This window comes from Streptomyces sp. NBC_01217 (assembly GCF_035994185.1).
Classification (GTDB): domain Bacteria; phylum Actinomycetota; class Actinomycetes; order Streptomycetales; family Streptomycetaceae; genus Streptomyces.
The window spans coordinates 2470317-2585659 of the sequence record NZ_CP108538.1 but is presented as its reverse complement, the minus strand read 5'-3'; the positions used below and the strand labels follow the sequence as shown (position 1 = coordinate 2585659).

97 protein-coding genes and 7 pseudogenes (2 of these 104 cut by a window edge) are annotated in these 115343 nt (G+C 70.3%); 46 read left to right on the top strand and 58 right to left on the bottom strand.

Annotation, left to right across the window (positions count from 1 at the left end; translation table 11 throughout):
• Positions 1–13, bottom strand: a pseudogene (locus OG507_RS11290) (mechanosensitive ion channel domain-containing protein) (its annotated part extends 469 nt beyond the left edge of the window); the annotation flags it as partial.
• Positions 14–161: 148 nt separating this feature from the next.
• Between OG507_RS11290 and OG507_RS11285 the strand changes: the two are divergent.
• The 6 genes from OG507_RS11285 to OG507_RS11260 all read left to right on the top strand — a co-directional run bounded on the left by OG507_RS11285 (position 162) and on the right by OG507_RS11260 (position 4664).
• Complete coding sequence (locus tag OG507_RS11285; protein WP_327367045.1) at positions 162–572, top strand: hypothetical protein; 411 nt, start codon at positions 162–164, stop codon at positions 570–572.
• 205 nt (positions 573–777) lie between these two features.
• On the top strand, positions 778–1995 hold the full coding sequence (locus OG507_RS11280) for an IS110 family transposase (RefSeq protein ID WP_327367044.1): 1218 nt from the start codon (positions 778–780) through the stop codon (positions 1993–1995).
• A 102-nt stretch (positions 1996–2097) separates the two neighbouring features.
• Positions 2098–2517 (top strand): hypothetical protein, encoded by a 420-nt coding sequence (locus tag OG507_RS11275; RefSeq protein WP_327367043.1) that lies wholly within the window; start codon positions 2098–2100, stop codon positions 2515–2517.
• 62 nt (positions 2518–2579) lie between these two features.
• Positions 2580–2972, top strand: a complete 393-nt coding sequence (locus OG507_RS11270; RefSeq protein ID WP_442810961.1) for a hypothetical protein — start codon at positions 2580–2582, stop codon at positions 2970–2972.
• Positions 2965–3240, top strand: a complete 276-nt coding sequence (locus OG507_RS11265) for a hypothetical protein (protein ID WP_327367042.1) — start codon at positions 2965–2967, stop codon at positions 3238–3240. The genes OG507_RS11270 and OG507_RS11265 overlap by 8 nt, the downstream gene beginning before the upstream one ends.
• 194 nt (positions 3241–3434) lie before the next feature.
• Positions 3435–4664 carry an MFS transporter gene (locus tag OG507_RS11260; protein ID WP_327367041.1) on the top strand — a complete coding sequence of 410 codons (1230 nt, stop codon included), beginning with the start codon at positions 3435–3437 and terminating at the stop codon, positions 4662–4664.
• 99 nt (positions 4665–4763) lie between these two features.
• Here OG507_RS11260 and OG507_RS11255 read toward each other — a convergent pair whose 3' ends face one another.
• From OG507_RS11255 to OG507_RS11235, 5 genes are all read right to left on the bottom strand, one after another.
• On the bottom strand, positions 4764–6518 hold the full coding sequence (locus OG507_RS11255) for an NAD+ synthase (protein WP_327367040.1): 1755 nt from the start codon (positions 6516–6518) through the stop codon (positions 4764–4766).
• Positions 6519–6636: 118 nt separating this feature from the next.
• Complete coding sequence (locus tag OG507_RS11250; RefSeq protein WP_327367039.1) at positions 6637–8328, bottom strand: multicopper oxidase family protein; 1692 nt, start codon at positions 8326–8328, stop codon at positions 6637–6639.
• A 386-nt stretch (positions 8329–8714) separates the two neighbouring features.
• The gene (locus tag OG507_RS11245; RefSeq protein ID WP_327367038.1) at positions 8715–9140 is read right to left on the bottom strand and encodes a CBS domain-containing protein; all 426 of its coding nucleotides are present in this window, start codon (positions 9138–9140) and stop codon (positions 8715–8717) included.
• Positions 9141–9265: 125 nt separating this feature from the next.
• Positions 9266–10024, bottom strand: coding sequence for a DUF305 domain-containing protein (locus tag OG507_RS11240; RefSeq protein WP_442810960.1), 759 nt, complete (start codon positions 10022–10024; stop codon positions 9266–9268).
• Positions 10021–10698: a DUF3105 domain-containing protein gene (locus OG507_RS11235; RefSeq protein WP_327367037.1), complete on the bottom strand. Its 678-nt coding sequence runs from the start codon at positions 10696–10698 to the stop codon at positions 10021–10023. The genes OG507_RS11240 and OG507_RS11235 overlap by 4 nt, the downstream gene beginning before the upstream one ends.
• Positions 10699–10944: 246 nt before the next feature.
• On the opposite strand from OG507_RS11235, the gene glnA (OG507_RS11230) reads away from it, so the two are divergent.
• Positions 10945–12306 carry a type I glutamate--ammonia ligase gene (glnA, locus tag OG507_RS11230; protein ID WP_266778016.1) on the top strand — a complete coding sequence of 454 codons (1362 nt, stop codon included), beginning with the start codon at positions 10945–10947 and terminating at the stop codon, positions 12304–12306.
• Positions 12307–12456: 150 nt separating this feature from the next.
• Positions 12457–12618, top strand: coding sequence for a hypothetical protein (locus tag OG507_RS11225; protein ID WP_327367036.1), 162 nt, complete (start codon positions 12457–12459; stop codon positions 12616–12618).
• Positions 12619–12809: 191 nt separating this feature from the next.
• Here OG507_RS11225 and OG507_RS11220 read toward each other — a convergent pair whose 3' ends face one another.
• The 5 genes from OG507_RS11220 to OG507_RS11200 form a co-directional block, all read right to left on the bottom strand.
• The gene (locus tag OG507_RS11220; protein ID WP_327367035.1) at positions 12810–13697 is read right to left on the bottom strand and encodes a phosphotransferase; all 888 of its coding nucleotides are present in this window, start codon (positions 13695–13697) and stop codon (positions 12810–12812) included.
• Positions 13681–14580: an aldo/keto reductase gene (locus OG507_RS11215; RefSeq protein ID WP_327367034.1), complete on the bottom strand. Its 900-nt coding sequence runs from the start codon at positions 14578–14580 to the stop codon at positions 13681–13683. The genes OG507_RS11220 and OG507_RS11215 overlap by 17 nt, the downstream gene beginning before the upstream one ends.
• Complete coding sequence (locus OG507_RS11210; RefSeq protein WP_327367033.1) at positions 14577–15761, bottom strand: cupin domain-containing protein; 1185 nt, start codon at positions 15759–15761, stop codon at positions 14577–14579. The genes OG507_RS11215 and OG507_RS11210 overlap by 4 nt, the downstream gene beginning before the upstream one ends.
• Before the next feature lie 15 nt (positions 15762–15776).
• Complete coding sequence (locus tag OG507_RS11205; protein ID WP_327367032.1) at positions 15777–15920, bottom strand: hypothetical protein; 144 nt, start codon at positions 15918–15920, stop codon at positions 15777–15779.
• Between the two features lie 136 nt (positions 15921–16056).
• Complete coding sequence (locus tag OG507_RS11200; protein ID WP_327367030.1) at positions 16057–16590, bottom strand: ATP-binding protein; 534 nt, start codon at positions 16588–16590, stop codon at positions 16057–16059.
• Between the two features lie 180 nt (positions 16591–16770).
• On the opposite strand from OG507_RS11200, the gene OG507_RS11195 reads away from it, so the two are divergent.
• Positions 16771–17937: a helix-turn-helix transcriptional regulator gene (locus OG507_RS11195; RefSeq protein ID WP_327367029.1), complete on the top strand. Its 1167-nt coding sequence runs from the start codon at positions 16771–16773 to the stop codon at positions 17935–17937.
• A gap of 21 nt (positions 17938–17958) precedes the next feature.
• Entirely contained in the window at positions 17959–18687 is a 729-nt protein-coding gene (locus tag OG507_RS11190; protein ID WP_327367028.1) for a 5-formyltetrahydrofolate cyclo-ligase, read from the top strand.
• A gap of 788 nt (positions 18688–19475) precedes the next feature.
• On the opposite strand, the gene OG507_RS11185 is transcribed toward OG507_RS11190, so the two are convergent.
• Complete coding sequence (locus OG507_RS11185) at positions 19476–20060, bottom strand: DinB family protein (RefSeq protein ID WP_327367027.1); 585 nt, start codon at positions 20058–20060, stop codon at positions 19476–19478.
• 189 nt (positions 20061–20249) lie between these two features.
• Positions 20250–21566 (bottom strand): MFS transporter, encoded by a 1317-nt coding sequence (locus OG507_RS11180; protein WP_327367026.1) that lies wholly within the window; start codon positions 21564–21566, stop codon positions 20250–20252.
• 89 nt (positions 21567–21655) lie between these two features.
• Between OG507_RS11180 and OG507_RS11175 the strand changes: the two genes are divergently transcribed.
• Entirely contained in the window at positions 21656–22633 is a 978-nt protein-coding gene (locus OG507_RS11175) for a winged helix-turn-helix domain-containing protein (RefSeq protein ID WP_327367025.1), read from the top strand.
• Positions 22634–22642: 9 nt separating this feature from the next.
• On the opposite strand, the pseudogene OG507_RS11170 reads toward OG507_RS11175, so the two are convergent.
• A pseudogene (locus OG507_RS11170) lies at positions 22643–23094 on the bottom strand (transposase); the annotation flags it as partial.
• Between OG507_RS11170 and OG507_RS11165 the strand changes: the two are divergent.
• Positions 23067–23156 (top strand): annotated as a pseudogene (locus OG507_RS11165) (M15 family metallopeptidase); the annotation flags it as partial. The pseudogenes OG507_RS11170 and OG507_RS11165 sit on opposite strands and share 28 nt — an antisense overlap.
• A 77-nt stretch (positions 23157–23233) precedes the next feature.
• Here the strand turns inward: OG507_RS11165 and OG507_RS11160 are convergent.
• Entirely contained in the window at positions 23234–23767 is a 534-nt protein-coding gene (locus tag OG507_RS11160; protein WP_327367024.1) for a winged helix-turn-helix transcriptional regulator, read from the bottom strand.
• An 87-nt stretch (positions 23768–23854) separates the two neighbouring features.
• Between OG507_RS11160 and OG507_RS11155 the strand changes: the two genes are divergently transcribed.
• From OG507_RS11155 to OG507_RS11145, 3 genes are all read left to right on the top strand, one after another.
• Positions 23855–24643 carry an SDR family oxidoreductase gene (locus tag OG507_RS11155; protein WP_327367023.1) on the top strand — a complete coding sequence of 263 codons (789 nt, stop codon included), beginning with the start codon at positions 23855–23857 and terminating at the stop codon, positions 24641–24643.
• A gap of 20 nt (positions 24644–24663) precedes the next feature.
• Entirely contained in the window at positions 24664–25002 is a 339-nt protein-coding gene (locus OG507_RS11150; protein WP_327367022.1) for a nuclear transport factor 2 family protein, read from the top strand.
• A 323-nt stretch (positions 25003–25325) separates the two neighbouring features.
• Entirely contained in the window at positions 25326–26135 is an 810-nt protein-coding gene (locus OG507_RS11145) for a putative protein N(5)-glutamine methyltransferase (RefSeq protein ID WP_327367021.1), read from the top strand.
• Between the two features lie 26 nt (positions 26136–26161).
• On the opposite strand, the gene OG507_RS11140 is transcribed toward OG507_RS11145, so the two are convergent.
• Positions 26162–26674, bottom strand: coding sequence for a pyridoxamine 5'-phosphate oxidase family protein (locus OG507_RS11140; RefSeq protein ID WP_327367020.1), 513 nt, complete (start codon positions 26672–26674; stop codon positions 26162–26164).
• 135 nt (positions 26675–26809) lie between these two features.
• Here OG507_RS11140 and OG507_RS11135 point away from each other — a divergent pair, with 135 nt between their 5' ends.
• The gene (locus tag OG507_RS11135) at positions 26810–29800 is read left to right on the top strand and encodes a bifunctional [glutamine synthetase] adenylyltransferase/[glutamine synthetase]-adenylyl-L-tyrosine phosphorylase (protein ID WP_327367019.1); all 2991 of its coding nucleotides are present in this window, start codon (positions 26810–26812) and stop codon (positions 29798–29800) included.
• Positions 29801–29894: 94 nt separating this feature from the next.
• Here the strand turns inward: OG507_RS11135 and OG507_RS11130 are convergent, their stop codons facing one another.
• Both OG507_RS11130 and OG507_RS11125 read right to left on the bottom strand, forming a co-directional pair.
• Complete coding sequence (locus tag OG507_RS11130; RefSeq protein ID WP_327367018.1) at positions 29895–30869, bottom strand: phosphatase PAP2 family protein; 975 nt, start codon at positions 30867–30869, stop codon at positions 29895–29897.
• A gap of 87 nt (positions 30870–30956) precedes the next feature.
• A complete protein-coding gene (locus OG507_RS11125; protein WP_327367017.1) occupies positions 30957–32021 on the bottom strand; it encodes a LacI family DNA-binding transcriptional regulator in 1065 nt (354 codons plus the stop codon).
• Positions 32022–32379: 358 nt separating this feature from the next.
• Here OG507_RS11125 and OG507_RS11120 point away from each other — a divergent pair, with 358 nt between their 5' ends.
• The 10 genes and pseudogenes from OG507_RS11120 to OG507_RS11075 all read left to right on the top strand — a co-directional run bounded on the left by OG507_RS11120 (position 32380) and on the right by OG507_RS11075 (position 49281).
• Complete coding sequence (locus tag OG507_RS11120; protein ID WP_327367015.1) at positions 32380–33654, top strand: extracellular solute-binding protein; 1275 nt, start codon at positions 32380–32382, stop codon at positions 33652–33654.
• A 22-nt stretch (positions 33655–33676) separates the two neighbouring features.
• On the top strand, positions 33677–34690 hold the full coding sequence (locus OG507_RS11115; RefSeq protein ID WP_327367014.1) for a carbohydrate ABC transporter permease: 1014 nt from the start codon (positions 33677–33679) through the stop codon (positions 34688–34690).
• Entirely contained in the window at positions 34687–35586 is a 900-nt protein-coding gene (locus tag OG507_RS11110; protein WP_327367013.1) for a sugar ABC transporter permease, read from the top strand. The genes OG507_RS11115 and OG507_RS11110 overlap by 4 nt, the downstream gene beginning before the upstream one ends.
• A 101-nt stretch (positions 35587–35687) precedes the next feature.
• Positions 35688–37361, top strand: a complete 1674-nt coding sequence (locus OG507_RS11105) for a glycoside hydrolase family 13 protein (RefSeq protein ID WP_327367012.1) — start codon at positions 35688–35690, stop codon at positions 37359–37361.
• 158 nt (positions 37362–37519) lie between these two features.
• Entirely contained in the window at positions 37520–38563 is a 1044-nt protein-coding gene (locus tag OG507_RS11100) for a LacI family DNA-binding transcriptional regulator (protein WP_327371932.1), read from the top strand.
• A gap of 402 nt (positions 38564–38965) precedes the next feature.
• Entirely contained in the window at positions 38966–40348 is a 1383-nt protein-coding gene (locus OG507_RS11095; protein ID WP_327367011.1) for an alpha-amylase, read from the top strand.
• 149 nt (positions 40349–40497) lie between these two features.
• A complete protein-coding gene (locus OG507_RS11090; RefSeq protein ID WP_327367010.1) occupies positions 40498–41133 on the top strand; it encodes a hypothetical protein in 636 nt (211 codons plus the stop codon).
• Between the two features lie 221 nt (positions 41134–41354).
• Positions 41355–46694 carry a pullulanase-type alpha-1,6-glucosidase gene (gene pulA / locus OG507_RS11085; RefSeq protein WP_327367009.1) on the top strand — a complete coding sequence of 1780 codons (5340 nt, stop codon included), beginning with the start codon at positions 41355–41357 and terminating at the stop codon, positions 46692–46694.
• A gap of 102 nt (positions 46695–46796) precedes the next feature.
• Positions 46797–48833, top strand: coding sequence for an ATP-binding protein (locus OG507_RS11080; RefSeq protein WP_327367008.1), 2037 nt, complete (start codon positions 46797–46799; stop codon positions 48831–48833).
• A 98-nt stretch (positions 48834–48931) separates the two neighbouring features.
• Positions 48932–49281 (top strand): annotated as a pseudogene (locus OG507_RS11075) (5-carboxymethyl-2-hydroxymuconate Delta-isomerase).
• 13 nt (positions 49282–49294) lie between these two features.
• Here the strand turns inward: OG507_RS11075 and OG507_RS11070 are convergent.
• The 4 genes and pseudogenes from OG507_RS11070 to OG507_RS11055 all read right to left on the bottom strand — a co-directional run bounded on the left by OG507_RS11070 (position 49295) and on the right by OG507_RS11055 (position 52676).
• A complete protein-coding gene (locus tag OG507_RS11070; RefSeq protein ID WP_327367007.1) occupies positions 49295–50017 on the bottom strand; it encodes a TetR/AcrR family transcriptional regulator in 723 nt (240 codons plus the stop codon).
• Positions 50018–50031: 14 nt separating this feature from the next.
• Positions 50032–50304 (bottom strand): annotated as a pseudogene (locus tag OG507_RS11065) (2Fe-2S iron-sulfur cluster-binding protein); the annotation flags it as partial.
• Positions 50303–50646, bottom strand: a pseudogene (locus tag OG507_RS11060) (metal-dependent hydrolase); the annotation flags it as partial. The pseudogenes OG507_RS11060 and OG507_RS11065, both read right to left, overlap by 2 nt.
• Before the next feature lie 77 nt (positions 50647–50723).
• Positions 50724–52676 (bottom strand): hypothetical protein, encoded by a 1953-nt coding sequence (locus OG507_RS11055; protein ID WP_327367006.1) that lies wholly within the window; start codon positions 52674–52676, stop codon positions 50724–50726.
• 108 nt (positions 52677–52784) lie between these two features.
• Here OG507_RS11055 and OG507_RS11050 point away from each other — a divergent pair, with 108 nt between their 5' ends.
• A complete protein-coding gene (locus tag OG507_RS11050) occupies positions 52785–53255 on the top strand; it encodes a hypothetical protein (RefSeq protein ID WP_327367005.1) in 471 nt (156 codons plus the stop codon).
• Positions 53256–53298: 43 nt separating this feature from the next.
• Here OG507_RS11050 and OG507_RS11045 read toward each other — a convergent pair whose 3' ends face one another.
• From OG507_RS11045 to OG507_RS11035, 3 genes are all read right to left on the bottom strand, one after another.
• Positions 53299–54774, bottom strand: a complete 1476-nt coding sequence (locus OG507_RS11045) for a DUF1996 domain-containing protein (protein WP_327367004.1) — start codon at positions 54772–54774, stop codon at positions 53299–53301.
• Positions 54775–55067: 293 nt separating this feature from the next.
• A complete protein-coding gene (locus OG507_RS11040; protein WP_327367003.1) occupies positions 55068–55715 on the bottom strand; it encodes a response regulator transcription factor in 648 nt (215 codons plus the stop codon).
• Positions 55700–56968, bottom strand: coding sequence for a sensor histidine kinase (locus OG507_RS11035; RefSeq protein ID WP_327367002.1), 1269 nt, complete (start codon positions 56966–56968; stop codon positions 55700–55702). Before OG507_RS11035 ends, OG507_RS11040 begins: the two co-directional genes overlap by 16 nt.
• 268 nt (positions 56969–57236) lie before the next feature.
• On the opposite strand from OG507_RS11035, the gene OG507_RS11030 reads away from it, so the two are divergent.
• Complete coding sequence (locus OG507_RS11030) at positions 57237–59387, top strand: MMPL family transporter (protein WP_327367001.1); 2151 nt, start codon at positions 57237–57239, stop codon at positions 59385–59387.
• An 85-nt stretch (positions 59388–59472) separates the two neighbouring features.
• Here OG507_RS11030 and OG507_RS11025 read toward each other — a convergent pair whose 3' ends face one another.
• Both OG507_RS11025 and glnII read right to left on the bottom strand, forming a co-directional pair.
• The gene (locus OG507_RS11025; RefSeq protein WP_327367000.1) at positions 59473–60093 is read right to left on the bottom strand and encodes a winged helix-turn-helix domain-containing protein; all 621 of its coding nucleotides are present in this window, start codon (positions 60091–60093) and stop codon (positions 59473–59475) included.
• 534 nt (positions 60094–60627) lie between these two features.
• Positions 60628–61662 carry a glutamine synthetase gene (glnII, locus tag OG507_RS11020; protein ID WP_327366999.1) on the bottom strand — a complete coding sequence of 345 codons (1035 nt, stop codon included), beginning with the start codon at positions 61660–61662 and terminating at the stop codon, positions 60628–60630.
• Between the two features lie 115 nt (positions 61663–61777).
• On the opposite strand from glnII, the pseudogene OG507_RS11015 reads away from it, so the two are divergent.
• Positions 61778–63336: pseudogene (locus tag OG507_RS11015) on the top strand (IS200/IS605 family accessory protein TnpB-related protein); the annotation flags it as partial.
• Between the two features lie 36 nt (positions 63337–63372).
• Here OG507_RS11015 and OG507_RS40365 read toward each other — a convergent pair.
• Entirely contained in the window at positions 63373–63462 is a 90-nt protein-coding gene (locus tag OG507_RS40365) for an ARPP-2 domain-containing protein (RefSeq protein ID WP_442810959.1), read from the bottom strand.
• A gap of 199 nt (positions 63463–63661) precedes the next feature.
• Between OG507_RS40365 and OG507_RS11010 the strand changes: the two genes are divergently transcribed.
• Entirely contained in the window at positions 63662–64573 is a 912-nt protein-coding gene (locus OG507_RS11010) for a Gfo/Idh/MocA family protein (RefSeq protein ID WP_327366997.1), read from the top strand.
• Between the two features lie 145 nt (positions 64574–64718).
• Here OG507_RS11010 and OG507_RS11005 read toward each other — a convergent pair whose 3' ends face one another.
• Positions 64719–65078, bottom strand: coding sequence for an arsenate reductase family protein (locus OG507_RS11005; RefSeq protein WP_327366996.1), 360 nt, complete (start codon positions 65076–65078; stop codon positions 64719–64721).
• Positions 65079–65198: 120 nt separating this feature from the next.
• On the opposite strand from OG507_RS11005, the gene OG507_RS11000 reads away from it, so the two are divergent.
• Positions 65199–65468, top strand: coding sequence for a hypothetical protein (locus OG507_RS11000; RefSeq protein ID WP_093897585.1), 270 nt, complete (start codon positions 65199–65201; stop codon positions 65466–65468).
• Between the two features lie 78 nt (positions 65469–65546).
• Here OG507_RS11000 and OG507_RS10995 read toward each other — a convergent pair whose 3' ends face one another.
• Positions 65547–66449 carry a helix-turn-helix transcriptional regulator gene (locus tag OG507_RS10995; protein ID WP_327366995.1) on the bottom strand — a complete coding sequence of 301 codons (903 nt, stop codon included), beginning with the start codon at positions 66447–66449 and terminating at the stop codon, positions 65547–65549.
• Between the two features lie 197 nt (positions 66450–66646).
• Positions 66647–67414, bottom strand: coding sequence for a hypothetical protein (locus OG507_RS10990; RefSeq protein WP_327366994.1), 768 nt, complete (start codon positions 67412–67414; stop codon positions 66647–66649).
• A gap of 291 nt (positions 67415–67705) precedes the next feature.
• Between OG507_RS10990 and OG507_RS10985 the strand changes: the two genes are divergently transcribed.
• Both OG507_RS10985 and OG507_RS10980 read left to right on the top strand, forming a co-directional pair.
• On the top strand, positions 67706–68152 hold the full coding sequence (locus OG507_RS10985; protein WP_327366993.1) for a MarR family winged helix-turn-helix transcriptional regulator: 447 nt from the start codon (positions 67706–67708) through the stop codon (positions 68150–68152).
• The gene (locus OG507_RS10980) at positions 68145–69575 is read left to right on the top strand and encodes an MFS transporter (protein WP_327366992.1); all 1431 of its coding nucleotides are present in this window, start codon (positions 68145–68147) and stop codon (positions 69573–69575) included. The genes OG507_RS10985 and OG507_RS10980 overlap by 8 nt, the downstream gene beginning before the upstream one ends.
• 144 nt (positions 69576–69719) lie before the next feature.
• Here OG507_RS10980 and glnA (OG507_RS10975) read toward each other — a convergent pair whose 3' ends face one another.
• A complete protein-coding gene (gene glnA / locus OG507_RS10975; RefSeq protein ID WP_327366991.1) occupies positions 69720–71129 on the bottom strand; it encodes a type I glutamate--ammonia ligase in 1410 nt (469 codons plus the stop codon).
• A gap of 257 nt (positions 71130–71386) precedes the next feature.
• Here glnA (OG507_RS10975) and OG507_RS10970 point away from each other — a divergent pair, with 257 nt between their 5' ends.
• The gene (locus OG507_RS10970) at positions 71387–71854 is read left to right on the top strand and encodes an RDD family protein (RefSeq protein WP_327366990.1); all 468 of its coding nucleotides are present in this window, start codon (positions 71387–71389) and stop codon (positions 71852–71854) included.
• A 95-nt stretch (positions 71855–71949) separates the two neighbouring features.
• On the opposite strand, the gene OG507_RS10965 is transcribed toward OG507_RS10970, so the two are convergent.
• The 4 genes from OG507_RS10965 to lipB all read right to left on the bottom strand — a co-directional run bounded on the left by OG507_RS10965 (position 71950) and on the right by lipB (position 75117).
• Positions 71950–72657 carry a DUF4191 domain-containing protein gene (locus OG507_RS10965; RefSeq protein WP_327366989.1) on the bottom strand — a complete coding sequence of 236 codons (708 nt, stop codon included), beginning with the start codon at positions 72655–72657 and terminating at the stop codon, positions 71950–71952.
• Positions 72658–72676: 19 nt separating this feature from the next.
• On the bottom strand, positions 72677–72877 hold the full coding sequence (locus OG507_RS10960; protein WP_327371931.1) for an SCO2195 family GlnR-regulated protein: 201 nt from the start codon (positions 72875–72877) through the stop codon (positions 72677–72679).
• A 329-nt stretch (positions 72878–73206) separates the two neighbouring features.
• Positions 73207–74172, bottom strand: a complete 966-nt coding sequence (gene lipA, locus OG507_RS10955) for a lipoyl synthase (RefSeq protein WP_327366988.1) — start codon at positions 74170–74172, stop codon at positions 73207–73209.
• Positions 74173–74304: 132 nt separating this feature from the next.
• Positions 74305–75117: a lipoyl(octanoyl) transferase LipB gene (gene lipB, locus OG507_RS10950; RefSeq protein ID WP_327366987.1), complete on the bottom strand. Its 813-nt coding sequence runs from the start codon at positions 75115–75117 to the stop codon at positions 74305–74307.
• 263 nt (positions 75118–75380) lie between these two features.
• On the opposite strand from lipB, the gene OG507_RS10945 reads away from it, so the two are divergent.
• Complete coding sequence (locus OG507_RS10945) at positions 75381–77084, top strand: regulator (RefSeq protein ID WP_327366986.1); 1704 nt, start codon at positions 75381–75383, stop codon at positions 77082–77084.
• A gap of 15 nt (positions 77085–77099) precedes the next feature.
• Here the strand turns inward: OG507_RS10945 and OG507_RS10940 are convergent, their stop codons facing one another.
• Positions 77100–78407, bottom strand: a complete 1308-nt coding sequence (locus OG507_RS10940; protein ID WP_327366985.1) for an NAD(P)/FAD-dependent oxidoreductase — start codon at positions 78405–78407, stop codon at positions 77100–77102.
• Between the two features lie 235 nt (positions 78408–78642).
• Entirely contained in the window at positions 78643–79542 is a 900-nt protein-coding gene (locus tag OG507_RS10935; protein ID WP_327366984.1) for a TIGR01777 family oxidoreductase, read from the bottom strand.
• A gap of 170 nt (positions 79543–79712) precedes the next feature.
• Between OG507_RS10935 and OG507_RS10930 the strand changes: the two genes are divergently transcribed.
• On the top strand, positions 79713–80267 hold the full coding sequence (locus OG507_RS10930; RefSeq protein WP_327366983.1) for a GNAT family N-acetyltransferase: 555 nt from the start codon (positions 79713–79715) through the stop codon (positions 80265–80267).
• A gap of 14 nt (positions 80268–80281) precedes the next feature.
• Here the strand turns inward: OG507_RS10930 and OG507_RS10925 are convergent, their stop codons facing one another.
• From OG507_RS10925 to OG507_RS10895, 7 genes are all read right to left on the bottom strand, one after another.
• Positions 80282–80803, bottom strand: a complete 522-nt coding sequence (locus OG507_RS10925) for a DUF4240 domain-containing protein (RefSeq protein WP_327371930.1) — start codon at positions 80801–80803, stop codon at positions 80282–80284.
• A 61-nt stretch (positions 80804–80864) separates the two neighbouring features.
• Positions 80865–81836: a helix-turn-helix transcriptional regulator gene (locus OG507_RS10920; RefSeq protein ID WP_327366981.1), complete on the bottom strand. Its 972-nt coding sequence runs from the start codon at positions 81834–81836 to the stop codon at positions 80865–80867.
• 128 nt (positions 81837–81964) lie between these two features.
• Entirely contained in the window at positions 81965–84634 is a 2670-nt protein-coding gene (gene aceE, locus OG507_RS10915) for a pyruvate dehydrogenase (acetyl-transferring), homodimeric type (protein WP_327366980.1), read from the bottom strand.
• 279 nt (positions 84635–84913) lie between these two features.
• Entirely contained in the window at positions 84914–85537 is a 624-nt protein-coding gene (locus OG507_RS10910) for a GntR family transcriptional regulator (RefSeq protein ID WP_327366979.1), read from the bottom strand.
• Between the two features lie 148 nt (positions 85538–85685).
• Positions 85686–87518, bottom strand: coding sequence for a 2-oxoglutarate dehydrogenase, E2 component, dihydrolipoamide succinyltransferase (gene sucB / locus OG507_RS10905; RefSeq protein ID WP_327366977.1), 1833 nt, complete (start codon positions 87516–87518; stop codon positions 85686–85688).
• A 61-nt stretch (positions 87519–87579) separates the two neighbouring features.
• Positions 87580–88968 carry a dihydrolipoyl dehydrogenase gene (gene lpdA, locus OG507_RS10900; RefSeq protein ID WP_327366976.1) on the bottom strand — a complete coding sequence of 463 codons (1389 nt, stop codon included), beginning with the start codon at positions 88966–88968 and terminating at the stop codon, positions 87580–87582.
• A 325-nt stretch (positions 88969–89293) separates the two neighbouring features.
• Positions 89294–90835, bottom strand: a complete 1542-nt coding sequence (locus OG507_RS10895; RefSeq protein ID WP_327366975.1) for a leucyl aminopeptidase — start codon at positions 90833–90835, stop codon at positions 89294–89296.
• Positions 90836–91094: 259 nt separating this feature from the next.
• Between OG507_RS10895 and OG507_RS10890 the strand changes: the two genes are divergently transcribed.
• The gene (locus OG507_RS10890) at positions 91095–91919 is read left to right on the top strand and encodes an endo alpha-1,4 polygalactosaminidase (RefSeq protein ID WP_327366974.1); all 825 of its coding nucleotides are present in this window, start codon (positions 91095–91097) and stop codon (positions 91917–91919) included.
• A 31-nt stretch (positions 91920–91950) separates the two neighbouring features.
• Here the strand turns inward: OG507_RS10890 and OG507_RS10885 are convergent, their stop codons facing one another.
• Positions 91951–92730 carry an adenosylcobinamide-GDP ribazoletransferase gene (locus OG507_RS10885; RefSeq protein ID WP_327366973.1) on the bottom strand — a complete coding sequence of 260 codons (780 nt, stop codon included), beginning with the start codon at positions 92728–92730 and terminating at the stop codon, positions 91951–91953.
• Positions 92731–92818: 88 nt separating this feature from the next.
• Here OG507_RS10885 and OG507_RS10880 point away from each other — a divergent pair, with 88 nt between their 5' ends.
• A complete protein-coding gene (locus OG507_RS10880) occupies positions 92819–93580 on the top strand; it encodes a hypothetical protein (protein ID WP_327366972.1) in 762 nt (253 codons plus the stop codon).
• On the opposite strand, the gene OG507_RS10875 is transcribed toward OG507_RS10880, so the two are convergent.
• From OG507_RS10875 to OG507_RS10855, 5 genes are all read right to left on the bottom strand, one after another.
• Entirely contained in the window at positions 93523–94251 is a 729-nt protein-coding gene (locus OG507_RS10875; RefSeq protein WP_327366971.1) for a hypothetical protein, read from the bottom strand. The two genes, OG507_RS10880 and OG507_RS10875, sit on opposite strands and share 58 nt — an antisense overlap.
• On the bottom strand, positions 94248–96053 hold the full coding sequence (locus OG507_RS10870) for a phosphatidylglycerol lysyltransferase domain-containing protein (protein WP_327366970.1): 1806 nt from the start codon (positions 96051–96053) through the stop codon (positions 94248–94250). Before OG507_RS10870 ends, OG507_RS10875 begins: the two co-directional genes overlap by 4 nt.
• Positions 96054–96164: 111 nt before the next feature.
• The gene (gene cobT, locus OG507_RS10865) at positions 96165–97286 is read right to left on the bottom strand and encodes a nicotinate-nucleotide--dimethylbenzimidazole phosphoribosyltransferase (RefSeq protein ID WP_327371929.1); all 1122 of its coding nucleotides are present in this window, start codon (positions 97284–97286) and stop codon (positions 96165–96167) included.
• 95 nt (positions 97287–97381) lie between these two features.
• Positions 97382–98221, bottom strand: coding sequence for a class I SAM-dependent methyltransferase (locus OG507_RS10860; protein ID WP_327366969.1), 840 nt, complete (start codon positions 98219–98221; stop codon positions 97382–97384).
• Positions 98222–98259: 38 nt separating this feature from the next.
• Positions 98260–99462 carry a bifunctional adenosylcobinamide kinase/adenosylcobinamide-phosphate guanylyltransferase gene (locus OG507_RS10855; RefSeq protein WP_327366968.1) on the bottom strand — a complete coding sequence of 401 codons (1203 nt, stop codon included), beginning with the start codon at positions 99460–99462 and terminating at the stop codon, positions 98260–98262.
• A gap of 131 nt (positions 99463–99593) precedes the next feature.
• Here OG507_RS10855 and OG507_RS10850 point away from each other — a divergent pair, with 131 nt between their 5' ends.
• The gene (locus tag OG507_RS10850; RefSeq protein ID WP_072483289.1) at positions 99594–99803 is read left to right on the top strand and encodes a hypothetical protein; all 210 of its coding nucleotides are present in this window, start codon (positions 99594–99596) and stop codon (positions 99801–99803) included.
• Between the two features lie 82 nt (positions 99804–99885).
• Here the strand turns inward: OG507_RS10850 and OG507_RS10845 are convergent, their stop codons facing one another.
• The 3 genes from OG507_RS10845 to OG507_RS10835 all read right to left on the bottom strand — a co-directional run bounded on the left by OG507_RS10845 (position 99886) and on the right by OG507_RS10835 (position 102514).
• Positions 99886–100965: a S1C family serine protease gene (locus OG507_RS10845; protein ID WP_327366967.1), complete on the bottom strand. Its 1080-nt coding sequence runs from the start codon at positions 100963–100965 to the stop codon at positions 99886–99888.
• Between the two features lie 83 nt (positions 100966–101048).
• Positions 101049–101783 (bottom strand): class I SAM-dependent methyltransferase, encoded by a 735-nt coding sequence (locus tag OG507_RS10840; protein WP_327371928.1) that lies wholly within the window; start codon positions 101781–101783, stop codon positions 101049–101051.
• Positions 101784–101914: 131 nt separating this feature from the next.
• The gene (locus tag OG507_RS10835; protein WP_327366966.1) at positions 101915–102514 is read right to left on the bottom strand and encodes a DUF3043 domain-containing protein; all 600 of its coding nucleotides are present in this window, start codon (positions 102512–102514) and stop codon (positions 101915–101917) included.
• Between the two features lie 297 nt (positions 102515–102811).
• Here OG507_RS10835 and OG507_RS10830 point away from each other — a divergent pair, with 297 nt between their 5' ends.
• From OG507_RS10830 to OG507_RS10810, 5 genes are all read left to right on the top strand, one after another.
• The gene (locus tag OG507_RS10830) at positions 102812–103594 is read left to right on the top strand and encodes a PspA/IM30 family protein (RefSeq protein WP_327366965.1); all 783 of its coding nucleotides are present in this window, start codon (positions 102812–102814) and stop codon (positions 103592–103594) included.
• Positions 103595–103603: 9 nt separating this feature from the next.
• Positions 103604–103882, top strand: a complete 279-nt coding sequence (gene pspAA / locus OG507_RS10825) for a PspA-associated protein PspAA (RefSeq protein ID WP_327366963.1) — start codon at positions 103604–103606, stop codon at positions 103880–103882.
• Positions 103883–104065: 183 nt separating this feature from the next.
• Positions 104066–105298 carry a sensor histidine kinase gene (locus tag OG507_RS10820; RefSeq protein WP_327366962.1) on the top strand — a complete coding sequence of 411 codons (1233 nt, stop codon included), beginning with the start codon at positions 104066–104068 and terminating at the stop codon, positions 105296–105298.
• Between the two features lie 16 nt (positions 105299–105314).
• The gene (locus OG507_RS10815) at positions 105315–106010 is read left to right on the top strand and encodes a response regulator transcription factor (RefSeq protein WP_327366961.1); all 696 of its coding nucleotides are present in this window, start codon (positions 105315–105317) and stop codon (positions 106008–106010) included.
• 165 nt (positions 106011–106175) lie between these two features.
• On the top strand, positions 106176–109328 hold the full coding sequence (locus tag OG507_RS10810; RefSeq protein ID WP_327366960.1) for an efflux RND transporter permease subunit: 3153 nt from the start codon (positions 106176–106178) through the stop codon (positions 109326–109328).
• A 112-nt stretch (positions 109329–109440) separates the two neighbouring features.
• Here OG507_RS10810 and nadA read toward each other — a convergent pair whose 3' ends face one another.
• A complete protein-coding gene (gene nadA / locus OG507_RS10805; RefSeq protein ID WP_327366959.1) occupies positions 109441–110628 on the bottom strand; it encodes a quinolinate synthase NadA in 1188 nt (395 codons plus the stop codon).
• A 223-nt stretch (positions 110629–110851) separates the two neighbouring features.
• Between nadA and OG507_RS10800 the strand changes: the two genes are divergently transcribed.
• Positions 110852–111208, top strand: a complete 357-nt coding sequence (locus tag OG507_RS10800) for a HesB/IscA family protein (protein WP_107018256.1) — start codon at positions 110852–110854, stop codon at positions 111206–111208.
• A gap of 124 nt (positions 111209–111332) precedes the next feature.
• Here the strand turns inward: OG507_RS10800 and OG507_RS10795 are convergent, their stop codons facing one another.
• Together OG507_RS10795 and OG507_RS10790 are read right to left on the bottom strand one after the other, a co-directional pair.
• Positions 111333–112808 (bottom strand): hypothetical protein, encoded by a 1476-nt coding sequence (locus OG507_RS10795; RefSeq protein WP_327366958.1) that lies wholly within the window; start codon positions 112806–112808, stop codon positions 111333–111335.
• Between the two features lie 140 nt (positions 112809–112948).
• Entirely contained in the window at positions 112949–113146 is a 198-nt protein-coding gene (locus OG507_RS10790; protein ID WP_327366957.1) for a hypothetical protein, read from the bottom strand.
• A 159-nt stretch (positions 113147–113305) separates the two neighbouring features.
• Here OG507_RS10790 and OG507_RS10785 point away from each other — a divergent pair, with 159 nt between their 5' ends.
• Complete coding sequence (locus tag OG507_RS10785; RefSeq protein ID WP_327366955.1) at positions 113306–114280, top strand: carbohydrate kinase family protein; 975 nt, start codon at positions 113306–113308, stop codon at positions 114278–114280.
• Between the two features lie 15 nt (positions 114281–114295).
• Here the strand turns inward: OG507_RS10785 and OG507_RS10780 are convergent, their stop codons facing one another.
• Positions 114296–115343, bottom strand: partial view of a cysteine desulfurase/sulfurtransferase TusA family protein gene (locus OG507_RS10780; RefSeq protein ID WP_327366954.1) — the 3' portion only. 335 nt of this gene lie beyond the right edge of the window; only the last 1048 of its 1383 coding nucleotides appear in the window; its start codon lies beyond the right edge, outside the window; its stop codon occupies positions 114296–114298.

Sequence of the window (115343 nt, the reverse complement as noted above, 5' to 3'; positions counted from 1 at the left end):
CACCGAAACCGAGCAGTGTCTATGGCGAGGACAGTGAGATCGTCAAAGAAGTCATGATGACTGATGTGACTGAAGCAACGTGAGGTGATCAAATTGCTGTACTAAAACTTGGGAGCGTCGCCGCTCAACTGCCGGGCCTGCTGCGCGATGCCTCTCTGGCCGTGGCGTACTACGAAAGCGGAGACGAGCACGGGCAAGCCCTGCTGGCCCGTGCCGAGGCGCTGCGTCTGGCCGGTACGTACCTCACCCAGGTCCGGCAATACGACATTGCGTATGAGGCCTTGCGCGGCGCCATCGCGGACGCCAAGTGGAGCGGGGACATGCTCGCGGCAGGCTCGGGCGTCGGCAGCATGTGCTGGCTGCTGATTCGGCAGGGCCGGTTGGACGAGGCGGAACGGATCGCTGCCGAGAGCATGGACGCGGTAGAGCCGAAGATCACCGGGGCTGAGCCGGACCAACTCGCGGTGTGGGGCGGTCTGGCGATGGAGGCCGCCGCCGCAGCCGCGCGGAACAACCCCGTTATCTTTTTCGCGGTCCTGCAACGGGGCCGCTGGCCTCCGGGCCCGGTATGACTGTTGCCCCCTGTCGAAGGCATGACCTGGGGGGTGGTGTCGCCGGGTCCGGGGGTGTTCGTCGGAGACGCTGATCAGAGGTCCGGCCACCGTCCGGTCCGGCGCAATGCCGGGCAGTTCGCGGGCGGCAGGTCTGCATAACGTGGATGCGCGAGCACGACACCCGAGCCGAGGCCGGCACCGTCAACACCCCTGGAAGGGTGCGATGTTCGAGATCGAAGACGTGGGCGTGTTCCTCGGCCTGGACGTCGGCAAGTCCGCTCACCACGGCCACGGACTCACCCCGGCCGGCAAGAAGGTCTTCGACAAGCCGCTGCCCAACAGCGAACCGAAGCTGCGGGCCGTGTTCGACAAACTTGCCGCGAAGTTCGGCACCGTCCTGGTCATCGTGGACCAGCCCGCCTCCATCGGTGCCCTCCCGCTGACCGTCGCCCGCGACGCCGGCTGCCGCGTCGCCTACCTGCCCGGCCTGGCCATGCGCCGGATCGCCGACCTCTACCCCGGCGAGGCCAAGACCGATGCCAAGGACGCCGCGGTGATCGCGGACGCGGCCCGCACCATGCCGCACACCCTGCGCTCGCTCGAACTCACCGACGAGATCACCGCCGAGCTCACCGTCCTCGTCGGCTTCGACCAGGACCTCGCCGCAGAGGCCACCCGCACCTCCAACCGGATACGCGGCCTGCTCACCCAGTTCCACCCCTCCCTGGAACGCGTCCTCGGGCCACGTCTGGACCACCAGGCTGTGACCTGGCTGCTGGAGCGCTACGGCTCCCCGTCCGCCCTGCGCAAAGCCGGCCGCCGCAGGCTCGTCGAACTGATCCGGCCCAAGGCCCCACGCATGGCCCAGCGGCTGATCGACGAGGTCTTCGACGCGCTCGACGAGCAAACCGTTGTGGTCCCGGGCGCCGGCACCCTCGACATCGTTATCCCCTCTCTCGCCGCGTCCCTGGCCGCCGTCCACACCCAACGCCGGGCAATGGAAGCCCAGATCAACGCCCTGCTGGAGGCCCACCCTCTTTCCCAGGTCCTGACCTCGATGCCCGGCGTCGGCGTCAGGACCGCCGCCGTCCTGCTGGTCACCGTCGGCGATGGCTCCAGCTTCCCCACCGCCGCCCACCTGGCCTCCTACGCCGGTCTCGCGCCCACGACAAAGCAGTCGGGCACCTCTATCCACGGCGAACACGCCCCCCGAGGCGGAAACCGGCAGCTCAAACGCGCCATGTTCCTCTCTGCCTTCGCCTGTATGAACGCCGACCCCGCCTCCCGCGCCTACTACGACAAGCAACGCGCCCGCGGCAAGACCCACACCCAAGCCCTCCTCCGCCTCGCCCGCCAACGCATCAGCGTCCTGTTCGCCATGCTCCGCGACGGCACCTTCTACGAGACTCGGGCGCCGAAAGACGTTGAGCTCGCCGCGTGACCCCAGCAACACCGAACTACCCCAAACCCACCACGGGCGCCTTGACGAAACACATAGAGGCACCCCCCGGACGAGGCCAAGGAGTACCGCAAGGCGGCGCGGGTGGCGGCAACCGCCGTCGGCACGGCGCACCGCAACATCTCTCGGTACTGGCACGTCTTCGGACCCGCCACCGTTGCCATGAAGGCACTCGAAGACTCCATGGTCATCGGGGACGCCCGTACGGTGCTGCGCAAGGCAGAGGAAGAGGAGGCGCTGTCACCGAAGGCGTGGAAGCGCTTGGGCATGCCCAGCCCGAACGACGGGAACCGCTTCACCCTCGACATCGCGCGGGCCCACACCCGCACCGGGGACCTGTCGGCGGCGATCGATGAACTGACCTGTGTCCGAGACATCGCCCCCGAGTGGCTGAGGCACCAGAACATGGCCGCCGAGACCATGCAGGAGATCTTGAGTAAGCGGAAGCGCACCTTGACGGGCGAGATGCGGGACCTGGCCGCCTACCTCAACGTTGTCGGATAGCCGCCACGCGGCGTAGTAGTTCGCAGACCCAGTGCTGCAAACTGCCCTGTTGCTTGCATGGAGTGACGACCAGTCAGTCATCTACGGTCGCCGTGTCCCGCGACGCGGACCGCATGCGGCGCAGGGAGCTGTACGACGCGGCAACGGGCGTCGCGGGGCCCCGCTTACTCCCGTGGACCACGCCGGACGGAAACCCCTGTCACCTGAGCACCGACGGCAGGGGGTACCTCTCCACACTCGCCGACAGCATTGAAGCGGTACAGCTCAGCATGGGGGAAAGACTGCTGGAGCACGCCCGAGAGGCCCTGGCTCCCAAAACGCGGGCGCTGTCGGCCACTGAGTATCGTTGGCTGGCCCGCTGGCTGACCGAAGCCCTGACGGACGCGCTCAGGGTCGCGGACTCGCGCGGAGCGCGCATCCCGGCCCCGCAGAAGGAGGCGACCGAGAATGCCTGACTCCGCGAACGCCACCACGTCGGTTCGCAACGCCGTCCGCAGGCGATACCGCTTTCGCGAATACCACGTGACCACCGCCGTAGACCCCATGGCGCTGTCCACCTTCGAGGCCGTCTGCGTCACCGGCGAAGACACGGCAGCACCCACGGATTCCCCGCACAATCACGGACACCAGCGGAACCTGAAACGCGCTGACCAGATACGCGCCCAGCAAAGACTCCAGATCCAGCCAAGGACTGGGCTGGGGTATTTTCCGGCCGGCTCCTGATCGCCGACCGCATCGCACTCCGGCGCAACAGCCCGTTCATCTACGGGCACAAAGCATCTGCGACAATTTGTTCCGGAAGCATACTTAACCTGCGTGGCAACGAAGCCGACGCACCCTCACCTTCTTCCGCTGCCGTCCCACCCATGGGTCCGGCTGCTGTACTCCCCGCCCCCACCCGTGAAAGGTTCTTCACCATGCCCCTGGCCCTGCTCGCACTCGCTGTGAGCGCCTTCGGCATCGGTACCACGGAGTTCGTGATGATGGGCCTGCTGCCCAATGTCGCGGACGACCTCGGCACCTCCGTACCCACCGCCGGCTACCTCGTCTCGGCGTACGCGCTCGGCGTCGTCATCGGGGCCCCGCTGCTCACCGCCGTCGGCTCCCGGGTCCCGCGCAAGCGGATGCTCCTGCTGCTGATGGCCCTCTTCACGGTCGGCAACCTCGCCTCCGCGTTCGCGCCCGGCTTCGGCTGGCTGCTCGCCGGGCGGTTCCTCGCCGGGCTGCCGCACGGGGCGTTCTTCGGCGTCGGCGCGGTCGTCGCCGCCCAGCTGGTCTCCGAGGGGCGCCGGGCCCGGGCGGTGGCGACCATGTTCCTCGGCCTCACCGTCGCCAACATCGTCGGCGTCCCGGCGGCCACCCTGCTCGGCCAGCACCTCGGCTGGCGGGCCACGTTCATGGTCGTCGCGGCGATCGGACTCTGCGCGATGGCGGCGCTCGCCCGGCTCGTACCGTACGTACCCGTCGACGCCCACCAGGGCCTGGGCCGCGAACTGCGCGCCCTCGGCAACCGGCAGGTGCTGCTCGGCCTGCTCACCGCCGTCCTCGGCTTCGCCGGGGTCTTCGCCGTCTACTCCTACCTCTCGGCCATGACGACCGAGGTGATGGGCTTCGGCGAGTCCTCGGTGACGCTGGTGCTCGCGCTCTTCGGCATCGGCATGACGCTGGGCGCCCTCGCTGCGGGCCCGCTCACGGACCGGGCGCTGCGCCCGACGCTGTACGGATCGCTCGGCGCGCTCGCCGTCGTCCTGGCCGTCTTTCCGTTCGCCGTGCATGTGCAGTGGGCGGCGCTGTTGATGGTGGTGCTGCTCGGCGGGATCGGCTTCATGACGACCACGCCGTTGCAGATGCTGGTCATGAACAAGGCCAAGGACGCCCCGACCCTGGCGTCCGCCTCCAACCACTCCGCGTTCAACCTCGCCAACGCGGGCGGCGCATGGCTGGGCGGCGCGGCGATCGCGGCGGGCTGGGGCTGGACGTCCCCGGCCCTGGTCGGCGCGGCCCTCGCGGTCGTGGGCCTGGCGGTGGCGGTCACAGCGGGTGTGCTGGACCGGGAGCGCGGGGGTGCGTCGCGGATCGTCGCGAGCGCGGATGCGGGTGCGGATGCGCGGACAGCGCGGAGTGAGGCCGGGGTGGACGCGCACTGACGCGGGGGCCGCGCACCCTCCGGGCGCGCTTGCCCTCAACCGCCGGACGGGCTTGTTTTCAAGCCTGTCCGGCGATCGGCCCCGCTCAATGCGCCCCGCTCACCGCGACTCGCGCCACCGGTTGGTGATCGGGAGGCGGCGGTCCTTGCCGAAGCCCTTCGGGGAGATCTTCGTGCCCGGCGGGTACTGCCGGCGCTTGTACTCCGCCGTGTCCACCATCCGCAGCGTCTTCGTCACCAGCGCCTCGTCGAATCCGGCCGCGACGATCTCGGCCAGGCCCTGGTCGCGGTCCACGTACAGCTCCAGGATCCGGTCCAGTACGTCGTAGTCGGGCAGCGAGTCCGTGTCGACCTGGCCCGGGCGCAGTTCGGCGCTGGGCGGCTTGGTGATGGAGGCCTCCGGGATCGGCGGGGTCTGCCCGCGCTCCTCGGCGGCGCGGTTGCGCCACTGCGCGAGGCGGAAGACCGACGTCTTGTAGACGTCCTTGATCGGGCCGTACGCCCCGACCGAGTCGCCGTACAGCGTGGAGTAGCCGACCGCCAGCTCGGACTTGTTGCCCGGCGCGAGGACGATCTGGCCCTCCTGGTTGGAGACGGCCATCAGCATCGTGCCGCGCAGCCGGGACTGCAGGTTCTCCTCGGCGAGGCCGGTGAGACCCAGCGAGCTCATGTACGCGTCGAACATCGGCTCGATCGGTACGGTGCGGAAGTTCAGCCCGGTACGGCGGGCCAGCTCGGCCGCGTCGCCCTTGGAGTGGTCCGAGGAGTACTTCGACGGCATCGAGATGCCGTACACGTTCTGCGCGCCCAGCGCGTCGCAGGCGATGGCCGCGACCAGCGCGGAGTCGATCCCGCCGGAGAGCCCGATCAGCACACTGCTGAACCCGTTCTTCGCGGCGTACGCGCGCAGCCCCACGACGAGTGCCGAGTACAGCTCCTCGTCGTCGTCGAGCCGCTCCGCGTACCCTCCGGTCAGCTCCGCCCCGTACGCCGGGAGGGGCTCCTCGGAGAGCACCACGCGGTCGATCCGCAGACCGTCGTTCACGACACCGGACGGCGCTTCGGCCGTGGCGGCCGGCAGATCCAGGTCGAGGACGACACAGCCCTCGGCGAACTGTGGGGCACGGGCGATCACATCGCCGTTGCGGTCGACGACGATCGAGTCGCCGTCGAAGACCAGCTCGTCCTGGCCGCCGATCATCGCCAGATACGCGGTGGTGCAGCCGGCCTCCTGGGCCCGCTTGCGGACCAGTTCCAGCCGGGTGTCGTCCTTGTCCCGCTCGTACGGTGAGGCGTTGATCGACAGCAGCAGCCCCGCGTCGGCGGCCCGCGCGGCGGGCACCCGGCCGCCGTCCTGCCAGAGGTCCTCGCAGATCGCGAGCGCCACATCGACGCCGTGGATCCGCACGACCGGCATCGAGTCGCCCGGCACGAAGTACCGGAACTCGTCGAAGACGCCGTAGTTGGGGAGGTGGTGCTTGGCGAAGCTCAGCGCGACCTGCCCGCGGTGCAGCACCGCGGCGGCGTTCTGCGGCGAGCCGGCGGGCTGCCCGTAGCGCGGCTGGGCCGTGTCGGAACGGTCGAGGTAACCGACGACGACCGGCAGCTCCCCGAGGCCCTCCGCGTCGAGACGGGCGGCGAGCGCACGCAGTGCCCGGCGCGAGGCCTCGACGAAGGACGGCCGCAGGGCCAGGTCCTCGACGGGGTAGCCGGTCAGCATCATCTCGGGGAACGCCACCAGATGGGCGCCCTGCTCGGCGGAATGCCGGGTCCAGTGGACGATCGCCTCGGCGTTGCCGGAGAGATCACCGACGGTCGAGTCGATCTGATTCAGTGCGAGGCGTAGTTGAGGCACGCGCCCAGTGTAATCGTCTGACTGACGCGATGTCCTGGCGGGCGTCCGGGATCACAGTTGCCCGTGTCACAGTCGCCCGCTCACGGCCGCCTGTTCGCGGTCGCCCGCCAGGAACGGGTCAGCGGCGGTAGCCGAGAACCGTCATCATGCCCACGTCCGAGTGGTAGATGTTGTGGCAGTGGAGCATCCACAGCCCCGGGTTGTCCGCGTCGAACTCCACGGCGATCGAGTGGTTCGGCCGGACGATCGCGGTGTCCTTGCGCGCCCATGCGGGCTGGCGCCGGTGCGAGGCCCGGTGTTCCGGCCCCGCCGCACCCACCAGCCCGAACGCGTGTCCGTGCAGATGGATGGGATGCCACATCTCCGTGGTGTTGAAGAACTCCAGCCTGACCCGCTCGCCCGCCTTGACCGGATGGCGCTGGCCGGCCTCGTACGGCTTGTGGTCGAAGGCCCAGTTGTACGCGCCCATGTTGCCGGTCATCTTGAACCGCAGGGTCCGGTCGGGCTCGCGGACGGACAGCGCCACGGATTCGTCCGGCGACAGCTCGTCCGCCTCCACCAGCTCACCGTCCAGCTCCTTCGGCCGTACGGAGGCGGTGGGCGCCGCGCCCTGTCCGGTGCGCAGCAGGGCCAGCGCCGATGCCCGCTTGCCCTCGGCGAGCGCGGTCAGTGGGAACACCCCGTCCCCGGCGGTGACCACCACGTCGTACCGCTCGCCCATGCCCAGCAGCAGGGCATCCGTCGTGGTGTGGCGGACCGGGTAGCCGTCGGTGTGCGTGATCGTCATCCGGTGGCCGCCGAGCGCGACGCGGAAAGCGGTGTCGCCGCCCGCGTTGATGATGCGCAGCCGGATCCGGTCGCCGGGCTTGGCGGTGAAGGAGCTGGGGTCCTTCGCGGTGCGGCCGTTGATCAGGTAGTACGGGTAGGCGACATCGCCCCCGTGACTGTCGAGCAGTTCGCTGAAGGAATCCTTCGTCATCCGCGAGGGACCGGAGCGCCCCTTGGCGGACTTGGGGGACTTCGCGGAATTGTTGGGGGAGCCTCCGTGCCCGGCATGGTCCGACCCGCCGTGGTTCATGCCGCCCCTGCCCCCGCTGAGCTCGTAGAGCACCCCGTCCGGAGTGGAGCCGTCCACCCCGTCGACCCAGTCGTCGAGGACGACGACCCACTCCTTGTCGTACTTGAGGGGCTCCTTCGGGTCGTCGACGATCAGCGGTGCGTACAGACCGCGGTCCTGCTGGACGCCCGTGTGCGGATGGAACCAGTACGTTCCCGGATGCGGCACCTTGAAGCGGTACGCGAATTCCGCACCCGCCTTGATCGGCGCCTGGGTCAGGTCGGGAACGCCGTCCATGTCGTTGCGCACATTGAGCCCGTGCCAGTGCAGGCTGGTCGCCTCCGGAAGGTGATTGGCGAGGGTGAGCGCCAGGGTGTCGCCGACCGTGACCCGGATCTCCTTGCCGGGCAGCCGGGCCTCGTACGCCCAGGAGCCGACGACGAGCCCGCCGCCCAGATCGAGGCGGGACGGAGTGGCGGTGAGGTCGATCTTCCGTACGGGTCCGGAGCCGCGTCCGGCCTCGGCGGCGGCGACCTCCGCCCCGTCGGGGGAGACGTACTCGCCCTTGAGCTTCCCGCGGGGGGCGGCCCCGTGGTTCGCACCGCCGTGGCTCGTGCCGCCGGCGCTCGCACCGGCGGATTTCGTGCCACTGGTGCCCGAGTCGGATTCGCCGGAGCAGCCGGCCAGGACCGCCGTACCGGCAGTGGCGACAGCAGCGCCGAGCACGGCGCGTCGGGTGGGTGGAGTGCGCATGACGGAGAGCACCTCGGGGTGTCGTCGGTATTCGGTCTGCTGGGGGAGGGGGAGACACCCCTCCTATATGCACAGCACCGACAACGAAGCGGGATGCGGCAGGCTCGTCCGGGCAGCCGGTCCCACGACCGGCGACACCCGCGCCACGGCTCCCCCGAAGAGGTGAGCGATCGCGATGAGCAGCGCACCGAACGGCAACAACTGTCCGTATGTCGCACATCCACTCAGGGTCATGTCGAACACCCTACCCCCGCCCCGTATGCATCGCGCGCGGAAACGTATCGCCACAGTGATGCCGGGCCCGAGGGCGCGCGAACGCACAGCGGCCCGGTGCCCCCACACGGGTGAGGGGCACCGGGCCATCGAGCTGTGTGTTCGAAAGCCGGTCAGCTGCGGGCGTAGACCTTCTCCATCCAGCCGGCGAGCTGCTCGTCGGAGAGGTGCTGCGCCAGATCGGCCTCGCTGATCATGCCGATCAGCTTCTTGTTCTCGACCACCGGCAGCCGGCGGATCCGATGGGTCTGCATCTCCTCCAGAACCATCTCCACGCCCGCCTTCGAGTCGATCCAGCGAGGGGTGCCGTGGGCGAGGTCACCCGCGGTCATCTTCGAGGGATCGTGTCCCATCGCCACACAGCCGACCACGATGTCGCGGTCCGTGAGGATGCCGATCATCCGGTCCTCTTCGCCGTTGGCCGAAATGGGCAGCGCGCCCACTTTGTGGTCACGCATCAGCTGCGCGGCGCGGTCGAGTGTCTCGTGCGCGGGGATCCAGGTGGCCCCGGTGTGCATGATGTCCTTGGCGGTGGTCATGAGGATTCCTCCTGCGTGCCGGTGGGCATGCCGTACGGCCCGAGTGAACCCATCGTCATGGGCCCGTACGGAGCACGCGACCGCTATCACCCGTTCGGGTGCATATGTGGCTCGGAGGGAATCTTTCAGGACCGGGGCTTCGCCCCTCGCGCCGCCAGCATCCGGGCCATCATGTCCAGCTCGGACCGCTGGGCCTCGACCATCCCCTGGGCCAGCCGCTTCTCCACCTTCACCGTGCACAGCCGGGCGCAGCCGCGGGCCATGTCGACGCCGCCCTTGTGATGGTCGGTCATCAGCTGGAGGTACAGGATCTCGGCCTGTTGGCCGCTCATACCCCGGAGCCGGTTCAGCTCGGTCCTGGTGGCCATACCGGGCATGAGGGAACCGTCATGGGCCCGGTAACCGGTCCCCGTGCCGTCCTCCATCCCGGCCATGCCATCCGTGCCCTCCATGCCCTCCATGCCCTCCATCGTGTGTCCCTCGTGCCCGGCCGCCGTCATCCAGCCCATCGGCTCCTGACCGGCGGCCGCCTTCGGCAGCTCCCACAGGTCCAGCCAGCCGAGCAACATGCCCCGCTGGTTGGCCTGCGTGTTGGCGATGTCGTACGCGAGACGGCGCACGTCCTCGTCCCGCGTACGGTCACGCACGATGAAGGACATCTCCACGGCCTGCTGATGGTGGACCGCCATGTCGCGGGCGAAACCCGCGTCCGCCGAGTCCACCGCGGGCGTGCGCGGGGCGGCCGCGGCCGCATGGTCCGCGGCGTGGTCTGGGCCGTCGTCCCGTGCGGAGGCGACGGTCGCCACCCCCGCGAACAGCAGCGCGAGTGCGACGGCGGAGCCCGCCACCCACCGGACGCGCCGGTCGCGGTCCACCGCGGTCACTGGGCCCCCAGCCCGCCCGTGCACGCCGCACCGGGCTCGGGCGTCTGCGCCCCCTGGACGAACTTGGCGAAGAACTGGTCGACCCGCCGGTCATCGGCGCCGTCCACCGTCACCTGGTTGCCCCAGGCGCTCAGCATGATCGTCCCGGCCTGGCCCTCGTACGGGCTCATCAGCGAGTACGGCGTCCTGCCGACCCGTTCGGCGAGCTTCGCCACATCGGCGTCCGAGGCCTTGTCCGTGTACGTCACCCACACCGATCCGTGCTCCAGCGAGTGCACGGCGCTCATGTCGGGGACCGCCTTTTTGTATACCTCGCCGTCGCAGTTCATCCAGACGGGGCTGTGGTCACCGCCGACCGGGGGCTTCATCGGGTACGTGACGGTCTCGGTGACGTGGTTGCGGGTCAGCTTCTTCGCGTCCCACGTCTTCAGCCCCTCGATCGGCTCGGCGGCCAGCTTCTTCTGCTCCGCCGCGGACGCCTTGGCGTCCTGCGCCCGAACGGCCTTCTCCTTCGCCGACGCCTCGGACTTGTCCAGCACCAGGTACGAGCCGAAACCGACCAGGCCCGCGACGACGAGGACGCTCAGGCTTATGGCCAGGACACGGTTGCGGCGGTCCCGCGCACGGTCGGCGTTGCGCATCTGCTCTATGCGGGTCCTGCGGTCGAAGCTCATGTCGTCAGGTCCTTCTGCGAAGGGGCGGGGAGGGACAAGAAACAGGTCGGTGAAAACGGTGCGTACCGGACAGTTGCGAGACCGCTCCGCCCCGTGTGCACCATGGGCGCCGATCGTAGTGGGTGGCCGGGTGCTCCATCTCACGTCGTGTGCGTAATCTGGGTGAAATCCCGGGTCGTGATACTGGAGCTTCTCCCCTACCCCGGGCGGTGGTGCACGGACCGTCTGAACTGCAAGGATGTGGCTATGGACAAGCAGCAGGAATTCGTCCTCAGGACGCTTGAGGAGCGCGACATCCGCTTCGTACGGCTGTGGTTCACCGATGTCCTCGGCTACCTCAAGTCCGTTGCCGTGGCCCCTGCCGAGCTGGAGCAGGCGTTCGACGAGGGCATCGGCTTCGACGGCTCGGCCATCGAGGGCTTCGCCCGGGTGTACGAGTCCGACATGATCGCCAAGCCGGACCCGGGCACGTTCCAGATCCTGCCGTGGCGCGCGGAGGCCCCCGGTACGGCCCGGATGTTCTGCGACATCCTGATGCCCGACGGCTCGCCCTCCTTCGCGGACCCGCGCTATGTCCTCAAGCGCATCCTCGCCAAGACCTCCGACCTGGGCTTCACCTTCTACACCCACCCGGAGATCGAGTTCTTCCTGCTGAAGGACAAGCCGGTCGACGGCAGCCGCCCCACCCCGGCGGACAGCTCCGGCTACTTCGACCACACCCCGCAGAACGTCGGCATGGACTTCCGCCGCCAGGCGATCACCATGCTCGAATCCATGGGCATCTCGGTCGAGTTCAGCCACCACGAGGGCGCCCCCGGCCAGCAGGAGATCGACCTGCGGTACGCGGACGCGCTCTCCACCGCCGACAACATCATGACCTTCCGGCTGGTGATGAAGCAGGTCGCGCTGGAGCAGGGCGTGCAGGCGACGTTCATGCCGAAGCCGTTCTCCGAGTACCCCGGCTCGGGCATGCACACCCACCTCTCCCTCTTCGAGGGCGACCGCAACGCCTTCTACGAGTCGGGCGCCGAGTACCAGCTGTCCAAGGTCGGCCGCTCCTTCATCGCGGGCCTGCTCAAGCACGCCGCGGAGATCTCCGCCGTGACGAACCAGTGGGTCAACTCCTACAAGCGCATCTGGGGCGGCTCCTCCCGCGCCGCGGGCGCCGGCGGCGAGGCCCCCTCGTACATCTGCTGGGGCCACAACAACCGCTCCGCGCTCATCCGCGTCCCGATGTACAAGCCCGGCAAGACCGGCTCCGCCCGCGTCGAGGTCCGCTCCATCGACTCCGGCGCCAACCCCTACCTGACGTACGCGGTGCTTCTCGCCGCGGGCCTCAAGGGCATAGAGGAGGGCTACGAGCTCCCGGCCGGCGCCGACGACGACGTCTGGGCACTGTCCGACGCCGAGCGCCGAGCGATGGGCATCGAGCCGCTGCCGCAGAACCTGGGCGAGGCGATCTCGCTGATGGAGAAGAGCGAACTGGTCGCCGAGACGCTCGGCGAGCACGTCTTCGACTTCTTCCTGCGCAACAAGAAGCAGGAGTGGGAGGAGTACCGCAGCGAGGTCACCGCCTTCGAGCTGAAGAACCTGCTGCCGGTGCTGTAGGCACAGTTCAGCCGCCTCGCGGCGACGCAGTGACGATCCGGGCCGGAGGCGGTGCGCCTCCGGCCCGGAGCCCGTCCGGCTCGCCGGGCCCGGGCGTGGGCGACGGCGAACCCAAGGAGTTCCTCCACCGGAGGCCGCTAAAGTCGCGGCATGGGGGGATTGGACGTCAAGCTGCGCCTGAAGCCGTGCAAGTGGTGCAAACGGCCGATCAAGCAACGCAGTTGGTGGCGGCCGAAGCGGTACTGCAACCGCTGGCACCACGTGAAGTACGGAGTGACGAACCTCGTCGCGAACGTGCTGGACAGTTTCTAGCCGCCGCTGTGGGCGGTGGCTCGGTGGTGTAGCGAGATTCTTACCGTGTAGGTATCTGCACGGTGGTGACGAGATTGATGGGCTGTCCGTGCGGCCGTCCGGTGGTGAGTCGGCGGTCTCGTTCATGCTGTCGATGGCTGTTCGGGATGAGAAGGGCGCAGCCCCGAGGTGTGAATACGAGCCATATGGGCTCAGCGACCGGTCGGCTTGTCGGCCGGCCTCCGGTGGGCGATCTCCTTGGCCCGTTGGCGCAGCGCGGGGACCAGTTCGGTGTTGTCTCCGCGCTGCGCGCTCTGCAGCAGTTCTGTGATGACCACCAGTTCGGCGAAGCGTCCGGCATCGCTGTCGAGCACGTTCGACAGCTCCCGGCGGACCTGCTCGGCCGTCTCGGGCACGCTCAGGCTGTATGCGTGGAGCAGGGCGGCGTCGTAGCCCACCGGGGCCAGGCCCCAGCCCTCCCAGTCGAGGATGCACAGGTCCGGGGCGGTGAGGTTGGCCCAGTGGAGGTCTCCGTGGGCCGTGGACCAGGCGGGCGGGACCGTCGGTACCGGTACGTCGAGGAAAGACAGGTACGTGGGCATGGCCCGGTCCAGGTATGCCTGGCGGACGGCCACACGGTTGGTCCGTACACGGGTGAGTCCCACGAGGGCGTTGCGCAACTCCTTCCACCAGGCAGCAGGGAGGTCGGCCGCTTTCACGAGGACAGGGGTGGAGGAGACGGCCCCGGTGTCGACGCGGTCGTACAGCTCCGCCCGGTACGCGTCGCGGTCTTCCGTCCATTGCCGCACGAGGTGCAGGTGCGGGCGGGGCATCTCCGGGGACAGAGCCCGTTCGGCGTCCTCCGGGCCTGTCCACAGCTTCCCGCCAGCCTTGTCGGCTGGGCTGTGGACGACTCGCGTCCACCCCGGCCCGTACGGTCCGGCGACGGGCCTGCCCAAGGTGCGGCCACGCCACCCCCATGCTTCGCGCGGGGAGCCGACGGCCCCGGCTTCGGGCACCGCTCCGATGGCGCCGCCCGCCACGGCGTGGGCCGTGCGCATGCGGGCGACGACCTCCGGATCGTCAGGTTCCGAGAACATCGATGGCCCTTCGCAGGTGCTCGTGCGGCAGGGGTGCCCATGCGGCGGCACTCTCAGCGTCGGCCCAGTGTGCCCGAGTGCTTGCCGAAAGCAGGACGCGTGACACCCCAGGAGCCGAGAGGGCGACCATCAGTGCGGCTTGAGCTGCTGAGGCGGAGGGCGCGATCAGTTGGACCAGTTCGGGTGTCATGAGGCGAGGCAGGTCACCACCTCCGAGCGGTGCGGAGGCGAACACGTGAAGGCCCGCCTCCCGCGCATCGTGCAGGGGACCGCCACCATCGAGCGCCTCCGCCACCCCGGCGAGGTGGACCAGGGAGACCGGGAGCTGAAGAGCTTTGAAGTGGTGCCTGGGGCCGCCCGCCCTTTGCGCCAGAGCGGTGAGATCGGAGACGGTCAGCAGACCGCTCGACAACCCGGTCCAGGTGGCCACCCCATAGCCGCTGGTCAGGCCCGCGTCCACCGCGCACTCCAGTTCCCCGAACACCTCCGTCAGAGCGCTCAGCACCGAATCCCGCCCCACGGCCGCGTGTTCAGGGTTGTGTACGAAGACCAACTCGGGGGCACGACCGAGACGGATGCGGCTGCGAGCCAGCTGCCAGGCGACGTACGAGCGGCTGAGACAGTGTCCTCGGTCGGCCCCGCTGCCCGGCAGAACCCCGGCAGCCGCCGCCTCCTCCCAGTCCCTGCGCGGCACGAAGCCGACCTTCGTCGACACCCCGAGCCCCGGACGAGCGGCGAGCACCGGACGCAACCGAGTCTCAGCCGTGCCGTTTGCGTAGTTCGGCGCCGTGTCGATCCACTCGACTCCGGCATCCAGCGCGGCGGAGACAGCACCGGCGATGTCACGGCAGCGATAGGTACCGGCAGCAAGCGTCGCGTTCACCCGGCCACATCCACGGCCGCTACCTCGCCGTCGACCAGCTCACTCGCCAGGAGGGCGGCCTGACCGACGCTGATGCCGGCAACTTCGGCGAGGGCGTCCAAGCGGTGCCCGCCGCCTTCTGTGAGAAGGGCGAGCAGGGGCGCGGCCTGGGCGGCGAAGGTCCACTCCTCACCACCCGCCGCCAGGATCGACTGGCCTTCGCTGTCGGTGCGCAGGTGGGCCCGCGCGGTCACCAACCGCACCATGAGGGCGGGATCGGGCGGTACGCCCTCCACATACGGCAGGGATGGGGTGAGCCTGGCTCGCTCGGTCGCGTCCCGCATGGCGAGGTAGCGATCGATGAGATGGCTGTCGCCGAACTCCTTCACAACGAGATCGCTCAACGACCGTACGAAGTCCGCCTTCTCCTCCTCGGTGCCGAAGCGGGGCAGGTCGCTTCGGACGAGTGTCTCCCGGCGCAGGTCCTCGGACAGCCACTGGAGCAGGTCGGCGCCGGTTGTCGTCTGCATGCCGCACGTGAGGTGCAGGGAGTGAACGCCTTCCGAGGCGGCGACGGCGTGCCACCAACCGCGCGGCAGGTAGAGCATGTCCCCCGCGTGCAGGACCAGTTCGACGAGCGGCTCGTTCGGCGGCGGTTCGGGCACGTCGGTGTCACGGTGGAGCGGTGCTTGCCTCGTGGGTCCGTAGATGCGCCATCGTTTGGCGCCGTCGATCTGGAGGACCAGCACGTCGTGGTCGTCCCAGTGGACTCCAAAGCCCTCTTCGGGGGTCCAGGAGGCGTAGGCATTGACCTGGATACCGGTACGCAGGTGTCGCTCCAGCTCCCGGGCGAGGCGGCCGACGCCCGGGTGCAGTTCGTCGATGGCGTCAATGACGAGGGTGGCGCCCTCGATGAGGTGTCGGTGCAACTCAGCGGGCTTGAGCCGGTGCCACACAGTGCTGCGCCGCGTGGTGACAGGCACGGTGTAGGCGTGGTGTGGCAGTGCTTCGCCGTCGATGGACAGTCGCAGGCGGGGCGGTTCGAGGCGGTGGTGGGTGAGCAGGGCGTTGAGGCCACTCCAGCCGATGAGCCCGCCGAAGCGGTCGGGCTCGCCCGGGAAGTGGCGGTAGGTGCGGCCGTACACCTGGGCGAGGAAGTCCTCGCCCAGGTGCGCGACCACCGGAGGTACGACGGTGGTCATCGGTTGCGGCCCTTCTCAGTCGTTGCCGTCGGAACGGCCGGTAGAACCGCCGTCCGAGGGCTGCTCGGCCCGCGAACGGGCGGTGGCGATCCGGCGACGGGCGACCCGCAGACCGTCGCTCTTCTCACCGCTGGTGGCGGTGACGACATGCTCGGACATGACTGTCTCTCTTTCTGTTTGGGTGGAAGCGAGCCGGTCGCTCGTTTCCTGGAGGCAGCGCGTCCCGCTGTTGGGAGGCCGTATCGGCCCAGCGAGAAGCGCCATTGCCTGACTTCAGTGCTTACTCGTGCCGAAGTCAGGCGGTCTGGGGGAGGAAGCCGGTGAGCGCCTTGCATACCGGGCCGGCGCCAGGAAGCCACTGGTGTGCGGCTTCGAACCGGCGCTCGACTCCGTGGTCGTTGTGCGACGTTCGGGCCGAGGAAGACGATGGGTCGCCGACCTCGAACCACACCGACTTCCCGTACGCCGTCGGCCGGGATCCCCAAGCCTGCGCGAGGCCGGCGACCAGTTGCAGGCCTCGCCCGCCCTCTTCGTCCGGCGGGGCCGATGTGGGCAGCGGGAGGGGCCGCCGAACCGCGTCCTCGGCTTCCAGCCGGACGCGGGTGCCGTCCCAGGTCACCGTCACCCGGCAGCTCTCCCGTGTGTGCAGCACCGCATTCGCGATGACCTCACCGGCGAGCAGCTCCAGCGTCGCGACGGTGTCCTCCGCGAGTGGCAGGCACCAACCGCGGACGACCGCCACGACCCGGCGACGGGCCTCAGGTACAGCGGCGGTGTCCGAAGGGACACGGAGAACTGACGACTTCAGGGCGGGTGTTCGGTACGGCATGGAGGGCGAACCTTCCTGGCTGCGTGCGTCGGAGTTCCACACAACCGCCCGAAGCAGGGCTCGCCCAGAGCACAATGGACGCACCAATGCGGCATCCGTGAGTCACACCCGCGCCTCGCCTCGGACCTCACGCTGTCGCAAGTCCGGTGCAGAACAAGGGAAACCGGGGGATCCGACACCATGGCGCATCATCGCAACGGGCCGGCAGCGCGCCGCCGTACTGTCGGCCTCACCCAAGAGACCCTCGCCGAACATATGCAGGTGGACCGTTCCACCGTCACCCGCTGGGAATCCGGCCGCACGGCGCCACAACCGTGGATGCGCCCCCGCCTCGCCCGCCTGCTCCGCGTCGACGCCGAGGGCCTGAACGATCTGCTGACTGCCAAGTCGCCAGGCGACCTCGACGGTCAGGACTTCCTCGACCACGCGATGCTGCATCCAGGCCGTGTGGATCTCCCCGCCGTCGCGACACTCCGCGCCCACTTGGACGACTGTGCGGACCGTTACGACCGCGTGCCCTCCGCAAGTCTCATCGCCGAGGCAGCGGGGCAACTGAACCGCATCGCCCACGTCGCCGCAGGCGCCGGGCGCGGACGTGTCCAAAGGGAACTCCACGTTCTGCATGCCGAGGCCTGCGCCCTGATGGGTCAGCTCGTCTGGGACGCGTCCCAGCGCCGTGATCACACCACTGCGAAGACCTACTACGAGCAGAGTGCGGGCCTCGCACGCCACCTGCGCGACGCGACGCTCGAAGCCCGTGCCCTGCTGCGCACCTGCTACGTCGCGCTGTACGGAGCCCGCGACGCCCATGTCGGCCTGGCGCTCGCCGGTCGAGCAGCAGAAACGGCCGCACCGACGAGCCCCGCTCTGTCCGGACTGGCTCTCCTGCACGTCGCGGAGGCCCACGCAATGCTGCGATCCACCACTGACTGCGAACGTGCTCTCGCGCGCGCCGAACGCCAACTCGGCCGCGCAGACGGAAGCGACGCCGCGGCCGATCTCGTCTCCCCGACGCAGTTCGGCCGCCTTGCCGGCTCCTGTTATCTCTCCCTCGGAGACCACCGACGTGCCGAGACCCTGCTGACCAGCACGGCCAAAAAGCTGCGGGACAGGCGAAAGTCACGCGCGATCGTGCTGGGGAACCTTACGCTCGCCCACATCCGCCAACGCGAGGTCGAAGCCGCAGTGGCCAGCCTCACCGAGGCCATTGCCGAATTGGAGACCACGCGCGGCGGCGGAGGTATGAACATCGTCTTCGGAGCCGCCCGCGAACTGCGCCCCTGGCGACAGGAACCCCTTGTCGCAGAGGTCCACGATCGCCTGCTGGCCCTGATGACCGCAGCGTAGAGACAGCAAGGAGCAACACCGGTGGCAGCCAACTCGCTGGACCAGGCCAAGCAGGCCGTACGCACCCGAGTATGGGATGCCCTCACGGCCGCCGACGCAGTCCACGACGCCTCCGTCCACGGCCGCATCCCGAACTTCAGGGGCGCCGAGGAGGCTGCGGAGCGCCTCGCCGGCCTCCCTTCCTGGCAGGAAGCAAGCGTCATCAAGGCCGTTCCCGACAAGGCCCAGATCCCGGTACGGGCACGCGCACTGGAGGAGGGGAAAACCGTCTACATGGCCGTGCCGAAACTCGCCACCCTCAAGCCCTTTTACCTCTTGGATCCGGCTGCTCTCACCGTTCCGCCCGCTGAGGCAGCAGCCAGCCGCACCGCGGCTGCCATCGCCCCCACCGTCGAGGTCGATGCCCTCCGCCCGCTGGACCTGATCATCCTCGGCAGCGTCGCCGTCAACCGCGACGGCGCCCGCGTCGGCAAGGGCGCGGGCTACTCCGACATCGAGTTCGCGTTGCTCACCGAGGCAGGCCTCGTCACCCCGGAGACCCTGGTCATCACTACGGTTCACCCGCTCCAGATCACCGACATCCCCATCCCCACGACGAAGCACGACGTGAGTGTGGACCTGATCGTGACGTCCGAGGAAACCATCGTCTGTCCGACTCCCCATCGGCCCTCCGGCATCTGCTGGGACGACCTCACCGCAGAGAAGATCGCTGCCATCCCAGCTCTTGCGGCACGGCACTTCGCCGGTTGAAGGTCGATATCGACAGCGGCCGGTGGGCCGGGATCGACTTGTCCGAGCTCCAGATCCCGGCTCGGGGCCGCGGTCGGCTTGGGAGGTCCGTTCATCCGCTCATTCCCGCGCCGGAGGCAGGTCTCCGCCCCCACCCCGCGCAGGTCAGGGGTGTGATCGAGGCAGCGGGCAGGGTAGCGGCAGGGGATGGGAGCCGGTTGAATACCGGCATGCAGGAGAGCGACGACCACGCGAGAAGCCAGTGCCCGACTGACGACGTTCGGCTGTCTGGCCGGGCTGCTCGTCGCTCTCGCGATCCCTCTGTGGATCGTCGGCGCACTCCTCGTGGACGTCTTCTCCCGCTAGATGATCGATTCCAAGGGGTTTGGAGGGTGTCTCACGTGGCAAGTTTCGCGAGCTTCTTGTAGCAGGTCAGGGCGGCGGCCAGGCCGAGGAGGGCGAGGAAGTGCGAGCCCTTTCGTTCGTATCGGACGGGTGAGGCGGCGGTAGCCGAAGAGCCGGGCGATCGACCGTTCGATCTTCCAGCGGTGCCGACCGAGGCGTTCGCCGGACTCGATGCCGGGCCGCGCGATGCGCGCGACGAGACCGCGCTCGCGCAGCCAGGCCAGGTGTTCGGCGGAGAAGTGCGCCTTGTCCGCGTGGAGTTTGACGGGTCGGCGCCGCCGCAGTCCCCGGCGGGACCGGACGGCGGGTATGCCGCGGATGGGCGGGTTGAGGGCGAGGCTGTCGTGTACAGCACCCACGACCGGCATCATGCCGCACGAACATCAAGTCACGTGAGACAACCTCTAAGCCTTGATTGGTGCGGCCGACCTGGCGGCCTGCTCGATCTTCGCGCAGTAGGCGGCACGGGCTTCCTCGTCGATCGGCTTCTCGTGTTCGGGGCGCATCCCGGTCCGGCCGTCGAGGCCTTCGCGCAGGATATCGGCGTGCCCGGTATGCCGGACGGTCTCGCTGAGGACATGGGTCATGACGGCGAACAGGTTCGTGTTGGGATGAGGCTCCGGCCACCACGGCACGTGGCCGGGGGCGTCGAGGGGAAGCTCGTTGATCGTAGCGTCCGAGTGTTCCCACGTGCGTCGGTAGAACCCGATGATCTGATCGCGGGTCTCGTCCTCGGTTGCCCACTGATCGCTGTCGTCGGAGTCCTGCCACCGGGACAGCGGTTCCGGGGAAGGGCGGTCGAAGACCTCGCCGAAGTACCTGGCCTCGACGGTGGCCACGTGTTTGACCAGGCCGAGGAGGTTGGTCCCGGTTACTGTCAAAGGTCGGCGGGCGTCGTATTCGGACAAGCCGTCGAGTTTCCAGAGCAGAGCCTCGCGGTCCCGCCGCAGTCTCCCGTGCAGGTTGTCTTTCGCGAATTCATCGATCATGCGGCATGAACCTTCCATGGGCTGTTCGTGGTCTCAAGATCCCGTACGTGGTCCGCAACGGCCGGCAGAGCCGAGGCTTAGGACTCCTTACACAATGAGCTACCGGGATTGGCTGTCTGTCAGAGAGACGTGGGGGTGGGGGTGGGGGTGGGGTGCGTGACGGCTCGCGGCCGACTCGACCTGCGACGGTTACTGCGCAGGAGAACTACACGCATGCTGTTCGGTGCCGTTCTCTGATCCCGTTGAGTAGTTCGGGACGGGGACCGGGGAGGTGAGCGGGTGCCAGGTGAGAATCCAGCCGGCGGTAAGCGCCGCCGCGCCGCCTGCCAGGGCGATTGCGCCGCCTGTTCCGATGCCTGCGGCCACCGAGCCGAAGCAGGCCGGCCCGACTCCCTGAAGCGTCATGCTGCCGGAGCCGAGCAGGCCGAAGGCCTGGCCCTGGCCATCCTGCGGCAGGGCGTCCAGGAACGGCCGTTGCAGGCCGAGACCGTAGGCGAATCCGAATCCGCAGAGCAGCAGCAGACAGGACGAGACGCCCACTCCGGGCTCGGCAGCGAAGCCGACCAGCGGCAGTCCCATCAGCGCAATCAACGGGACTACCAGTCGCTCCCGGGTGGGTGGCCGCAGCAGTCGACCCACCAGCAGGTCACCGACGAGCATGCCGACCGGCAGACAGCCCATCAGCACCGCGTACCAGCCGGGCGCGAAGTGGCGTCCTCCCGCGTAGGCGACGATCAGGCCTTCCGCGCCCGCTACGAACGCGGGCGGTAGCCACTGGGCCAGCATCAGTCGTCGTACCGTGTGTCCGCGCAGCAGCAGGCCGGCACCGTGCAGGCTTGCCCGGACGGCCCCGCCATCGCCCCGAGCGCTGCCGGGTGTGCCGCCGAACTCTCCCGGTTCCAGCCGGGGTAGCCGGATGCGGATAGCGAGCGCGCAGCCGAGGTAGAGGGCGGCGCTCACCGCGAGTGCCCGGTGCGGGCCGAGTACCGCGACGGCCGCACCTCCCAGCGCCAGACCGAACAATTGCGCGCCAGAGGAGGCGATGTTGTTCAGTGAACGGCCCAGTACATAGGCGTCGCCCTTTAGCCACTGCGCGACCAGCCGACTCGACGCGCCGCCGAACACCGGTGTGGCGAGGGCGACCAGCGCCACGACACCGAGGCTTACCGCGATCGGCATCCGCACCAGGGCGAGCAGCAGGGCGGCGGCGCACTCCAAGGCGTAGCCGCCGGCGATGAGCGCGCGGGGCGGCAGTTGGTCGGCCAGTGAGCCCAGCAACAGCGAGCCGAACAACTGCGGGAGAAAGCCGATGCCGAAGGCCAGTGCGCTCAACAGTGCGGAACCGGTGGTCGCGAAGACCAGCACCGAGAACGTGGTGATCCGCAGCGAGCCCGCGGTGATCGCGACGGTGCGGGTCGAGAAGAGCAGCCGGAATCGCGGTTCGGCCAGCACCTCCCGGTAGGTGGCACGGTGGTTGCCCTGTGCGGGTCCGGCGGTTGAGGTCATGGCGCCCAGCCTCGGCGTGCGCCCACGTCACTCACCAATGATTCGTCGCTGGACGAATCGGAACAGACGTGCAGCGGTAGCATCGCCGGGTGCTGCGCTTCGAAGTCTCCGTCGAGGACCTGCTGCGCAGCCGCTTCGCGCTGTCGCCCGCACTGGACCTCTGTTTGCTGCTGCGCTCGCTCGCCGGCCAAGGCCAGCCGCTGCCGCGAGCCTGGGCCGCCCGGCTCCTGCCGGTCTTTGAACGGCTTCGCCGCGAGACCGAACTGGACGCCGCCCTCGCGCTGCAGGCCCCGCAAGGCGGACCGAACTTCGTCGCCCCGCCCCCGCGCGGCCTCAACCAGACCTGGGCTGACGACCTGGCCGTGATCCGGGCCACACCGCTGGAGGCGGCCCGCCACGAATTCGCCGCCACCGCGACCGGCCCGTCCGCCCGTGATCCCCGCGTACGCGCAGTGCTGGACTCGGCGGACGCCGTCTCCAGGATCGCCGAGGTGATGGACCAGGCGTGGCACGAGCTGCTCGCCGCGGACTGGCCGCAACTGCGTGCGATCTGTGAGCGCGATGTCGTGCACCGGGTGGGTGTGATCGGCGAACACGGATGGGCCGCGACCATCGAGAGCCTGCACCCGGGCGTCGCCTGGCGCGCCGGCGGTATCGAGATCGGCTTCTTCCGAGGCGGAACAGTCCGCCTCGCCGGCGACGGGCTCCTGCTGATCCCTTCGGCCATCGTCGGGCATATCGCCGCCCACATGGAAGACCCCTGGCCCAGGACCTTGGTCTACCGTGCCCGCGGCACCGCGGCCCTGTGGGGCGAACAGGAGAGCGTCCCCCAACCGGACGCGCTGACCGCTCTGGTCGGCCGGGCCCGAGCCCGGCTGCTGTTGGCGCTGGACGCCCCGGCCAGTACCAGCCACCTCGCCCGAAGCCTCGCCATGGCACCCGGCGCGGTAGGAGACCACCTCGCCATCCTGCGAGGCGCGGGGCTGCTCGTCCGCGCCCGGTCCGGACGGTCGGTGCTCTACCGGCGCACCCCGCTCGGCGAGGCGCTGGTCGCCGGTTCCGGCTGAGGGATCGGATCAGCACTGTTTTTTGAGGCGCCGCCAGCAGATGATTGCGCAGCCGAGGGTCAGGAAGCCTGGTGGGTGTCGGCGCGGATCTTCCAGCGGATACGCAGTCGGCAGAACCAGCGCAGAAGTGCGAAGGCCGATTCGTTGACCCAGCGGTTCTTGCCCAGGCCGCTTCCGTGGCCGGTGCCGCGCCGGGCGATGAGCGGGCGGATGCCCAGCTCACGGACCTGGCGGCGGTAGACGTTGTGGTCGTAACCGCGGTCGGCGCAGAGGGCGTCGGGGCGCTGACGGGGTCGTCCGCGCTTGCCGCGGATGGGCGGTTCGGCGTGGATCAGGGGCAGGCGTTGGGTGACGTCATTGCGGCTGCCACCGGTCACGGTGGCGGCCAGGGGCATGCCGTGGACGTCGACAATGACGTGGTGCTTGCTGCCCGTACCCCACCGAGTGGTGGCACTGGTCCCACGGCGACCGGTACTGGGCACTGATCACCGAGGCCGGCAGCGCCGGCTACGGACCAGCCTGACCACCTCGAACCAGCGGGACCTCAGTACACAGTCACCGACATCCCTTGGAATCGATCATCTGGCCGCGCCGCGCCCCCTACCGCGCAGGTGTCTCCCCGGCAGGGGTGTGCCGCTGCCGCTGTCGTTCCAGTTCGGTGTAGCGGGCGCGCATCGCCTCGCTCGCGGCCGGACCCGCGGTGAAGACGAAGGCCTCGCTGTCGTCCAGCTTCTGCCCGGTGTGCGCGTCCACCACGACGGGTTCGGCCTCCTCACCGGTGTGGGCGTCGACCAGGATCATGGCGCGGTCCTCCGGCGCGAGGTGCTGATTGCCCCAGGCGGCCAGGGCGACGACCACGGGCCGCAGGGAGCGGCCGCGCTCGGTCAGCACGTACTCATGACGCACCGGACCGGTCCGGTAGGGGCGCCGCTCCAGAAGGCCGTCGGCCACCAGGGTCTTCAGCCGGGTGGTGAGCATGCTGGTGGAGATGGAGAGGCTCTGCTGGAACTGGTCGAAGCGTGTGTAGCCGTCGAAGGCGTCGTGGAGGATCAGCAGCGTCCACCACTCCCCGACGTGCTGCACCGTGGTCGACAACGGGCACTCACGGTCCTCCAGCCTGATCCGGCTTGCCATCGCGGCACCCTCCTGAGTTACTGCTAAAGTGAAAGTTGCTAGCTTCTATTTTAGCAGTAATGCAGTGATGCAGTAATTGAGGAGTGGATGGCCTTGTCTGCCAGCAGTAATGACTCTCTCTCCGGCCGTCGTGCCCTGGTCACCGGCGGTACCAAGGGCACAGGGGCGGCGATCGCGGCCCGGCTGCGGGAGGACGGTGCGACCGTGCTGGTCGCCGCCCGTTCCAGGCCCTCGGACGTCCCCGAGGAGGACTTCGTCGGCGCCGACCTGAGTACGCCGGAAGGCGCCGAGCACGTCTCGCGGGAGACGCGGAGGCGGCTGGGCGGCACCGACATCCTGGTCCACGCGCTCGGCGGCTCGGCCGCGCCCGCCGGCGGCTTCGAGGCGATGTCCGAGGAGGTCTGGCAGCAGGAACTCAGCCACAACCTGCTCGCCGCCGTCCGCCTGGACCGCGCCCTGATCCCGGGCATGATCGAACAGCGGCGGGGCGCGGTGGTCCACGTCTCCTCGATCCAGCGGCGCATGCCGCTGTGGAACGGCACTCTGGCCTACGCCTCCGCCAAGGCCGCCCTGAGCGCCTACAGCAAAGGCCTGGCGAACCAGGCGGCACCGCACGGTGTGCGCGTGAACACCGTCTCTCCCGGGTTCATCCAGACCACCGCGGCCGACGCACTCATCGACCGTATCGCCGAGCAGACCGGCGACCGCGAATCCGCCCTGGCGTCCCTCATGGACTCCCTCGGCGGCATTCCGCTCGGGCGCCCCGACAGGCCCGAGGAAGTCGCCGAACTCGTCGCCTTCCTCGTCTCCGACCGGGCCTCCGCCATCGTCGGTGCCGAGCACGTCATCGACGGCGGCACCGTCCCCACCCTCTGACAACCAACAGCGAGGAAGCCATGACCGACACCACCGACCTCCCCGACGTCATCAAGCGCTATCTGAAGGCGCACGACGAGCGCGACACCTCCGCGGCCTCGGCCGCGCTGACGCCGGATGCGACGGTCGTCGACGACGGCCGTACCTACGAGGGCATCCCGGCCATCGAGCAGTGGATGAACCACGCCGCGTCCGAGTACACCTACACCACCACGCCCATCGGGGCGGCGTACGACAGCCCGGACCACTACACCGTCACCCAGCGCCTCGAAGGCAACTTCCCCGGCGGCACCGTCGACCTGCACTACCGCTTCACCCTCGACAAGGGGCTGATCAGCCACCTCACGATCGCTCCCTGACACAACGGGTCTTCGCGAGCCGAGTCCGCCGGACGTCACGCGTGTCGGGGCTGCCGGTCAGAACGGCAGCCCGTCTCGTCCAGGATCTCGTCGGCACCATCCTCCTGATCGCGGCGGGCATCGCCGTGATCGGTGTGCCACGGCCACGGTGGTGGCCGTGCGCACGGAGGAGGTACTGTGACCCATCCCCACCCGGGACCGACCAAGGAGGTGAGACCCATTACCGCTGTATCAGGCTGGGTGCTCACCCCTCAGGATCGCGTGGTCGACCCGACATAATCGACCGCGGAGCGCCCATCGGCTTTTCCGAAAGGCTCCGCTTCATGTCGGTTTCCGTTTCACCGCTCGCCCTTTCCTCCATCGTCACCACACTCCGCGCCGCCGGCTGCGTATTCGCCGAGGACGAGGCGGAGCTGATCGTCTCCACGGCCGCCGACCCCGCCGGACTCGCGGCCATGGTCGAACGGCGGGCCACCGGCCTCCCCCTGGAACACGTCCTCGGCTGGGCCGAGTTCAGCGGTCTCCGGATCGCCGTTGACCCCGGCGTCTTCGTACCCCGCCGCCGCACCGAGTTCCTGGTCCGGCAGGCCGCCGCCCTCGCCGGGCCCGGGGCCGTCGTCGTCGACCTCTGCTGCGGTACGGGAGCCCTCGGCACCGCGCTCGCCGCGACGCTGGACCGGATCGAACTGCACGCCGCCGATGTCGAACCCGCGGCCGTACGGTGCGCCCGCCGCAACGTCGGCGACGCGGGCCGGGTCTACGAGGGCGACCTCTTCGAACCGCTGCCCGCCTCGCTGCGCGGCCGGGTGGAGATCCTGCTCGCCAATGTGCCGTACGTACCGACCGAGGACGTCGAGCTGCTGCCCCCGGAAGCCCGCATCCACGAGCCGCGCGTCGCGCTCGACGGGGGCAGGGACGGCCTCGACGTCCTGCGGCGGGTCACCGCCGAGGCGCCGCGCTGGCTGGCGCCGGGCGGGCACCTGCTCGTCGAGACGAGCGAGCGGCAGGCGGCCCGGGCCGAGGAGACCGTCGCCCGCAGCGGCCTGATCCCGCGCGTCGTCACCTCCGACGAGCTGTACGCGACCGTCGTCATCGCGACCCGGCCGGACGATCCGGACTCCTCCGGGGACTGAGCCGTCCCACCGCCCTTCCCCACCGCTCAGCTGAACCGCCACCGCGTCTGGCTGTACGGGGCGCCCTTGCCGAAGCCGAAGACCGTGCGCGGCAGCACCTCGAACACCAACGCCGTGCGGCCCCCGTTCAGGAACGCGCCGTCACGCACGTCGAAGTGCCAGTCGGGGCCGTACTTCGACTCCCAGGCCGCGGCCAGCCTGCGCAGCCGGTCCTCGTCCCGCACCCGCTCCGCCGGGCCCTCGACCATCACGTCGAGACCCTCGGACAAGGTGTTGTTGCCGGTGGTCAGTACCACTTCCGGGTTGGTGGCCAGGTTCAGGGCCTTGCGTTCGGACGCGTCGGTGCAGAAGTGCAGTGCGCCGTCCGCCCACACCCCGATCAGCGGGGTGACGTGCGGGCGGCCGTCCGGGCGCACCGTGCTCAGCCAGTACAGCTCCGCCGTGGTCAGCAGGTCCGCAGCCGCCGACCACGGGCGGGCCGTCGCGCTCTCGTCGCTGTAGCGGGTATCCAGCTCGGCGAAGGGTTCGAATCCGGACATGCGGGCCTCCCGGTCGGGTCCTTGAAGCGATCGTGCCTGCGAAGTGCGGACCGCGCACCCGCTACGAATTCATCGGTGCGGGGCTAGGCTCGGAACGCTGGATGGTGTTGTGGGCGGCGAGCAGGAGAGCACGGAATGGCGACGGTGCCGGGGCGCAGGAGCAGTACGTTCACCCGACTGCTGCGGCACGGTTTCACCGATCCATCCGCCGCCGAGCGTCTTCTCGACCTGCCCGAACTGTCGTCCGTGCGCACCGACCCGGTGCTCCTCGACGCGCTCGGGGCCACCGCCGATCCCGATCTGGCGCTGCGCGGAGTGGTCCGGCTGGTCGAGGCCGAGGCGCCGGACGAGCGGCAGGTCCTGCTGGACACCCTCGTCACCGCCAAACCACTGCGGGACCGGCTGCTCGGGGTGCTCGGCGCGTCCGAGGCGCTCGGCGACCACCTCGCCCGCCACCCCCACGACTGGCACGCGCTCGTCACCTACGAGGCCACCGATCTGCACCCCGGGGTCGCCGAGTTCGAGCAGGGGCTCGCCGGGGCCGACGACCAGGACTCGCTGCGCGTCGCCTACCGCCGGTGCCTGCTGGCCATAGCGGCCCGCGATGTGTGCGGTACGACGGACGTCGCCGAGGCCGCCGCCGAGCTGGCCGATCTGGCCACGGCGACCCTGCGGGCGGCGCTCGCCATCGCCCGTACGGCCGCACCCTCCGACGCCGCCCGGTGCCGGCTCGCCGTCATCGCGATGGGCAAGTGCGGCGGGCACGAGCTGAACTACGTCTCCGACGTCGACGTCATCTTCGTCGCGGAACCGGTCGACGGCGCCGAGGAGAGCTCGGCCGTACAGGCCGCCACCCGGCTGGCCGCGCACATGATGCGGATCTGCTCCGACACGACCGTCGAGGGCACCATCTGGCCCGTCGACGCCAACCTGCGCCCCGAGGGCCGCAACGGGCCCCTCGTCCGCACGCTGACCTCGCATCTCGCGTACTACCAGCGCTGGGCCAAGACCTGGGAGTTCCAGGCGCTCCTCAAGGCCCGCCCGGTGGCCGGTGACCCCGAACTGGGCGCGGAGTACGTCGAGGCCGTGTCCCCGCTCGTATGGCAGGCGGCGGACCGGGAGAACTTCGTCGCCGACGTACAGAAGATGCGCCGCCGCGTCGTCGACAACATCCCCGCCGACCGCGTCGACCGCGAGATCAAGCTCGGCCCCGGCGGGCTGCGGGACGTCGAATTCGCCGTACAGCTGCTCCAGCTGGTGCACGGCCGCAGCGACACCACCCTGCGCAGCGGCACCACCCTGGAGGCCCTGCGGGCGCTCGCCGCGGGCGGCTACGTGGGACGGGTGGACGCCGCCCAGCTGGACGACGCCTACCGCTTCCTGCGCGCCATGGAGCACCGCATCCAGCTCTACCGGCTGCGCCGCACCCATCTGGTCCCCGAGGACGAACCGGACCTGCGGCGGCTCGGACGCTCCCTCGGGATGCGTACCGACCCGATCACCGAGCTCAACCAGGCGTGGAAGCGGCACGCGTCCGTGGTGCGGCGGCTGCACGAGAAGCTGTTCTACCGGCCGCTGCTGGACGCCGTCGCCCAGCTCGCGCCCGGCGAGTCCCGGCTCAGCGCGAAGGCGGCCAAGCACCGGCTCGAAGCGCTCGGCTACGCGGACCCGGCCGACGCGCTCCGGCACCTGGAGGCGCTGTCGTCCGGGGTGTCCCGCAAGGCCGCCATTCAGCGGACCCTGCTGCCGGTGCTGCTCGGCTGGTTCGCGGACTCCGCTGATCCGGACGCCGGGCTGCTCGGCTTTCGCAAGGTGTCCGACGCCCTCGGCAAGACCCCCTGGTACCTGCGGCTGCTGCGCGACGAGGGCGCGGCGGCGGAGAACCTCGCCCGGGTCCTCTCGGCGGGCCGGCTCGCCCCCGACCTGCTGCTGCGGGCCCCCGAGGCGGTGGCGATCCTCGGCGACCCGCAGGGGCTGAAGCCGCGCAGGCGCGAGCACCTGGAGCAGGAGGTGCTGGCCGCGGTGGGGCGCGCGGAGAATGCCGAATCCGCCGTCGCCGTGGTGCGCGGGGTGCGCAGGCGCGAACTGTTCCGGACCACGGCTGCGGACCTCATCGGCTCGTACGGCACGGAGGAGAGCCCCGCCGAGAAGGACCACGGGGCGCTCGTCGACCGGGTCGGCAACGCGGTCACCGATCTGAACGCCGTCACGATCGCGGGCGCCCTGCGCGCCGCCGTACGCGAACAGTGGGGGGACACCCTCCCCACCCGGTTCGCGGTCATCGGCATGGGCCGTTTCGGCGGGCACGAGCTCGGATACGGCTCCGACGCCGATGTGCTGTTCGTCCACTCGCCGCGCGAGGGCGTCGACGAGCAGGAGGCGGCCCGGGCCGCGAACCAGGTGGTCTCCGAGATGCGGAGACTGCTCCAACTACCCACAGCCGACCCGCCGTTGATCATCGACGCGGATCTTCGGCCGGAGGGCAAGAGCGGTCCGCTGGTGCGTACGCTGGGCTCGTACGAGGCCTACTACCGGCGCTGGTCGCTGGTCTGGGAGAGCCAGGCGCTGCTGCGCGCCGAGCCGATGGCGGGCGACGAGGAACTCGGACGCGAATTCATCGAGCTGATCGACCGGCTGCGCTATCCGATGGAGGGCCTCGGGGAGGACGCGGTCCGCGAGATCCGCCGACTGAAGGCCCGGATGGAGTCCGAACGGCTGCCGCGCGGCGCGGACCCCACGCTCCACACCAAACTGGGGCGCGGCGGGCTGAGCGATGTCGAGTGGACGGTCCAGCTGATGCAGATGCAGTACGGCTGGGCGGAGCCGGGCCTGCGCACGACCCGCACCCGCGAGGCGCTGGCCGCGGCGTGCGCGGCGGAGCTGATCCCGGCCGAGGACGCGCAGACCCTGGACGAGGCATGGGTGCTGGCGACGCGGGTCCGCAACGCGGTGATGCTGGTACGGGGCCGGCCGGGCGACACGTTTCCCTCGGGGCCGCGTGAACTCACCGCGGTGGGGCGGTACTTGGGGTACGAGCCGGGGCACGTCGGGGACATGCTGGACGACTACCGGCGGATCACCCGGCGGGCGCGGGCGGTGGTGGAGGAGCGGTTCTACGGGGCGTGAGGGGTCCGCTACGGCGCGGGGCTTTTCCGGGGCTCAGCTCCGGACCCCGCTCGGGAAGTGGTCCGGCTGCCGTGGGTGTACGGCACCGAGCCGGTCACCGCCGGGCAGACGCCGGTGCGGGGCCCGGTGTGTGGGGGGCGGGTGGTGCATCGGGGGTGAGGTGGGGGTGGGCGCCCGCGGCGGGCCTGTTCGGCCGCGCCACCCGCTTCGGGAGGTGGTGCGGCAGCGAGCCGTACCACGCGTACGAGACCGCGTAGCCGAAGGCCAGACACGTCATGCCGCCCAGTGCGTCCAGCCAGAAGTGGTTGGCGGTCGACACGATCACGAGCAGGGTGACCGCCGGATAGAGCAGGCCCAGGATGCGCGCCCAGGGGGCGTGGGCCAGCGCGAAGATGGTCAGGCCGCACCAGAGCGACCAGCCGATGTGCATCGAGGGCATCGCCGCGTACTGGTTCGACATGTTCTTGAAGTTGCCCGAGGCCATCGAACCCCAGGTCTGATGGACCAGGACGGTGTCGATGAAGCGGCCGCCGTTCATCAGGCGCGGCGGCGCGAGCGGATACAGGTAGTAGCCGAGCAGCGCCACGGCCGTGGTCGCGAACAGGGCCAGACGGGCCGCCGAGTAACGGCCGGGGTGACGGTGGAACAGCCACACCAGGACGCAGACGGTGACGATGAAGTGCAGTGTCGCGTAGTAGTAGTTCATCGACACGATCAGCCATGTCACGGAATTCACCGCGTGGTTGACCGTCCGCTCCACGGCGATGCCCAGATGGGTCTCGACCGACCAGATCCAGTCGGCGTTGCGCAGCGCCTCGGCCTTCTGCTCCGGGACGGCGTTGCGCACCAGCGAGTACACCCAGTAACTGGCCGCGACCAGAAGGATTTCGAACCAGACGCGTGGCCTGCGGGGGGAACGCCGGGAGCGCAGGGAACGCAGCCGGGCCGGGCCGCTGTCGCGCCGCCCGGCGTCCTGCGCCGCGTTCGCCGCGGGGGCCGCCTCGTCCACGATGGGTGACGGGGTGGCCCGCGGCCGGCCTTCCTGTGGTGTCACGCTCAATTCACCCATAGGCACAGAGTCTGCCAGAAATGTTTCCCCTGCCCGATCATCCTCCGATCGGGTTGGTGCCGCACATCTGCCTGCCGGGACTGCATCCTAGGAGCGGGCGTGCGATCCTGGAACCGTTCCGGCGGAGGCCGGTGAGGGCCCGGGGCCCGCGGCCGTTGAACCTCGAACGACCAGCTCGGGCATGAAGACGAACTCGCTGTGCGGAGCGGGCGTGCCGCCGATCTCCTCAAGGAGGGTGCGCACGGCGGCCTGGCCCATGGCCGTGACCGGCTGGCGGATCGTGGTCAGCGGCGGATCGGTGAACGCTATGAGCGGCGAGTCGTCGAAACCGACCACCGACAGATCGCGCGGCACCTCCATCGACAGCCGGCGCGCGGCCCGGATCGCACCGAGCGCCATCATGTCGCTCGCGCACACCACCGCCGTGCACCCCCGCTCGATCAGCGCCGATGCGGCGGCCTGCCCGCCCTCCAGGGTGTACAGCGAGTGCTGGATCAGCTCCTCCACCTCGTCCGGGGCGAGGTGCAACTGCTCCTGCACAATCGAACGGAAGCCCTCGATCTTGCGCAGGACCGGCACGAACCGCTTCGGCCCGACGGCCAGGCCGATCCGCTGATGGCCCAGCGACACGAGGTGCGTCACCGCGAGCCGCATCGCGGCCCGGTCGTCCGGCGAGATGAACGGTGCCTGCACCTTGGGCGAGAAGCCATTGACCAGGACGAACGGAACGCCCTGGGCGCGCAGTTGCTCGTAGCGCTGCATATCGGCCGAGGTGTCGGCGTGCAGCCCGGAGACGAAGATGATGCCCGAGACGCCGCGGTCGACCAGCATCTCGGTCAGCTCGTCCTCGGTGGAGCCGCCGGGGGTCTGGGTCGCCAGCACCGGGGTGTAGCCCTGCCGGGTCAGCGCCTGGCCGATGACCTGGGCCAGCGCGGGAAAGATGGGGTTCTCCAGCTCGGGCGTGATCAGCCCGACCAGCCCCGCGCTGCGCCTGCGCAGCCGTACGGGCCGTTCGTAGCCGAGGACGTCGAGCGCGGCGAGAACGGATTCACGGGTGGCCGCTGCAACACCGGGCTTGCCGTTCAGTACACGGCTGACCGTCGCTTCGCTGACCCCCGCCTGAATTGCGATATCGGCAAGCCGTGCGGTCATGGAAGTGGACTGTACCGGGCGTATGTCGGATTGCCCACCATCCGCAGTAATCGGACGACCGTACCGATGGAGTGCTCCGGGACGGCCTTGCAGCAACATCTTGCAAGGTCTTGCGGGCCCGGATTGCGGACCGCAGTCGGATCGTCGCACTACGGGTAAGCAGGCTGTGGCCTGCCGCTGACAGGGATCGGCGGCTCGCGTCAAGAGGCTTGACGGCAACCGTGAGGACACGCGAATGTAACGATCGCCGGAGCTTGCAGAAATCTTCCGCAAACTCTTTCGGTGTTCTTTCATCCTTGTTACGTTCACCGTCGACCCGGCGCCGCGATGGAGCGGTACGGCAGTTGAAGGAGTTCAGATGCGACGTGGCATAACGGCCACCGCCCTGGTCGCGGCCCTGGCGCTTGCGGCGACCGCCTGCGGCAGCGACAGCAAGTCCGACGGCACGAGCAAGAGCTCGGGCGAGCTCTCCGGGACCGTTACGTGGTGGGACACCTCCACCGTGGGCAGCGAGGACAAGGTCTTCAAGAAGATTGCCGAAGACTTCGAGAAGCAGCACCCGAAGGTCGACGTCAAGTACGTCAACGTGCCCTTCGGCGAGGCGCAGAACAAGTTCAAGAACGCTGCCCAGTCCGGCTCCGGCGCTCCCGACGTGATCCGCTCCGAGGTCGCCTGGACCCCCGAGTTCGCGGACCTCGGCTACCTGGCCCCGCTGGACGGCACCCCCGCCCTGCAGAAGGCGGACGACTTCCTCAAGCAGGCCGCCGCCTCCACCAAGTACAACGGCAAGACGTACGCGGTGCCGCAGGTCATCGACTCCATGGGCATCTTCTACAACAAGAAGATCTTCAAGGAGGCCGGTGTCGAGGTCCCCACGACCGTCGACGAGCTGAAGACGGTCTCCAAGAAGATCAAGGACAAGACCGGCAAGACCGGCCTCTACCTGCGCGGCGACGACGCGTACTGGTTCCTGTCCTTCCTGTACGGCGAGGGCGGCGACCTCGTCGACGCGTCCACCAAGTCCGTCACCGTCGACAACCCCGAGGGCGTCAAGGCGATGAAGGTCGTCAAGGACCTCGTCGACTCCGGTGCGGCCAAGACCGACGCGACGGACGGCTGGGAGAACATGCAGTCGTCCTTCAAGGACGGCAAGGTCGCCATGATCATCAACGGCCCGTGGGCCGTCGCCGACACCTACGCCGGCGCGGAGTTCAAGGACAAGGCCAACCTGGGCGTCGCCCCGGTCCCGGCCGGCTCCGCCGCGCAGGGCGCCCCGCAGGGCGGTCACAACCTGGCCGTCTACGCGGGCTCCAAGAACCTCGACGCCTCCTACGCCTTCGTCGACTACATGACGTCCACGAAGACCCAGGCCCAGGTCACCAAGGAGCTGAACCTCCTGCCGACCCGTACCTCCGCCTACTCGGAGGAAGCCGTCGTCGACAACGAGATCGTCGGCTTCTTCAAGCCGGTCGTCGAGACCGCCGTCGAGCGCCCCTGGATCCCGGAGACCGGCAGCCTCTTCGCCCCGCTCGTCACCGAGTACACCAAGGTCCTGACCGGCCAGACCACGCCGGAGAAGGCCGCCAAGACCACCGGTGACTCCTACCGCAAGCTCCTCAAGGGCTGGAAGTAGCCAGAGAAAGGCAGGCCGACTGATGGCTGTCCACACCAGCCAGTCGGTGGCAACGGCCGCGGGCGACGATGTCGCCCGCGGCCGGAGCCGCGGTACTGGTACCCCACCACCGAGCAGGCTCCGGCGGGCCCTGTCGACGCACTGGTACGCCTGGACCATGGTCGCCCCGGTCGTCGCCGTGATCGGCGTGATCATCGGCTACCCGCTGGTCCGCGGCATCTATCTGTCGCTGACCGACGCCAATGAGCGCAACGTCGAACGGTCCATCGGCGTCAATCACATGCCCGCGACGTACAAGTTCGTCGGCCTGGACAACTACGCCGACGCGCTCACGGGTGACCAGTTCCTCGGCACGCTCGGGTGGACCCTGGTGTGGACAGTCTCCTGCGTGAGCATCACGTTCGTCCTCGGCATGGCCCTGGCCAACATCCTCAACCGGCGGATCGCCGGCCGCTCCGCCTACCGGATGGCGCTGATCCTGCCCTGGGCCATCCCCGGCTTCGTCTCCGTCTTCGCCTGGCGCTTCCTCTACAACGAGGACCGCGGGCTGCTCAACAAGATCCTCTCCGGCTCCGGCATCGACGGCATCCCGTGGCTCAACGACCCCACCTGGGCGAAGTTCTCCGTCATCGCCGTCAATGTGTGGCTCGGCGTGCCCTTCATGATGGTCGCCCTGCTCGGCGGTCTGCAGTCCATCCCCAGCGAGCAGTACGAGGCCGCCGAGATGGACGGTGCCACCGCCTGGCAGCGGTTCCGCCACATCACGCTGCCCGGGCTCCGGCCGGTCTCCACCACCGTGATCCTGCTGTCGACCATCTGGACGTTCAACATGTTCCCGGTGATCTTCCTGCTGACCCGCGGCGGACCGGGTGAGGCCACCCAGATCCTGGTCACCCAGGCGTACAAGTTCTCCTTCGAGATCAGCCCGCGCGACTTCGCGCAGTCCTCCACCTGGGGCGTGCTGATCCTCGTCCTCCTGATGCTCTTCGCCGCGGTCTACCGGCGAGTCCTCCGCACGCAGGGAGATAACTGGTGACCACCGCCCCCGCACCCACCGCACGGCGCGCCGCCCCTGCCGCGCGCCACTCGGCCCGCAAGGTCCGGCGGCGCGGCGAACGCTCGCCGCTCGCCTCCGTCGGACTGCACCTCACGCTGATCGTGGCGTCCGTGATCGCCGTGTTCCCCGTGCTGTGGGTCCTGCTGACCTCGCTGAAGCCCGCCGCGTACGCGACGACGACGGACTTCTTCAGGGACACGACCTTCGAGAACTACACCCACCTGATCAAGGACACCGAGTTCCTGACCTGGTTCGGCAACTCGCTGGTCATCGCCGGGCTCACCACCGTCCTCGGCGTCTTCGTCTCCGCCACCACCGGCTACGCCGTCAGCCGCTTCCGCTTCCCCGGCAAGCGCGGGCTGATGTGGACGCTGCTGATCACCCAGATGTTCCCGGTCGCCGTCCTCATCGTGCCGATCTACAACATCATGTCGAGCCTGGGCCTGCTCAACCAGCCCGCCGGCCTCGTCATCACCTACCTCACCATCGCGGTGCCGTTCTGCGCCTGGATGATGAAGGGCTTCTTCGACACCATTCCGCGCGAGATCGACGAGTCGGGGCAGGTCGACGGCCTCACCCCGTTCGGCACGTTCTGGCGGCTGATCCTGCCGCTCGCCAAGCCGGGCCTCGCCGTCACCGCGTTCTACTCCTTCATCACCGCCTGGGGCGAAGTGGCGTACGCCTCCGCCTTCATGGTCGGCGACGAGAACCTCACGCTCGCCGGCGGACTGCAGAAGTTCGTCAACCAGTACGGGGCCCAGTGGGGGCCGATGACCGCCGCGTCCGTGCTCATCGCGATACCCGCGGCCCTGGTCTTCCTCTTCGCCCAGCGCCACCTGGTCACCGGCATGTCCGCCGGAGCCGTCAAGGGCTGACCCAGCACGCCCCGCACGACCCGCACGCACCAAGTCACGGCGTCGCCGGTATCCCGACCCGGTCCCGGCGACGCTTCCCACCCAGACACCTCAGGGACGACATGACCCAGCACCTCGCTGCCCCCTCCACCGGCACGTCCGGCGCTCCGGCCCACCAGAGCGGCTGGTGGCAGGACGCGGTGATCTACCAGGTCTATCCACGGAGCTTCGCCGACGGCAACGGCGACGGCATGGGCGATCTGGCAGGCGTACGCGGCAGACTTCCGTACCTCAAGGACCTCGGTGTCGACGCGGTCTGGCTCAGCCCGTTCTACGCGTCCCCGCAGGCTGACGCGGGCTACGACGTGGCCGACTACCGCGCCATCGACCCGATGTTCGGCACCCTGCTGGACGCCGACTCGCTGATCAGGGACGCCCACGACCTGGGCCTGCGGATCATCGTCGACCTGGTGCCCAACCACTCCTCCGACCAGCACGAGTGGTTCAAGCGCGCCCTCGCCGAGGGCCCCGGCTCCGCGCTGCGCGAGCGCTACCACTTCCGCCCCGGCAAGGGCGCGGACGGCGAACTCCCGCCCAACGACTGGGAGTCCATCTTCGGCGGCCCCGCCTGGACCCGGACCACCGACCCGGACGGCACCCCGGGCGACTGGTACCTCCACCTCTTCGCGCCCGAGCAGCCCGACTTCAACTGGGAACACCCGGCCGTCGCCGACGAGTTCCGCTCGATCCTGCGCTTCTGGCTCGACATGGGCGTCGACGGCTTCCGGGTCGACGTCGCCCACGGCCTCGTCAAGGCCGCGGGCCTGCCCGACCTCGGCACCCACGACCAGCTCAAGCTGCTCGGAAACGATGTCATGCCGTTCTTCGACCAGGACGGGGTCCACGAGATCTACCGCTCCTGGCGCATCATCCTCGACGAGTACCCCGGCGAGCGCATCGCCGTCGCCGAGGCCTGGACCCCCACCGTCGAGCGCACCGCCAACTACGTGCGCCCCGACGAGATGCACCAGGCGTTCAACTTCCAGTACCTCTCCACCGCCTGGGACGCCGCCGAGCTGCGCAAGGTCATCGACACCTCGCTCGACGCGATGCGTCCGGTCGGCGCCCCCACCACCTGGGTGCTCTCCAACCACGACGTGACCCGGCACGCCACCCGGTTCGCCAACCCGCCCGGCCTCGGCACCCAGATCCGCACCGCCGGCGACCGCGAACTGGGCCTGCGCCGGGCCCGCGCCGCCACCCTGCTGATGCTGGCCCTGCCCGGCTCCGCGTACGTCTACCAGGGCGAGGAACTCGGCCTGCCCGATGTCACCGACCTGCCCGACGAGGCCCGCCAGGACCCGTCGTTCTTCCGCGCGGAGGGCCAGGACGGCTTCCGCGACGGCTGCCGGGTGCCGATCCCGTGGACCCGCGACGGCAGCTCGTACGGCTTCGGCAGCGGCGGCAGCTGGCTGCCCCAGCCCGACAGCTGGGGCGGGCTGAGCGTCGAGGCGCAGACCGGCGACGCGGACTCCACGCTGGAGCTGTACCGGGCCGCGATCGCCGCCCGCCGGGTGCACCCCGGGCTCGGCGCCGGGTCCGAGGTGGAGTGGCTCCAGGCCCCCGACGGCCTGCTGATCTTCGCCCGACCCGGCTTCGTCTGCACCGTCAACACGACAGCCCGTCCGGTACGCATCCCCGTGTGCGGCACCGTCCTGCTGTCCAGCGCCCCGGTCGTCACCGACGGCGCCGAGGTCGAGCTGCCCGCGGACACCACGGTGTGGTGGACGGTGTGACCGTCCCCCTGCCCAGGGCCTCTCTTTCGGATCAGGCCGGATCAGGGAGCGGGGGCCGACGCGTGCAGCTGCAAGGCGGAGGAGGGAGCCCACGCGGAGCGTCGGCGACCGACGACAACGCCGCAGATGCGCGTGTCGGCCCCCGCGAGCCCGGCAAGATCCGAAAGACAGGCCCTGGGACCGGCGGTGCGCCGAGGCTCTCGGACATCGCCGGCCAGGCAGCGGTCAGCGAGGCGACCGTCAGCCGGGTGCTCAACGGGAAACCGGGCGTCGCGGACTCCACGCGTCAGCGGGTGCTCGCCGCGCTGGACATCCTCGGCTACGAACGCCCCGTACGGCTGCGGCGGCGCAGCGCCGGGCTGATCGGACTGGTGACGCCCGAGCTCACCAACCCGATCTTCCCGGCGTTCGCGCAGTCCGTCGAGCAGGTGCTGGCCGGGCACGGCTACACCCCGGTGCTCTGCACCCAGCTGCCCGGCGGTGCCACCGAGGACGAACTCGTCGAGCAGCTCGTCGAACGGGGCGTCGGCGGGATCGTCTTCCTCTCCGGGCTGCACGCCGACATGTCGGCCGACCCGGCCCGCTACGCCGCGCTCACCGAACGCGGCGTGCCGTTCGTCCTGATCAACGGCTACAACGAGCGGATCAGCGCCCCGTTCGTCTCGCCCGACGACTCCGCCGCCGCACGGATGGCCGTCGGACACCTCGCCGATCTCGGCCACCGCAGGGTCGGCCTGGCCATCGGACCGCAGCGCTATGTGCCGGCCCGCCGCAAGCGGGAGGGCTTCGTCGAGGCCGCAGTGAACCTGCTGGGCATGGACCGCGCCGAGGCCGAACTCCTCGTCCGTTCCACGCTGTTCAGCGTCGAGGGCGGCCAGGTCGCGGCCGCTGCCCTGCTCGACCGGGGGTGCACGGGCATCGTCTGCGGCAGCGACCTGATGGCGCTGGGCGTGGTGCGTGCGGCCCGGGAGCGCGGGCTCGATGTGCCGCGCGACCTGTCGGTGGTGGGCTTCGACGACTCGCAGCTGATCGCGTTCACCGATCCGCCGCTGACGACGGTGCGCCAGCCCGTGCAGGCGATGGCGGCGGCCGCGGTCAGCGCCCTGCTGGAGGAGATCGGCGGCAGTCCCGTGCAGCGTACGGAGTACGTGTTCCAGCCGGAGCTGGTGGTACGGGGGTCAACCGCCGCGGTCCGTACCTGAGCAGGTCTCCGGGCGTACAGGAGGGGCACCGGGAGTCGGCCCTGAATGGGCCGGCGGGGAGTGGATGACTCCGGGTGCCCCTCTTGTCCGTGACCGGCCCGGCCGGCCGGGCGCGTGGGGCCCGGGGTCACCGGACCCCCGGCCGACCGGACCGGAGTCGGGAGAAACTTAACAGTGCTGCAATGTCTTGCGTAAGGCCTTGCAGGAAGAAAACTGCTGTATTTCATGGATGTGAGCGGGTGATGTCCAAAGGGTTGACCGAGGCCTGGCGGGCTCGTACGGTCTGCGCTGCAGCAAGGTCTGCATTCTTGCAGCAAGAACCTTCAGGAGCCTTGAGGGCAGGGCGCGTTGCCACATGAGGCTGCACCGTCACCCGCATTTCCCCCCACAGCAGGAGGAAACATGGCACGCAGAGCACTGTCTGCAGCGCTCGCCCTGATAGCAGGAGCCGCCGCCGCCCTCGTGGCCCCCGCCACGACCGCCCAGGCGTCCCCGCCGGGCGTCAAGGACGTCACCGCCGTTCTCTTCGAGTGGAAGTTCGACTCCGTGGCCAGGGCCTGCACGGACTCCCTCGGCCCGGCCGGCTACGGATACGTACAGGTCTCGCCGCCCCAGGAACACATCCAGGGCGGGCAGTGGTGGACCTCGTACCAGCCGGTCAGCTACAAGATCGCCGGACGGCTCGGCGACCGAGCCTCCTTCGCCGCCATGGTCGGCACCTGTCACAGCGCGGGCGTCAAGGTCGTCGCCGACTCCGTCATCAACCACATGTCGGCCGGATCGGGCACCGGCACCGGCGGCTCCTCGTACACCAAGTACAACTACCCCGGCGTGTACTCCGCGGCCGACATGAACGACTGCACCGCGCAGATCAGCAACTACCAGGACCGGGCCAACGTCCAGAACTGCGAACTCGTCGGCCTCGCCGATCTGGACACCGGTGAGGACTACGTCCGCGGCAGGATCGCCGCCTACCTCGACGACCTGCTCTCCCTCGGCGTCGACGGCTTCCGTGTCGACGCCGCCAAGCACATGCCCGCGGCCGACCTCGCCAACATCAAGTCGCGGCTGCGCAACCCCGGCGTCTACTGGAAGCAGGAGGTCATCTACGGCAGCGGAGAGGCCGTCCAGCCCACCGAGTACACCGGCAACGGCGACGTCCAGGAGTTCCGCTACGCCTATGACCTCAAGCGGGTCTTCACCAACGAACGCCTCGCCTATCTGAGCAACTTCGGTGAGAGCTGGGGCTATCTGAGCAGCTCGAAGGCCGGCGTCTTCGTCGACAACCACGACACCGAGCGGGGCGGCACCACCCTCAACTACAAGAACGGCGCCGCCTACACCCTGGCCAACGTCTTCATGCTGGCGTACCCGTACGGCGCCCCGGACATCAACTCCGGCTACGAGTGGTCGGACGTGGACGCGGGACCGCCCAACGGCGGGACGGTGGCCGCCTGCTGGCAGGACGGGTGGAAGTGCCAGCACGCCTGGCCGGAGATCAGGTCGATGGTCGCCTTCCGCAACGCGACCCGGGGCCAGTCGGTGACGAACTGGTGGGACAACGGCTACCAGGCCATCGCCTTCGGCCGGGGGAGCAAGGGCTACGTCGCCATCAATCACGAGTCCTTCTCGCTGAGCCGCACGTACCAGACGTCGCTGCCCGCGGGCACGTACTGCAACGTGCAGAACAACACGTCGGTGACCGTGAACTCCAGCGGCCAACTCACCGCGACCCTGGGCGCGAACACCGCCCTGGCGATCTACGCGGGCAAGACCTCCTGCTGATTCCGGACTGTGACATTCAGCCGTCGGGGCGGCCTCATCCGGCGTGTAACTTAAAGCCGGGGTAAAGGCCGGCCATGCCGGATGAGGAGGGGCGGCGCGCTCCCGTTCGCGCGCCGATCCGTTCGTCTGCGCCGCAGGGGGAGACACTCATGTCATCGGGTAATGCTGGAGGAGCCAGGGGAGCGGCGGCGGGATGCCTGCGGTCCCTGCTGACCGTGGTGGTGGTTCTGGTCGTCGCGTTCGGCGCCTGGAAGGTGTTCGGCGATGACGACGACAAGTCGCCCTCGGCGGGCTCGGGCACGAAGTCGGGCTCCTGGGAGGTCGGCGACTGCGGCGGCCCGGACCCGGAGGCCTCGTCGGACAGTTACAACGCGTACGACTGCGACGACTCCAAGGCCACCTTCAAGGCGCTCAAGATAATGAGCGCCGGGATCCTGCCGGACTCCATCCAGTGCCCCGCGGGCACGGACCTGATCATCAAGGTGTCCGTCACCTACGGCTCGTCCAAGAGCGGGGGCATCCCCACCAGCACCGTCTGCGGCCGCAACCTGTCCGGCGACCACCCCGGTGACGCGGGCGCGGGCGGCGGTCAGCTGGTGACGGGCGACTGCATCACGGACCAGGCCAAGGAGATCGCCTGCTCCGGGGCGGGCGGTAGCGACTACAAGGTCCTCGGCCTGGTCAAGGAGGAGAGCGAGTGTCCGAAGGGCACCACGGACCCCCTCCGGCTGACGATGGCGATCGGCCGCCCGTACGACGTGATCTGCGGGGGGAAGGCCGTCTGACGCCCCGTTGAGGGCTTGAGCACGCGGTAGCGCCGCCGGATCCCATCGGGGTCCGGCGGCGCTCTGCTTGCCGGTGGGCACTGAAATTTCTTGCTGCTTCTTTCACGACTCTTGCTGTAAACCTTTTGGCAGCGATACGGTCACGCGGGCGCCCGGCACCGGAGCCGTGCCGCGGTTGTGGGCCGGGCCAAGAGAGCCGCAAGCGCAAGGAGTTCACGCCTGTGATACCGAGATGGCCGGCGCCCCGTACGCGCCGTACCCCGCACGTCCGAAGGGTCGCGGCCGTCACCGCCGCCGCCCTCGCCGCGGCCCTGGTGCAGCCGCTCGCCGCGACGGCGGCCGCTTCGCCCGCGCCCCCGTCCGACGCCGCGCTCGCCGCCGCACCCGCCCGGCACGACGACACCCGCGAGCAGTTCTACTTCGTGATGCCGGACCGGTTCGCAGACGGCGACACCTCCAACAACCGCGGCGGGCTGACCGGTTCGCGCCTGGAGACCGGCTACGACCCCACGGACAAGGGCTTCTACCAGGGCGGCGACCTCAAGGGCCTGACCGAGCGGCTCGACTACATCAAGGGCCTCGGCACCACCGCCATCTGGCTCGCACCGATCTTCAAGAACCGCCCCGTGCAGGGCACCGGCAAGGACGCATCGGCCGGGTACCACGGCTACTGGATCACCGACTTCACCCAGGTCGACCCGCACTTCGGCACCAACGCCGACCTGTCGAAACTGATCGACAAGGCCCATGGCAAGGGCATGAAGGTCTTCTTCGACGTCATCACCAACCACACCGCGGACACCGTCGACTACGCGGAGAAGAAGTACGGGTACAGGCCGAAGGGCGCCTACCCGTACCTCGACCGGGACGGCCGCCCGTTCGACGACAGCAAGGGCCTGGCGAAGGTCGACACGGACTCCTTCCCGTACACACCGAAGAACACCGGGGAGAAGGTTCCGGCCTGGCTCAACGACCCGACGATGTACCACAACCGCGGTGACTCGACGTACGCCGGCGAGTCCACCACCTACGGCGACTTCTCCGGGCTCGACGACCTGTGGACCGAACGGCCCGAGGTCGTCTCCGGCATGGAGGAGATCTACGAGAAGTGGGTCCGCGACTTCGATATCGACGGCTTCCGGATCGACACCGTCAAACACGTCGACATGGACTTCTGGACCCAGTGGGCGACGGCGCTGGACGCCTACGCCGCCGAGCGCGGGCGCAAGAACTTCTTCATGTTCGGCGAGGTCTACTCCGCCGACACCGCCATCACCTCGCCCTACGTGACCCGGGGGCGGCTCGACGCGACGCTCGACTTCCCGTTCCAGGAAGCGGCACGCCAGTACGCCTCGCAGGGCGCCCCGGCCTCGAAGCTCGCCGCGGTGTTCGGTGACGACTACCGGTACACCACCGACAAGGCCAACGCCTACGAGCAGGTCACCTTCCTCGGCAACCACGACATGGGCCGCATCGGCGCGTTCCTGAAGCAGGACAACCCGGAGGCCGACGACGCGGAACTCGTCAAGCGCGCACGGCTCGCCAACGAGCTGATGTTCCTCAGCCGCGGAAACCCCGTCGTCTACTACGGCGACGAGCAGGGCTTCACCGGCGCGGGCGGCGACAAGGACGCCCGCCAGACCATGTTCGCCTCGAAGACCGCCGACTACCTCGACGACGATCAGCTGGGCACCGACCGTACGCACGCCTCGGACGCCTACGACACAAGCCACCCGCTGTACCGGAACATCGCCGCGCTCTCCGAGCTGACCAGGAAGAACCCGGCCCTGCGCGACGGCGTCCAGACCGAGCGGTACGCGGAAGGGCCCGTCTACGCGTTCTCCCGTACGGACCCCAAGCGGCCGAACGAGTACGTCGTCGCCACGAACAGCGGGAACGAGGCCAGGACGGTCGAGCTCCCGACTGCCTCGCAGGGCATGGACTTCCGTACGGTCTACGGCGGTTCGGCCACCGTCCGCAGTGGCGCCGACAAGAGGATCACCGTCACCGTCCCCGCCCTCTCCAGCCTCGTGCTGCGCGCCGAGAAGGCGATGGGCGACCCCGTGGCCAAGCCCTCAATTGCGCTGACGGCACCCGCCGCCGGGGCCACCGGCACCGTCGAGATCTCCGCGGACGTCGACGGCGGGTCCCTCGACCGGGTCGTCTTCGCCGCCCAGACCGGCAACGGCAAGTGGGTCACACTCGGCAGCGCCGACCACGCCCCCTACAAGGTCACCCAGCACCTGGACGGCAAGGTCGCGGCCGGAACACCACTGCGGTACAAGGCCGTTGTAGTAGACCGCATTGGACGCACCGCCAGCGCCCTCGCCTCGACGACCGCGGGACAGGCCCCGGCGGACGCCAAGCCCGTCGCCGTCCAGCGCGACTACGCCGTCGTCCACTACAAGCGCGCGGACGGCGACTACGACGGCTGGCAGCTCAAGGCGGGCGGCGCGTCGGCCGACTTCACCGGGCGCGACGCCTACGGCGCCTTCGCCTGGATCAAGCTCGACGAGGGCGCCTCCTCCATCCCGTACACCGTCGAGAAGGACGGCACCGCCGACGGCCCGCAGCGCACCGTCGATCTCGCGAGGACCGGACAGGTCTGGATCGGACAGGGCCAGGACGGCCAGGCCGACGAGGCCCCCGACGGTGCCTACCCGCCGCAGGACACCACCAAGGCCGTACTGCACTACTACCGGGCCGACGGCGCCTACGACGGCTGGGGACTGCACACCTGGACCGGCGCCAAGGAGCCCACCGACTGGGCCAAGCCTCTTCAGCCGGTGACGAAGGACGCCTCCGGGATCACCTTCGAGGTGCCGCTCACCGACGGTGCCACCTCGCTCAGCTACATCCTGCACAAGGGCGACGAGAAGGACCTCCCCAGCGATCAGTCGCTGGACATCGCCACCTACGGGCACGAGGTCTGGATGCTCGGCTCCACGCCCGGCTATCTGCTGCCGCAGACCGGCGGCGTGCCCACGCCCGACCTCACCAAGGCCGAGGCGCAGTGGATCGACGCCGACACCGTCGTATGGAAGGTGAAGGCCACCGAAGCCACCAGCCAGCAGCTCGTCCACGCCAAGGACGGCGGTATCTCCGTCGTCGACGGGGCGCTCTCCGACGAGGGGCAGTGGCTGCGGCTCACCCCGTCCGCGCTGACCGACGCGCAGAAGGCGAAGTACCCGCATCTCAAGGACTATCCGGCGTTCACCGTCGACGCCCGGGACCGGGACAGGGTCCGCGAGGCGCTGCGCGGCCAGCTGATCGCCACCCAGCGCGCCGCCAACGGCGCCCTGCTCGCGGCCACCGGCGTACAGAGCGCGGGCGTGCTCGACGATCTGTACGGGAAGAACGCGGCCACCGCCACGCTCGGCCCGGTCTTCGACCACGGCCGCCCCACCCTCTCCGTCTGGGCGCCCACCGCCCGTACCGTCGCCCTCGAACTCGACGGCAGGAGCGTTCCGATGCGGCGCGACGACCACACCGGCGTCTGGTCCGTCACGGGCACGAAGAAGTGGACGGGCAAGCCCTACCGCTACGTCGTGAACGTCTGGGCACCCACCGTCCAGAAGATCGTCACCAACAAGGTCACCGACCCCTACTCCACCGCCCTGACCACGGACTCCGCACGCAGCCTCGTCGTCGACCTCGACGACCCGGGCCTCGCGCCGAAGGGCTGGTCCGGACTGAAGAAGCCCGCCGCCGTCCCGCTGCGGGACGCCCAGATCCAGGAGCTGCACATCCGCGACTTCTCGATCGCGGACCGTACCTCGAAGCACCCCGGCGAATACCTCGCGTTCACCGACACCCGTTCCGACGGGATGAAGCACCTCAAGGAGCTCGCCGACTCCGGTACGAGCTACGTCCATCTGCTGCCCGCCTTCGACATCGGCACCATCCCCGAGAAGAAGTCGGACCAGCAGAAGCCGGCCTGCGACCTGTCCGTGTACGCCCCCGACTCCGAGGAGCAGCAGGCGTGCGTCGCGCAGGCCGCGGCGAAGGACGGGTTCAACTGGGGTTACGACCCGCTGCACTACACCGTTCCCGAGGGTGGTTACGCCTCCGACCCGGAGGGCACCGAGCGCACCGTCGAGTTCCGGCAGATGGTGCAGGGGCTGAACGGCGCCGGACTGCGGACCGTCATGGACGTCGTCTACAACCACACCGTCGCCTCCGGCCAGGACGACAAGTCCGTACTCGACCGGATCGTGCCCGGCTACTACCAGCGGCTGCTGGAGGACGGCACCGTCGCCACGTCCACCTGCTGCGCCAACACCGCGCCCGAGAACACCATGATGGGCAAGCTCGTCGTGGACTCGGTCGTGACCTGGGCCAAGGAGTACAAGGTCGACGGTTTCCGCTTCGACCTGATGGGCCACCACCCGAAGGCCAACATCCTCGCCGTCCGCAAGGCGCTCGACGCGCTGACCGTGGCGAGGGACGGCGTCGACGGGAAGAAGATCATCGTGTACGGGGAGGGCTGGAACTTCGGCGAGATCGCCGACGACGCCCGCTTCGTCCAGGCCACCCAGAAGAACATGGCCGGCACCGGCATCGCCACCTTCTCCGACCGGGCCCGCGACGCCGTCCGCGGCGGCGGCCCCTTCGACGAGGACCCCGGCGTGCAGGGCTTCGCCAGCGGCCTCTACACCGACCCCAACACCTCGGCCGCCAACGGCACCGAGGCCGAACAGAAGGCCCGGCTGCTCCACTACCAGGACCTGATCAAGGTCGGCCTCACCGGCAACCTCGCCGGCTACACCTTCACCGACTCCTCGGGCAACACGGTCAAGGGCTCCGGCGTCGACTACAACGGTGCCCCGGCCGGATACGCCGCGGCCCCCGGTGACGCCCTCGCCTACGCGGACGCCCACGACAACGAGTCGCTTTACGACGCACTCGCGTTCAAGCTCCCGGCGGACACCTCGGCGGCCGACCGGGCCCGCATGCAGGTCCTGGCGATGGCGACGGCCACCCTCTCGCAGGGGCCCGCGCTCTCCCAGGCGGGCACCGACCTGCTGCGCTCCAAGTCCCTGGACCGCAACTCCTACGACAGCGGCGACTGGTTCAACGCCCTGCACTGGGACTGCCGCGACGGCAACGGCTTCGGCCGCGGACTGCCCCCGGCCGCCGACAACGCGTCCAAGTGGTCCTACGCCAGGCCGCTGCTGACCGGGGCCGCGCTCAGCCCCGGCTGCGCGCAGATCGACGGCGCGTCCGCCGCGTACCAGGACCTGCTCACCATCCGCACGACGGAGAAGGAGTTCGACCTCTCCACCACGGACGAGGTGCAGTCCGCACTGTCGTTCCCGCTCTCCGGGAAGGACGAGACGCCGGGTGTGATCACCATGCGGCTCGGAAAGCTGGTGGTCGTCCTCAACGCGACCCCCGGCACACAGACCCAGCGGATCGCCGAACTGGCGGGGAAGCGGTACGCGCTGCATCCCGTCCAGGCGGCGGGCGCGGATCCTACCGTCAAGAAGTCGGCGTACGAGAGGAGTTCGGGAAGCTTCACCACCCCGGGACGCACCGTGGCGGTGTTTTCCCTGAGCTGAGCGCGACGGGACTAGATTGAGAGGCAGCAGCCGCCGGGAAGTGCCGCACGACCGCACTTCCCGGCGCGCCCTCTCACACCCCCGGTTTCGGCGGCGGTGACCATGGCGAGCAACATCCCCGAGGAGACAACGAGCTTTGTCGGACGGAAGGGGGAACTCGCCGGGCTCGAACGCACCCTCGCCGCGCACCGGCTGACCACCCTCACCGGCACCGGCGGCGTCGGCAAGACCAGGCTCGCGCTCCGCGCCGCCCGGCAGTCGAAGGCCCGGTACCGCGACGGTGTGTGGTGGGCCGATCTGTCACCGCTGCACGACGACGGACTGCTCATCGCGACCGTCTCCGACGCGGTCGGGCTCTGTGACCACACCCTGCGCATGCCCATCGACGCGCTGTGCGAATGGCTCGTCGACAAGGAACTGCTGCTGGTCCTCGACTCGTGCGAGCATCTGCGCACCGCGTGCGCGCATCTGCTCGGCGAGATCCTCACCACCTCACCCGGCCTCACCGTGCTCGCCACCAGCCGGCAGCCCCTGGGCATCAAGGGCGAGCGGACCGTCGAGGTGGAACCGCTGCCCGTCGAGGGCGCGGGCGACGCACTGACCCTGTTCCGGGACCGGGCGGCCGCCGTCGCCCCGGGGCTCGCCCTCGACGCGCCGGGCAGCGCCGAGGCCGCCGCCGAGATCTGCCGCCGCCTCGAAGGCATTCCGCTCGCCATCGAACTCGCGGCGGGAGCCCTCGGCCGGGACACCGTGGGGCAGGTCGCCGCCCGGATCGGCTCCCGCTTCGACCTACCGGCCGATGATTCGTTCCGGCCGCCGCGCCACCGCACCCTGCGCACCGCCATCGGCTGGAGCCATGAGCTGTGCACCCCGCCGGAACGGCTCCTCTGGGCGCGGCTGACCGTCCTGCGCGGCGACTTCGACGAGGCCGCGGCCCGCGAGGTCTGCGCACAGGGGCCGCTCACCGGGGCCGGGGTGACCGAGGCACTGAACGGCCTGGTCGCCAAGTCCGTCGTCAGACGGGACGGCGTACGCCACCGCATGCTCGGCACCATCCGCGAGTACGGCCGGATGTGGCTCGCCGAACTCGGCGAGGAACGGGCCGCCGCCGACCGGCACGCCGCCTGCTTCCTCGGCCTGGCCCGCAACGCCCACGCGGGCTGGACCGGCGACGACCAGATCCTCTGGTACCACCGCATCGCCGAGGCGCACGCCGACCTGTGCGCCGCCCTCGACCATCTGCTGGCCCATGACTCGGGGGCCGCTCAGGAGATGGCGGGCCGCGTCGGCTTCTTCTGGTGCTGCTGCGGCCATCTGCCGCAGACCCGCGAGTACGCCCAGCGCGCCCTGGACGCCGGACCGGCGAAGGGCCCCCACCGCACCCGCGCCCTGTGGGTGCTGGGCATCACCGTCATGCTCCAGGGCGACTACCCGGCCGCCCGGCGCCTGGGCAGGGAGTGCACCAGGGAGGCGGCCCGCGACGGGACCGACGAGGGCATCCTCGCCGCCGCCTATCTGTGCGGCCTCACCCATGTGATGACGGGACGCCCCGAGGCGGGCCTGCGCCGGGTCGACAGGGTGCTGCGCACCACCGGCGTCGCCACCCCGCTCGAAGCGGCCTACCGGCTGCGCTGCCATCTCATCACCGTCTTCGCCCTGACCGGTCTGGGACGGCTGGACGAGGCGGCGGAGGCGGCGATGGTCCTGCGCGCGGCCTGCGAGGCCCAGGACGAGTGCTGGACCCGTAGTTACGTCGACTACCAACTCGCCCTGATCACCCTGCTGCAGGGCGACGCCGACGCCTCCGCCGCCCACGCCCGCTCGATGCTCGCGGGCAAGCACCGCCTGCGGGACAGCTTCGGCATCGCGCTCGGCCTGGACATCCTGGCCGCGGCGATCGCCGCCCAGGGTGCGGGCGCCCACGCCGCCCGGGTGTACGGCACGGGACAGGTCTACTGGCGCATGGTCGGCCACCCGCAACGCGGCACCCCGGAACTGGGCCCGCTGCGCGAGGCCTGCGAACGGCAGGCCCGCGCGGCCGTCGGAGACGCCGCCTACCAGCGCGCCTTCGAAAGGGGCCGGGCGGACAACGCGGAGGTGGGCCTGGCCGCCGCGCTCCAGGGCGAACTGCTCACCTAGTGGAACCCTCTTGTACGGTCATGCCGGCCGGCGTAAAGGTGAGGTCCGACAACCGGCCGTACCCGCCGCACCGCTGCAACCGCACTCTGGAGCGCATGATGCCGCAGATCACCGTCGACTACTCCGCCGAGCTCGACGACAGCCTCGACCGCCGCGGCTTCGCGGGCGCCCTGCACCCGCTGGTCGCCGAGACGGTCACCACGAAGATCGCCGCCTGCAAGACCCGTTTCCGCCGCATCGAGGAGTTCGTCGCGGGCGACGCGGCCACCGGTGACGCGATCGTGCACATCTCGATCGCCCTGCTGCCCGGCCGCACCGAGGAGATCAAGGCGCGGCTGACCGCTTCCGTGCTGGAGCTGCTGGGCGCCCACCTCAAGCCCGTCGACGGCCTCACCGTCCACGCGTCGGCGGAGACCCGCGAGCTGGCCCGTCCTACCGCAAGAGCTGAGCCCTCCAGCCGGTTACGGCAGTCGTTGCACGGGAACGGCGGGCACGGCGGGCGCCAGGGCGGAGAGCCGGTGCAGCAGCTCTCCGAACGGCCCGTCCGCCGGCTCCTGCGCGAGGACCCGTAAAACGACGCCCGCCATCTCCGTGTTGTACGCGGCACTCACCGCGGCCAGCGCCGCGAAGTCGTGCACCAGCTGTATCTCCAGTTCCTCGCGCGGAATCCGCCGCCCGTCGAGCCAGATCAGCGCCGTCGACTCGGCCAGCGACACCCACGACCGTACGACCAACTCCAGCCGCGCCGGGGGATCCTCTACCCCCAGATGGGCCAGGATCTGCTCGCACGCCGCCTGCCGCACCCCGTCGATCATCGCGTTCGCCGTCGAGGAGCCGACCGCGGGTCCGCCCCGCATCAGCGCCGAGAACCCGGGACCGTGTTCGTCGACGAAGTCGAAGAACCGCCCCATCACCCTCAACAGCCGTGCCCCGAGCGGCCCTTCACGTGGCTCGACGAACCGCGCCGCCAGCTCGTCGGCCGCCCGCCGCAGCGCCGCCTCGTACAGGCTCTGCTTCCCCGGGAAGTAGTGATAGACCAACGGCCGCGAGATCCCGGCGGCGGCCGCGATCTCGTCGATCGACACCTCGTCCGGGGCGCGGTGACTGAACAACTCCAGCGCGACACCGATCAACTGCTGTCTGCGCTCCTCGACGCCCATCCTGCGCCGTACCCCGGTCGTCATGGTGGACAGGGTACCTACAGGTCCAGCACGAGCCTTTCGCCCCGGCACCGGGACACACAGATCAGCATCGAGCCGTCGCGTTCCGAATCCGTCAGGAGCTCGTCGCGGTGGTCGATCTCGCCCTCCAGGACGCGCTGTTGGCACGTCCCGCAGAAGCCCTGCTCACAGGAGTACGAGACGTACGGCAGTTCCTCGCGCACCGCGGCCAGTACCGACTGGCCCGCCGCCACCCGGACCGTGCGGCCGGAGCGGTGGAGTTCGACCTCGAAGGGGCCGGAGCCGGCCGAACCAGTCGACCTGCGCGGTGTACGGCGTCGGGTCGAGGCCGAGCTGCCTCAGCCGGGGCAGGACGTCGTCGTGTGCCTGGGAGTGCACGGCCTCCTGGCCGATGAACCCGATGACGTCCTGGCGCAGCTGCTCGTCGTGGATGTACGGCAGCACCTGTCGGTACACATGGATGAACCAGCGCTCCCCGGCGGGCAGCAGCAGATGGAGCACGTTGATGGTGTGCGTGGCGAACGGGTCGCCGGTATTTAGTGCAGAGGGGTCTTCTCCCAGGCGAAGGAGACCTTGCGGGCCTTGAGCTGCGTCCGCTCCGACGCGACCGACGCCGGCTGCGCGTTAGACATGTTGTCAATGTACTGACGGGTATGGCGCCGGAACAGAGGCGTGCGGCGAATTTCCCGGCGCCCGGGAAGCACGGCAGTCAGCGCAGGGCGCCCACCCGACTGCCGTCCGTCAGCGTCCCGTTCAGCCGCGCCCGGTCGCCCGCCCTGGCAGGTACGGCGAGGAGACGGCTGTCGGACCTCCCCTCCACCCCGCCCGACGTGGTCAGCGAGGCGAACTGCGAGCTGCCCGCCGCCAGTACGTACCAGCGGCCGCCGTGCGACTTCCACAACACCCCGGCCAGCACCCGCGGATCGCGCATCCCGCAGGCCGGTGAGTCCTCGGCCCTGGCCGCGACCGCGCCGGGCGGACCGCCGGTCGCGACGGACGGCGCGGACGGGGCCTGGAACTGGGCGAGGACCCGGCTGCCGGTGCCCCGCCAGGTCTCCGCCCTGGTGCAGAGCCAGCGCGCCGATCCGTTGTCCTCGGGCAGCGACTGCTCGGCGTACTGCCAGGAGTTCACCGACCGCACGCCGTGCCAGCGCACCGCGGGCAGCAGACAGGCGGTCCGCGCCCAGCTGTCCCGCTCCGCCCGCCCGGAGACGTCGTGCGGAGCGGACGGCGGGCCCGAGGTCAGCCGGGCTGGGGTCAGCTCGCCGAGGTCCGTCATCAGCCGGGGCGCCGAGCCGTCGCGCAGCTCGATCGCGTCCCAGGTGCGACAGCCCCTGGCCGTCGCCGGGCTGGTCAGCGCGGCGGTCACGCCGTCCGGGCCGCGGTGCAGGGGCCGCGGGGCGTCACCCGGCGCGAGCAGGTTCCGTACGAAGACCGCATGCACCCAGGGCGCCGTGAGGTAGCGGACCCGGTCGCGCGTACGGCCCGCGACCAGGGCGCCCGCCGAGGCCATGTCCGCACTGTCGACCCGGGCGAAGTCGAGCGCCACGCCCTCCGCCCCGGCGGCCTCGCGCGGCTCCGCGTACCGCACGATGCGCAGCCCGTCGTAGAACAGCACCACCGTCGCCCGGCCCACCCCGCCCGCGTACAGCAGCTGCGGCGCACCCATCGGCGGCCCGACGGGTGTCCGCGGAGTCGCCGACGCACGCACCGCGCCGTCCGGATGCGCCCATACGGTGAGCGCGCGGCGCAGCAGCCGGGTGTCCCCGGCGCGGTCGCCGCGGGTGGGCCAGGAGGTGAAGTCGGTACGGGGCGAACGCCGCCAGAACGTCGCCGACACCCGGCGCAACGCCCCTGGATCCAGGGCCTGTTCAGCGGCGGTGCTACGGGTGTACGCCGATGTGGGCGCGGCGGCGCGCCCCCAGCCCTGGCCCGGCAGCCCCAGCAGCGCCCCGCACACCAGCAGCGCCGCCACGGCAGCCAGAGCCGCCTTCGCGTACCGGCGCCGGCGCAGCAGATCAGGCGGACGGGCCTGAAGCGAACAGGGGTCGAACTCCGGGGATTCGAGGAGTGCGTACGGCGCCGGGACGCCCTCCGCCTCCGCGAGCGCCGCATGCGGGTCCGTCACCCCGGAAGCGGCGAGCACCCGCCGCACCTCCGCATCGGGCAGCCGCTCCAGGCCGCGCAGGACGCAGGCGGCGCGGGCGGGCGGGGAGAGCTCCGACAGGGCCTGTTCCAGGGCGAGTTCATCCGCCCCGCCCGAGTGCGGGAACAGCCGCAGTCCCCACACCAGCGGGAGGAGGGGCGTCACCCCGGCGCGGCGCAGCGGGCGGCCCGCCTCCAGCGCCGTACGCACTACGCGCTCACGGACGTACGCATAGGACGGGCAGGACGCACGGGAGGGGGCGACCGGCACCGCCCCCGTGGACGGGCGCGGCAGCGGGAGGCCGTACTCGGCCGCACGTTCCGCGCGGCGCCCCGACAGCAGGGCCCGCTGGACCAGGGCGTGTGCCGTCAGCACACGGCGATGGCTGTCGAGGGAGGGAGGCAGGACGAGATAGCCGAGCCGGACCAGTCGCGGATAGTGCTCGGCGAGCGCGGTCCCGGCCTGCTCCACATCGACCGGGACGGCTGCGGAAGGTACCTCTGGCAGTGGGCGCACGTTCAGCAGAACGAGCGAATCGTGCGATGGTCACCCCGGCACGCTCCTGCTCGTTCCGATCCAGCCGTTCGGCCGCCGCAGCCGGGTGGGAAGGGGCACGATGGGCGGATGGTGACGCAGTGGAGGATGCGACGAGGGCAGGGAACCCGGGCGCGGACCGCCGTGGCCGTGTGCGCGGCCGGTGCGGCGCTGCTCGCCGGGTGCGGAGGGGGAGAGGAGATCCCGCCGACCGCGACCGGCACGCTGGAACAGCTGGCCTCGAAGGCGCACTGCAAGCCGAGCATCGGGACCGACGCCGAGGAGCTCCGGCAGGCCAACTGCTCGACGGACGACGGGCGTTATGTGCTCGCCACCTTCGCGACCGATCGCGGTCAGCGGGAGTGGATCAACGAGGCCAACGACTACGGCGGCTCCTACCTGGTCGGCCGCAAGTGGGTGGCCGTCGGGGAGCCGCAGGTGGTCGCGGCGCTGCGCGGCCGGCTCGGGGGGACGGTGGAGACCGCCTCGCCGCACCACTCGTCGGGGAGTGGTGCGGACGGGGGGAAGGAGGCAGGGCACTCCGGTCACCGCGGGAGCTGACCGCGCAGGTCAAAAGGGGGCGGGTTCTGCTGCCGGGGACGCCTCAGCGGCACTTGCGACCGCCGTTGATGCAGCGCACCACCTTCTGCATCAAGCCGTCGTCGAAGACATTGATGAAGTCGCCGTGATCGGTGACGGGCTTGTGCAGCTGCTCCGGGAACGAGTCGACGGCGAACCCGGGGCCCGGCGGAACGGCGTACACAATGCGCTGGACCAGCTGGGGAATGGCCCGGAAGCCGTTCGGGCAGCGGCCGTTGTCCTGTACGAAGGAGACATGGGTGCGGTGATTCGCGCTGTCGATGTTGCGGCCGTCCCAGCAGCTCTGGAATGCGAAGGAGCGGACCACCTGGCTGCCGTCGGGGCAGATCGGGTATTTGTCCTTCAGCTGTCGGTTCTCGAATCCGGTGCAGCTCCATGAGGCATTGGCATTGGCGTCGCCGTTAGTGAATGCCTTGGCGTCACCGGTGATGATCCGAAGAAAGCGCGGCATGGCCGTCACCTTCCCGGTGGGACTGCCGACGAATTTCAGTGTGACCTGGGACGGGGTCTGGATCTCCCCGACGTTCTGGTCCTTCCCGCCGCCGTCCGCGTCCGCGTCGTTCTCGTCCTGTCCGTTCTGCAGGCGCAGCACGGGCCAGTAGTAGGTGGATCTGTCGCCCTGGTTCCGGCAGGTGGTGTCGCCCCCGGCCAGGTCGTCGTCTGCGGCGAAGGCGTCATTGGCCTGGTTGCCGACGTAATCGTGCATATGGTGGGCGCCATTGCTCACTCCGGGCGCGACGATGACATTGTCCGGGTTGAATTTGCCGTTCTCGTTGCGTCCGCATTCGGTGATGAACGTGCCGCGCGAGGCGCCACGGCGTTGCCGGGGGGTGTTGACATTGGGCCGGACGGACCGGATGTCGACGAAGTCGGAGTCGTCGGGACCGTTGCCGGCCGGGGGCTGATCCGCCTGGTCCTGGCCGTCCTGCTCGGCGCCGTCCTGGCCGCCCTGATCGTTCTGGTCCTGATCGTTCTGATCGTCCTGCTCCCCGCCGTCCTGGTTCCCGCCGTCGGCGCGCAGGCTGCACGGGGCCAGAGCGTCCAGTTGCTCCGGCCGGTCCGCGTCGCGTTCGATGGCGGTGGCTATACGGTCGATGCTCGCCGTCCGTTTGTCCTTGAGCGGATCGAGCACGGCATTCTCGGCGAGATTCGGATCCCTGGAGATCTCGTCCCTGCGGTCCGCGAATTGCCGATAGGCATCGGTGATCTGGGTGTCCATCGCCGCGAGTTCGCGGTCGACCTCCCCGCGTGCCTGGTCGGGCACGTCGGGGAGCTCGTTTCCCACGTCGGGGCAGTCGATGGTGGAAAGCTGGCGGCCCGAATTCCAGGACCGTTCGGGGGACGAGCCCGACGAACCCTCTCCCGCCGAAGCGTGGACATTGAGCGCGACCAGACCACCCCCGCCCAGAATCAGCGCGGCCGAGGCGACAATCGCCCGATTGGCCAGGGTCGAACGTTTCTTGCGCGATGCGCGTCCCATGGAAATCCTGAACTCCTCTGCTCGGGGTCCGCTTCGAGTTCTGCTTCGAGGGGGAAGCGTGACGTCCCATACGGCCCCGGTGCGCGGTCCGTTCAGTCGGTCGAGGAATTCGTGGGAAGCTCCATCCGTAAACCGGATGGAATGGCCAACTCTCAGGCGAAGGCAGCCATTTGGGGATCCAGCGGCGCTCCGGTCGGCCCGTTGCATCCGGTTGCATCCGGGAGCGACGGACACTGCACCTGAGCGCCGCGCCGTGACCCTGCGGCCGGAAAAACCCTGCTCGGTCGGCCGGCTCAGCCCCGGTCCAGATAGGCCAGCACCGCCAGAACGCGGCGGTTGTCGTCGTCGGACGGCGGCAGGCCGAGCTTCCCGAAGATGTTCGAGGTGTGCTTGGCCACCGCCCGCTCCGTGATCACCATCTGCGAGGCGATCGCCACGTTCGAACGGCCCTGCGCCATCAGCTCCATGACCTCCAGCTCGCGCGGAGTCAGTCCGCCCATCGGCTTGTCCTGCGAACGCCGCGACAGCAGCTGCGAGATCACCTGCGGATCCATCGCCGTGCCGCCCGCGGCGACCCTGCGTACGGCGTCGATGAACTGGTCCGCGTCGAACACCCGGTCCTTGAGCAGATAGCCGATGCCCCCGTTGCCGTCCGCCAGCAGCTCGCGCGCGTACAACTGCTCCACATGCTGCGAGAGGACCAGCACGGGCAGCCCCGGCCTGGCCTGCCGGGCCGCCAGCGCGCACTGCAGCCCCTCGTCCGTGTGGGACGGCGGGAGTCGGACGTCCACGACCGCGACGTCCGGCTCCAACTCGGCCAGGGCACGGGTAAGTTCGGGCCCGGACTCGACGGCTGCCGCGATCTCGAAGCCGTACGCCTCCAACAGGCGGACCAGGCCGTCGCGCAGCAGGAAGAGATCTTCGGCTAGGACAACTCGCAAGGGATCTCCATGGTCACCATGGTGGGACCGCCCGCGGGGCTGCTGACGGCCATGATGCCGTCGAATGTACCGAGTCGTCGTTCGACTCCGCTCAGACCCGAGCCGGAGCCGACCGCCGCACCGCCCCTGCCGTTGTCCGTGACGGAGACCCGCAGCATGGCGTCCGCATGGTGGATGTCCACCCAGACGCGGTCGGCCCCCGAGTGCTTGGCCGCGTTCGTCAGCGTCTCGCTCACCGCGAAGTACGCGGCCGACTCGACCGCCGCGTCCGCCCGGCCCTCCAGCTCCACCCGGACCTCCGACTCGATGGGCAGCCGCAGCGCCAACGCCCGTACGGCGTCTCCGAGTCCGCGTTCGGCGAGAACCGGCGGATGGATGCCGCGGACCAGATCGCGCAGCTCCGTGAGCGCCTCGGCCGAGGACTCGCGGGCCATGGACAGGAGCTTCTTCGCCTGCGCCGGGTCCTTCTCGATGAGCGCCTCCACGGTACCCAGGTTCATGCCCATGGCGACCAGCCGGGCCTGCGCGCCGTCGTGCAGATCGCGCTCGATGCGCCGCAGCTCGGAGGCGGCGGTGTCCACCGCCTCGTGCCGGGTCTCGGTCAGCCGTTCGATGCGCCGGGCCAGCTCCTGCTCCTGGGTGGGGGCCAGCATCGCGCGGGCGATCACGAAGTGCAGCCGCAGCAGCCGCTCACTGACCAGCACACCGGTGGCGAAGAGCACCACACCGAGCGCGGCGGCCGCAAGACCCGTCGCCTGGCTGTCGACCGGCACGAACGCGTACCAGTAGCGGTCGTCGGTGAACACCCGCCACAGGCCCGCCGCCAGGACGAAACCCTCCACCGGATAGAGCAGCAGCGCACCGGCCACGATCGACACCGCGTAGCCGGCCGTCATGTCGACCAGCAGCCACTGGATGTCCCGCCAGGTCGCCGGGTCCTTCAGCAGCAGCGTGGTCCGCTCCACCAGCCCGGTGAAGCCGGTGCGCAGATCCTTCGGGAAGGGGCGGTACGGGACCGGGATGCGGACGTCGGACCAGGTGACCGCGAGCAGTCGGCGCCGGTTGGCGTGCTTGCGGACCAGCTCCAGCACGTAAGGGGTGGTGACCAGGCCGATGCCCAGCGGGATGAAGGCGATGGAGAGCACCGTCCACACGAAGAGGGTGATCGATCCGGCCAGGCTGACGATGGACAGCACCACTCCCCGCCCGGCGGCCAGCAGTGCGCCCCGTGTCCGGCTCCGTATCGCGTTCATCTCGGCTCATCTCCCCTCGCCGGGCCCCGTGGCAGCGCCCGTCCGCAGACAGTCTCACCCGGCGGTCTCCCCGGGCGTCAGCCGTTTCACCACCCGGGGAGGGTGTACCCAGCACCACCCCGCCGCCTTCGCCCTACGGCTCCGCGAGAGGGGGCTTCGGCGGCTGGGACGGGCGGCGCTCCGTTCCTAGATTCATCGGTATCCGTCAGCGACGCGTCCGGCGTCGGCTGTCTTCCCTTTCCGTACGACTTCTGGGGGCGAACACGCCATGAGGCGCAACCTCGCGGCACGCATCGGTGTGTGGAGCGCACACCACCGCAAGACCGCCGTTCTCGGCTGGCTTCTTTTCGTCGTGCTCGCCACCGGCATCGGCGGTGCGTCAGGCATGGTCGAGATGTCCGACGCGGAGAACGCCGCGGGCGATTCGGCACGGGCCGAGCAGATCCTCGACGACGCCGGGCTGGGGCAGCCCGCCGGCGAGCTGGTCATGGTGTCCGCCGCGAAGGCGGGTGACTGGCGAAGCGCCGCCGACGAGGTCTCCGCGGCCATCGGAAGGACCGGTGAGGTGGCGAACCTCGCGGCGCCGGTCCCCTCCGAGGACGGCAGGGACGCACTGATCACCTTTGACCTGAAGGGGGACGCGGCGACGGCGCCCGACAGGGTGCAGCCCGTGCTGGACGCCGTGTCCGCGGTCCGGGCGGACCACCCCGGCGTCACCATCCACCAGTTCGGCGAGGCCAGCGCCGGTAAGTGGCTCGGCGACCTGCTCTCCGAGGACTTCAAGAAGGCCGAGTTCACCGCCGTACCCCTGGCCCTGGGCATTCTGCTGGTCGCCTTCGGGGCCGTCGTCGCGGCGCTGCTCCCGGTCGGGCTGGCACTGACCGCGTGCATGGCCGCCTTCGGACTGCTGTCGCTGGCCAGCCACCAACTGCACCTGTTCCAGACCACGTACTCCGTGATGTTCTTGATGGGCTTCGCCGTCGGCGTCGACTACTGCCTCTTCTACCTGCGGCGCGAGCGCGACGAGCGAGCGGCGGGACGCGATGCGGAGACGGCGCTGCGGATCGCGGCGGCGACCAGCGGCCGGGCCGTGCTCGTCTCCGGGCTCACGGTCATGGTCGCGATGGCCGGCATGTTCCTGTCCGGACTGATGCTGTTCAAGGGCTTCGCCCTCGCCACGATCATCGTGGTCTTCGTCGCGATGCTGGGCTCGGTGACCGTGCTGCCCGCGCTGCTGTCCTGGCTGGGCGACCGGATCGACGCGGGCCGTGTGCCGTTCCTCAACCGGCGGGGGAACCGGCGATCCCGCACCAGTGGCGGGATCGCGGGCACGGTGCTCAGGCCCGTCCTGTCCAGGCCGAAGGTCTTCGCCATCGCCTCGGTCGTCGTCCTGCTCGCCCTGGCGGCGCCCGCCCTCGGCATGAAGACCGAACAGCTGGGCCTGGAGAAGCAGTTCGGCTCCGACTCGCAGCTGTCGGTCGCCTACCGGCAGATCAGCGAGAGCTTCCCGGGCGGTCCCGCTCCGGCGCGGGTGGTGGTCAAGGCCGACGACATCGAGGCACCCGCACTGCGCAAGGCGTTCGACAGCTTCGACGGTGCCGGCGAGGTGACGGTTCACAGGGCGCAGAACGTCGCGGAGATCGAGGTCCCGCTCCCCGACGGCGAGGCCGGTCTTTCCGAGCTGCGCGAGGCGCGGCTGCCCGCCGCGTTCGAAGGGACGGGGGCGCAGGTGTACGTGACCGGGGAGCTCGCCGGGTCCGTCGACTTCAACGACCAGCTGAAGCGCGGCATCGTCCCCGTCTTCGCCTTCATCACGGTGGTGACGTTCCTGCTGATGCTGTTCTGCTTCCGCTCGTACGTCATCGCCGTGACCGCGATCCTGCTCAACCTGCTCTCCGTGGCCGCCGCGTACGGAGTGATGGCCGCCGTCTTCCAGCACGGCTGGGGGGCCTCGCTGATCGGCTCCGAGGGCGTCGGCGCGATCGAGTCCTGGATCCCGCTGTTCGTCCTGGTGGTCCTGTTCGGACTCTCCATGGACTACCACGTGTTCGTGGTCTCCCGGATCCGTGAGGCCCGCGACCGCGGTCTGCCCACCCGGGCCGCGATCGACGAGGGAATCCGGCGGACGGCGGGTGCGGTGACCGGCGCGGCCGCGATCATGGTCGCGGTGTTCGCGGTCTTCGGGACGCTGTCGATGCAGGACATGCAGCAGATGGGCGTCGGCCTCGCCGTCGCGGTGCTGCTGGACGCCACGATCGTACGGATGGTCCTGCTGCCCTCCGCGATGGCGCTGCTGGGGGAGCGGAACTGGCGGACCCCACGCGCACTGACCCGACTGCCGAGCCTGGAACACGGCGAGCCGGGGACGGGGCCGGCCGGGGCCCCGGTGAGCCAGGCGAGCTCGGGGCTGCGGGGCTGACCGGCCCGGCCCCGGTCCGGCGCACGGAGCGGCCCCGGTCCGGCAGATACCGGACCGGGGCCGCTCTCATGCGCCTCCGGTGCCGTCAGGGCGCGTACTTGTAGCCGACGCGCCGCACCGTCTGGATCGACCGGCGGTGCTCGGCGCCCAGCTTGCGGCGCAGCCGGGCGACGTGGACGTCCACGGTGCGTCCGTCGCCCACATGTCCGTAGCCCCAGACGGTGGTCACCAACTGGTCGCGGGTGTGCACCCGGTGCGGGTGCGCGACCAGATGGGCGAGCAGCTCGAACTCCAGGAAGGTGAGGTCGAGCGTGTTCCCGTCCACCGCCGCAGTGCGCTGTACGGGGTCGATGCGCACCGGGCCCGCGGCCGGGTCGTCCACCGGCGTCGGGACCACGTACTGGGCGGCCGCAGCGGCGGCCGCGGTCACGGCCGGCTGCTGATCGGCCGGTACGAGCACCAGGTAGCCGATCATCGGCGGCCGGCCCGGCAGCGCCGGAACGGTGTGCTGGGGCGCGGGCAGCCAGGTCGCACCCGGCGGCAGGAAGTCGGCCACATCGGCCAGCTGGACGACCTCGTCGGGGTCGACGGCGCGCAGCCGGTGGTGGTTGGGGGAGAGGGAGCGGGCGGGGGTGGTGGCCGCAGCGGTCGCCGAAGGCGCCGCGGTGGCAGCGGCTGCGGCGGAGAAGGTACGAGTGTTCGCCATGAGGGTCAGCTCTTTCGCGCGAAGGAGTCGTCGATGGACGGACTTGCTTGCGTGCGCGCGGACCGAAGGCCGGGTGAGCGGCTTTAGAGGGCCTGCGCGTTCAACGCGCGGCAACACACCCGGTCGAAGTCATGATGCTGACGAGAAGGCCAGAACGGTTCGAGGTCGCTGCGACCTGTCGAGGTGTACTGGATGCTGGCCATGCCCCCATTGAACCAGAGAACGCGACGGCACAGCAGACATCTTTCACTCGTCGATACGGACCCTTTGCGTTACGTTCCTCACCCTTGACCGCCGCAACCGAAGAGCCGCCGATCACCCGGCCCCACAACCAGCCGTCGGCCCCGCCCGCCCGCGGGCATCCGTCTCGCCGACGAGCCGTTTGCGCCAGTCCGGACCGGTCAGCTCCATTTCTCGGTCTCCACCTCGATGTCGAGCATGCGCCGACCCCGGCACGCGCCACTGACAGCCCGGGCACGCGCGAGGGCGCCCACCTGCAACGGTGGGCGCCCTCGCGCGGACAACGGAACGGGGTCAGACCTGGTCGGCCTTCTCCAGCGCGGTGCAGCAGGTGTCGACGATCAGCCGTGTGACGACGTACGGGTCGACGTTGGCGTTCGGACGGCGGTCCTCGATGTAGCCCTTCTGGTCCTGCTCGACCTGCCACGGGATACGGACCGAGGCGCCGCGGTTGGAGACGCCGTAGCTGTACTCGTTCCACGGGGCGGTCTCGTGCAGGCCGGTCAGACGGTCGTCGATGCCCGCGCCGTAGTTCTTGACGTGGTCCAGCGGCTTCGAGCCCTCGCCGAGCGACTCGCACGCGGTGATGATCGCGTCGTAGCCCTCGCGCATCGCCCTGGTGGAGAAGTTGGTGTGCGCACCGGCGCCGTTCCAGTCGCCCTTGACCGGCTTCGGGTCGAGGGTCGCGGAGACGTTGAAGTCCTCGGCGGTGCGGTAGAGCAGCCAGCGGGCGATCCACAGCTGGTCGGAGACCTCCAGCGGGGACAGCGGGCCGACCTGGAACTCCCACTGGCCGGGCATGACCTCGGCGTTGATGCCGGAGATGCCGAGGCCCGCCTTCAGACAGTTGTCCAGGTGCTTCTCGACGATCTCGCGGCCGAAGATCTCATCGGCGCCGACACCGCAGTAGTAGCCGCCCTGCGCGGCCGGGAAGCCGCCCTCGGGGAAGCCGAGCGGGCGGTGGCCGTCGAAGAAGGTGTACTCCTGCTCGATGCCGAAGACCGGCTCCTGGCCCGCGAACTGCTCGGCCACCGGGCGCAGCACGGCACGGGTGTTGGACTCGTGCGGCGTCATGTCGATGTTGAAGACCTCGCACATGACGAGCACGTCGTCGCCGCCGCGGATCGGGTCCGGGCAGGTGAAGACCGGCTTCAGTACCCGGTCGGAGGCGTGTCCCTCGGCCTGGTTCGTGCTCGAACCGTCGAAGCCCCAGATCGGCAGCTCCGCCACATCCTGCGACGGGCTTCCGGCCATGATCTTCGTCTTCGAACGGAGCTTGGCGGTCGGCTCGGTGCCGTCGATCCAGATGTACTCAGCCTTGAACGTCACGGAAGCCATCCTTTGCGGGTGCTGCGGTGCTGCGGTCCGGTCTACGCAGCGCAGCTTCGCAAGACGCGATTTCCCGGCCGTTGCTCAAATGTGAACCCCGTGTTACCGAGGTTTCCTGTGTTATGCGCGAGCCCTGACCAGCGGTCCGTTCCGCGACCGCCTGAAGCACCTCACGTCCGTGGACGAGAAGGTGTTGCGGCTGGTCGGTGCGCACGTGGGGTCTTTGGCGTCGCGTGATCTGAAGGCCCGGTGCGCCGATGGTCTTCAGCATTCGGCGATGTCGTGGGCGGTGCGGAAGCGGGAGCTGACGGCCCTCTCGTCGTCGCGGTGGGCGGGCGCGGTCACCAAGGCGACGCATGATCAGTGGGCGCTCGCCCGTCGTGGTCAGGCCGCGCACCTCCAGAGCCCGGAAGCCGGTATCAAGACCATCACCCACCGGTTGTCCCTGCCGATCGGGGCGAAGGGCGCCAAGCGGGCCCCGGGTGGTTACCGCAGCAAGCGCGAGTGGCATGCCAAGGCGCGCCGGCTGCGTCTGCTTGAGGCGCGGCTCGCCGCCGTACGCGCCGACCGTGAGGCGGGCCGGGTACGGGTCGTGCGCGGCGGGAAGCATCTGCTGAACACCCGCCATCACCTGGCCGGGGCCGGGCTGACGGAGGTGGGGTGGCGGGAGCGGTGGGAGGCGGAGCGCTGGTTCCTGACAGCTGACGGCGAGTCCGGGAAACGGTTCGGGAACGAAACGATCCGCGTCACCGACACCGGCGAGGTATCGATCAAGCTGCCCGCACCGCTGACGCATCTGGCGAACACCACCCACGGCCGTTACGTCCTGTCCGCCAGGGTCGCGTTCGCGCACCGGGGCCAGGAGTGGGCCGACCGCATCACCGCCAACCGGGCGGTGGCCTACCGCATCCACCACGACGTGACCCGGGCACGCTGGTACCTGACCGCCTCCTGGCAGCGCCCCGTCGCCCAGACGGTCCCGCTGACCGCCGCGCTGGTGCACGGTGTGGTCGGGGTGGACATGAAACGCCGACCATCTTGCCGCCTGGCGCCTCGACACCCACGGCAACCCGATCGGCGACCCCCGGTGCTTCTTCTACGACCTCTCCGGCGCCGCGTCCCACCGGGACGCACAGGTCCGGCACGCCCTGACCCGACTGATCACCTGGGCCGAGCATGCCGGTGTGAAGGCCATCGCGGTCGAGGATCTGGACTTCACGGCGGAGAAGACCCGCGAGAAACACGGCCGCAAGCGCCGTTTCCGGAAGCTGATCTCCGCAATGCCCACGGGGAGGCTCCGCGCCCGCATCGTCTCCATGGCGGCAGAGGCGGGACTTGCGATCGTGGCGGTCGATCCCGCCTACACCAGCGTGTGGGGCGCGAAGCACTGGCAAAAGCCCCTCACCAGCAGCACCCGTAAACCCAGCCGTCACGATGCCGCGAGCATCGCGATCGGCAGGCGCGCCCTCGGGCACCCGATCCGGCGACGGACGGCACCGCCCCGCGACGACCGGAGTGATCGTCGCGGGCATCGGACCGCCCAGGCCCGACCGGGCACCCCAGGGCGCGAGGAAACCCGTCCCCGTATCCCCGGACCACGGACACGATCCGCGCCGTCCGGACACGGAGCGAAAACGGGCAACCAGCACGCCCAACACCGTCCGGGGCGCGCGGCCGAGCATGAGTCCTGGCAACAGGACTCACCCCCGCTCAGTCTCCAGGAACGTGCAGCAGGCGGTAGTCCTCCGGGTGCGGCAGGACGTAGGCGGCGGCGAGCGCGTCCGCCGCGTACACCCTCACGTCGCACTGACCGGGATGGATCTCGAAGGAGATCCTCCGCGTCCCGGATCCCGGCCGTGGGCGCGCCCTTTGCGAGGCGCCGCACGTCGAAACCGTCCGCGTCGTATACGGAGTTCACGGCACCGTAAACGTGGCCAGGAACCCCACTCTCCGCAGGCTCAATACGGGAGCGGGCCGGTGGACCCGGCAGACTTGCCCCATGACGACACTCCCCGCGACCCCCCTGCGCATCGGCCTCGTAGGTACGGGCCCCTGGGCCCGGAACACCCAGGCCCCCGCCCTCGCCGCCCACCCCGGCGTCGCACTGAGCGGCGTGTGGGGCCGGAGCCCCGAGGCCGCGAACGCGCTGGCCGCCGCCCACGGCACCACGGCGTACACCGATGACACGGGCCTCGACGAGCTCTTCGCGGCCAGTGATGCCATCGCGTTCGCCGTGCCGCCGGACGTCCAGGCCCCGCTCGCCGCCCGCGCGGCGGCCACCGGGCGCCATCTGCTGATGGACAAGCCGGTCGCGACGACCGTCGCCGGAGCCCGCGAGGTCGCCCGGGCGGTCGAGCAGGCCAACGTCGCCTCCATCGTCTTCTGCACCCTGCGGTTCGCTGCCGAGACCTCTTCCTGGATCAGTGAACAGGCTGCCCTGGACGGCTGGTTCACCGCCCGCGCGGAATGGATCGGAGCGCTGTTCGCCCCCGGTGCGACCAGTGAGTACGCCGCCTCGCCCTGGCGCCGGGAGAAGGGCGGCCTCTGGGATGTCGGCCCGCACGTCCTGTCGGTCCTGATCCCGGTGCTGGGAGACGTGACCCACCTGACCGCGGCCCACGGCCCGTCCGACACCACCCATCTGATCCTGCGCCACACCTCCGGCGCCTCCAGCACGGTGACCCTCGCACTGGGCGCCCCGGTGGGCGCGGTGGGCATGGAGATCGAGCTCAGAGGAGAGGAAGGAATCGTCACACTCCCGCGGTGGGGCGACGCGGTCGGCGCCTTCCGGGCAGCGCTGGACGCACTGATCGACTCGGTACGCACGGGAGTACCGCACCCCTGCGACGCCCGGTTCGGACTGCGCCTGACGGAACTGCTGGCCGAGGCGGAGAAGCAGGCGGGGGCATAGGAGAGGGCCGTGGGGCGGCGGGCGCACGCGTCCCTCCTGCGCGCGAGGGGCGGATCCGTGCGGGCCGTCCGCCCCGCCCGCACCGGGCGTGGGCGGGTGATGTCGTGACGGCCCGGTGAGCGGCGGACAGAAAGCGCCGGGATGCTCAGCGCCCCAGGGCGTCCCGTACCGCCTCGTCCGTGCGCGCCACGACGGCGGTGCCGTCGTCGGCCGTGATGATCGGCCGCTGGATCAGCTTCGGATGCCCGGCGAGCGCCGCGATCCACCGATCCCGCGAACCGGCCCCGCGCGGCCACTCCTTGAGCCCGAGTTCCTTCGCGTCCGCTTCGTGCGTGCGCGTGATGTCCCACGGCTCCAGCCCGAGCCGGTCGAGCACGGCCCGGATCTCGTCCGGCGACGGCACGTCCTCCAGATAGCGGCGGACGGTGTAATCGGCGCCCTCCGCATCGAGCAGCTGCACCGCGCTGCGGCACTTGGAACAGGCGGGATTGATCCAGATCTCCATGGGGCCAACGGTACGGGAGGGACGCCCCGAAAGCCCGTCTGGCCAGCGACGATTGTCAGTGGGGGGCCGTAAAATGGAGGCAGTTCGTGAGGGTTTCACGACCGTGCCAGGAGGTTGCCCATGGCCGTTGCCGCAGTCACGACCAAGCCGCTCCACAAGCCCCTGCAGAAGAAGCCGCTCCCCGCGGGCCGGCCCCGCGAGTGGTACGTCTCCCACAACCGCCGTCTGAAGGCCATGCGCCTGGCGATCGCCCTGCTCGACACGGGCGTCTACTACCCGTCGACCGCGACCAACGACAAGATACGTACGACTGCCGAGCGCATCGGCATCCACCCGCCGTCCGACACGACCTGCCGCATGGTCCGCGCCCTGATCCGCTACGGCCGCTGACAGCGACGCGCCTGTGCCCTCGGAGCCCCTGGAGCTCCGAGGGCACAGGCGCACCCCTCCGGCAGGCCGTTGAGGAGTTCAGTGGTAGTTGTTCCGCGGTTCCCATGAGGCCGGCGTCCGAATCACGTACCACGGCGGGGCCATCACCCGATGGGAGCGGCAGGAGAGCGCGGTGAGCTTGTTCTCGGTGCCGGTGCCGGGTTGCGGGATCTCCAGGATGATCCGTCGATCCGAGCAGTCGTCGACAATGAGCGCGTTCTCCTCCAGCACCATGCGGCCGACGGAAGGATGCCTCACTTCCCGGGCGGTGACATGGTGCCTCTCTATTTCGTGCTGCTGCCACCAGGTGCGGAACTCCGGGCTGCTGCGGCTCAGTTCACCGACCAGAGTGGTGAACCACGGTTCGTGGACGTACGATCCGGTGGCCGCCCGGAATTCGGCCAGCACGGAGCGGGCGCTCGGCTCCCAGTTCTGAATCAGCTCGCGCAGATATCCGCCGAAGAACAGCCACAGCATATGGCGGTGCTCAGGTGGGATTTCGGCCAGATCGCCGTACACATCGGTTCTTGCCTGGTTCCAGGCAAGAATGTTGAAACGAGGACCGAGGGCGAGGGCCGGATGCGGATGCTGGCTGTCCAGGATGCGCTGGAGAGCCGGAGGAACACCGTCCGCAGGAATGGCCGTACTGGAACGGGGATCCTCGTTCGCCAGAGCCAGGAGATAGTCGCGCTCCTCGGCGTTCAGACGAAGGGCTTCGGCCAGCGAATTGAGGACGTGATCGGAGACCCGGATGTTCCTGGCCTGCTCCAGCCGGGAATACCAGCAGGCGCTTATGCCTGCCAGGTCGGCAACGTCTTCCCGTCGCAGTCCCGGCGTTCGCCGTGATGTCCGTGGGGGGAGACCGACCTCTTCCGGCTGAAGAGCCAGCCGTCGCGTTCTGAGGAAGTCCGCGAGCTCCGCTCGCCGTTGGTCGTAATTCATCCGTGGTTCCCTTTGCTGGGCGACGATTGCGGATGCTTATTACCTGGGACCTCTACTCCCAGGATAGTCGGTTTCCGGAAGCGCGCTCTGTCAGTGGGCCACCGGCCCTCGGCGGCGTGAAGCAGGGAAAAATCCCACCGACCACACCACAAAGGGCCCGGCAGCGAGCTGCCAGACCCTTGGTGTGGGGCTTGCGGTCAGCGGTTCCCACGTCCTTCCCCGCGGTCACCCCGGTCCTGTCCCCGGTCCTGTCCCCGGTCCTGTCCCCGATCCTGTCCCCGGTCCTGCGTCTGTGTCTGATCCTGTGTCTGTGTCTGTGTCTGCGCGGCCGGGACTCCCGACCGAAGCTGCGCCAGCATTGCCGAGCAGCCGGCGGTGGCGGCCACCTCGTTGTTGAATGCGGCGTTGTAATCCAGCCGGTAGACCGGGGTCTTGTCGGCGTTCTTCTTGAACTGGTCGACCTTCTGCCTGCACGTCGCGTCGCCGTCGTTCTCCCCGGCGGCGGCCGCCTGGATCCTCTCGGTGGCCGCATCCGGAGTGTTCGGATTCGGCGTGACCGGGCCCGTAGGCGTCGTCGCGGACGGCTTGACAAGGTTCAGGCACGGCTGTTGGTTCGCGCCCTCTTGGGCTGTAACGGCCTCGTCGGCCTTGACTACTGCCACCGCTCGGACAACTCCGCCCGCATTTGCCGTCCCAGAGGTGATCGGGCGTTTCCCGCTGAAGAAGGTGACAGTTGCGTTGGCGGTGAAACCGGCGCCTGACAGAGCCGCGCTCTCATTTGGGCCTTCGGTTCCGGAGACCGAACAGGAGGCCGCCGGAATGAGCGAAGGCAGCGAAGCAGCCCCCGACGCTGCACTCTTGCCAGGAGTTGCGGCGTGCGCCTCGGCGGACATTGCCGGTGCCAGCGCGAGTGACGCACCGAGCGGGACGCCGACCAGGGCGAGAATTCGCTTCTTTCCGTGCATGAGATTCCCCTTTGCCGTGGATCCGTGCAAGGAAAAGCGTGGCATGAGGGCTGTTGGGCAACAAGAGACTGCCCATCCTGGGAGTGGCAGTGTCAGTTCCCTCCCGTGCGGTTGCGAAGCCGGGGCCGATGTGTTCCACATCCGGGGTGGCTCTCCGGTGTGAAAGGGCCAGGGGGGCAGGGGCCACGACGCTGGGGTCGCGCTGCGGCCCCGCGGAGTGGGCTCGTCAAGCAGCCCAAACTGTACAGATGAAACTGTACAACTTGAGCTGCGGATTCTAGTGTGGAATGCATGAACGAGAGCCCGCGCCCGTCGCCCTCAGCAGTTCAGGCTTCGCGAGAGGTCCGTGCGGTCATCAGCCGCCTGCGGCGCCGCATCCTGAACGCCGCCGGGGCCGAGGACATCACTCTCGGGCAGGCGTCCGTCCTGACTCGCCTGTCCGGCAAGCAAGGCGTCACGGCCAGTGAGCTCGCCTCGGCCGAGGGAGTGCGTCATCAGTCGATGACGGCGACGATCGCGTCGCTGACGTCCTTGGGTCTGGTGGAACGGCGGCCCGACCCCGATGACGGGCGCCGTCTGCTGATCGCGCTGACCGCGGAGGGGCACCGGCGAGTGGAGGAGGGACGGCAGGCCCGACAGGAATGGCTTGCCGGTGAGTTGCAGGAGAAGTGCACGGAAGAGGAACGGCGGGCCGTGATCGTCGCCATGGCGGTACTGGAGCGCCTCACCCATGACTGATCAGAAAACAGAGGGGCGAGGCGGGACGGCGACGACGGGCTTCGACCGGCGGCTGCTGCCGCCGATGATGCTGGGCTCGGTCCTGAACCCGGTCAACTCGACGATCATCGCCGTCACGCTCGTACCCGTCGGCGACGCGTTGGGCGTGCCGCCCTCGCAGACCGCGTGGCTGGTCTCGGCCCTCTACCTGGCCACCGCTCTCGGACAGCCTGTCGTGGGTCGGCTCATCGACATCTTCGGGCCGCGCAGGCTCTTCCTCGTCAGCACGAGCCTTGTCGGGGTCGCCGGTGTCGTCGGCACCCTGGCGCCGAACCTGGGGGTGCTGATCGCCTCGCGGGTCCTGCTCGGGTTCGGCACCTGCGCCGGGTATCCCGCCGCGATGGCGCTGTTGCGCAGCGAGGCCAAGCGCACCGGGCAGGACAGTCCCAGTGGGGTGCTGACCGCTCTGGCCGTTGCCAACCAGACCATCGCCGTGATCGGCCCTCTGCTGGGCGGCCTGCTGATCGGGCTGGGCGGCTGGCGCGCCACCTTCGCGCTGAATGTGCCGCTGGCCGTCGCGGCCGTGCTGCTGGGGCTGCTCCGGCTGCCCAAGGAGGCCGGTACAGGGGAGTCCCCGCAGCGTGGGCGCCTCGCCGCCCGGCTCGACCTGCCCGGCATGGCGCTGTTCGCCGCGATGCTGGTCTCGCTGCTGCTGTTCCTGATGAACCTGCACCTGCGTGACTGGTACCTGCTGGTGATCGCCGCCGCGGCGAGCGCCGCGTTCGCGGCGCGGGAGCTACGGGCCCCCACCCCGTTCATCGACCTGCGGGTGCTGGGCGGCAACACGCCACTTCTGGCCACCTACGGGCGCGCGCTCGTCGCCTACGTCGTCGCCTACTCCTTCCTCTACGGGTTCACCCAGTGGACGCAGGAGGGCTCCGGGCTCTCGCCCTCCCACGCCGGACTGGTGCAGATCCCCATGTTCCTGGTGGCCATCGGTGTCTCGATCGTCTCCGGACGACACAATGGCGTGCGCGGCAAGCTGCTCGTCGGTGCGTTCGGGCAGGTTGTCGCCTGTGCGGTGATGCTGACGCTCACCGGGGACAGCCCCGTGTGGATGCTGATTCTCGTCGCCCTGATCTTCGGCGTCCCGCAGGGACTGAACAGCCTGGCCCTGCAGAACTCCGTCTACTTCCAGGCCGACCCCGAGCGCACCGCCTCCTCGGCCGGCCTGCTGCGCACCTTCGCCTACGTCGGCTCGATGGTCGCCTCCTCCGCAACGGCCACCTCCTTCGGGCAGCGCGCGGACACCGGTGGCATGCACCACCTCGCCTGGTTCATGCTCGGCGCAGGAGTGCTCTGCCTCCTCCTGACCGTCTTCGACCGCACACTCGGCCGTGCGAGGGACGGGGACACCTCGGCCGATACGCCGCAAGTGCCGTAGACCACCCGGAGGCTCCACGCCGCGAGCACCTCGCCGGCCACGGCTGAGGGCCGCCACCCGAGGCGGGTGGCGGCCCTCACCGTAGCTGACACGAGGTCAGGGGATCGACCGAGCAGTGCGCACGCGGTGCAACACGGGGACGGCTTAGATGTCGAAGTACAGCTCGAACTCGTGCGGGTGCGGGCGGAGCTGGATCGGAGCGATCTCGTTCGTGCGCTTGAAGTCGATCCACGTCTCGATCAGGTCGGACGTGAAGACGCCGCCGGCCTGCAGGTACTCGTTGTCCGCCTCCAGTGCCTCCAGGACGGCCGGGAGGGAGGTCGGGACCTGCTGGACGTTCGCGTGCTCCTCGGGAGCCAGCTCGTAGAGGTCCTTGTCGATCGGCTCGGCGGGCTCGATCTTGTTCTTGATGCCGTCGAGGCCCGCCATCAGCAGGGCGGAGAAGGCGAGGTACGGGTTGGACGACGGGTCCGGGGCGCGGAACTCGACGCGCTTGGCCTTCGGGTTGGAGCCCGTGATCGGGATGCGCATCGCGGCCGAGCGGTTGCGCTGCGAGTACACCATGTTGACCGGGGCCTCGAAGCCGGGGACCAGGCGGTGGTAGGAGTTCACCGTCGGGTTCGTGAAGGCCAGCAGCGACGGGGCGTGCTTGAGGATGCCGCCGATGTAGTAGCGGGCGATGTCCGAGAGGCCCGCGTAGCCCTGCTCGTCGTAGAACAGCGGGTCGCCGCCGGCCCACAGGGACTGGTGGACGTGCATGCCCGAGCCGTTGTCGCCGAAGATCGGCTTCGGCATGAAGGTCGCGGTCTTGCCGTTGCGCCAGGCGACGTTCTTCACGATGTACTTGAAGAGCATCAGGTCGTCGGCCGCGGCGAGCAGCGTGTTGAACTTGTAGTTGATCTCCGCCTGGCCGGCGGTGCCGACCTCGTGGTGCTGGCGCTCGACCTGGAGGCCGTTCTTGTCCAGCTCCAGGGAGATCTCGGCACGCAGGTCGGCGAAGTGGTCGACCGGCGGGACCGGGAAGTAGCCGCCCTTGTAACGGACCTTGTAGCCGCGGTTGTTGTCCTCCGAACCGGTGTTCCAGGCGCCGGCCTCGGAGTCGATGTGGTAGAAGCTCTCGTTCGCCGACGTCTGGAAGCGGACGTTGTCGAACACGTAGAACTCGGCCTCGGGGCCGAAGTACGCGGTGTCGGCGATGCCGGTGGAGGCGAGGTACGCCTCGGCCTTCTTGGCCACGTTGCGCGGGTCACGGCTGTACTGCTCGCCGGTGATCGGGTCGTGGATGAAGAAGTTGATGTTGACGGTCTTGTCGCGGCGGAACGGGTCGACGCGGGCGGTCGACAGGTCCGCGCGCAGCGCCATGTCGGACTCGTGGATGGCCTGGAAGCCGCGGATCGACGAGCCGTCGAAGGCGAGCTCCTCGGTCGGGTCGAAGGCCGCCGCCGGGATGGTGAAGTGCTGCATCACACCGGGCAGGTCGCAGAACCGGACATCGATGAACTTGATGTCTTCGTCGGCGATGTACTTCTTCACGTCGTCGGCGTTCTGGAACATCCAACTCCTCCTACTCCCGACCCGGGAGGGACGGGGTTGTGAAACTCGTGGTGCTGCCAGTGCGGTGGCACACGCTGGACCCGACCATAGGCAGACCGGATTTCTCAAGCATGACCCATTTGTTTCACAGAAGTTAACCGAGCCGGGTGCGGGCGGCACCTCGCGGCCGGTGGCGGACCCCCGTCCGGGCCGGGCCGCAGCGTGCGGCGGGCCCCCCGCCCGGCAGGGCGCGCGGACGGGCGCAGTACCGTGGTCGGGTGGACAATAGGCAAGCAATCGGATCGTGGCTCTCCGGGCCGCGCGCGGCCGCCGAGGAAATGGGGGCCGACTTCGGCCACCGGGGCAAGCGGCTCGGTCTCCCCGAGCACGGGCCGGGATCCGTCGCCCCGCTCGGCCGGCGCTTCGGAGCGCTCCTCATCGACTGGATCCTGTGCATGGTGATCGCATACGGGCTGTTCGCTCGCGGTGACCAGCAGGCGGCCGGGAACTGGGCGCTCGGCGTCTTCCTCGTACTGAGCGTGCTCACCGTCGGGACGATCGGCTGTACCCCCGGCAAGCGCCTCATGGGCATCAGGGTCATCTCCGAGAACGGCGGCCGGCTCACCTTCGGGCGGGTGATCGTCCGGAGCGTGCTGCTCTGCCTGGCGATCCCGGCCCTGGTCTGGGACCGCGACGGCCGCGGCCTGCACGACCGGCTGGCCCGCGCCGTTCAGGTCCGTATCTGAGCCGAGGACGGAACGAAGAGCCGAGGACGGAACGAAGAAGAGGGCGGGTCGCGAACCGAACCGGTTCGCAACCCGCCCTCTTCGTACGTACGGCGTCAGCGCATCTTTCCGCCGCGCGGCATCCGCATGCCCTTCGGCATCGGTCCCTTGGGCAGCGGCATGTTGCTCATCAGGTCGCCCATCGCGCGCAGCCGGTCATTGGCGGCCGTCACCTGCGGGCCGGTCAGGATGCGCGGCAGCTTCAGCATCTTGGTGCGCACCTTCTTGAGCGGCACCTGACCCTCGTCGTTGCCGACGATGATGTCGTGCACCGGTACGTCGACCAGGATGCGCGCCATCTTCTTCTTCTCAGCCGCGAGCAGCAGCTTCACCCGGTTCGCGTTGCCCTCGCCGACCAGCACGATGCCGGCCTTGCCCACGGCCCGGTGGACGACGTCCTGGCTGCGGTTCATCGCGACCGCAGGGGTCGTGGTCCAGCCACGGCCCACCCGGTCCAGCACCGCCGCCGCAGCGCCCGGCTGTCCCTCCATCTGCCCGAAGGCCGCGCGCTCGGCACGCCGTCCGAAGACGATCGCCATCGCGAGGAGGGCCAGTACGAAGCCCAGGATGCCCAGATAGACCGGGTGGCCGATCACAAAACCGACCGCGAGAAGGACACCGAAGGTGACGATTCCCACACCCGCGACGACAAGACCGATCTTGGAGTCGGTCCGCCTGGTCATCTTGTAGGTCAGGACGATCTGCTTGAGTCGTCCCGCGTTCTCGGCGCTGTCCGCGCCTTCAGTGTTTGCCTTCCTCGCCATGTACGGAAGTTTACGTGGCTCAGGAACGGTGGTCGGCCGCGGCCTCCAGTACGTACTCGGTCTCGACCCGGTCCTTGGCACGGCGCCGGTCCTCCAGGACAGCCGTCCAGGCGTTGCGGCGGGCAGTGCGCTGGCCGCTGCTCAGCAGCAGCGACTCGACGGCGCGGAGAGCATTGGTGACGGAAGGGATGGCGGTGGCGCGTACCGGCACGGCCTGCATCGTGGACATCTCCTCGGAGCGGATGTGCGGACTGAGTTGCGTGGACTCAGCTGCCCGGGCCGGGCTGCCCGGGACTGCGTTGCGCGAAGTGAGTGGCCTGCGCTGGGTGCGGGAACTGAGATGGCAGCGGCCCGGAGAGCCACTGCTCCCTGTGCACCCAGCGTCATTGCTCGGTGTTACCAGCGCATGACCGGTCGGTCAAACACCAATGAAACCTTGATATGGGCGCAGCGCACGCCGACGCGGCCCATACGCGCCCCCGACCTGCGGGGAGCGTATGGGCCGCGTCGAATCAGCCATTACCGCCCGGTAGCCACTTGTGCCCGGATTCACACGGCGGGAGCCGCGGCGACGGACCCGCGCCGCTCGATCGCCTGCTGGAACAGACGGCCCGCGCGGTACGAGGAACGGACCAGCGGCCCGGACATCACGCCGGAGTAACCGATCGCGTCGGCCTCGTCCTTCAGCTCCACGAACTCCTGCGGCTTCACCCAGCGCTCGACCGGGTGGTGGCGCACGGACGGCCGCAGGTACTGCGTGATCGTGATCAGCTCGCAGCCCGCGTCGTACAGGTCCTGGAGCGCCTCGCTGACCTCCTCGCGGGTCTCGCCCATGCCGAGGATCAGGTTGGACTTGGTCACCAGACCGGCCTCGCGGGCCTTCGTGATGACCTCCAGGGAACGCTCGTAACGGAAACCGGGGCGGATGCGCTTGAAGATCCGCGGCACCGTCTCGACGTTGTGCGCGAGCACCTCGGGGCGCGAGGAGAAGACCTCGGCGAGCTGCTCGGGCACCGCGTTGAAGTCGGGGATCAGCAGCTCGACCTTGGTGCGGCCGGCCTCCCGCTGTGCGGTCAGCGCGTGGATCTGGCGCACGGTCTCCGCGTACAGCCAGGCGCCACCGTCCTGAAGGTCGTCGCGTGCGACGCCGGTGATGGTGGCGTAGTTCAGGTCCATCGTGACGACGGACTCGCCGACCCTGCGGGGCTCGTCCCGGTCCAGCGCCTGCGGCTTGCCCGTGTCGATCTGACAGAAGTCACAGCGCCGGGTGCACTGGTCGCCGCCGATGAGGAACGTGGCCTCGCGGTCCTCCCAGCACTCGAAGATGTTGGGGCAGCCGGCCTCCTGGCACACCGTGTGCAGACCCTCGCTCTTCACGAGCTTCTGCAGCTGGTTGTACTCGGGGCCCATCTTCGCCCGGGTTTTGATCCACTCGGGCTTGCGCTCGATGGGGGTCTGGCTGTTCCGGACCTCAAGACGCAGCATCTTGCGCCCGTCGGGTGCGACAGCGGACACTCCGGCACTCCCCTTTGCTTTCACTGCATTGGATTCTTCGGCGAACACCAGGGTACGCCCGTGGTTCAAACGGCTTTACGTCTACCCAACCTGTGGCCGACAGGTCCTATTCCCCGCCGGGTGACCGGCCCGTCATGCCGTGGCCACGGCATCCGCCGGGCGTTCGATGGTGCGCGGGGCGAGCTCCGCGTTCTCCAGGACGTCCTTGAGGTGCTTCTCGACGACCGGGAGCACGTCCGCGATGGAGATGTCACGGCCCAGTTCGTACGCGAGCGAGGTGACGCCCGCGTCCCGGATGCCGCACGGCACGATGCGGTCGAACCAGGTGTTGTCCGGGTTCACATTGAGTGCGAAACCGTGCATGGTCACGCCCTTGGCCACCCGGATGCCGATCGCGGCCAGCTTGCGGTCCTCGCGGCGCTGGCCCGCGTTGGACGGGGCGTACTCGGGGCCGTTCAGCCGCGGGTCGAACTCCTCGTCCTGCAGACGCGGGTCGAAGTCGAGGGAGAGGCCGCCGACGGCCGGACGCTCCTCGACCGGGTCGCCCAGGACCCAGACTCCGCTGCGGCCCTCGACCCGGGAGGTCTCCAGACCGAACTCGGCGGCCGTACGGATCAGCGCGTCCTCCAGACGGCGGACATGCGCGACGACATCCACCGGGCGGGGCAGCTTCTGGATCGGGTAGCCGACCAGCTGTCCCGGACCGTGCCAGGTGATCTTTCCGCCGCGGTCGACGTCGATGACAGGGGTGCCGTCCAGCGGGCGCTCACTGTCGGTCGTGCGCCGCCCCGCCGTGTAGACGGGCGGGTGCTCCAGCAGCAGACAGGTGTCCGGGACGGCGTCCTCGAATCTGGCCGCGTGCACCTCGCGCTGCTTCTGCCAGGCCTCCTGGTAGTCGACGGCGTTCTCGCCGAATCCCAGCCGGACGAACCGAAGCTCGCTCACGACAGATGCCTCCCTACTCGCGGTGCCGGGAGCCGGGGGTGCCCGGAGCCGCGCCACCATGCACTGAATCAGCCCCAAGTCACTGTACGACCGGACTTCGGGCGACGGCCCAGCAGGTAGACCCCGTCAGCGCCACCCCCAATCCTCACACGATCGGATGAAAGTGAAGCGAAGGTGGCTGTGACCGCCGCCGTGGCCGCTAAATTCGCGCCGTTCCATTAGGGCTGCCCGCCCGGCCCCGAAGGCAGGAGACCGTACAGCTGATGTCGGATCGACCTCCGCAGCGCACCCCCAACCGCCGACTCGCCTCGCTCATCACCGAAGCCGGTTTCTCCAATGCGGGCCTCGCCCGCAGGGTGGACCAGCTCGGCCTGGAACACGGCCTCGACCTGCGGTACGACAAGACCTCCGTGACCCGCTGGCTGCGCGGCCAGCAGCCGCGCGGAACCACCCCCGCGCTGATCGCCGAGGTCTTCACCCGGCGGCTCGGGCGCCGCCTCTCCGCGCAGGACCTGGGCCTCGACGCGTGCGCCCCCGTCTACGCGGGCCTGGAGTTCGCGGCCACGCCCGCCGAGGCGGTCGACATCGTCAGCGGACTGTGGCGCAAGGACTCGGGCAGCCATGCGGAGCTGCGCAAGATCGCCTTCACCCCGGCCGGGCTCGTCGTCCCCAGCAGGGACTGGCTGATCGGCCGGGCCGATGAATGGGCGGGAGGGGGGAGCGAGTCCACGGCCCCGGCGCAGAGAGGAGCCGGTGGTGCCCGCACGGCCGGTGGGTTCGGACGGTCCGTGGGGGCCTCGGGGACAGCGGGGGCCCCCGGGGCGGCAGGGACCGTGGGGGCCGCCGAGACCGGTGGTCTCGGCGGTGTGCGCGGGGGCGGGATCGGAGCGCAGGGGTTAAGGGGGGCGGCGCACGGGGCGCACTGGCCCAGCGGTACGGGGGCGGCCGGCGCGAACGGCCGCGACGGGGTCCGTGGACCCGTACCGTCCAGGCCCTCCGGACCGTCCGCCCCACCCGGCGTCGTTCCCCGGCAGCGGCAGACCGAACGCAGCTCCGGCCAGCGTGTCGGCAACGGCGATGTCGCCGCCCTGCGGTCGGTCGGCGAACTCTTCCGCACCCTCGACAACGCCTACGGCGGCGGCCACGCCCGGCAGGCCCTCGTCCGGTACCTGGAGCACGAGGCGGAGCCGATGCTGCGCGGGATGTACGGGGAGGCCATCGGGCGCATGCTCTTCTCCGCCGCCGCCGATCTGACCCGGCTGGCGGGCTGGACCTCGTACGACATCGCGGCCCATGGTCTGGCCCAGCGCTACTTCGTCCAGGCGCTGCGGCTCGCCCAGGCCGCGGGCGACCGTCCGTACGGCGCCTACGTCCTGATCACCATGAGCCGGCAGGCGGTCTACCTGGGGCACGGCAGGGAAGCCGTGCAGCTGGCCCGGGTCGCCCAGCAGGGCATCGGTCCGTCGGCGCCGCCCGTCGTCCAGGCGCTGCTGCAATCCGTCGAGGCACGCGGCCACGGAGTGCTCGGCGAGGCCAGGCCCTGCACGGCCTCGCTGGCACGGGCCGAACGCGCGCTGGAGATCGCCCGCCACGGGGACGACGTGCCGCACTGGGCGCGGTATTTCGACGAGGCCCAGCTCGCCGACGAGTTCGGCCACTGCCACCGGGACCTGCAGCAGTACCGGGCCGCGGCACAGCACGCCGAGCGCTCCCTCCAGCTGCGCTCCCCGGCGTACGCCCGCAGCCGGCTGTTCTGCCGTGTGGTGCTGGCCTCCGCGCGGCTCGGCCTCGGTGAGCTCGACCAGGCGTGCGTGCTCGGCGCCGAGGCCGCCCAGCAGGCGGCGGAGATGCGGTCGGTACGGGCGACGGAGTACGTACGGGACTTCGAGCGCCGCCTGGAGCCCTACCGGGACGCGGCCGCGGTACGGGGGTACCGCGAACGGGTCGCCGCGCTCGCGCTGGGGTGAGCCCGGGGACGCCCCCTACGCCGCTTCGGACAGGGCCGATCCGCTCCCGCGCCCCGGCCGTACACCCAGGTCGGTGAGGATCGCATCGGCCGCGCGGCGGCCCGAGAACAGGGCGCCCTGGGCCGTGCTCGTGTCGCGGTGGTCGCCGCACACGTACAGCCCGGCGAGCAGCCTGACCGGGCGGCGCAGATCGTGCGGGGGCGGCATCGCGGGGACGGCCTCGGGGTCGTGATGGGCGGCCAGCAGCTCCCAGTCGTCGGTGGGCGTGCCGTACAGGGCGGCGAGATGGGCGCGGACCGTGCGGTCCAGGTCGGGCGGCGGGGTGCCGAGCACGGTCGAGCTGATCAGGGTCCGGCCGCGCGGGGCGCGCGAGGGGTCGACGGCGCTCATCACCGCTGTGTGTGCGACCGGGCCCGAACGGTCGGCGTCCAGCAGCAGCGAGGTGCCGGTCGGCGGGGGAGCGGGGGCGGTGTGGTGAAGGACCGTCACGGGGTGGAAGGGCGGCACCCGCAGACCGGGCAGCAGCTCGGCGGCCGCGCCCGCGCCGGTCGCCAACAGCAGGGAGCGGCAGCCCAGTTCTCCGTGTTCCTTGGTGCGGACCGAGGTGATGTCGGCGGCGGTGACATGCACGCCCGTCCGTACGGTGCCGGGCGGCAGTGCGGCCGCGAGAAGTTCGGGCAGCCTCCCCGCACCGCCCTCGGGCACGCACAGCCTGCCCTGCGCATAGCCGCGCAGGGCGAGATCGGCGCACCGGCTGGACGTGGTGAGCTCCGGGTCGCTGAGGAGCGCGGAGAGCAGCGGGCGCAGGAAGCCGTTGACCGTGCGGGAGTTCAGGCCGCGCCGGGACAGGGCGGCGAGTGCCGTCTGCTCGGGCCGGGCCAGGATGCGGGCGGCCGGGGTGGCGGCGAGCCGGGACAGGGCGGCGCCCAGCCGGGCCTGGTCGATCGGCCCGCCCATCGGTGGACGGGGGGCGCTTGCCAGGGCGCGCACTACCTTGAATGCGCCCCGCGCGCCCCGTACATCGCCCGTCCGGAACTGACGGCCCTCGCTGTGCACGAGCACCCCCGGGGCGAAGTTGCGCAGCACGAGCCCTTCGAGTGCGGGCATCCGGCGGAGTTCCGGGTACGAGGTGCTGAGCAGCGGGCCGATGTGGTCGAGCCGGAAGCCGTCCAGATCGGCGGTGGCCATCCGGCCGCCGACCCGGGGTCCGGCCTCCAGGACGCTGACACTTACCCCTGCGCTGGTCAGTTGGTGGGCGGCTGACAGGCCGGCGATTCCGGCCCCGATGATGACGACGTCCGCGTGACGAGCCGAGCTGAGCACGTGCCCCTCCCCGAGTCGGCGCAACTACTGGGAGGCTCTTGCCCCCAACAGGCCCCGGGAATGCCCGAGTTAGCAAGGAGGCTAGGAGGGTGGCCGGTGCGGGCGCAGTCGTGCGAACCGGGGCACCGTTGCACGGGGTCGCACGCTCGTCCGAATGCCTGGAGGGCGTTCGGGAGCGGGTCGCGCACGGCGCGCTCCGGCGCGGTCGGTGCGCGCCGGTGTCCGGTCGGTGGGCTCAGCGCAGTGCCGCGCGGATCGCCGCGTCGATTCCCGGGAAGGCGAACGCGAAGCCGGAGTCCAGCAGTCGGCCCGGCAGCACCCGCTGGCTGCCCAGCACGTCCTGCGCGAAGTCCCCGAGAGCGATCCGCAGGGCCGGTGCCGGAGCGGTCAGGAGCGTGGGCCGGCGCAGTACCCTCCCCATCGCGGCCGTCACCTCGCGGTTGGTGACGGGGTCGGGGCCGGTCAGATTCACCGGGCCGGACAGCGACTCGGTGTCCAGGATGTGCCGCAGGGCCGCGACCTCGTCGTGCAGCGCGATGAAGCTCCAGTACTGGAGGCCGTTGCCCAGCCGGCCGCCGAGCCCCGCCCGGAACAGCGGGAACAGCCGGCCCCAGGCCCCGCCCGCACGGCCGACGACCAGACCGGTGCGCGCGTGCACCGTCCGTACGCCGGCCTCCTCGGCGGCGGCCGTGGCCGCCTCCCATTCCACACATACGGACGGCAGGAAGCCTTCGCCGGCCGGGGCGCTCTCGTCGACCGCGCGGTCCCCGGTGTCGCCGTAGTAGCCGATGGCCGACCCGGACAGCAGGACTTTCGGCGGTACGTCCAGCGAGGCGACGGCCTCGGCGACGGCCGCCGTCCCGAGCACCCGGCTGTCCCGGATCTCCTTCTTGTACGCCGGAGTCCAGCGGTGGTCGCCGACGCCCGCCCCGGCGAGATGGACGACGGCGTCGCAGCCCACCAGGCCCGACACGTCGACGTACCGGCGCCCGGGATCCCACTCCACCTCGTCACCGGCCCGCGCCGGGTGCCGCACCAGACGTACGACCTCGTGCCCGTCGGCCCGCAGCGAGCGCACGAGCGCCGCTCCGATGAGTCCGGATGCTCCGGTGACAGCGATACGGGAGTGCAGCATGGCTCCCATCCTGCCGCAGCGGCGCGGACGCGTCTGTATGCGCGGGCCGACGGTTGTCGCGCGCGTCGCCGATCCGGTCCGGGCGGGGCAGGGACGGGCTGCGCGCCGGGCCGCGAAGGGCTGCGAAACGGGGCTGACCGGGCGAGGGGCGGCGTGGCACAGTGGCGCGCATGCCCGAGAACCACACGCACCGGCTCCACGTCGTCCGTCCCGTCCGCACAGTCCACGCCGTCCGCCCGGCGGTTCTCTCCGACGAAGCCGCTCTCGGTGAACTCGACCGCTCCACCTGGTCGACGCTGCACGCCGTGACGCCGAGACCGCAGCCTCCGTACGCACCGGTCTTCGACGACCTCCACCGGCCGGAGGACTTCCTCGTGGCCGAGGCGGAGAACGCGGCGGGCGAGGTGCGCCTCGCCGGGTACGCCAGGCTGGTCCTGCCCACCTCGCTGGCCTGCAACGCGCACGTCCGGCAGATACAGGGCCTCGCCGTGGCCGACTGGGCGCGCGGCCGCGGGATAGCCCGGGCCCTGCTGCGGGCCGCGTTCGCGGCGGCGCGGAGTGACGGGGCGAACCGGATGACCCTGCGGGTGCTCGGGCACAACGCACCCGCGCGGGCCCTCTATGAGTCGGAGGGATTCGTCGTCGAGGGGCTGCTGCCCGGTGAGTTCTTTTTGGACGGGCGTTACGTGGACGACGTCATGATGGGCCGTTCGCTCGCCCCGTGACCTCCCGTCCCCCCTCAGCGGGCCCCGAACCGCTCCCAGAGCGCGGGGAAGCGCTCCGCCAGGACCGTGTCGTCCTCGAAGCCGAGGGGGGTGCCCTCCGGCTCGGCCGCCTGGGGCGGCAGACCGAGGTCGGGGGCGACCACGCCGGTGAGCTGTTCGTACGCCTCGTCGGCGGCGTAGCCGAGATCCTCGGCGTCCCCGTCGATCTCCTCGTCGAAGTCGTCGAGGAGATCGGCGAGGCTGTCCGGGTCGTGCAGAGCGCCCTCGAAGACCTCCCGGCCCTGCCCGATCAGCCAGCAGCGGAAGAAGTCGAAGGCGTCATCGCTCGCGCCGCCGAGCAGCACGGCGGCGGCGCCCCACAGCTCCCAGCGGTAGGCGCGGTTGTAGCGGGCCTCGAAGTGCCTGGCGAAATCCAGCACGGCTTCGGGATCGAGCTGCACCAGCCGTTCGACGAGCAGGTCGGCCTGGTCCTCGGGGTCGCCCTCGGCGGCCTCGCGGGTGCTGTCGATGATCTCCCAGAACTCCGTCTCGTCCATCACGGGTCAAGCATCGGCCCTGGCGGCAGGCGATGCACGCGGACGCGGCGAAAAGAAGCCCTCAGCGATAGAGGTCGCGCAGGCGTTCGGCTGCCGCGCCGAAACGGGCCCGCAGGGCGGCCGGTTCGAGGACCTCCAACTCAGGTCCCAGGGTCAGGAGTTGGCCGTACGCGACGTCGAGGGACTCGACCGGCAGAGTGACCGTCAGCCGCCCCTGCGTATCGGCCGGTCCCGCCACGTCCAGAGCCTCGTGGACCGCCGAACGGTCCATGGCGTACGGCAGTCGGCGTACACCCTCCTCCGACACCCGTACCGTCACCTCGGTCCGCAGGAGCGAGCGGGCGAACTGGGCGGCGCGCTCGTCCCAGAAGCCCGGAAGATCGAACCGCTCGTCGCGTTCGAACCGCTCGTCCGACACCGCGACGGCCGAGAACCGGTCGATCCGGTACACCCGGAAGTCGTCCGCCGCGCGGGCGCAGAGGTACCAGACCCCGGCCTTCAGGACGAGTCCGTACGGGGCCAGCTCCCGCTCCACCTCCCCGTCCCGGCCGCTGCGGCGGTAGCGGGCGTGGACGATCCGGTCGTCCCAGACCGCCTCCGCGACGGCGGGCAGCAGTTCGGGGGTGACCGGCTCCTGGTACCAGCCGGGGGCGTCCAGGTGGAAGCGCTGCGCGGCGCTGTCGGAGGCGTCCCGCAGGGAGGGGAGCAGGGCCGCCGACACCTTGAGCCGGGCGGCGGACGCGGCGTCCTCCAGGCCCATCTCGCGCAGCGCGGACGGCAGCCCGGAGAGGAAGAGCGCCTCGGCCTCGTTGCGGGCGAGCCCGGTGAGGCGTGTGCGGTACCCGCCGACCAGCCGGTAGCCCCCGGCCCGGCCCCGGTCCGCGTACACCGGGACGCCCGCCTCGGAGAGTGCCTGCGCGTCCCGGGTGACGGTCCGCTCGGACACCTTCAGCTCCTGGGCGAGCTCGGCGGCGGTCATGACGGGGCGGGACTGCAGGAGCAGCACCATTTTGATGAGACGGGCAGCACGCATGCGGCCATTGTGGCCGCGCGGGGCGAGTGTGGCCTCAATCGCCGGACGGGCTCAAAAATGTGCTCGATCGCCGGACGGGCTTGATTTTCAAGCCCGTCCGGCTCGGTCCGCCGGGGCGGACCCTCGCGTCAGAGCCCGTAACGCTCCCGGGCCTCCTTGACCGCGGACGCGGTCACCTCGCCGCGGCGGGCCAGCTGGGCCAGGGCCGCGACCGTGACCGACTGCGCGTCGACGCCGAAGTGGCGGCGGGCGGCGTCTCGGGTGTCGGAGAGGCCGAAGCCGTCCGTGCCGAGCGAGGACCAGTCCTGCTCCACCCACTGGCTGATCTGGTCCGGGACCTGCCGCATCCAGTCGCTGACCGCGAGGACCGGACCCGGAGCACCCTCCAGCGCCTGGGTCACGTACGGCACCCGCTGCTCACCGCGGAGCAGCGCCTCGTCGCACTCCAGCGCCTCGCGGCGCAGCTCGCCCCAGGACGTGGCGGACCAGACGTCGGCCGTGACGCCCCAGTCCGCGGCCAGCAGCTCCTGCGCCTGAAGGGCCCAGTGGATCGCCGTACCGGAGGCCAGCAGCTGGACGCGCGGTGCGTCCGCCGTCGCGGGCGTGCCCTCCTTGAAGCGGTAGAGGCCCTTGACGATGCCCTCCTCGACGCCCTCCGGCATCGCGGGCTGCGGCTTCGGCTCGTTGTAGACCGTCAGGTAGTAGAAGACGTTCTCGGCCTCGGGGCCGTACATCCTCCGCAGACCGTCCTTGACGATCACCGCGATCTCGTACGCGAACGCCGGGTCGTAGTTGAGCGAAGCCGGGTTCGTGGCCGCGATCAGGTGCGAGTGGCCGTCCGCGTGCTGGAGGCCCTCACCCGTCAGCGTCGTACGGCCCGCCGTGGCGCCGACGATGAAGCCCTTGCCGAGCTGGTCGGCGAGCTGCCACATCTGGTCGCCGGTCCGCTGCCAGCCGAACATCGAGTAGAAGATGTAGAAGGGGATCATCGTCTCGCCGTGCGTCGCGTACGACGTGGCGGCGGCGATGAAGTCGGCCATGGCACCGGCCTCGGTGATCCCCTCGTTGAGGATCTGGCCGTCCTTGGCCTCCTTGTAGTACATCAGCTGGTCGCGGTCGACCGGCTCGTACGTCTGGCCCAGCGGCGAGTAGATCCCGGCCGACGGGAAGAGCGACTCCATGCCGAAGGTGCGCGCCTCGTCCGGGACGATCGGCACCCAGCGCCTGCCGGTCTCCTTGTCCCGCATCAGGTCCTTGGCCAGGCGCACGAACGCCATGGTGGTGGCCATCTCCTGTTTGCCGGACCCCTTGTACAGGGCCTTGAACGCGCGCTCCTCGGGCTCGGGCAGCGCCACCGCGTGCACCCGGCGGGCCGGGGCGGGGCCGCCGAGAGCGGCACGGCGCTCCTGGAGGTAGCGGACCTCGGGGGAGTCTGCGCCCGGGTGGCCGTAGGGCACCAGGCCGCTCTCGAAGGCGCTGTCCGGGATCGGGAGGCCGAGCAGCTCGCGCATGCCCTTGAACTCGTCGATCGACAGCTTCTTCATCTGGTGGTTGGCGTTCTTGGACTCGAAGCCCTTGCCGAGCGTGTAGCCCTTCACCGTCTGCGCGAGGATGACGGTCGGAGCGCCCTTGTGCTCGACGGCCGCCCTGTACGCCGCGTACACCTTGCGGGCCTCGTGGCCGCCGCGGGAGGTGTAGAAGCACTCGGCGATCTTCGCGTCGGTGAGCAGCTTCGCCAGCTCGGCGAGCGCGGGCTCGGCGCCGAAGAAGTGCTCACGGATGTACGCGACGTCGCGGGTGGCGTACGTCTGGAACTGCGCGTCCGGGACCTCCCGGAGCCGGCGGACCAGCGCGCCCGTGGTGTCCAGCTGGAACAGCTCGTCCCAGGCGTTGCCCCAGAGCGTCTTGATGACGTTCCAGCCGGCGCCGCGGAACGCGCCCTCCAGCTCCTGGACCACGCGGAAGTTGGCGCGGACCGGGCCGTCGAGGCGCTGCAGGTTGCAGTTGATGACGAAGGTCAGGTTGTCGAGCCGCTCACGGGCCGCGAGGGCGAGGGCGGCGGTCGACTCGGGCTCGTCCATCTCGCCGTCGCCCAGGAAGGCCCAGACGTGCGAGTTCGACGTGTCCTTGATGTTGCGGTTGGCCAGATAGCGGTTGAAGCGCGCCTGGTAGATCGCCGAGAGCGGGCCGAGGCCCATCGACACGGTGGGGAACTCCCACAGCCAGGGCAGCCGCCGCGGGTGCGGGTAGGACGGCAGGCCGTCGCCGCCCGCCTCCTGGCGGAAGTTGTCGAGCTGCTGCTCGCTGAGCCGTCCGTCGAGGAAGGCGCGGGCGTAGATGCCGGGAGAGGCATGGCCCTGTATGTAGAGCTGGTCGCCGGAGCCGTCCCCCTCCTTGCCGCGGAAGAAGTGGTTGAAGCCGGTCTCGTACAGCCAGGCCGCCGAGGCGAAGGTGGCGATGTGGCCGCCGACCCCGAGCCGGGAGCCACGGGTGACCATCGCGGCCGCGTTCCAGCGGTTCCAGGCGGTGATCCGGGACTCCATCTCCAGGTCGCCGTCGAACGCGGGCTCGGCGGCGGTTGGGATGGAGTTGACGTAATCGGTCTCCAGCAGCTTGGGCAGCGCGAGACCGGCGCCCTCGGCGTGCTGGAGCGAGCGGCGCATCAGGTACGCGGCGCGGTGCGGGCCGGCGGCCTTGGTGACGGCATCCAGGGAGGCCGCCCATTCGGCGGTCTCCTCGGGGTCACGGTCCGGGAGCTGATCGAGCTCGCTCGGAAGCTTTCCTACGGGGTCGGTCATGATCGCCGCCTTCCGGAGTGGAGGGGGGTGGAGAAAGGCCCTGACTGGCAGGACAGGGCGATGGGGCCGGTGGGCCCGCGGAGTGAACTGTAAGTCGCCGATCGATGATCGATCAAAGGATGAACGGCAAAACTTCTCGATATGAAGAAAGTGGCATGCGGTGCCGCGAAATGGGGCACGGAGTGACGGGATTTAGCGCGCAAAAGGGGCGTCCGCCTGCACAGGAGAGCGCCCCTCGCGACAGATGCGTACGGCCTTCAGGGCAGCCGCGTACGGCCCTCAGGCGCGCGGTGCGCAGCCGAGCACATGTGCCTTGACCAGCACGCCGATGTCCGGGTCCTTTCGCAGGAACGCCTCGATGAGCGCCTCGTGCTCCTCCGCGTACGACTTCTGGACCGTGCCCAGCCAGCGGATCGACAGGGCGGTGAACACCTCGATGCCCAGCCCCTCCCAGGTGTGCAGCAGCACGGCGTTCCCCGCGGCGCGCACCATCTCGCGGTGGAACCCCACGGTGTGCCGTACCTGCGCCTCGCCGTCGGCCAGCCGGTCCGCCTCGTAGAGAGCCGTCACATGCGGCGAGAGGCACGAGCAGTCCTCGCCGAGTGCCGGAGCCGCCAGTTCCGCCGCGATCTGCTCCAGACCGGCCCGTACGGGATAGCTCTCCTCCAGGTCGGCCGCGGTGAGATTGCGGACCCGTACGCCCTTGTTGGGCGCCGACTCGATCAGCCGGAGCGTCTCCAGCTCCCGCAGCGCCTCGCGCACCGGCGTCTGGCTGACCTCCAGCTCGGTGGCGATCCGGCGCTCCACGATCCGCTCACCCGGCTTCCAGCGCCCGCTGACGATCCCGTCCACGATGTGCTCGCGGATCTGTTCGCGCAGCGAGTGGACGACGGGCGGGGTCATGAGGGGCTCCTTCGGGGCAAACCGGTGCTGTCTGCGCCATCACGGCTGCCGGGGCGACCGGTGGTGTCTAGACAATACGGCGGCGCCCCCGTCCGAGGAGTGTCCCGGACGGGGGCGCCGCTGGTGAGGCTGGTTACAGCAGTGGTGCTCAGAGGCCGAGCTCGACCTCGAACTCACCGGCCTCCAGGATCGCCTTGACCGCGGTCAGGTAACGGGCGGCGTCCGCGCCGTCCACCAGACGGTGGTCGTAGGAGAGTGCGAGGTACGTCATGTCGCGGACACCGATGACGGTGCCCTCCTCGGTCTCGATGACCGCCGGACGCTTCACCGTGGCACCGATGCCCAGGATGGCCGCCTGGTTCGGGGGCACGATGACGGTGTCGAACAGCGCACCGCGCGAGCCGGTGTTACTGATGGTGAAGGTGGCACCGGACATGTCGTCCGGGGTCAGGCCGCCACCGCGGGCCTTGCCGGCCAGCTCGGCGGTCTTCTTCGAGATACCGGCGATGTTCAGGTCGCCCGCACCCTTGATGACCGGGGTCATCAGACCCTTCTCGGCGTCCACGGCGATGCCGATGTTCTCCGAGTCGAAGTACGTGATGGTGCCCTCGTCCTCGTTGATCCGGGCGTTGATGACCGGGTGGGCCTTCAGCGCCTGGGCCGCCGCCTTCACGAAGAACGGCATCGGGGACAGCTTGACGCCCTCACGGGCGGCGAACGCGGCCTTCGCCTGGTTGCGCAGCTTCATCAGCTTGGTGATGTCGACCTCGACGACCGAGGTCAGCTGGGCCTGCGAGTGCAGCGCCTTCATCATGTTGTCGCCGATGACCTTGCGCATGCGGGTCATCTTGACCGTCTGACCGCGCAGCGGGGAGACCTCCAGCTTCGGCGCCTTCGAGGCCGCCGGAGCAGCCGCGACAGGGGCCGGAACAGCGGCGGCGGCCTTGGCGGCCTCCGCGGCGGCGACGACGTCCTGCTTGCGGATACGGCCACCGACGCCGGTGCCCTTGACCGCAGCGAGGTCGACACCGTTCTCGGCGGCGAGCTTGCGGACCAGCGGCGTGACGTACGCGCCGTCGTCACCGGAGGTCGCGGCCGGGGTGACCGGAGCCGGGGCGGCGACGGGCGCCGGAGCGGCGGGCGCCACCGGAGCGGCCGGGGCCACCGGAGCGGCCGGGGCCACCGGAGCGGCCGGGGCCACCGGAGCCGGAGCGGCGACCGGGGCGGCGGGCGCCACCGGGGCCGGAGCCGGTGCGGGGGCGGGGGCGGCCGGAGCCACCGGGGCCGGAGCGGGGGCAGCGGCGACCGGGGCCGGTGCGGCGACGGGCGCCGGAGCGGCCGGGGCCGGGGCAGCCGCCGGAGCGGCACCGGCGGCACCGATGACGGCGAGCTTGGCGCCGACCTCGGCGGTCTCGTCCTCGGCGACGACGATCTCCAGCAGCACACCGGAGACCGGGGCCGGGATCTCGGTGTCGACCTTGTCCGTGGAGACCTCCAGGAGGGGCTCGTCCTCCGTGACCTCCTCGCCGACCTCCTTCAGCCAGCGGGTGACGGTGCCCTCGGTGACGCTCTCGCCGAGCGCCGGGAGGGTGACGTCGATACCGGCGGCGCCACCGGCCGGTGCGGCTGCGGCCGGAGCCGCGGCCACGGGGGCCGGAGCGGCAACCGCGGGGGCAGCGGCGACCGGAGCCGGAGCGGCCACGGGCTCGGCGGCCGGGGCCGCCGCGGCGGCGGGTGCACCCGTGCCGTCGTCGATGATGGCCAGCTCGGCGCCGACCTCGACGGTCTCGTCCTCGGCGACCTTGATGGCGGCGAGGATGCCGGCCGCGGGGGCCGGGATCTCGGTGTCGACCTTGTCGGTCGAAACCTCGAGCAACGGCTCGTCGGCTTCGACGCGCTCGCCCTCGGCCTTCAGCCAGCGGGTGACAGTTCCCTCGGTGACGCTCTCGCCGAGCGCCGGAAGGGTTACGGAAACCGACATGGTTTCAGTTGCTCCTTACGAAAGTGCGGAAGTAGGTCGGTCGTCGCGCCCGGTCGACTGATCAGTCGTGGGAGTGCAGAGGCTTGCCGGCCAGGGCCATGTGGGCCTCGCCCATCGCCTCGTTCTGCGTCGGGTGGGCGTGGATGAGCTGCGCGACCTCGGCGGGCAGCGCCTCCCAGTTGTAGATCAGCTGGGCTTCGCCGACCTGCTCGCCCATACGGTCACCGACCATGTGGACGCCGACCACGGCACCGTCCTTGACCTGGACGAGCTTGATCTCGCCCGCGGTCTTGAGGATCTTGCTCTTGCCATTGCCCGCGAGGTTGTACTTCAGGGCGACGACCTTGTCCGCGCCGTAGAGCTCCTTGGCCTTGGCCTCGGTGATGCCCACGGAGGCGACCTCGGGGTGGCAGTACGTCACCCGCGGGACACCGTCGTAGTCGATCGGAACGGTCTTCAGACCGGCCAGCCGCTCCGCCACCAGGATGCCCTCGGCGAAGCCGACGTGCGCGAGCTGGAGCGTCGGGGCCAGGTCGCCCACGGCCGAGATGGTGGGCACATTGGTCTGCATGTACTCGTCGACGAGGACGTAACCGCGGTCCATCGCGACGCCGGCCTCCTCGTAGCCCAGGCCCTGCGAGACCGGGCCGCGGCCGATGGCGACCAGCAGCACCTCGGCCTCGAAGGTCTTGCCGTCGGCGAGGGTCACGCGGACGCCGTCCGGCGTGTACTCGGCGCTCTGGAAGAACGTACCGAGGTTGAACTTGATGCCGCGCTTGCGGAAGGCGCGTTCAAGAAGCTTCGAGCTGTTCTCGTCCTCGACCGGCACGAGGTGCTTCAGGCCCTCGATGATCGTGACGTCGGTGCCGAAGGACGTCCACGCCGAGGCGAACTCGACGCCGATGACGCCGCCGCCCAGCACGATCGCGGACTTCGGGACACGGTTCAGCTTCAGCGCGTGGTCCGAGGAGATGATGCGGTTGCCGTCGATCTCCAGGCCCGGCAGCGACTTCGGTACGGAGCCGGTCGCGAGCAGCACGTGACGGCCCTGGAAGCGCTGGCCGTTCACATCCACCGAGGTGGGGGAGGAGAGCCGCCCCTCACCCTCGATGTAGGTCACCTTGCGCGAGGCGATGAGACCCTGCAGACCCTTGTACAGGCCCGAGATCACGTCGTCCTTGTACTTGTGGACGGCCTCGATGTCGATGCCCTCGAAGGTGGCCTTTACGCCGAACTGCTCGGACTCGCGCGCCTGGTCGGCGATCTCGCCGGCGTGCAGCAGGGCCTTCGTGGGGATGCAGCCGTTGTGCAGGCAGGTGCCGCCGACCTTGCCCTTCTCGATCAGGGCGACGTCCAGGCCCAGCTGCGCTCCGCGCAGGGCCGCGGCGTAACCGCCGCTACCACCGCCGAGGATCACTAGGTCGAAAACGGTGCTGGCGTCGTTCGCCACGTCACGTCCTCCATGCATGTGCGCCGTACGCCGGGCCCCGTCGCTGGGGTGTGACCGGCCGGTCGGCTGGTGTTCGGCCGCTTTGTTGTTCGGCCCTGTGGTGGGGGCCCTGTCCTGCCGAGAACCCATCTTCGCACTTGTTGACGGTGGGCGGGACGCGGGGCCCGGGTATGAGACGGATGACCATCAGTCTCGGGTGGTCACCGCGGCGTGGAGCCCTGGTGATTTCGTCGAGAGCGAAACCTCGCGGCCCGTGCTGCGATGCCACCGTGGGCAACACGTACGGCCCCGGACGTATGCCCGGGGCCGTATGTGAGCTGCGACCTCAGCCGAGGTCTCCGGCAGCGGTGCGCTCCGCCAGCTTCACCAGCGTGCGCACCGCGGAACCGGTGCCGCCCTTCGGCGTGTAGCCGTACGGCGCGCCCTCGTGGAAGGCCGGGCCCGCGATGTCCAGGTGCGCCCAGGCGATGCCCTCGCCCACGAACTCCTTCAGGAACAGACCGGCCACCAGGCCGCCACCCATCCGCTCGCCCATGTTGGCGATGTCGGCGGTCGGGGAGTCCATGCCCTTGCGCAGGTCGGCGGGGAGCGGCATCGGCCAGGAGGCCTCGCCGACCTCCTCGGCGATCTCGTGGATGGAGGTACGGAAGGCGTCGTCGTTCGCCATGATGCCGAAGGTGCGGTTGCCCAGCGCCAGCACCATCGCGCCGGTCAGGGTCGCCACGTCGACGATCGCGTCCGGGTTCTCCTCGGAGGCGCGGGTCAGCGCGTCGGCCAGGACGAGCCGGCCCTCGGCGTCCGTGTTGAGGACCTCGACGGTCTTGCCGCTGTACATGCGCAGCACGTCACCGGGGCGGGTGGCGCTGCCCGACGGCATGTTCTCGGCGAGCGCCAGCCAGCCGGTGACATTGACCTGGAGGCCCAGACGGGCGGCCGCGACAACGGTCGCGAACACGGCGGCGGCGCCGCTCATGTCGCACTTCATCGTCTCGTTGTGACCGGCCGGCTTCAGCGAGATGCCGCCCGAGTCGTAGGTGATGCCCTTGCCGACCAGGGCCAGGGTCTTCTCCGCCTTCGGGTGCGTGTAGGCGAGCTTCACCAGACGCGGGCCGTGGGCCGAGCCCTGGCCGACGCCCAGCAGACCGCCGAAGCCGCCCTTGACGAGCGCCTTCTCGTCCAGGACCTGCACCTTGATGCCGTGCTCCTTGCCCGCGGCGGTGGCCACGGCGGCGAAGGACTCGGGGTACAGGTCGTTCGGCGGGGTGTTGATCAGGTCGCGGGCGCGGTTGATCTCCTCGACGACTGCGACGGCACGCTCGGCGGCCGCCTTGAACGCCTTGTCGCGCGGCTTGGCGCCGAGCAGGGCGACCTCGCCGAGCGGCAGCTTCGCGCCGTTGCCGTTCTTGTCCTTCGGCGCCAGCTTGTTCTCGCCGCCCTGGTACGCGGTGAAGGCGTACGCACCGAGGAGCGCGCCCTCGGCGATCGCCTCGGCGTCCTCGGCGGAGGCGATCGGCAGCGCGAAGCCGGCCTTCTTCGCACCGCTCAGGGCACGGGCGGCCGAGCCCGCGGCCCGGCGCAGCGCCTCGGCGCCGTACGTCTCGTCCTTCTCCGGGACGGAGCCGAGTCCGGCCGCGATGACGACCGGGACCTTGAGACCGGCGGGCGCGGGGAGCTTGGTCACCTCGCCCTCGGCACCTGCGGCGCCCAGGGCCTCCAGGACGGTGGCGAGCTTTCCGTCGAACGCCTTGTCCACGGCCTCGGCGCCCGGTGCGAGGACCGGACCCTTGGCGCCCTTGCCGACGCCGACGACGAGTGCGTCGGCGCGCAGCGTCGTCGCACCGGCAGTGCTGAGAGTGAGAGCAGTCACGGTGGTGAAATCTCGCTTCCGTTGAGTTCGTTTTCGGTCGAGGGGTGGGCCGACCGTGCCCGGCGCATCGTAGACGCCGCCGCAATGTGCCGGGAATGAGCCTACGCGCGCCTTTGCTGCAGGATCGCGGCGGCGGGCCGTCGGCGGCCTGTTGCGGCGCAGGAGTCCCGGCTCCGGTTGGTCGGGGCCGGGCCCGTGCGGCGGGAACGGGCCGTGGAAGTAGGGTCGTTGGCGGTGGCGGACCGTCGGGGGGAGAACCATGCGCGCCCGTGGGGCTGTACGCGTGAGCGGGGCGGGGCCGCGACTGCCGGTCACCGTGCTGATTCTGCTGGCCCTGCTGACCGGGTGCACCGCGGCGCCGGAACCCGCCGCCGGGCACTCCTGGCGGCCGGAGCCGGGGACCGGCTGGCAGTGGCAGCTCTCCGGCCGGCTGGACCCCACGGTGGACGTTCCTGTGTACGACATCGACGGCTTCGAGCACGAGGCGTCGGCGGTCGCCGATCTGCACCGCCGGGGCCGCAAGGTGATCTGCTACCTGTCCACCGGCGCCTGGGAGGAGTTCCGCCCGGACGCCGGGAAGTTTCCCGCATCGGTGCGGGGGAAGGGCAACGGCTGGGCGGGGGAGCGGTGGCTCGACATCCGCCGCACGGAGGTCCTTGAGCCATTGATGGAGGCGCGGATCGCGATGTGCGCGAAGAAGGGCTTCGACGCGGTGGAGCCCGACAACATGGACGGCTACCGCAACCGCACGGGCTTCCCGCTGACCGCCGCCGACCAGCTGCGCTACAACCGGCTCATCGCCCGGATCGCCCACCGCCACGAACTCGCCGTCGGCCTGAAGAACGACCTCGGCCAGATCCCGGAGCTGGAGCCGGACTTCGACTTCGCGGTCAATGAGCAGTGCGCCCAGTACGAGGAGTGCGAGGCCCTCACACCGTTCGTGAAGGCGGGCAAGGCCGTCTTCCACGTGGAGTACGAGCTGCCGGTCGCCCGGTTCTGCGCCCGGTCGAAGCGGCTGGGGCTCAGCTCGCTGCGCAAGCGGTACGAGCTGGGCGTGTGGCGCCAGGAGTGCCCGAAGCGCTAGCTCCTTCGCGTACGCTTTGGAGCCGCAGACCCTAGCCGAGTGCCAGGGCCACCAGGGCCGCCGTCGCCGCCGTCTCCTCCAGTGCGCCGAAGACATCGCCGGTCACCCCGCCGAAGCGCCGCACACAGTGCCGCAGCAGCAGGTGGGCGACGCCCAGGGCGGCCGGTACGGCGAGGGCATGGTGCAGCGCTCCGTACCCACCGAACAGCGCACCGGCGCCCGCGCAGGCCGCGACCACGACGGCCCCGACCGCCACCGCGGCACCTGCCGGGACCGTCCCCGCCACCGCCGCGCCCAGCCCCTCCGGACGGGCCGCGGGCACACCCTGACGGGAAGCCAGGGCGAGCGCCAGCCGGCCGGTGACCGCGGCGACGGCCGCCGCCACCGCGCCGTGCGCCCAGCTCTGCCCGTACAGCTGCTCAAGGGCCGCGACCTGGGCCAGCAGCACGAACAGCAGCGTGATCACACCGAACGGCCCGATGTCCGACTGCTTCATGATCCGCAGCGCGTCGTCGGCGGGCCTGCCGCTGCCCAGGCCGTCGGCGGTGTCCGCGAGACCGTCCAGATGCAGACCCCGGGTCAGCACCGCGGGCACGGCGGCGGAGGCGACCGCGGCGAGCAGCGGACCGGAGCCGAGCAGCAGCAGTACGGCGCCGGGCACCGCCGCTAGCAGCCCCACGACGAGACCGGCGAGCGGTGCGCACAGCATCCCGGCGCGGGCGGCCCGGCGGTCCCAGCGGGTGACGCGGACGGGGAGCACGGTCAGGGTGCCGAAGGCGAAACGCAGCCCATGGCTGTTCAGGGAGGTCACGGCGCGCAGGCTAATCGGTGTGACGGGCCGATAGATTGTGCGGAACGCGACGGACCATGGCAAAAGCAACTTATCGGGAGCGGGTGGCATGGGTCACTGGTTCGATCAGAACATCGTCGAGCCGGGGAAGCTGCCGCTGCTCCTCGCCTTGGCCGCCTTCGTGCTCACCTTCGCCGTGACCCGGGTCATCACCCGGATGATCCGGGCGGGGAAGGGCCCATTCCGCAACATCACGCCCGGCGGGCTGCATGTCCACCATGTGGTGCCCGGCGTGGTGCTGAGCGTCGTCGGCGGCTTCGGGGCGGTCGCCAGCGGGCGCCAAAGCGTCACCGCGGGGGTCTTCGCGGTGATCTTCGGCATGGGCGCGGGGCTGGTCCTCGACGAGTTCGCCCTGATCCTCCACCTCGACGACGTGTACTGGACCGAGGAGGGCCGCCAGAGCGTGGAGGTCGTGGTTCTCACCGCGGCGCTGGTGCTGCTGGTCCTGGCCGGATTCTCACCGTTCGGCGTGAACGAGCTGAGCAGCGATCAGCAGCAGGGCAGGCTCGGCGTCATCCTGACCCTGGTCATCAACTTCTGCTTCGTGCTGATCGCCCTGTTCAAGGGCAAGGCGCGGCTCGCGGTCGTCGGCACCCTCGTCCCGTTCGTCGCGCTGATCGGAGCGGTCCGGCTGGCCCGGCCGGCCTCGATGTGGGCCAAGCGCTTCTACCGCAACCGCCATCGCACCCGCGCCCGGTCGGTGCTGCGCGCCTACCACCACGATGTGCGCTGGGCGGGCCCGCGCCGCAGATTTCAGGACCTGATCGGCGGTGCGCCGGACCGGGTCCCGGTGCCGGGGCGCAAGCCCTGACCGCGGCGGCGCAGCCGCCGGTCCCGGCCGACCGTGACGGCGCACAGCACGAGCACGGCGGCGATCGCCGCGAGATGCTCCTTGCCGGCCAGATTGTCCTCGCAGATCACCTCGACCACCATCGCCGCGATCACCAGCCCTCCGGTGAACCAGGCCCGGTAGACGCAGCACACGTACACGGCGAGACCGACCACCGCCGCCGACGGACCGGTGTCGACGACCCGGGCATCGGAGGCGGGCAGCCCGAACAGCCCGTCGGGGCCGAGCGCGACCCCGATTCGCGCGTACAGCGTCCCGGCCAGCGTCGCGACGTACGCGATCACGAGCGTGCGCCACCGGCCCAGACAGATCTCGGCGGTCCCGAACACCACCAGGATCTGCGCCAGCGCCCCCCACACCGGCAGATCCGGCGCCGGGACGAACAGCGACAACGGGGTACGCAGCAGAGCCTCCCCCAGCGGATCCCCGGCCCGCACCGTCCCGAGCCCGTGCACCGCCCCCGCGCCCCACGACCGGTTCTGCACCGTCTGGAGCAGCGCCGTCAGACAGACCGCGGCGAGCGTCATCGGGACCGCCCGCAGTCGGGAGGAGACGAGCGCCGCGCGTACGGTCCCCGCGAGCGGACCCCACTCGCGGCGGGCCGCCCGGCCCAGCGCGCGTACGGGTCTCATCCACCGGTCCCGAGATGCGAGCGGTGCAGCCACTTGGGCAGACCGGGCGCCTCCAGGAACCCTTCGGCACGGCCCGCGGCGAGGCCGATGCGCAGCAGGTCGGAGCTCTTCTCGAAGAGCATGAAGCGCGGCTCCCAGATCGGTCGGTACTTGGCGTTGGCGCGGTACAGCGACTCGATCTGCCACCAGCGCGAGAAGAAGCCGAGCATCGAGCGCCACAGCCTCAGCACCGGTCCGGCGCCGAGCCGTGAACCCCGCTCGAAGACGGACCTGAACATCGCGAAGTTCAGCGAGACCTGAGTGATCCCGATCTCTTCGGCGCGCTGCAGGAGTTCGATGACCATGAACTCCATCAGGCCGTTCTCCGCGTCCCGGTCACGGCGCATCAGGTCCAGCGAGAGGCCGTTCGGCCCCCACGGCACAAAGCTCAGCACGGCGCGCAACTCGCCCGGCTCACCGTTCTTCCCGTCGGGTGCGTTGCGGCATTCGAGCATCACGCACTGTCCGTCGGCCGGATCGCCGAGCCGGCCGAGCGCCATGGAGAAGCCGCGCTCGGTCGCCCCGTCGCGCCAGTCGTCGGCGCGCCGCACCAGTTCGGCCATCTCCTCGTCGGGGATCTCGGCGTGCCGGCGCACGGTCACGTCGTACCCGGCGCGCTTCACCCGGTTGTACGCCTGGCGGACGGTCCGCATCGCCCGTCCTTCGAGGGTGAACTCGGCGGTCTCCACGATCGCTTCGTCGCCCAGCTCCAGGGCGTCGAGGCCGTGTCGCGCGTAGACGGTGCCGCCCTCCTCGCTCACCCCCATCACCGCCGGGATCCAGCCGTGCGCGCGGGCCTCGGCCAGCCAGGGTTCGATCGCGCCCGGCCAGGCCTCCGGGTCGCCGATGGGATCACCGGAGGCGAGCGAGACACCGCCGACCACCCGATAGGCGACAGCGGCCTTCCCGGTCGGCGACCAGATGACGCTCTTCTCCCGGCGCAGCGCGAAGTAGCCGAGCGAGTCGCGCTCGCCGTGCCTGTCGAGCAGCGCCCGCAGCCGGGCCTCGTCCTCGGGGGTGATGGGGTCGACGGCCCGGCGGGACCGGAACGCCGCGTACACGACGGCGATCAGCAGCAGCGTGGAGAGGATGTTGATGGTGACATTGACCCAGCCGGGCGTGGAGATGCCGGGGTAGCGGGCGTTGTTGACGGCGACCGAGACCAGCCGCAGGGCGCCGTAGCGCCAGCGTTCCAGGAAGGACGAGCGGTAGCCGTCCTGCGCGGTGTTGGTGAGGGTGACCAGGCCCGCGGCGACCAGTGAGGTGGCCAGCAGCCCGCCGACCGCGACGACGGCGGCCAGTTTCGGGTTGGACCGGTCGCCCTTCGCGTAGAACTCGCGCCGGCCGAGCAGGAGCGCCAGGACGAAGACGGCGGTCAGTGCCAGCGAGATCCAGTTCTGCAAGTACTGCCGGACCTCCGGGAACGGGATCACCAGGGCGAAGAGCAGCAGCAGAAGACTGCTCACCACCGTGTTCACGATCCATGCGGCCCGCTTGCGACGGCGCATGGTGATCGCGAGGAAGAGCGCGACCACCCCGGAGGAGAAGCCCGCGGTGAGCAGATAGGGGGTGAAGTAGTTCGCGGTGTTGCGACGGCGCAGATCGTTGCCGAGCGAGACCCAGACGGCGCTGAGGAAATTGATGAACGACACGACGCGCAGGTACCAGATGGCGAACGCGGCGCTGCGGCGTGAGCGGACGGTGCTCCCCGACCGGGTGTCGCCCCGCCCGGATTCCTCGGTGACCAATCGGACCTCTCCCATGAAAAGCGATCATATGGTGCATCGCGCTGCATGAGGGAACTGCGATCAGGGGACTGCGGCGAAGGGACTGCGCTGCGGCCGGTGACCGGCGGCAGCAGGCCTGCCGGTCCGTCAGCCGTCGGTCGCGTCGCCGTCCGTGTCGCTTCCGTCGGCCCCTTCGCCGGCTTCGTCCCCGCCGTCCTTCTCGTCGTCGACGGGTGCGCGCTCGGGCAGCTCCGCCGCCAGCGCGGCCGCGGCCCGGACCAGCGGAAGCGCGAGCAGTGCCCCACTTCCCTCGCCCACGATGACGCCGTGGTCCAGCAACGGGTTGAGCGCCATCCGGTCCAGTGCCTTGGTCTGCGCCGGCTCGCCGCTCGCCTGCCCCGCCAGCCACCAGTCCGGCGCCCGGAAGGCCGCCCGCTGACCCACCAGCGCACAGGCCGCCGAGACCACACCGTCCAGGATCACCGGCAGCCTGCGCACCGCGCACTGCAGCAGGAACCCGGTCGTCGCCGCCAGATCCGCGCCGCCCACCGTGGCCAGCAGCTCCAGCTGATCACCGAGGACCGGCCGGGCCCGCCGCAGCGCGTCCCGGATCGCCGCACACTTGCGCATCCACGCCAGATCGTCGATGCCCGCGCCGCCGCGCCCGGTGACCACCGAGGCGTCCGTGCCGCACAGCGCCGCGATCAGCGTGGCCGCGGCCGTCGTACCGCCGACGCTCAGATCGCCGAGCACCACCAGATCGGTGCCCGAGTCGGCCTCCTCGTCGGCGATCGCCATGCCCAGACGCACCGCCTGCTCGGCCTCCTCGGTCGTCAGCGCGTTCTCGACGTCGATCCGGCCGCTGCCGCGCCGCACCCGGTGACGTACCACCGACTCGGGCAGCAGCTCCGGGTCGCAGTCCAGCGCGGCGTCCACGATCCGTACCGGTACGGAGAACTGCCGGGCCAGCACGGCGAGCGGAGTCGCGCCCTCCAGCGTGGCCCGCACCAGCTCGTACGCACTCCCCGCCGCGCGCCCCGAGACACCCAGCTCGGCCACCCCGTGGTCACCGGCGAAGAGCACCACGCGCGGCTGCTCGATCGCCCTGACCGGGACGGTCTGCTGGGCGGCCGAGAGCCATTCGCCCAGCTCGTCCAGGCGGCCGAGGGCGCCGGGGGGAACGACCAGGCGCTCCCGGCGTTCCTCGGCGTCGCGCCGTACGCCGCCGTCGGGGCGTTCGATCAGATCGGAGAAGTCGTCCAGATTCACGGGGGTCTGCCTCGCGGGTCGATACGTGGAGTGGGCCGGCGAGCCCGGCGGCGGGCTCACTGCGGAACAGTACCCGCCGCGTTTCTGACGACCGGTCAGTCCTGGTTCCCGTACCCGAACCGCAGCTGCGTCATCGCGGGCGTCAGGGTCCGCAGCCCCGGCAGCAGCGACTGGATCCGGATCAGCTCGCCCATCGCACCCCGCCCCCGCGGCAGCCGCAGCGCCCGCACCTCGGTGATCCCCGGATGCGCGCCGCGCAGCTTGTGCCGCTCGCCGGGGTTCATCGCCCAGCGCATCGGCGGAATGGTCATCGCGCCGACCTTCGACCTGCCGGCCACCGTGCCCCTGGCCAGCCAGCGCGCCATCGTGTCCAGTACGAGGATGCCGCCGGGCAGCCGCTCGGCACAGGCCGCCAGGATCTTCCGCACCTCCGCGGGCGGCAGATACATCAGCAGCCCCTGCGTCGTGACGACCACGCCGCGGCCCTCCGGGTCCTCGATCTCGTCCAGCCAGGACGGATCGGTGGCCGAACAGGACAGGGTGCGCAGCCGGTCCGAGGCGGGCAGCAGTGCCCGGCGCAGCTCGGCGACCTCGGGCGGCTCCACGCTCAGCCAGTTCAGCCGGCCGTTGTCGACCCGCCAGAAGCCGGTCTCCAGTCCGTCGCCGAGCGCGACCACGGTGGCCTGCGGCCGGTCGGCGAGATACCCCTGCACGGCCAGGTCGAAGCAGCGCGAGCGCAGCCCCTGGGCCTGGGAGTGGAACGCGTTCGGCCGCCCGAACCGCTCCTCGAAGGGGTAGTCCAGATCCTCCAGCAGCCTCAGCGCCATCGGATCGTCCAGCACGGGGTAGGGCCGTCCCGCCTCGTACGCCCGGTTGTAGAGCGTCCACAACAGGGTCTCCGGAACCCCGTTCAGCATGGGTCGTACACCGGTCATGTCCGCTCCTCCTGTTCCTGTCCGCGATGTCAGCGATGTCAGCCGCGCAGCGTCAGCACCTGTCCGGCCACCACCAGCAGCACCTGTTCGCACTCGTCGGCGAACGCGGCGTTCAACCGGCCCAGCTCGTCGCGGAAGCGCCGCCCGGAGGCCGTCGCGGGCACCACGCCCGAGCCGGTCTCATTGGTCACGGTGACGACCGTGCGCCGCGTTCCGCGCACCGCGGCGACCAGCTCGGCGGTCCGCCCCCGCAGCGCTCTCTCGCCGCCGTTCGCCCATACCGTGTCGTCCCAGGCGTCCACCCGGTCCATCGCGTCCGTCAGCCACAGCGACAGACAGTCGATCAGCAGCGGAGGCCCGTCCGACGCCAGCAGCTCCACCAGCTCACAGGTCTCCTCGGTGCGCCAGGCGGCCGGCCGGCGCTCCCGGTGCAGCCCGATCCGGGCCGCCCACTCCGCGTCCCCTTCCCGGCCGCCGCCTGTTGCCACGTACACCACCTCGGGGAACGTCTCCAGACGCCGCTCGGCCTCCACCGACTTCCCCGACCTGGCACCGCCCGTCACCAGCGTGCGCCGCGGCACGTCAGGCACCGCGTGGTACTCGCCCACCTGCAGCGTCGTCCCGTCCGGCACGGCGCGTGCGCCGGCCGCCGCGAGCCGCCTGTCCAGCTCGGCGCCGGGCGGTGCGTCGTGGTCCAGATGGACGGCGATGATCTCGCTGGCAGGCCCGATCGCCTCGACGGCACGCAGCCGCGCCACCGCGTCCGGCCGCCCGACCACATCGCCGACCACCATGTCGTACGGCTGAGCCGCCCGGTCCGTGAGACCGGAGGGGGCGGCGCCCGGCGGCAGATAGAGCAGCCGTGCGCCCTCCGGAGCGGTCACCTCGTAACCCGTCCCCGGTGCGTCCATCGGCACCGCCCGCACCCGGTGCCCGCTGATCAGCGTCAGCTCCCGTCCGTCCGGCACCCTGCCCGCCGGAGGCAGCCCGGCGGGCACCTCCACGGCGGGTCCGTCGTGCGGATGGGTGAGCAGCACCTGCCGTACGCCGGTGAGCGAGTGCCCCGCACGGGCCGCGGCGAACACGGCCCCCGGGGTGAGATCGAGCAGCAGCGCGTCGTCGACGAGCAGCGCGGTCGCGGCCCGCGAACGCATGCCGCGGGCGGTGGCGCAGGCGGCGCACGGGCAGTCGGGCCGCGGCAGCCCGTCGGGGGCGCCGGTGCCGAGCAGAGTCAGTTCCACGCTTCCGATCCTCCCGCGTCCGCGCAACGGGTGCGCGACTTGGGGTGTCCGGGCGGGCGCGGCGCAGGACCCGTTCCCGCACCGATGGTAGGCATTAGGCTGCGGTCAGCAATGTGACCCAGGAGGCGGACATGGCGTGGACGTGGCGGTTCGAGAAGTCCGACGGTACGGAGACGGAGCCGGCCCTGCAGCCGGAGGAGTTCACGACGCAGGGCGACGCGGAGTCCTGGATCGGTGAGTACTGGAAGGAACTCCTCGACGGCGGGGCGGACCAGGTGACGCTCTTCGACGACTCGACGAAGATCTACGGCCCCATGAGCCTCCAGGCCGACCAGGGCTGATCCGCCCCCCGGCCGTACGGGCTCGTCCCCGAATCCGTACGGCCGGGGCCCGGGCCTTCCTTCTCGTGCTTCTCGTCCGGCCCTAGATCTCGCCCAGGGTGACCTGTGCCGTCTTCTCCGCCTCGTTGCGCAGGTACGTCACGGTGACCTTCTGGCCCGGCTTGTCCGAGGCCAGCGCCTCCGACAGGGACGTGATCGTGGTGACCGGCACGTCCCCCAGCTTGATGATGATGTCGCCGACCCGCAGCCCCGCCTTGTCCGCGGCGCCGCCCTTCGCCACGCCGGCCAGCGCCACCCCGGCCGGCCGGTAGGCGTCGTCGACGACCGTGCGGCCGGTGATGTCCAGCGCCGCCCGGCCCGAGTCGGTGACCTTGCCGCTCTTGATGATCTGATCGGCGACCGTCTTCACCATCGACACGGGGATCGCGAACCCGATCCCCGGCGCCGCGCTGTCGCCCAGCTGCGGGTCGATCGCCCCCAGCGTCGGGATGCCGATCACCTCGCTGTTCAGGTTGACCAGCGCACCGCCGCTGTTGCCCGGGTTGATCGCCGCCGAGGTCTGCACCATGTTCGCGATCGTCGCGCCCGTGCCACCGTCCGCGCGGCTCTCGCTCACGGTCCGGCCGAGCGCCGAGACGATGCCCTGGGTGACGCTGGAGGACAGCCCGAGCGGCGAGCCCATCGCCAGCACGATCTGTCCCACCCCGACCTTCTCCGAGACACCGAACGTCGCGGGCTTCAGTCCCGCCGGGACACTGTCGAGCTTGATGACGGCCAGATCCTGTTCCGGATACGTGGCGACCAGCGAGGCCTTCTGCACCATCTCGCCGGTGGCGACGGTGACCTTGAACGTCTTCTCGTTGCCGACCACATGGGCGTTGGTGACGATATGGCCCTTGGAGTCGTAGACGACTCCGGAGCCCAGAGTGTTGGAGGCGTCGATCTGCACGACCGACGGCAGCACGTTCTTGATCACTTCCTGGAAGTCGTCCTGCAGATCACCGACGGTCCGGGGAGCGGAGGCCGACTTCGTGGGCTCGGCCGCCGAGGAATCGGAGTTCGCGTCCGAGCAGCCGCTCACGCTCACCAGGGCGAGGGCACAGGCACCTGCGGTCAGAGGCAGCAGCCGGCGTATAGGGCCGCGGAAGTGGGAAGCATCCATGTCCGGATTATCGCTTTTGACCCTATTGGTGGCCTGCTGGGTTCGGCCGACCGGGTAAGACGCCGGAGGCGCCGGGGGAGGCTCTAGCCCCGTACTCCACACAGATGCAGCAGGGCGGCCACCCCGCGGTACGGATCCGTCCGGCCGGCCCGGTCCTCCGCGGCCAGCACCCGCTCCAGCTCGGCGGCGGCCGGCAGCTCCACCTCGTTGCTCACGTTGTCCGTGAAGACGCGCACGCCGTACCAGGCGTGCAGGGGCGCCGCGATCCCGGCGAGCGTGGCCGTCAGCGCGCCCAGCCGGTCGGCCCGCACCGTGAGCCCCAGCCGGTTGGTGCATGTGTCGCTGTCGAAGGCGGCCAGCGCCGCGTCCCAGTCACCGGCGGTCCCGGGCCGCATCGCCAGCGCGTCGGCGTTCCGTACGAGCAGCGAGAGCAGTCCGCCGGGGGCCAGCATCCGGGCCAGACCGGCCAGCATTGCGTCCGGCTCCCGGACATACATCAGCACGCCGTGGCAGAGCACCACGTCGAAGCTGCCGGGCAGGAAGTGCACCCCGGTGTCCAGGCCGTCGCCCTCGATCAGCCGGACCCGCTCGCGGATGCCCGCGGGCTCGCTGCCGAGCGCCTCACGGGCCACCCGCAGCATCTCGGCGTCGGACTCCAGGCCCGTCACGGTGTGACCTGCCCTGGCCAGGCGCAGCGCCTGGGTGCCCTGGCCCATGCCGACGTCGAGGACGCGCAGCCGCTGCCCGACCGGGAAACGGCCGGCTATCTGCTCGTCGAGCTGGCGGGCGACGAGCTCCTGGCGGACGGTGTTGCGCAGCCCCCCGAGCCCCTTCAGCCACACCGATGAGGCTCCCGAGAACCCGGTGACGGTGACCGGGGTGGGGGCGGGGACGGCACCGCCCGGCAGGCCGGCGGACGGACCGCCGACCGGGCCGGAGAGGTCCGTACTCAGGGCCGCTCTCCACGCTTGACCTGCGGCTTCGGCAGCCGGAGCCGACGCATCTGCAGCGTACGCATCAGGCCGTAGGCGACCGCGCCGCGCTTCGGCGTATCGGGGAAGCGCTCGTTCAGCTGCTTCTTCAGGCGGAACGCGAGACCGATCGAGTCGAGCACGATCAGCACGATCACGATGAGCCAGAGCAGCAGCGAGATGTTCTGGATGTTCTGTACCTGGATCACGCTGAGGATCAGAATGATCACAGCGAGCGGCAGGAAGAACTCCGCGATGCAGAAACGCGAGTCCACGTAGTCGCGGACGAAGCGCCGCACCGGGCCCTTGTCGCGCGCCGGCAGATAGCGCTCGTCGCCACTGGCGAGCGCCTCACGCTGCTTGGCCAGGTCCACACGGCGCGCTTCGCGCTGCCGCTTCGAGGCCTCCTTGCGGTCGAGCGGCGCGCCACTGGAGGCACGACGGCGCTGCGAATTGGCGTCGCTGCGCTTGGGGGTGGGGCGACCTTTGGGGGCCTGCGGGTCGCGGGGCTGCTTGGAGAGGTCCGCCGTCACCTTGTTGGTGGGCGCCTTCTCTTCCTTCGAACGGCTACGGAACACAAGGCCCAAGGGTACGGGTTCGAAAGCCGCGACCCCAGGCCGGTCGGGAACGATCCGGCAACGGCCTGCGTCCTCGCAGGTGTCCCCGGGTGTTCCGCACGGATGTCGCCCCCGGATTCCCCCGACCGTCACCTACTCCCTGGGCCGGAGCGGTGACCGGGCGCAGTCGTCCTTGGGGAGGAGCACATCTGTGCTCGAACAGTGCGGTAATAGAGGCAGGGCCCGTACTGTGGGTTCTGTTGGAGTGCTGGAGCTCAGTCCGTCAGAAGGGGGCGCGCGAAGCCCATGAGCGGTGTCATGAAGCGTATGGGGATGATCTTCCGCGCGAAGGCAAACAAGGCCCTTGACCGGGCCGAGGATCCGCGCGAGACCCTCGATTACTCGTACCAGAAGCAGCTGGAGCTGCTTCAGAAGGTACGCCGCGGCGTCGCCGATGTGGCGACCTCGCGCAAACGGCTGGAGCTGCAGCTGAATCAGCTGCAGGGACAGTCGTCCAAGCTGGAGGACCAGGGCCGCAAGGCGCTCGCGCTCGGCCGCGAGGATCTGGCCCGCGAGGCGCTGTCCCGGCGCGCCGCACTCCAGCAGCAGGTCACCGACCTGGAGACGCAGCACACCACGCTGCAGGGCGAGGAGGAGAAGCTCACTCTCGCGGCCCAGCGGCTGCAGGCCAAGGTCGATGCCTTCCGCACCAAGAAGGAGACCATCAAGGCCACCTACACCGCCGCCCAGGCGCAGACCCGGATCGGGGAGGCGTTCTCCGGGATCTCCGAGGAGATGGGCGACGTCGGCCTGGCGATCCAGCGGGCCGAGGACAAGACCCAGCAGCTGCAGGCCCGGGCCGGTGCGATCGACGAGCTGCTCGCCTCCGGCGCCCTGGACGACCCGACCGGCACGGCGAAGGACGACATCGCTGCCGAGCTGGACCGGATCTCCGGTGGTACGGATGTGGAGCTGGAGCTGCAGCGCATGAAGGCCGAGCTGGCCGGCGGCTCCACCCCGCAGCAGGCGATCGAGGGCGGCCCGCAGGACGCGGCGCAGCAGCAGCCGACTCAGTCCCCGCACAAGTTCGACAAGAACTGAGGCAGCGTCATGATCGTACGGATCATGGGGGAGGGCCAGGTCGAACTGGCCGACAGTCATATCGCCGAGCTCGACAAGCTCGACGACGAACTGCTCGCCGAGATGGAGAGTGGCGACGGCCCCGGCTTCCGCTCCACCCTCCACGCGCTCCTCGCCAGGGTGCGCGAGCTCGGCACACCCTTGCCGGACGACTCCCTGGAGCCGTCCGAACTGATCCTCCCGTCGTCCGACGCGACCCTCGAAGAGGTGCGCGCCATGCTCCGGGACGACGGTCTGATCCCCGGCTGACGCCGGCTGTTCTCCAGCATTCGCACCAGCCGTGCCCCGTGTTCCGGTCCGCCGGACACGGGGCACGGCCGTGTCCGGCGGCGGTCCGCTCCGGCGGTTGCACCGGCGGTTCGGCCCGCTCCGTACCGGTTTCCCCTGACGGCCTGGTCGATTCCCGCGCGACACGCCGTAACGTAGCTTGACGTGACCACCCTCGGAACCGGGGTTCTGCGCGTCCGGCACTGGCTGCGCGACCATCCCCTCGCGCTGGACACCGCGCTCGCCCTGGCCGTACTCGTGGCCATGATCATCGGGTCGCTCGTCCACCCGCGCACACCGAACGGGTCCGCCTTCGGCACCCGCACGCCAGAGGTGGGCAGCGTGCTCCTGATGGTGCTCGGTGCCGTGGCGCTCATCTGGCGGCGGCGCAATCCCATGGCGGTGCTCGCGGCCACCGCCGGGCTGACGGTCGTGGAGCTGGTGAGCTACGACCCGGCCGCCCCCGTGGTGATGAGCACCGTCATCGCGCTGTACACCGTCGCCGCCCGCACCGACCGGCCCACCACCTGGCGGGTCGGGCTGCTGACCATGGCCGCGCTGACGGCCGCCGCGATGTTCTTCGGTGCGGCGCCCTGGTACAGCCAGGAGAACTTCGGTGTCTTCGCCTGGACCGGGATGGCCGGTGCCGCGGGGGACGCGGTCCGCTCCAGACGCGCCTTCGTCGACGCGATCAGGGAGCGCGCCGAACGGGCCGAGCGCACCCGTGACGAGGAGGCGCGGCGCCGGGTCGCCGAGGAGCGGCTGCGGATCGCCCGCGATCTGCACGATGTCGTCGCCCACCACATCGCCCTGGTCAACGTCCAGGCCGGGGTCGCCGCCCACGTCATGGACAAGCGCCCCGACCAGGCCAAGGAGGCGCTGGCCCATGTCCGCGAGGCCAGCCGCTCCGCGCTCAACGAACTGCGGGCCACCGTCGGGCTGCTGCGCCAGTCCGGCGACCCGGAGGCGCCGACCGAACCGGCCCCCGGGCTCGCGGTCCTCGACGAGCTTGTGGACACGGTGCGGCGGGCCGGGCTCCCCGTCGAGGTGGCCTGCACCGACCGGCGGCCCCCGCTGCCCGCGGCCGTCGACCTGGCCGCGTACCGGGTGATCCAGGAGGCCCTGACCAATGTGCGCAAGCACGCGGGCCCCGGAGCGAAGGCCGAGGTGAGCGTCGTACGGGTCGGGGCCACGACCGAGGTCACCGTCATCGACAACGGCACGGGCGGGGGTGTCCGCAACGGCGACGGCGGCGGGCACGGCCTCCTCGGCATGCGCGAACGCGTCACCGCGCTCGGCGGCTCCCTCACCGCCGGGCCCCGCTACGGCGGCGGATTCCGGGTCCATGCGATCCTGCCCGTCAAGGACCGCACACCGGAGCCGGGGGAGAGTGCATGACGACGGGGGAGAGCGCATGACACCGCCCATCAAGGTGCTGCTCGTCGACGACCAGGCGCTGCTGCGCAGCGCGTTCAGGGTGCTGGTCGACTCGGAGGCCGACATGGAGGTGGTCGGCGAGGCGGCGGACGGCGCGCAGGCCGTGGAGCTGGCCCGCTCGACCCGCGCCGACGTGGTGCTGATGGACATCCGGATGTCCGGCACGGACGGGCTCGCCGCGACCCGGATGATCAGCGCCGACCCGGAACTGGCGGACGTACGCGTCGTCATGCTCACCACCTTCGAGGTGGACGAGTACGTGGTGCAGTCGCTGCGCGCCGGGGCGTCCGGCTTCCTCGGAAAAGGGGCGGAACCGGAAGAGCTGCTCAATGCCATCCGGGTCGCCGCGGGCGGCGAGGCGCTGCTCTCACCGGCCGCGGCCAAGGGCCTGATCGCCACCTTCCTCGCGCAGGGAGGCAGCTCGGGCGGTGGCGGGCCGAGCGCCGCGGAGTACTCCGAGCGCCTCGCCGCGCTCACCGGCCGCGAGCGCGAGGTGCTGGTCCTGGTCGCGGGCGGGCACTCCAACGACGAGATCGCCGAGCGGCTCGTCGTCAGCCCGCTCACCGTCAAGACCCATGTGAACAGGGCGATGGCGAAACTGGGCGCCCGGGACCGGGCCCAACTGGTGGTGATCGCGTACGAATCGGGTCTGGTGCGCCCCAGGGTGGAGTAGCGGGTGGAGAGGCGGCGTACTCCAGCCGCGGTATGCGCGGCATAAGAATGCAACCCTGGGACGGACGTTTTCGCCCTGGCGGATGAGCGATCGTATATCTGGGCCGGGTCTGTCCCCGAGTCACCCGCCCACCTGCCGCGTAAGCCACAGAAGAGAGACCCACCCATGTCCTGGCTGTCCAGATTCAGCCTCGCGCAAAGGGCCCTGATCGGGCTGATCTCGATCGTCGCGCTCGTATTCGGAGCGATCGCGATCCCGCAGCTCAAGCAGCAGTTGCTGCCCACCATCGAACTCCCGATGGTGTCGGTGCTCGCCCCCTATCAGGGTGCGTCCCCCGATGTGGTCGAGAAGCAGGTCGTCGAACCGCTCGAGAATTCCATCAAGTCTGTCGACGGTGTCACCGGCGTCACCTCCACCGCCAGCGAGGGCAACGCCGTCATCATGGCGTCCTTCGACTTCGGCAGCGAGGGCACCAAGCAGCTCGTCGCCGACATCCAGCAGGCGGTGAACCGCGCCCGCGTCCAGCTTCCCGACGACGTGGACCCGCAGGTCATCGCCGGTTCGACGGACGACATCCCGACCGTCGTCCTCGCCGTCACCTCCGACAAGGACCAGCAGGCGCTCGCCGACCAGCTGGACCGCACCGTCGTCCCCGCCATCGAGGACATCGACGGCGTCGGCCAGGTCGCCATCGACGGCGTGCAGGACCTCCAGGTCTCCGTCACCCCCGACGACAAGAAGCTCGCCGCGGCCGGGCTGAACGCCGCGACGCTCTCCCAGGCGCTCCAGGCGGGCGGCGCGACCGTCCCCGCCGGTTCCTTCTCCGAGTCGGGCAAGAGCCGCACCGTCCAGGTCGGCGGCGCCTTCACCTCCCTGGAGCAGATCGAGGACCTGCGGGTCACCGGCCAGAACCCGACGGGCAGGCCCGGCAAGCCGGTCCGCGTCGGTGACATCGCCACGGTGGAGCAGGAGCCGGCCACCGCGGTCTCCATCACCCGTACCAACGGCAAGCCGAGCCTCGCCGTGGTGGCCACGATGGACAAGGACGGCAGCGCCGTCGCCATCTCGGACGCGGTCAAGGACAAGCTCCCCGGCCTCCGCACGGACCTCGGCGCCGGCGCCGAACTGACCGTCGTCTCCGACCAGGGCCCCGCCGTCTCCAAGGCGATCTCCGGTCTGACGACCGAGGGCGCGCTCGGTCTGCTCTTCGCGGTCATCGTGATCCTGGTCTTCCTCGCGTCGCTGCGCTCGACCCTGGTCACCGCGGTCTCCATCCCGCTCTCCGTGGTCCTCGCGCTGATCGTGCTCTGGACCCGCGACCTGTCGCTCAACATGCTCACGCTCGGCGCGCTGACCATCGCGATCGGCCGCGTCGTCGACGACTCGATCGTGGTCCTGGAGAACATCAAGCGTCACCTCGGCTATGGCGAGGAGCGCCAGTCCGCGATCATCACCGCGGTGAAGGAAGTGGCCGGCGCGGTCACCTCGTCGACCCTCACCACGGTCGCCGTCTTCCTGCCGATCGGTCTCGTCGGCGGCATGGTCGGCGAGCTCTTCGGCTCGTTCTCGCTGACCGTCACCGCGGCCCTGCTGGCCTCCCTGCTGGTCTCGCTGACCGTCGTCCCCGTTCTGTCGTACTGGTTCCTGCGCGCCCCGAAGGGCAGCACCGGGAACCCGGAAGAGGCCCGTCGCAAGGCCGAGGAGAAGGAAGCCCGCAGCCGGCTCCAGCGGCTGTACGTCCCGGTGCTGCGCTTCGCGACCCGTCGCCGCATCACCAGCATCGTCATCGCCATCGTGGTGCTCTTCGGTACCTTCGGCATGGCCCCGCTGCTGAAGACCAACTTCTTCGACCAGGGCGAGCAGGAGGTCCTCTCCGTCAAGCAGGAGCTGACCCCCGGCACCAGCCTGGCGGCCGCCGACGCGGCGGCGAAGAAGGTCGAGAAGGTCCTCGCCGCCGACAAGGGCGTCAAGGACTACCAGGTCACCGTCGGCTCCTCCGGCTTCATGGCGGCCTTCGGCGGCGGTACGGGCGCCAACCAGGCCTCGTACCAGATCACCCTGAAGGACGCGGGCGACTCCGACGCGGTGCAAAAGCGCCTCGACACGGAGCTCGGCAAGCTCGACGGCATCGGTGACACCACCATCTCCGCGGGCGGCGGCTTCGGCAGCCAGGACCTGAGCGTCGTGGTCAAGGCCGCCGACGCCGATGTCCTGAAGAAGGCCTCCGAAGAGGTACGGGCCGAGGTGGCCGGGCTCAAGGACGTCACCGACGTCCAGAGCGACCTGGCGCAGAGCGTCCCGCGGATCTCCGTCAAGGCCAACGCCAAGGCCGCCGACGCCGGCTTCAACGAGGCCACGCTCGGCGCGGCCGTCGCCGGAGCGGTGCGCGGCACCCCGTCCGGCAAGGCGATCATGGACGACACCGAGCGTGACGTCGTCATCAAGTCCGCCCACCCGGCCACCACGATGGCCGAGCTGAAGAACCTCTCCCTCGGCTCGGTCGAGCTCGGCCAGATCGCCGACGTCGAGCTGGTCCCCGGACCGGTCTCGATGACCCGGATCGACGGCCAGCGCGCCGCGACCATCACGGCCAAGCCCACCGGTGACAACACCGGCGCGGTCAGCGCCTCGCTCCAGACGAAGATCGACGCGCTGAAGCTTCCGGACGGCGCCACGGCCACCATCGGCGGTGTCTCCGAGGACCAGAGCGACGCGTTCGTCAATCTCGGCCTGGCCATGCTCGCCGCGATCGCGATCGTCTTCATGCTGCTGGTGGCGACCTTCCGGTCCCTGATCCAGCCGCTGATCCTGCTGGTCTCCATCCCGTTCGCGGCAACCGGCGCGATCGGCCTGCTCGTCGTCACCGGCACCCCGATGGGCGTTCCGGCGATGATCGGCATGCTGATGCTGATCGGCATCGTGGTGACCAACGCGATCGTGCTGATCGACCTGATCAACCAGTACCGGTCGCAGGGCATGGGCGTCGTCGAGGCAGTCGTCGAGGGCGGCCGCCACCGCCTCCGCCCGATCCTGATGACCGCCCTGGCGACGATCTTCGCCCTGCTCCCGATGGCGCTCGGCGTCACCGGCGAGGGCGGCTTCATCTCGCAGCCGCTCGCCGTCGTGGTGATCGGCGGCCTGGTCACCTCGACCCTGCTGACGCTGCTCCTGGTGCCGACGCTCTACGCGCTGGTCGAGCTCCGCAAGGAGCGCCGGGCGAAGAAGAAGGCGGTCAAGCGCGCGAAGAAGGCGGGCCTGCCCGCCCCGGCCCAGCCGGAGGAGACCACCTCCGAGGAGCCGGAGCCCGCGAAGGCGTAACGCGGCGCACGCGCACGCAGAGGGCCCCGACACCGTCACGACGGTGTCGGGGCCCTCTGCACGACTTCAGCCGATCGGGCAACGCCTCAGCGGCGTCGGCCCCCGGCTGCAGCTACGGCAGCGCCAGCATCCGCTCCAGCGCCAGCTTCGCGTACTTCTCCGTCTCGGGGTCGACCTCGATCCGGTTGACGAGATTCCCCTCGGCCAGCGACTCCAGCGTCCACACCAGGTGCGGCAGGTCGATCCGATTCATCGTCGAGCAGAAGCAGACCGTCTTGTCGAGGAAGACGATCTCCTTGTCCTGTGCCGCGAACCGGTTCGCCAGCCTCCGCACCAGGTTCAGCTCGGTGCCGATCGCCCACTTCGAACCGGCCGGCGCCGCCTCCAGGGCCTTGATGATGTATTCCGTCGAACCGACGTAGTCCGCCGCCGCCACGACCTCGTGCTTGCACTCCGGGTGCACCAGCACATTGACGCCCGGGATGCGCTCGCGGACATCGTTGACGGACTCCACCGAGAAGCGCCCGTGCACCGAGCAGTGCCCGCGCCACAGGATCATCTTCGCGTTGCGCAGCTCCTCGGCGGTCAGGCCGCCGTTCGGCTTGTGCGGGTTGTAGAGGACGCAGTCCTCCAGGGTCATCCCCATGTCCCGGACCGCGGTGTTCCGCCCCAGGTGCTGGTCGGGCAGGAAGAGGATCTTCTCGCCCTGCTCGAAGGCCCACTCCAGCGCCCGTTTCGCATTGGACGAGGTGCAGATCGTGCCGCCGTGCCGGCCGGTGAAGGCCTTGATGTCGGCGGAGGAGTTCATGTACGAGACGGGTACGACCTGCTCGGCGACCCCGGCCTCGGTCAGCACGTCCCAGCACTCGGCGACCTGCTCGGCGGTGGCCATGTCGGCCATGGAACAGCCCGCCGCCAGGTCCGGCAGCACGACCTTCTGGTCTTCGGTGGTCAGGATGTCGGCAGACTCGGCCATGAAGTGCACACCGCAGAAGACGATGTACTCGGCCTCCGGGCGCGCGGCCGCGTCCCGGGCGAGCTTGAACGAGTCGCCCGTGACGTCCGCGAACTGGATGACCTCGTCGCGCTGGTAGTGGTGGCCGAGGACGAACACCTTGTCCCCGAGCTTCTCCTTGGCCGCGCGGGCACGCTCCACCAGATCCGGGTCGGACGGGGAGGGCAGGTCGCCGGGGCATTCGACGCCGCGCTCGCTCCGCGGGTCGGCCTCACGGCCGAGCAGGAGCAGGGCGAGGGGCGTCGGCTGGACGTCGAGATCCTGGACAGGGTGGGCCGTGGTCACGTCACGTACCCTTTCTTTGAGCCTTTTCGTCTAATTGACGTTATCTATCATAACCGCTTCATGTCACTTTGACGACGGCCATAGCGTCGATGTGACGCATCCCCTCGGCCGGCGGGTGTGCGAGCATGAATGGAACAGGCAAGCGCTCGGCCCGGAATGAATCCGCGGTCCCGACGGTTGCAACGTCGGCAAGCAGTCTCCGTACAACCCGGGAGAGAAGCAGATGTCCGTATCGGACGAGACCACCACCGTGAGCGACGGCATCCTCCTGTCCGACGCCGCCGCAGCCAAGGTCAAGGGCCTGCTGGAGCAGGAAGGCCGTGACGACCTGGCGCTGCGCGTCGCCGTCCAGCCCGGCGGCTGCTCGGGCCTGCGCTACCAGCTCTTCTTCGACGAGCGTTCGCTCGACGGCGATGTCGTGAAGGACTTCGGCGGCGTCAAGGTCGTCACCGACCGGATGAGCGCTCCGTACCTGGGCGGCGCCTCCATCGACTTCGTCGACACCATCGAGAAGCAGGGCTTCACGATCGACAACCCGAACGCAACGGGCTCCTGCGCCTGCGGCGACTCCTTCAGCTAAGCCCTGAGGGCGGCTGAGCCCTGAAGGCGGCGGCAGAACAGCACGGCAGAACGGCGGCGGTCCCGGAATCCGGGACCGCCGCCGTTGCCGTTGATCTGCCGTTGTTTCTGCCGTACGTACGGACTCAGGCGCGGGGCACGTCGCCGCCCGACGCCGCGTCGACCACCGTCCGGTCGCCCAGCGGCGCGTCCAGTGTCACCGTGCGGGTCAGCTCCTTGGCGATCATGATGCAGACCTTCTTCCCGGCCGGCTTCGACTCCGTCACCGTCACCCGCACCGTGTTCCCGTCCTCGGTCGCGCTCGCCGCGTACGTACTGCACACCCCGCCCCAGAACGTCACCGACAGGGTCCGCCCGTCGGCGCTGTACGACAGGATCTGCCGCCGGGACTGCCCGGCGTCCCCGGTGGGCGGAGTCGTCGCCGAAGGCGCGGGCTTCGCCAGATACGCAGGGTCCACGGCGATCTGCGCCACGGTGGTGCCCGTGCCGCCCGCGGCCGGCCGCACCGAGAAGAGCCAGGACGGTACGAGCGTCTGCTTGCCCGCCATGTACTGCTTGGTCAGCCCGAACACCGCCTTGTCGACCATCACGGTCGTCGTCGGCCGCTCGGCCCCGGTCCGTGCCCCGCAGTGGACCTCCGGCGATTTCTGGCCATCCTCCAGCGGTACGGGGGTGGCGCATCCGCCGATGTCCGCGCGCCCGTCCGTCCGCGACGCCGCTGCGTTCAGCTGCTTGAGCGCCTCGCCCGCGCTGATCACCGGATAGCTGTCGCCCTTTTCCAGCCCCTTCAACTGCCCGCTGCCGCCGACCACTTCGCCGCCCGAACCCACCTGGATCCCGGTCGACCAGCCGTAGGTGGGAAGCCCGTCCACCACCGGGGCGGCGTTCACCACCCGTACCGAACCCATGAGTTGGCGGGCGTCGAGGGCGGCGTCGTCCTGGCCCACGGCCTTCAGGACCGGCGCCGCGGCAGCCCTGGCGGCGCTCTCGCTCACCGGGGAGCCGCCGTCGCCCGGCGCGGTCCTCTGGCTCGAACAGACCGTGGCGCTCTCGCAGTTGTCCGTACCGCCGGAGCCGTACCGGGCGAAGCTCCAGGTGCCGGGGGCCTGCTTGTTCACCCGCAGGAGCGGGCCCGCGCCGTCCCCGTCGGACCCCACCTTCCAGGACGTGCCCTCTGCCCGCGGCGTGCCCTGCACCCCCAGCGCCTTCGCCAGCCGGGTCACTTCCGTCGCGGAGACGGCCCCCTCCGCGCGCTGCACCGCGGCCGTGCGCGGACCCTCGGGCAGCTTGCCGGAGGCGCGGTAGACCACCTGGCCGCCGTGCGGATCGGGCTCGCCCGGGGCGATGCCCTGCGAGGACCCGTCAGGCACTTCGGGGTCGCCCGGGTCGCCCGCATTCCCGTCCAGGACCAGTGGGGGAGGGGTGCGCTCGCCGCCGTCCTTTGCGCCCACACTGCTCCGGCCGTCGCCGTCCGCGGCGGTCGCGGCCCAGTACGCACCGCCGCCCCCGGCCAGCAGTACGGCTGCGGCCATCGAGGCCACGGCGAGCGGCGAGCGCCTCCGGGGGCCGGTCACGTCGTTGTCGGGTCGCTCGCTGCTCACCGGATCCGCTCCTTCGCCTGCGTCGCCGCCACAGTCCGTCGCCCGGCCTGCGGTCCGTCCCGCGGGTGGGGACAACGGTGGGACGGGACAGGGGAGCACACGGTTCCCCACCGGGGCATCGGACGCGATCGGCGCAGGTCTCAGTCGCCGTACTCGGACATCGCGTCGATCAGCCGTGCGGAGGCGGCGGGCACGGTGACCCCGTGAATCAGGGACGGCGTCACCCGAACGGGGGCAGACTTCGCGGGGACCACCCAGTGCGGAGCCATCAGCGCGCAGTCACCGCGCAACTCGGCCAGGCTGATCTCGGACTCGCGTGTGGCGATGTGGTTCGACATATCCGCACGGTAGGCACCGCACACCTCAGGAAGAAAGACCTACTATCGGGTAGTTTTCCCCCCTTCAGGGCGAGTGCGGGAAACGGGTAGCGTGAACTGTCACGCCGCCCCGGGAACGCAGTCACCCGTTCCCCCGATCTCCGCAGGAGCAGACTCCTCGTGCGCATCGCAGTCACCGGCTCCATCGCCACCGATCACCTCATGACCTTCCCCGGCCGTTTCTCCGACCAGCTGGTCGCGGATCAGCTGCACACGGTCTCGCTCTCCTTCCTGGTCGACAACCTCGACGTGCGCCGGGGCGGTGTCGCCGCCAATATCTGCTTCGGCATGGGTCTGCTGGGCACCGAGCCGATCCTGGTCGGCGCCGCGGGCTCCGACTTCGACGAATACCGCGCCTGGCTCGACCGCCACGGCGTCGACACCGATTCCGTCCGGATCTCCGAGGTCCTGCACACCGCCCGTTTCGTCTGCACGACGGATGCCGACCACAACCAGATCGGCTCCTTCTACACGGGCGCGATGAGCGAGGCCCGGCTCATCGAGCTGAAGGCCGTCGCCGACCGCGTGGGCGGCCTCGACCTCGTCTCGATCGGCGCCGACGACCCCGAGGGGATGCTCCGCCACACCGAGGAGTGCCGCTCCCGCGGGATCCCGTTCGCCGCGGACTTCTCGCAGCAGATCGCCCGTATGGACGGCGACGAGATCCGGATCCTCCTCGAAGGCGCCACGTACCTCTTCTCCAACGAGTACGAGAAGGGGCTCATCGAGTCCAAGACCGGCTGGAGCGACGAGGAGATCCTGTCCAGGGTCGGTCACCGGGTCACCACTCTCGGCGCCCGCGGCGTCCGGATCGAGCGGGTCGGCCACGAGACCATCGAGGTCGGCTGTCCGGAGGAGGAGATCAAGGCCGACCCCACCGGCGTCGGCGACGCCTTCCGCGCCGGATTCCTCTCCGGTCTCGCCTGGGGAGTCGGCCTGGAGCGCGCCGCCCAGGTCGGCTGCATGCTCGCCACCCTGGTCATCGAGACGGTCGGCACCCAGGAGTACACCCTGCGCCGTGCCCACTTCATGGACCGCTTCACCAAGGCGTACGGTCACGACGCCGCCGCCGAGGTCCGCTCCCACCTGCGCTGATCCGGAAGCAGAACCTCAGGTCAGCCGGCGGACCACATAGGCCGAGCCACGGTCCGCCGGCTCCTCGCCCACGTACTCCTGCTCGCGCATCGCGCACCAGGCCGGGATGTCCAGCCGCGCCGCCTCGTCGTCGGAGAGCACGGTCACCGTCCCGCCCAGCGGCACCTCCCCGATCACCTTCGCGAGCTCGATCACGGGGATCGGGCAACGCTTCCCGAGGGCGTCGACCACCAGGGACGCGGCCGCTGCGGGGACGGGCGGCGCCGGAACGGGCGCCCCCAGCCTCTCCCGTACCTCCGCCACCACCGGAGGCAGCGCGTCCAGGAAGCGGTCGACCTCCTCGTCCGTGGTGCCGGCCGGCAGCGACACCCGTACGTTCCCCTCCGACAGCACCCCCATCGCCTTGAGCACATGGCTCGGTGTCAACGTGCTGCTGGTGCAGGACGAACCGGACGATACGGAGAACCCGGCCCGGTCCAGTTCATGGAGCAGTGTCTCCCCGTCGACATAGAGACAGGAGAAGGTCACCAGATGCGGCAGCCGCCGCACCGGATCACCGACCACCTCCACATCACTCACCAGCTGCGGCACCCGGGCCCTGATCCGGTCCACCAGAGCCCGCAGCCGTACGGACTCCGCCGCGGCCTGTGCCCGCACCGCCCGCAGCGACGCCGCCGCGGCCACGATCGCCGGAAGGTTCTCGAACCCGGCCGCCCGCCCCGACTCCCGCTCGTCGGCCGGTCCTTGGACCGCGAACCGCACCCCCTTGCGCACCGCCAGCAGCCCGACCCCCGAGGGCCCGCCCCACTTGTGCGCGCTGGCCGCCAGCAGCGACCAGCCCTCCGGCACCGGCCCCCAGCCCAGCGACTGCGCGGCGTCGACCAGCAGCGGCACCCCCGCCGCCCGGCAGGCCTCCGCCACCTCGGCCACCGGCTGCTCGGTGCCGACCTCGTGATTGGCGGACTGCAGACAGGCCAGCGCCGTGTCCTCGCGCAGCGCGTCCGCGTACGCCGCCGCACTCACCGCCCCCGACCGGTCCACCGCGACCTCGGAGACCGATCCG

Coding starts and splice junctions, on each gene's coding strand:
- OG507_RS10935 (WP_327366984.1), bottom strand. CDS start 79,542: ATGCTGCACTCCCGTATCGCTGTCACCGGAGCATCCGGACTCATCGGA.
- OG507_RS10845 (WP_327366967.1), bottom strand. CDS start 100,965: ATGGATGCTTCCCACTTCCGCGGCCCTATACGCCGGCTGCTGCCTCTG.
- glnA (WP_327366991.1), bottom strand. CDS start 71,129: ATGTTCCAGAACGCCGACGACGTGAAGAAGTACATCGCCGACGAAGAC.
- OG507_RS11120 (WP_327367015.1), top strand. CDS start 32,380: ATGCGACGTGGCATAACGGCCACCGCCCTGGTCGCGGCCCTGGCGCTT.
- OG507_RS11200 (WP_327367030.1), bottom strand. CDS start 16,590: ATGCCGTACCGAACACCCGCCCTGAAGTCGTCAGTTCTCCGTGTCCCT.
- OG507_RS10815 (WP_327366961.1), top strand. CDS start 105,315: ATGACACCGCCCATCAAGGTGCTGCTCGTCGACGACCAGGCGCTGCTG.
- OG507_RS10910 (WP_327366979.1), bottom strand. CDS start 85,537: ATGACCCCGCCCGTCGTCCACTCGCTGCGCGAACAGATCCGCGAGCAC.
- OG507_RS11035 (WP_327367002.1), bottom strand. CDS start 56,968: ATGAACGCGATACGGAGCCGGACACGGGGCGCACTGCTGGCCGCCGGG.
- OG507_RS11235 (WP_327367037.1), bottom strand. CDS start 10,698: ATGAGCTTCGACCGCAGGACCCGCATAGAGCAGATGCGCAACGCCGAC.
- OG507_RS11185 (WP_327367027.1), bottom strand. CDS start 20,060: ATGATCGATGAATTCGCGAAAGACAACCTGCACGGGAGACTGCGGCGG.
- OG507_RS10830 (WP_327366965.1), top strand. CDS start 102,812: ATGAAGCGTATGGGGATGATCTTCCGCGCGAAGGCAAACAAGGCCCTT.
- OG507_RS10800 (WP_107018256.1), top strand. CDS start 110,852: ATGTCCGTATCGGACGAGACCACCACCGTGAGCGACGGCATCCTCCTG.
- OG507_RS11070 (WP_327367007.1), bottom strand. CDS start 50,017: ATGACGACCGGGGTACGGCGCAGGATGGGCGTCGAGGAGCGCAGACAG.
- OG507_RS11010 (WP_327366997.1), top strand. CDS start 63,662: ATGACGACACTCCCCGCGACCCCCCTGCGCATCGGCCTCGTAGGTACG.
- OG507_RS11265 (WP_327367042.1), top strand. CDS start 2,965: ATGCCTGACTCCGCGAACGCCACCACGTCGGTTCGCAACGCCGTCCGC.
- OG507_RS10880 (WP_327366972.1), top strand. CDS start 92,819: ATGGGTCACTGGTTCGATCAGAACATCGTCGAGCCGGGGAAGCTGCCG.
- OG507_RS10980 (WP_327366992.1), top strand. CDS start 68,145: ATGACTGATCAGAAAACAGAGGGGCGAGGCGGGACGGCGACGACGGGC.
- OG507_RS11245 (WP_327367038.1), bottom strand. CDS start 9,140: ATGACCACCGCCAAGGACATCATGCACACCGGGGCCACCTGGATCCCC.
- OG507_RS11220 (WP_327367035.1), bottom strand. CDS start 13,697: ATGTTCTCGGAACCTGACGATCCGGAGGTCGTCGCCCGCATGCGCACG.
- OG507_RS11205 (WP_327367032.1), bottom strand. CDS start 15,920: ATGTCCGAGCATGTCGTCACCGCCACCAGCGGTGAGAAGAGCGACGGT.
- OG507_RS10875 (WP_327366971.1), bottom strand. CDS start 94,251: ATGAGACCCGTACGCGCGCTGGGCCGGGCGGCCCGCCGCGAGTGGGGT.
- OG507_RS10960 (WP_327371931.1), bottom strand. CDS start 72,877: ATGCAGGCCGTGCCGGTACGCGCCACCGCCATCCCTTCCGTCACCAAT.
- OG507_RS11180 (WP_327367026.1), bottom strand. CDS start 21,566: ATGACCTCAACCGCCGGACCCGCACAGGGCAACCACCGTGCCACCTAC.
- OG507_RS11050 (WP_327367005.1), top strand. CDS start 52,785: ATGGTGACGCAGTGGAGGATGCGACGAGGGCAGGGAACCCGGGCGCGG.
- OG507_RS11210 (WP_327367033.1), bottom strand. CDS start 15,761: ATGACCACCGTCGTACCTCCGGTGGTCGCGCACCTGGGCGAGGACTTC.
- OG507_RS10925 (WP_327371930.1), bottom strand. CDS start 80,803: ATGGACGAGACGGAGTTCTGGGAGATCATCGACAGCACCCGCGAGGCC.
- OG507_RS10945 (WP_327366986.1), top strand. CDS start 75,381: ATGTCGGATCGACCTCCGCAGCGCACCCCCAACCGCCGACTCGCCTCG.
- OG507_RS11150 (WP_327367022.1), top strand. CDS start 24,664: ATGACCGACACCACCGACCTCCCCGACGTCATCAAGCGCTATCTGAAG.
- OG507_RS11140 (WP_327367020.1), bottom strand. CDS start 26,674: ATGTCCGGATTCGAACCCTTCGCCGAGCTGGATACCCGCTACAGCGAC.
- OG507_RS10810 (WP_327366960.1), top strand. CDS start 106,176: ATGTCCTGGCTGTCCAGATTCAGCCTCGCGCAAAGGGCCCTGATCGGG.
- OG507_RS10890 (WP_327366974.1), top strand. CDS start 91,095: ATGCGCGCCCGTGGGGCTGTACGCGTGAGCGGGGCGGGGCCGCGACTG.
- OG507_RS11225 (WP_327367036.1), top strand. CDS start 12,457: ATGGGGGGATTGGACGTCAAGCTGCGCCTGAAGCCGTGCAAGTGGTGC.
- OG507_RS11000 (WP_093897585.1), top strand. CDS start 65,199: ATGGCCGTTGCCGCAGTCACGACCAAGCCGCTCCACAAGCCCCTGCAG.
- OG507_RS11025 (WP_327367000.1), bottom strand. CDS start 60,093: ATGGCGAACACTCGTACCTTCTCCGCCGCAGCCGCTGCCACCGCGGCG.
- OG507_RS10930 (WP_327366983.1), top strand. CDS start 79,713: ATGCCCGAGAACCACACGCACCGGCTCCACGTCGTCCGTCCCGTCCGC.
- OG507_RS10860 (WP_327366969.1), bottom strand. CDS start 98,221: ATGACCGGTGTACGACCCATGCTGAACGGGGTTCCGGAGACCCTGTTG.
- OG507_RS11115 (WP_327367014.1), top strand. CDS start 33,677: ATGGCTGTCCACACCAGCCAGTCGGTGGCAACGGCCGCGGGCGACGAT.
- OG507_RS11080 (WP_327367008.1), top strand. CDS start 46,797: ATGGCGAGCAACATCCCCGAGGAGACAACGAGCTTTGTCGGACGGAAG.
- OG507_RS10850 (WP_072483289.1), top strand. CDS start 99,594: ATGGCGTGGACGTGGCGGTTCGAGAAGTCCGACGGTACGGAGACGGAG.
- OG507_RS10985 (WP_327366993.1), top strand. CDS start 67,706: ATGAACGAGAGCCCGCGCCCGTCGCCCTCAGCAGTTCAGGCTTCGCGA.
- OG507_RS11135 (WP_327367019.1), top strand. CDS start 26,810: ATGGCGACGGTGCCGGGGCGCAGGAGCAGTACGTTCACCCGACTGCTG.
- sucB (WP_327366977.1), bottom strand. CDS start 87,518: ATGTCGGTTTCCGTAACCCTTCCGGCGCTCGGCGAGAGCGTCACCGAG.
- OG507_RS10870 (WP_327366970.1), bottom strand. CDS start 96,053: ATGGGAGAGGTCCGATTGGTCACCGAGGAATCCGGGCGGGGCGACACC.
- OG507_RS11260 (WP_327367041.1), top strand. CDS start 3,435: ATGCCCCTGGCCCTGCTCGCACTCGCTGTGAGCGCCTTCGGCATCGGT.
- OG507_RS10990 (WP_327366994.1), bottom strand. CDS start 67,414: ATGCACGGAAAGAAGCGAATTCTCGCCCTGGTCGGCGTCCCGCTCGGT.
- pspAA (WP_327366963.1), top strand. CDS start 103,604: ATGATCGTACGGATCATGGGGGAGGGCCAGGTCGAACTGGCCGACAGT.
- OG507_RS11160 (WP_327367024.1), bottom strand. CDS start 23,767: ATGGCAAGCCGGATCAGGCTGGAGGACCGTGAGTGCCCGTTGTCGACC.
- OG507_RS11005 (WP_327366996.1), bottom strand. CDS start 65,078: ATGGAGATCTGGATCAATCCCGCCTGTTCCAAGTGCCGCAGCGCGGTG.
- OG507_RS11030 (WP_327367001.1), top strand. CDS start 57,237: ATGAGGCGCAACCTCGCGGCACGCATCGGTGTGTGGAGCGCACACCAC.
- OG507_RS11095 (WP_327367011.1), top strand. CDS start 38,966: ATGGCACGCAGAGCACTGTCTGCAGCGCTCGCCCTGATAGCAGGAGCC.
- glnA (WP_266778016.1), top strand. CDS start 10,945: ATGGACAAGCAGCAGGAATTCGTCCTCAGGACGCTTGAGGAGCGCGAC.
- OG507_RS10965 (WP_327366989.1), bottom strand. CDS start 72,657: ATGGCGAGGAAGGCAAACACTGAAGGCGCGGACAGCGCCGAGAACGCG.
- OG507_RS11155 (WP_327367023.1), top strand. CDS start 23,855: ATGGCCTTGTCTGCCAGCAGTAATGACTCTCTCTCCGGCCGTCGTGCC.
- OG507_RS11145 (WP_327367021.1), top strand. CDS start 25,326: ATGTCGGTTTCCGTTTCACCGCTCGCCCTTTCCTCCATCGTCACCACA.
- OG507_RS11250 (WP_327367039.1), bottom strand. CDS start 8,328: ATGCGCACTCCACCCACCCGACGCGCCGTGCTCGGCGCTGCTGTCGCC.
- OG507_RS11125 (WP_327367017.1), bottom strand. CDS start 32,021: ATGACCGCACGGCTTGCCGATATCGCAATTCAGGCGGGGGTCAGCGAA.
- OG507_RS11130 (WP_327367018.1), bottom strand. CDS start 30,869: ATGGGTGAATTGAGCGTGACACCACAGGAAGGCCGGCCGCGGGCCACC.
- OG507_RS10995 (WP_327366995.1), bottom strand. CDS start 66,449: ATGAATTACGACCAACGGCGAGCGGAGCTCGCGGACTTCCTCAGAACG.
- OG507_RS10920 (WP_327366981.1), bottom strand. CDS start 81,836: ATGCGTGCTGCCCGTCTCATCAAAATGGTGCTGCTCCTGCAGTCCCGC.
- OG507_RS11105 (WP_327367012.1), top strand. CDS start 35,688: ATGACCCAGCACCTCGCTGCCCCCTCCACCGGCACGTCCGGCGCTCCG.
- OG507_RS11045 (WP_327367004.1), bottom strand. CDS start 54,774: ATGGGACGCGCATCGCGCAAGAAACGTTCGACCCTGGCCAATCGGGCG.
- OG507_RS11280 (WP_327367044.1), top strand. CDS start 778: ATGTTCGAGATCGAAGACGTGGGCGTGTTCCTCGGCCTGGACGTCGGC.
- OG507_RS10790 (WP_327366957.1), bottom strand. CDS start 113,146: ATGTCGAACCACATCGCCACACGCGAGTCCGAGATCAGCCTGGCCGAG.
- OG507_RS11195 (WP_327367029.1), top strand. CDS start 16,771: ATGGCGCATCATCGCAACGGGCCGGCAGCGCGCCGCCGTACTGTCGGC.
- OG507_RS11090 (WP_327367010.1), top strand. CDS start 40,498: ATGTCATCGGGTAATGCTGGAGGAGCCAGGGGAGCGGCGGCGGGATGC.
- aceE (WP_327366980.1), bottom strand. CDS start 84,634: ATGACCGACCCCGTAGGAAAGCTTCCGAGCGAGCTCGATCAGCTCCCG.